Source organism: Pedobacter sp. D749 (assembly GCF_019317285.1).
GTDB lineage: Bacteria > Bacteroidota > Bacteroidia > Sphingobacteriales > Sphingobacteriaceae > Pedobacter.
In genome coordinates, this window is record NZ_CP079218.1 from 3,633,292 (window position 1) to 3,748,634 (window position 115,343).

General features: G+C 38.8%; 93 protein-coding genes (2 of these 93 only partly in view). 43 read left to right on the plus strand and 50 right to left on the minus strand.

Going from position 1 to position 115,343, the window contains the following annotated elements:
• On the plus strand, window positions 1-1,202 hold the 3' portion of the coding sequence (locus KYH19_RS14590) for an amidohydrolase family protein (protein WP_219075648.1). The gene continues 187 nt to the left of window position 1, outside the view; only the last 1,202 of its 1,389 coding nucleotides appear in the window; its start codon lies beyond the left edge, outside the window; it ends in the stop codon at window positions 1,200-1,202.
• Window positions 1,203-1,421: 219 nt separating this feature from the next.
• Here KYH19_RS14590 and KYH19_RS14595 read toward each other — a convergent pair whose 3' ends face one another.
• Both KYH19_RS14595 and KYH19_RS14600 read right to left on the minus strand, forming a co-directional pair.
• Window positions 1,422-2,150 carry a YebC/PmpR family DNA-binding transcriptional regulator gene (locus tag KYH19_RS14595; RefSeq protein WP_029274031.1) on the minus strand — a complete coding sequence of 243 codons (729 nt, stop codon included), beginning with the start codon at window positions 2,148-2,150 and terminating at the stop codon, window positions 1,422-1,424.
• 74 nt (window positions 2,151-2,224) lie between these two features.
• On the minus strand, window positions 2,225-3,169 hold the full coding sequence (locus KYH19_RS14600) for an NAD-dependent epimerase/dehydratase family protein (protein WP_219075649.1): 945 nt from the start codon (window positions 3,167-3,169) through the stop codon (window positions 2,225-2,227).
• 330 nt (window positions 3,170-3,499) lie between these two features.
• On the opposite strand from KYH19_RS14600, the gene KYH19_RS14605 reads away from it, so the two are divergent.
• From KYH19_RS14605 to KYH19_RS14700, 20 genes are all read left to right on the plus strand, one after another.
• Window positions 3,500-4,024 carry an RNA polymerase sigma-70 factor gene (locus tag KYH19_RS14605; RefSeq protein ID WP_255562428.1) on the plus strand — a complete coding sequence of 175 codons (525 nt, stop codon included), beginning with the start codon at window positions 3,500-3,502 and terminating at the stop codon, window positions 4,022-4,024.
• Window positions 4,025-4,129: 105 nt separating this feature from the next.
• The gene (locus KYH19_RS14610; RefSeq protein WP_219075651.1) at window positions 4,130-5,152 is read left to right on the plus strand and encodes a FecR family protein; all 1,023 of its coding nucleotides are present in this window, start codon (window positions 4,130-4,132) and stop codon (window positions 5,150-5,152) included.
• Between the two features lie 195 nt (window positions 5,153-5,347).
• Window positions 5,348-8,278, plus strand: a complete 2,931-nt coding sequence (locus KYH19_RS14615) for a TonB-dependent receptor domain-containing protein (protein ID WP_219075652.1) — start codon at window positions 5,348-5,350, stop codon at window positions 8,276-8,278.
• A 47-nt stretch (window positions 8,279-8,325) separates the two neighbouring features.
• Window positions 8,326-9,231 (plus strand): sugar phosphate isomerase/epimerase, encoded by a 906-nt coding sequence (locus KYH19_RS14620; RefSeq protein WP_219075653.1) that lies wholly within the window; start codon window positions 8,326-8,328, stop codon window positions 9,229-9,231.
• Window positions 9,232-9,509: 278 nt separating this feature from the next.
• Entirely contained in the window at window positions 9,510-10,094 is a 585-nt protein-coding gene (locus tag KYH19_RS14625) for a gluconate 2-dehydrogenase subunit 3 family protein (protein WP_121283593.1), read from the plus strand.
• Between the two features lie 25 nt (window positions 10,095-10,119).
• The gene (locus KYH19_RS14630; RefSeq protein ID WP_219075654.1) at window positions 10,120-11,820 is read left to right on the plus strand and encodes a GMC oxidoreductase; all 1,701 of its coding nucleotides are present in this window, start codon (window positions 10,120-10,122) and stop codon (window positions 11,818-11,820) included.
• Between the two features lie 250 nt (window positions 11,821-12,070).
• Complete coding sequence (locus KYH19_RS14635) at window positions 12,071-13,228, plus strand: Gfo/Idh/MocA family protein (RefSeq protein WP_121283595.1); 1,158 nt, start codon at window positions 12,071-12,073, stop codon at window positions 13,226-13,228.
• 6 nt (window positions 13,229-13,234) lie between these two features.
• Window positions 13,235-14,293, plus strand: coding sequence for a sugar phosphate isomerase/epimerase (locus KYH19_RS14640; RefSeq protein ID WP_193420624.1), 1,059 nt, complete (start codon window positions 13,235-13,237; stop codon window positions 14,291-14,293).
• 92 nt (window positions 14,294-14,385) lie between these two features.
• A complete protein-coding gene (locus KYH19_RS14645; protein WP_132400628.1) occupies window positions 14,386-14,772 on the plus strand; it encodes a c-type cytochrome in 387 nt (128 codons plus the stop codon).
• Between the two features lie 32 nt (window positions 14,773-14,804).
• Window positions 14,805-16,262: a Gfo/Idh/MocA family protein gene (locus KYH19_RS14650; protein WP_219075655.1), complete on the plus strand. Its 1,458-nt coding sequence runs from the start codon at window positions 14,805-14,807 to the stop codon at window positions 16,260-16,262.
• Window positions 16,263-16,312: 50 nt separating this feature from the next.
• Window positions 16,313-16,993, plus strand: coding sequence for a DUF1080 domain-containing protein (locus KYH19_RS14655; RefSeq protein WP_219075656.1), 681 nt, complete (start codon window positions 16,313-16,315; stop codon window positions 16,991-16,993).
• Window positions 16,994-17,248: 255 nt separating this feature from the next.
• On the plus strand, window positions 17,249-18,487 hold the full coding sequence (locus KYH19_RS14660; RefSeq protein ID WP_219075657.1) for a nucleoside permease: 1,239 nt from the start codon (window positions 17,249-17,251) through the stop codon (window positions 18,485-18,487).
• Between the two features lies 1 nt (window position 18,488).
• The gene (locus KYH19_RS14665; protein ID WP_219075658.1) at window positions 18,489-19,379 is read left to right on the plus strand and encodes a hydroxypyruvate isomerase family protein; all 891 of its coding nucleotides are present in this window, start codon (window positions 18,489-18,491) and stop codon (window positions 19,377-19,379) included.
• A 10-nt stretch (window positions 19,380-19,389) separates the two neighbouring features.
• On the plus strand, window positions 19,390-20,262 hold the full coding sequence (locus KYH19_RS14670; protein ID WP_219075659.1) for a sugar phosphate isomerase/epimerase: 873 nt from the start codon (window positions 19,390-19,392) through the stop codon (window positions 20,260-20,262).
• Window positions 20,263-20,273: 11 nt separating this feature from the next.
• Complete coding sequence (locus tag KYH19_RS14675) at window positions 20,274-21,143, plus strand: sugar phosphate isomerase/epimerase (RefSeq protein ID WP_219075660.1); 870 nt, start codon at window positions 20,274-20,276, stop codon at window positions 21,141-21,143.
• 756 nt (window positions 21,144-21,899) lie between these two features.
• A complete protein-coding gene (locus KYH19_RS14680; protein WP_219075661.1) occupies window positions 21,900-22,889 on the plus strand; it encodes an aspartate-semialdehyde dehydrogenase in 990 nt (329 codons plus the stop codon).
• A 59-nt stretch (window positions 22,890-22,948) separates the two neighbouring features.
• On the plus strand, window positions 22,949-23,551 hold the full coding sequence (locus KYH19_RS14685) for a CDP-alcohol phosphatidyltransferase family protein (RefSeq protein ID WP_219075662.1): 603 nt from the start codon (window positions 22,949-22,951) through the stop codon (window positions 23,549-23,551).
• Between the two features lie 140 nt (window positions 23,552-23,691).
• The gene (locus tag KYH19_RS14690) at window positions 23,692-24,816 is read left to right on the plus strand and encodes an ATP-binding protein (protein ID WP_219075663.1); all 1,125 of its coding nucleotides are present in this window, start codon (window positions 23,692-23,694) and stop codon (window positions 24,814-24,816) included.
• A gap of 17 nt (window positions 24,817-24,833) precedes the next feature.
• On the plus strand, window positions 24,834-26,240 hold the full coding sequence (gene dacB, locus KYH19_RS14695) for a D-alanyl-D-alanine carboxypeptidase/D-alanyl-D-alanine-endopeptidase (RefSeq protein ID WP_219075664.1): 1,407 nt from the start codon (window positions 24,834-24,836) through the stop codon (window positions 26,238-26,240).
• 16 nt (window positions 26,241-26,256) lie between these two features.
• Entirely contained in the window at window positions 26,257-26,616 is a 360-nt protein-coding gene (locus tag KYH19_RS14700) for a hypothetical protein (RefSeq protein WP_132400599.1), read from the plus strand.
• Window positions 26,617-26,774: 158 nt separating this feature from the next.
• On the opposite strand, the gene KYH19_RS14705 is transcribed toward KYH19_RS14700, so the two are convergent.
• Both KYH19_RS14705 and KYH19_RS14710 read right to left on the minus strand, forming a co-directional pair.
• A complete protein-coding gene (locus tag KYH19_RS14705; protein WP_219075665.1) occupies window positions 26,775-27,905 on the minus strand; it encodes a hypothetical protein in 1,131 nt (376 codons plus the stop codon).
• Window positions 27,905-28,537 carry an AAA family ATPase gene (locus KYH19_RS14710; RefSeq protein WP_219075666.1) on the minus strand — a complete coding sequence of 211 codons (633 nt, stop codon included), beginning with the start codon at window positions 28,535-28,537 and terminating at the stop codon, window positions 27,905-27,907. Before KYH19_RS14710 ends, KYH19_RS14705 begins: the two co-directional genes overlap by 1 nt.
• 75 nt (window positions 28,538-28,612) lie before the next feature.
• Between KYH19_RS14710 and KYH19_RS14715 the strand changes: the two genes are divergently transcribed.
• The 5 genes from KYH19_RS14715 to KYH19_RS14735 all read left to right on the plus strand — a co-directional run bounded on the left by KYH19_RS14715 (window position 28,613) and on the right by KYH19_RS14735 (window position 33,010).
• Complete coding sequence (locus KYH19_RS14715; RefSeq protein WP_219075667.1) at window positions 28,613-29,122, plus strand: GNAT family N-acetyltransferase; 510 nt, start codon at window positions 28,613-28,615, stop codon at window positions 29,120-29,122.
• Between the two features lie 36 nt (window positions 29,123-29,158).
• On the plus strand, window positions 29,159-30,043 hold the full coding sequence (locus KYH19_RS14720; protein WP_255562429.1) for a DUF2911 domain-containing protein: 885 nt from the start codon (window positions 29,159-29,161) through the stop codon (window positions 30,041-30,043).
• Window positions 30,044-30,495: 452 nt separating this feature from the next.
• Window positions 30,496-31,791, plus strand: a complete 1,296-nt coding sequence (gene eno / locus KYH19_RS14725; RefSeq protein ID WP_025145766.1) for a phosphopyruvate hydratase — start codon at window positions 30,496-30,498, stop codon at window positions 31,789-31,791.
• A 199-nt stretch (window positions 31,792-31,990) separates the two neighbouring features.
• Window positions 31,991-32,290, plus strand: a complete 300-nt coding sequence (locus tag KYH19_RS14730; RefSeq protein ID WP_029286805.1) for a septum formation initiator family protein — start codon at window positions 31,991-31,993, stop codon at window positions 32,288-32,290.
• 105 nt (window positions 32,291-32,395) lie between these two features.
• Entirely contained in the window at window positions 32,396-33,010 is a 615-nt protein-coding gene (locus KYH19_RS14735; protein ID WP_219075668.1) for a trimeric intracellular cation channel family protein, read from the plus strand.
• A gap of 82 nt (window positions 33,011-33,092) precedes the next feature.
• Here the strand turns inward: KYH19_RS14735 and KYH19_RS14740 are convergent, their stop codons facing one another.
• Complete coding sequence (locus KYH19_RS14740; RefSeq protein ID WP_219075669.1) at window positions 33,093-35,177, minus strand: hypothetical protein; 2,085 nt, start codon at window positions 35,175-35,177, stop codon at window positions 33,093-33,095.
• Window positions 35,178-35,433: 256 nt separating this feature from the next.
• Between KYH19_RS14740 and KYH19_RS14745 the strand changes: the two genes are divergently transcribed.
• Window positions 35,434-36,168: a murein L,D-transpeptidase family protein gene (locus tag KYH19_RS14745; RefSeq protein WP_219075670.1), complete on the plus strand. Its 735-nt coding sequence runs from the start codon at window positions 35,434-35,436 to the stop codon at window positions 36,166-36,168.
• Between the two features lie 60 nt (window positions 36,169-36,228).
• On the opposite strand, the gene KYH19_RS14750 is transcribed toward KYH19_RS14745, so the two are convergent.
• The 13 genes from KYH19_RS14750 to sucD all read right to left on the minus strand — a co-directional run bounded on the left by KYH19_RS14750 (window position 36,229) and on the right by sucD (window position 49,938).
• Complete coding sequence (locus KYH19_RS14750; RefSeq protein ID WP_219075671.1) at window positions 36,229-36,501, minus strand: hypothetical protein; 273 nt, start codon at window positions 36,499-36,501, stop codon at window positions 36,229-36,231.
• 86 nt (window positions 36,502-36,587) lie between these two features.
• A complete protein-coding gene (gene fabG / locus KYH19_RS14755) occupies window positions 36,588-37,331 on the minus strand; it encodes a 3-oxoacyl-[acyl-carrier-protein] reductase (protein WP_108198354.1) in 744 nt (247 codons plus the stop codon).
• A gap of 63 nt (window positions 37,332-37,394) precedes the next feature.
• A complete protein-coding gene (locus KYH19_RS14760; RefSeq protein ID WP_219075672.1) occupies window positions 37,395-37,763 on the minus strand; it encodes a VOC family protein in 369 nt (122 codons plus the stop codon).
• A gap of 9 nt (window positions 37,764-37,772) precedes the next feature.
• Complete coding sequence (locus tag KYH19_RS14765; RefSeq protein ID WP_219075673.1) at window positions 37,773-38,849, minus strand: agmatine/peptidylarginine deiminase; 1,077 nt, start codon at window positions 38,847-38,849, stop codon at window positions 37,773-37,775.
• A gap of 190 nt (window positions 38,850-39,039) precedes the next feature.
• Window positions 39,040-39,393 (minus strand): four helix bundle protein, encoded by a 354-nt coding sequence (locus KYH19_RS14770; RefSeq protein ID WP_219075674.1) that lies wholly within the window; start codon window positions 39,391-39,393, stop codon window positions 39,040-39,042.
• 215 nt (window positions 39,394-39,608) lie between these two features.
• On the minus strand, window positions 39,609-40,484 hold the full coding sequence (locus KYH19_RS14775) for a carbon-nitrogen hydrolase (RefSeq protein ID WP_132400566.1): 876 nt from the start codon (window positions 40,482-40,484) through the stop codon (window positions 39,609-39,611).
• 367 nt (window positions 40,485-40,851) lie between these two features.
• Window positions 40,852-42,819 (minus strand): SPFH domain-containing protein, encoded by a 1,968-nt coding sequence (locus KYH19_RS14780; protein ID WP_132400563.1) that lies wholly within the window; start codon window positions 42,817-42,819, stop codon window positions 40,852-40,854.
• A 548-nt stretch (window positions 42,820-43,367) separates the two neighbouring features.
• Complete coding sequence (locus tag KYH19_RS14785) at window positions 43,368-43,589, minus strand: cysteine-rich CWC family protein (RefSeq protein ID WP_083505315.1); 222 nt, start codon at window positions 43,587-43,589, stop codon at window positions 43,368-43,370.
• Window positions 43,590-43,735: 146 nt separating this feature from the next.
• Window positions 43,736-46,120, minus strand: a complete 2,385-nt coding sequence (locus KYH19_RS14790) for a ribonucleoside-diphosphate reductase subunit alpha (protein WP_132400560.1) — start codon at window positions 46,118-46,120, stop codon at window positions 43,736-43,738.
• A 144-nt stretch (window positions 46,121-46,264) separates the two neighbouring features.
• Window positions 46,265-47,236 carry a ribonucleoside-diphosphate reductase small subunit gene (locus KYH19_RS14795; protein WP_132400557.1) on the minus strand — a complete coding sequence of 324 codons (972 nt, stop codon included), beginning with the start codon at window positions 47,234-47,236 and terminating at the stop codon, window positions 46,265-46,267.
• A 452-nt stretch (window positions 47,237-47,688) separates the two neighbouring features.
• Window positions 47,689-48,069, minus strand: coding sequence for a septal ring lytic transglycosylase RlpA family protein (locus KYH19_RS14800; protein WP_219075675.1), 381 nt, complete (start codon window positions 48,067-48,069; stop codon window positions 47,689-47,691).
• Between the two features lie 144 nt (window positions 48,070-48,213).
• Window positions 48,214-48,717: a methionine-R-sulfoxide reductase gene (locus KYH19_RS14805; protein ID WP_219075676.1), complete on the minus strand. Its 504-nt coding sequence runs from the start codon at window positions 48,715-48,717 to the stop codon at window positions 48,214-48,216.
• 348 nt (window positions 48,718-49,065) lie between these two features.
• Window positions 49,066-49,938, minus strand: a complete 873-nt coding sequence (sucD, locus tag KYH19_RS14810; RefSeq protein WP_132400548.1) for a succinate--CoA ligase subunit alpha — start codon at window positions 49,936-49,938, stop codon at window positions 49,066-49,068.
• Window positions 49,939-50,478: 540 nt separating this feature from the next.
• Here sucD and KYH19_RS14815 point away from each other — a divergent pair.
• On the plus strand, window positions 50,479-50,904 hold the full coding sequence (locus KYH19_RS14815; protein ID WP_255562431.1) for a cupin domain-containing protein: 426 nt from the start codon (window positions 50,479-50,481) through the stop codon (window positions 50,902-50,904).
• A gap of 284 nt (window positions 50,905-51,188) precedes the next feature.
• Here KYH19_RS14815 and rlmF read toward each other — a convergent pair whose 3' ends face one another.
• The 5 genes from rlmF to truA form a co-directional block, all read right to left on the minus strand.
• On the minus strand, window positions 51,189-52,205 hold the full coding sequence (gene rlmF, locus KYH19_RS14820; protein ID WP_219075677.1) for a 23S rRNA (adenine(1618)-N(6))-methyltransferase RlmF: 1,017 nt from the start codon (window positions 52,203-52,205) through the stop codon (window positions 51,189-51,191).
• 294 nt (window positions 52,206-52,499) lie between these two features.
• On the minus strand, window positions 52,500-53,786 hold the full coding sequence (gene dctA / locus KYH19_RS14825; RefSeq protein ID WP_219075678.1) for a C4-dicarboxylate transporter DctA: 1,287 nt from the start codon (window positions 53,784-53,786) through the stop codon (window positions 52,500-52,502).
• Between the two features lie 63 nt (window positions 53,787-53,849).
• Window positions 53,850-54,875, minus strand: coding sequence for an isoaspartyl peptidase/L-asparaginase family protein (locus tag KYH19_RS14830; RefSeq protein ID WP_219075679.1), 1,026 nt, complete (start codon window positions 54,873-54,875; stop codon window positions 53,850-53,852).
• A gap of 58 nt (window positions 54,876-54,933) precedes the next feature.
• Window positions 54,934-56,703, minus strand: coding sequence for an ABC transporter ATP-binding protein (locus tag KYH19_RS14835; RefSeq protein ID WP_219075680.1), 1,770 nt, complete (start codon window positions 56,701-56,703; stop codon window positions 54,934-54,936).
• Window positions 56,704-56,786: 83 nt separating this feature from the next.
• Window positions 56,787-57,542: a tRNA pseudouridine(38-40) synthase TruA gene (truA, locus tag KYH19_RS14840; protein WP_219078943.1), complete on the minus strand. Its 756-nt coding sequence runs from the start codon at window positions 57,540-57,542 to the stop codon at window positions 56,787-56,789.
• Window positions 57,543-57,743: 201 nt separating this feature from the next.
• Between truA and KYH19_RS14845 the strand changes: the two genes are divergently transcribed.
• From KYH19_RS14845 to KYH19_RS14855, 3 genes are all read left to right on the plus strand, one after another.
• Window positions 57,744-58,211: a DUF4293 domain-containing protein gene (locus tag KYH19_RS14845; protein ID WP_219075681.1), complete on the plus strand. Its 468-nt coding sequence runs from the start codon at window positions 57,744-57,746 to the stop codon at window positions 58,209-58,211.
• Between the two features lie 35 nt (window positions 58,212-58,246).
• Window positions 58,247-59,101, plus strand: coding sequence for an alpha/beta hydrolase-fold protein (locus KYH19_RS14850; RefSeq protein WP_219075682.1), 855 nt, complete (start codon window positions 58,247-58,249; stop codon window positions 59,099-59,101).
• A gap of 325 nt (window positions 59,102-59,426) precedes the next feature.
• A complete protein-coding gene (locus KYH19_RS14855) occupies window positions 59,427-61,337 on the plus strand; it encodes a DEAD/DEAH box helicase (RefSeq protein WP_121283635.1) in 1,911 nt (636 codons plus the stop codon).
• A gap of 95 nt (window positions 61,338-61,432) precedes the next feature.
• Here the strand turns inward: KYH19_RS14855 and KYH19_RS14860 are convergent, their stop codons facing one another.
• Window positions 61,433-61,765: a hypothetical protein gene (locus KYH19_RS14860; protein ID WP_132400527.1), complete on the minus strand. Its 333-nt coding sequence runs from the start codon at window positions 61,763-61,765 to the stop codon at window positions 61,433-61,435.
• A gap of 349 nt (window positions 61,766-62,114) precedes the next feature.
• On the opposite strand from KYH19_RS14860, the gene bshC reads away from it, so the two are divergent.
• The gene (gene bshC / locus KYH19_RS14865) at window positions 62,115-63,701 is read left to right on the plus strand and encodes a bacillithiol biosynthesis cysteine-adding enzyme BshC (protein WP_219075683.1); all 1,587 of its coding nucleotides are present in this window, start codon (window positions 62,115-62,117) and stop codon (window positions 63,699-63,701) included.
• Between the two features lie 85 nt (window positions 63,702-63,786).
• A complete protein-coding gene (locus KYH19_RS14870; RefSeq protein ID WP_219075684.1) occupies window positions 63,787-64,872 on the plus strand; it encodes an Ldh family oxidoreductase in 1,086 nt (361 codons plus the stop codon).
• Window positions 64,873-65,400: 528 nt separating this feature from the next.
• On the opposite strand, the gene KYH19_RS14875 is transcribed toward KYH19_RS14870, so the two are convergent.
• The 10 genes from KYH19_RS14875 to KYH19_RS14920 form a co-directional block, all read right to left on the minus strand.
• Complete coding sequence (locus KYH19_RS14875) at window positions 65,401-68,073, minus strand: beta-glucosidase (RefSeq protein WP_219075685.1); 2,673 nt, start codon at window positions 68,071-68,073, stop codon at window positions 65,401-65,403.
• Between the two features lie 2 nt (window positions 68,074-68,075).
• Complete coding sequence (locus tag KYH19_RS14880) at window positions 68,076-69,497, minus strand: alpha-L-fucosidase (protein ID WP_219075686.1); 1,422 nt, start codon at window positions 69,495-69,497, stop codon at window positions 68,076-68,078.
• Between the two features lie 54 nt (window positions 69,498-69,551).
• Window positions 69,552-71,156 carry a SusD/RagB family nutrient-binding outer membrane lipoprotein gene (locus tag KYH19_RS14885; protein WP_219075687.1) on the minus strand — a complete coding sequence of 535 codons (1,605 nt, stop codon included), beginning with the start codon at window positions 71,154-71,156 and terminating at the stop codon, window positions 69,552-69,554.
• A gap of 20 nt (window positions 71,157-71,176) precedes the next feature.
• The gene (locus KYH19_RS14890) at window positions 71,177-74,443 is read right to left on the minus strand and encodes a SusC/RagA family TonB-linked outer membrane protein (RefSeq protein WP_219075688.1); all 3,267 of its coding nucleotides are present in this window, start codon (window positions 74,441-74,443) and stop codon (window positions 71,177-71,179) included.
• A gap of 102 nt (window positions 74,444-74,545) precedes the next feature.
• Window positions 74,546-75,736, minus strand: coding sequence for an ROK family protein (locus tag KYH19_RS14895; RefSeq protein WP_219075689.1), 1,191 nt, complete (start codon window positions 75,734-75,736; stop codon window positions 74,546-74,548).
• 149 nt (window positions 75,737-75,885) lie between these two features.
• Window positions 75,886-77,079 (minus strand): signal peptidase I, encoded by a 1,194-nt coding sequence (gene lepB / locus KYH19_RS14900; RefSeq protein ID WP_219075690.1) that lies wholly within the window; start codon window positions 77,077-77,079, stop codon window positions 75,886-75,888.
• Between the two features lie 132 nt (window positions 77,080-77,211).
• Window positions 77,212-77,946 (minus strand): 4-hydroxy-tetrahydrodipicolinate reductase, encoded by a 735-nt coding sequence (dapB, locus tag KYH19_RS14905; RefSeq protein ID WP_121283645.1) that lies wholly within the window; start codon window positions 77,944-77,946, stop codon window positions 77,212-77,214.
• Between the two features lie 113 nt (window positions 77,947-78,059).
• On the minus strand, window positions 78,060-78,785 hold the full coding sequence (locus KYH19_RS14910) for a DUF5683 domain-containing protein (RefSeq protein WP_219075691.1): 726 nt from the start codon (window positions 78,783-78,785) through the stop codon (window positions 78,060-78,062).
• A complete protein-coding gene (locus KYH19_RS14915) occupies window positions 78,785-79,693 on the minus strand; it encodes a ParB/RepB/Spo0J family partition protein (RefSeq protein ID WP_121283647.1) in 909 nt (302 codons plus the stop codon). The genes KYH19_RS14910 and KYH19_RS14915 overlap by 1 nt, the downstream gene beginning before the upstream one ends.
• A gap of 7 nt (window positions 79,694-79,700) precedes the next feature.
• Window positions 79,701-80,504 (minus strand): ParA family protein, encoded by an 804-nt coding sequence (locus tag KYH19_RS14920; RefSeq protein WP_055912555.1) that lies wholly within the window; start codon window positions 80,502-80,504, stop codon window positions 79,701-79,703.
• Between the two features lie 180 nt (window positions 80,505-80,684).
• Here KYH19_RS14920 and KYH19_RS14925 point away from each other — a divergent pair, with 180 nt between their 5' ends.
• Both KYH19_RS14925 and KYH19_RS14930 read left to right on the plus strand, forming a co-directional pair.
• Window positions 80,685-81,206, plus strand: a complete 522-nt coding sequence (locus KYH19_RS14925; RefSeq protein ID WP_219075692.1) for an NADPH-dependent FMN reductase — start codon at window positions 80,685-80,687, stop codon at window positions 81,204-81,206.
• 651 nt (window positions 81,207-81,857) lie between these two features.
• Entirely contained in the window at window positions 81,858-83,609 is a 1,752-nt protein-coding gene (locus KYH19_RS14930) for an ATP-binding protein (protein ID WP_193420581.1), read from the plus strand.
• Between the two features lie 109 nt (window positions 83,610-83,718).
• Here the strand turns inward: KYH19_RS14930 and KYH19_RS14935 are convergent, their stop codons facing one another.
• The 3 genes from KYH19_RS14935 to KYH19_RS14945 all read right to left on the minus strand — a co-directional run bounded on the left by KYH19_RS14935 (window position 83,719) and on the right by KYH19_RS14945 (window position 86,438).
• The gene (locus KYH19_RS14935; RefSeq protein ID WP_121283650.1) at window positions 83,719-84,195 is read right to left on the minus strand and encodes an acyl-CoA thioesterase; all 477 of its coding nucleotides are present in this window, start codon (window positions 84,193-84,195) and stop codon (window positions 83,719-83,721) included.
• A gap of 519 nt (window positions 84,196-84,714) precedes the next feature.
• A complete protein-coding gene (locus KYH19_RS14940; RefSeq protein WP_255562433.1) occupies window positions 84,715-85,968 on the minus strand; it encodes a DUF2130 domain-containing protein in 1,254 nt (417 codons plus the stop codon).
• 89 nt (window positions 85,969-86,057) lie between these two features.
• A complete protein-coding gene (locus KYH19_RS14945; protein ID WP_132400486.1) occupies window positions 86,058-86,438 on the minus strand; it encodes an OsmC family protein in 381 nt (126 codons plus the stop codon).
• Between the two features lie 239 nt (window positions 86,439-86,677).
• On the opposite strand from KYH19_RS14945, the gene KYH19_RS14950 reads away from it, so the two are divergent.
• Together KYH19_RS14950 and KYH19_RS14955 are read left to right on the plus strand one after the other, a co-directional pair.
• Entirely contained in the window at window positions 86,678-87,043 is a 366-nt protein-coding gene (locus KYH19_RS14950) for a YtxH domain-containing protein (protein WP_132400671.1), read from the plus strand.
• A 101-nt stretch (window positions 87,044-87,144) separates the two neighbouring features.
• The gene (locus KYH19_RS14955; RefSeq protein ID WP_219075693.1) at window positions 87,145-87,894 is read left to right on the plus strand and encodes a YdcF family protein; all 750 of its coding nucleotides are present in this window, start codon (window positions 87,145-87,147) and stop codon (window positions 87,892-87,894) included.
• Window positions 87,895-87,967: 73 nt separating this feature from the next.
• Here the strand turns inward: KYH19_RS14955 and obgE are convergent, their stop codons facing one another.
• From obgE to treZ, 5 genes are all read right to left on the minus strand, one after another.
• Complete coding sequence (gene obgE, locus KYH19_RS14960; protein ID WP_029277724.1) at window positions 87,968-88,963, minus strand: GTPase ObgE; 996 nt, start codon at window positions 88,961-88,963, stop codon at window positions 87,968-87,970.
• Between the two features lie 156 nt (window positions 88,964-89,119).
• On the minus strand, window positions 89,120-89,695 hold the full coding sequence (locus KYH19_RS14965; RefSeq protein WP_121283653.1) for an adenylate kinase: 576 nt from the start codon (window positions 89,693-89,695) through the stop codon (window positions 89,120-89,122).
• A gap of 883 nt (window positions 89,696-90,578) precedes the next feature.
• Window positions 90,579-91,736 (minus strand): zinc-dependent alcohol dehydrogenase, encoded by a 1,158-nt coding sequence (locus KYH19_RS14970; protein WP_219075694.1) that lies wholly within the window; start codon window positions 91,734-91,736, stop codon window positions 90,579-90,581.
• A 257-nt stretch (window positions 91,737-91,993) separates the two neighbouring features.
• The gene (gene treY, locus KYH19_RS14975) at window positions 91,994-96,046 is read right to left on the minus strand and encodes a malto-oligosyltrehalose synthase (protein WP_219075695.1); all 4,053 of its coding nucleotides are present in this window, start codon (window positions 96,044-96,046) and stop codon (window positions 91,994-91,996) included.
• Window positions 96,039-97,898 (minus strand): malto-oligosyltrehalose trehalohydrolase, encoded by a 1,860-nt coding sequence (gene treZ, locus KYH19_RS14980; protein WP_219075696.1) that lies wholly within the window; start codon window positions 97,896-97,898, stop codon window positions 96,039-96,041. The genes treY and treZ overlap by 8 nt, the downstream gene beginning before the upstream one ends.
• A 134-nt stretch (window positions 97,899-98,032) precedes the next feature.
• Between treZ and KYH19_RS14985 the strand changes: the two genes are divergently transcribed.
• Entirely contained in the window at window positions 98,033-99,040 is a 1,008-nt protein-coding gene (locus KYH19_RS14985; RefSeq protein WP_219075697.1) for an SDR family oxidoreductase, read from the plus strand.
• 214 nt (window positions 99,041-99,254) lie between these two features.
• Here the strand turns inward: KYH19_RS14985 and KYH19_RS14990 are convergent, their stop codons facing one another.
• The 4 genes from KYH19_RS14990 to KYH19_RS15005 all read right to left on the minus strand — a co-directional run bounded on the left by KYH19_RS14990 (window position 99,255) and on the right by KYH19_RS15005 (window position 103,305).
• Window positions 99,255-100,052 carry an SDR family oxidoreductase gene (locus tag KYH19_RS14990; RefSeq protein WP_219075698.1) on the minus strand — a complete coding sequence of 266 codons (798 nt, stop codon included), beginning with the start codon at window positions 100,050-100,052 and terminating at the stop codon, window positions 99,255-99,257.
• A gap of 37 nt (window positions 100,053-100,089) precedes the next feature.
• Window positions 100,090-100,293, minus strand: coding sequence for a hypothetical protein (locus KYH19_RS14995; RefSeq protein ID WP_219075699.1), 204 nt, complete (start codon window positions 100,291-100,293; stop codon window positions 100,090-100,092).
• Between the two features lie 250 nt (window positions 100,294-100,543).
• Window positions 100,544-102,736, minus strand: a complete 2,193-nt coding sequence (locus KYH19_RS15000) for a catalase (protein ID WP_219075700.1) — start codon at window positions 102,734-102,736, stop codon at window positions 100,544-100,546.
• A 14-nt stretch (window positions 102,737-102,750) separates the two neighbouring features.
• Window positions 102,751-103,305: a ferritin-like domain-containing protein gene (locus KYH19_RS15005; RefSeq protein WP_219075701.1), complete on the minus strand. Its 555-nt coding sequence runs from the start codon at window positions 103,303-103,305 to the stop codon at window positions 102,751-102,753.
• A gap of 353 nt (window positions 103,306-103,658) precedes the next feature.
• Here KYH19_RS15005 and KYH19_RS15010 point away from each other — a divergent pair, with 353 nt between their 5' ends.
• Window positions 103,659-104,216: a ferritin-like domain-containing protein gene (locus tag KYH19_RS15010; RefSeq protein ID WP_121283660.1), complete on the plus strand. Its 558-nt coding sequence runs from the start codon at window positions 103,659-103,661 to the stop codon at window positions 104,214-104,216.
• Window positions 104,217-104,670: 454 nt separating this feature from the next.
• Window positions 104,671-105,144 (plus strand): ankyrin repeat domain-containing protein, encoded by a 474-nt coding sequence (locus KYH19_RS15015; protein ID WP_121283661.1) that lies wholly within the window; start codon window positions 104,671-104,673, stop codon window positions 105,142-105,144.
• Here the strand turns inward: KYH19_RS15015 and KYH19_RS15020 are convergent.
• From KYH19_RS15020 to KYH19_RS15030, 3 genes are all read right to left on the minus strand, one after another.
• Window positions 105,141-105,809 (minus strand): hypothetical protein, encoded by a 669-nt coding sequence (locus KYH19_RS15020; protein WP_255562434.1) that lies wholly within the window; start codon window positions 105,807-105,809, stop codon window positions 105,141-105,143. The two genes, KYH19_RS15015 and KYH19_RS15020, sit on opposite strands and share 4 nt — an antisense overlap.
• Window positions 105,810-106,389: 580 nt before the next feature.
• Window positions 106,390-106,752, minus strand: a complete 363-nt coding sequence (locus tag KYH19_RS15025) for a response regulator (RefSeq protein ID WP_219075702.1) — start codon at window positions 106,750-106,752, stop codon at window positions 106,390-106,392.
• Window positions 106,745-108,298: a PAS domain-containing protein gene (locus tag KYH19_RS15030; protein WP_255562435.1), complete on the minus strand. Its 1,554-nt coding sequence runs from the start codon at window positions 108,296-108,298 to the stop codon at window positions 106,745-106,747. The genes KYH19_RS15025 and KYH19_RS15030 overlap by 8 nt, the downstream gene beginning before the upstream one ends.
• 588 nt (window positions 108,299-108,886) lie before the next feature.
• Here KYH19_RS15030 and KYH19_RS15035 point away from each other — a divergent pair.
• The 3 genes from KYH19_RS15035 to KYH19_RS15045 all read left to right on the plus strand — a co-directional run bounded on the left by KYH19_RS15035 (window position 108,887) and on the right by KYH19_RS15045 (window position 113,812).
• Entirely contained in the window at window positions 108,887-110,209 is a 1,323-nt protein-coding gene (locus tag KYH19_RS15035; protein ID WP_255562436.1) for a paraquat-inducible protein A, read from the plus strand.
• Window positions 110,210-110,221: 12 nt separating this feature from the next.
• A complete protein-coding gene (locus KYH19_RS15040) occupies window positions 110,222-111,571 on the plus strand; it encodes a paraquat-inducible protein A (protein WP_219075703.1) in 1,350 nt (449 codons plus the stop codon).
• 183 nt (window positions 111,572-111,754) lie between these two features.
• Entirely contained in the window at window positions 111,755-113,812 is a 2,058-nt protein-coding gene (locus tag KYH19_RS15045) for a PAS domain-containing sensor histidine kinase (RefSeq protein ID WP_219075704.1), read from the plus strand.
• A gap of 250 nt (window positions 113,813-114,062) precedes the next feature.
• Here KYH19_RS15045 and KYH19_RS15050 read toward each other — a convergent pair whose 3' ends face one another.
• Window positions 114,063-115,343: the 3' portion of a glycoside hydrolase family 9 protein gene (locus tag KYH19_RS15050; protein ID WP_219075705.1), read on the minus strand. It continues 480 nt past the right edge of the window; 1,281 of the gene's 1,761 nt are visible here — the last part of the coding sequence; its start codon lies off the right edge, out of view; it ends in the stop codon at window positions 114,063-114,065.

The window sequence follows — 115,343 nt, forward strand, 5'->3', positions numbered from 1 at the left end:
TCCAAGGCAAACAATACATAGATGCAAAAGGTCAATTAGTGAGCCCTAGCTTTATAGATACCCATATTCATCCTACAGATATTTTAGGTGATTATGAAAAAGCGCCGATTACTTTAAATAAAGATAGCTTAAATCATTATCGGCAAAAAATTTCAAACGAATATTTACCTTACGGAACAACTACCGTATTAACAATGGGGCAACCAGAAAAATGGCTTACCCCACTTTTAGAGTGGCAAAAAAGGACTAACCCAAACTATATTGATTTTTATATAAGTGGTGGCGCATTAATTTCTAAGGAAAATAGAGTGCCATATATTGCCCACACAGAAGTTGTAACAGCAAAAAAAACAAAGCAAAAAATCTTACAATATTACAATCTTGGAATTCGCCATTTAAAACTCTACTATCGCTTAAAAGAACCAGAATTTTCTGTTGCTGTCAAAACAGCAGATAGTTTGAAGATGAAAGTATACGGCCATATTGGTGATTTTAGTCCGGAATATTTAACGATCAAACAAACATTAAAAATTGGATTAACAAATTATGAACATCTTGCGACTATTCCCAATAGTGTTATTATAAGTGATGTAGATAAAGCAAAAGTTTACAAACAATTTAAAGATAACTTTGGAGAAATAAATAGCGAAAGCAAATTATTAGATTTTTTTTTAGAACAATACAGATTTATTGATGAAAATAAAAAACCAGAGATAGAAAATTTAATAAAAAACCTTTCAGATAAAAAAGTAACCATCTCAACAACTATTCATAGATTATACGAACAGATAGCAGCAACTTATTTTACCAACAAAAAAGATACAACTCTTACGCCAAAACAACTTAAGAGATTAACAGAAAATTTTGCAATTATGATGAAGTATGCTAAAATAATGCAAGAAAGTGGGATTAAAATAAGATTAGGATCTGACATGCCAAATGGCGGAAAGGTAAATATTTCTGAATTAATAATTTTAGCAAAATACGGATTCAACATTATTGATATTTTCAGAATATCAAGCTACAATGGTGCTGAGGCAATAGGAATTGAAAATCAAACAGGCTCAATAGAAAAGGGTAAAAAAGCAGATCTTATTTTATGGAGTAAAAATCCATTTGATAATTACGAAAATTTTAATTCAAAAATCATAATTATCAAAGACGGAAAGGTGTATAAAAAAATGAATGCTCAACCTGATTAATCGACCTCATCTGGCCTTGGCGTCTCGCTTAGACCGTAGTTTTTTGCCATAGAAACGAAATTAATTGAGAAGTTTTAGCAAGACGCTAAGACCAGACAATAGAAAGTAGGTTAAATTAAACCTCGCAGGTTTTAAAAACCTGCGAGGTCTAAACACCACAAAACCAAAAAAGGTCCCGATATAAAACCGGAACCTTTTCTGTACATATTCTAATTGATATTACTCCGCCATATTGTGATAAACCGCCTGCACATCATCATCTTCCTCCAACTTATCGATCAATTTCAAAACATCAGCTGCCTGCTCTTCTGTTACCTCATGGTGAGATAAAGCAATGCGCTCTAATTTTGAACTTTTTAACTCGATGCCTTTCTCTTCTAAAGCTTTTTGTAAAGAACCAAAGTTTTCGAATGCACCCTGCGCTACCGCAATATCGTTTCCTTCTTCATCGGCCTCAACATAAAGTTCTTCTAAACCAGCATCAATTAATTCGAACTCTAATTCTTCCAGATCTAAACCTTCAGCAGGTACAAAACGGAAAACAGATTTGCGGTTAAAAACAAAGTCTAATGATCCGGTTTTGCCCAAAGAGCCGTCAGTTTTGTTAAAATAACTACGAACGTTTGCTACAGTACGGTTGGTATTATCAGTAGCTGTTTCAATTAAAACGGCAACACCGTGTGGCGCATAACCTTCGTATACAATTTCCTCGTAATTGGCCATCGATTTATCAGAAGCACGCTTAATTGCTGCCTCTACCCTATCTTTTGGCATGTTTACCGCTTTTGCATTTTGCATAGCTGTACGTAAACGGGAATTTGTTTCCGGATGAGGCCCAGATTCCTTAACCGCCATTACAATATCTTTACCAATACGCGTAAACTGAACCGCCATTTTGGCCCAACGCTTAAATTTTCTCTCTTTTCTAAATTCGAATGCTCTTCCCATTATTTTAGTATTGAGATATGAGATGTGAGATGTGAGACCTTAAGCCTTCAACCTTCAAACCCTCTACCTTTATATTATTTTTTTAAATTATTTAACATGTCAGTTGTCAGTTTCGATAAATCGAACTCTGGTTTCCATCCCCAGTCTTTTGCTGCATAATTATCATCGATAGAACGTGGCCAGCTATTTGCAATTTGCTGACGGGGATCGTTGGCGCTGTAAGTTAGCGTAAAATCCGGAATATGTTTTCTGATTTCAGCGGCTAAAACTTCAGGTGTAAAACTTACCCCACCAAAATTATAGCTACTACGCACTGAAATCTGATCTGCAGGTGCATCCATCAGTTCAATTGTTCCGCGGATAGCATCATCCATATACATCATTGGTAATTCTGTTTCCGCATTTAAGAAACTCTGGTAACTACCTTTCTTCAACGCATCGTGGAAAATGTGGATCGCATAATCTGTTGTACCACCTCCAGGAGCAGCTTTCCAGCTAATTAATCCCGGATAACGGATACTACGTACATCCAAACCATATTTTTGATTGTAATATTCGCACCAGCGCTCACCTGCTAACTTGCTGATTCCATAAACGGTGTTTGGATCCATTACACAATATTGAGCGGTATTATCTTTTGGCGAATTTGGTCCAAATACGGCGATAGAACTCGGCCAATATACTTTTGCTGTTTTATATTCTAAAGCTAAATCTAAGACGTTCAGTAAACCGTTCATATTTAAATCCCAGGCCAGCTTTGGATTTTGCTCACCTGTAGCTGATAATAAAGCTGCTAAGAGGTAAACCTGTGTTGGTCTGTATTTATGAAAAATGCCATTGATCATTTCCTTATCAAGCACATTCACAAATTCAAACGGTGCAGAGTTTTTGATATCATAATCCGGCCTGCGTATATCGCATGCAACAACATGATCATCACCATATATTTTACGTAACATGGTTACCAACTCGGTACCAATTTGCCCGTTAGAGCCTAAAACAACAATTTTTTCGTGCATATTTTTTTTGAGATTGAGCAAAGGTAAAAAAATGAGATAAAAGGCAATAAAATATTTATAGATAAGAAAGGGTTAATCGGTTAATTGTTTGAACTGGTTAATTGCAGACCAGGTTTATTAACTGTTGGATTGCTAAATTGTTAACTGCAAATTGGCAACTAAAAAATATTGAGCATGGATTAATTGTTAAATTGTAAGCTGTAAACTGCCAACTGAAACATGTGAACTGTGAACTGAAACTTTCAACATTATTTTATACATTTACTACACGCTTATCGAATAACCAAATAATAAATGACTCACCGAGAGCCTGAAAAATCTAAAGATTTAATGAATCGTCTAAAGTTGGGCGATAAGCAGGCTTACGAAAAAATATATTTCGCCTACAGTAACGAGCTGTTATTAGCTGCCTACAAAAAAACAGGCGATAAGGTAATCGCTGAAGAACTGGTACAGAATATCTTCATCTCTCTTTGGGAAAAACGGCAGGAAGCACAGATCAGTAATCTCCAGGCCTATTTGTTCGGGGCTTTGAAGTTAAGTGTAATCAACCACATCAGGAGTCAGGTGATGCAGAATAAATACATGGAGTACCAAACCCTGACCTATTCAGAAAACCATCAGGATACCGCGAATCTGGTCGATCTTCATGATCTTTCTTCCATTATCGAAAAAGGCATTAATTCGCTACCCGAAAAAACACAGGAGATCTTCAGAATGAGCCGTTATCAACACCGATCTACCAAAGATATTTCTACTGGTTTAAACATCTCCGAAAAGACTGTAGAATACCATATCACCCAATCTATTAAGAGGATAAAAGAATACATTAAAAATTTTTACATCTTTTTATAGCTGATTACCAGCACATTAAAAATTATTTCTATTTTTATCACGCACAGCTTTAGGGTTTCGCTCCAGTTGTGTTACTTGTATAGTATAAGGCCAAATATTCTTTTTATGAACCAGAAATCATTTTACGATTTACTAAGCCGTTACGAAAACGGAAATTGTACTGAAGCTGAAAAGCTTTGGGTAGACAAATGGTATCATAACTTAAATAACCAGAATTTTAAAGATTTATCATCAACTGCGCTCGAAGAAATGCAGGTGAATACCTGGCTTAACATCAATAACGTTGAAAGCAAACCTACACCAGCGCTTAAGGTTAAAAGGCTTTGGCCAAAAATAGCTATTGCAGCATCTATAATCATTGCATTTTTTATTGCCGGTTTATATTTAAGTAGTTACAATCATGCTGAACAATCTTTCATTGATGAAAATGAAGGCTTAAATTTAATCAGCAAAACGAATGAGAGCGATAGCAGCCTGGTGATATCACTCAGTGATGAAAGTACAGTAACACTTAAACCACAGGCGAACATTATTTACCCAAAGGTTTTTGCAGCTAACAAAAGAACGGTTTATTTAAAAGGAAGTGCATTTTTCTCGGTAAGTAAAAATCCTAAGCGTCCTTTTTATGTGTACAATCAAAAATTGGTTATTCGTGTTTTGGGTACCAGCTTCTGGGTAAAATCATCAACAGATAAACTTCCGGCTCAGGTTGCGGTAAGAACAGGAAAAGTTCAGGTAGCTGAAAATCAGAAAAGCTCACTCTTCACTTTCGATAAAGAAAAACTGGCTAAACCAATTCTGCTGACACCAAACCAAAAGGGCATTTTTGCCGACCACAAATTAAATAAAACATTGGTAAGCAAGCCTATTCCATTGGCCGAAGCTTATAACATCCCCACAAAACTGAGCTATAATTTTAAAGAAGAAAGCATTAAAGAAATTTTCAAAACCTTATCTGAAGCTTACGGGATAAAGATAAAATCGGATAATGAGCAGATTTCGACCTATACCTTTACCGGTGATTTAAGCAAAAAAGGGCTCTACGAGCAGCTCGACCTGATCTGCGGAACCATCTCAAGCAAATATTACATCCAGGGAACCAGCATTGTGGTTTCCAATAAAAACTAACCAAATATATAAACATGATGAAGAAAAACCACAACACCAACAGCCCATAGCCGCGGCTTCATTTTCCATAATATTTTTCTAAAAAACAAAGCCGACAATGTGGGGCATTGCCGGCGAGTTAAATACATCAGAAATGTATTCATGGTATTTCTATGTCCAATAAATCCAATCATTTAATGAACAATAACCAAATTTATGAAAAAAAATCAACTTATTTCGCTGGCGATATATGCAATGAGAGTTTCGATTTACCAAATACTTGCAATAATAATTTTTACTTGTGGTGCTTTTGCCAAAAATGTCGACGCCCAGGATTTTCTGAATAAGTCAATTTCGATCAAAGCCGATCAAACAGATATTAAAACCATTATTGAAAAAACAGAACACTTAGCCAATGTTAAATTTGTTTACAGTCCGCAATTAATAAACTCCAATCGTAAAGTTTCTATTAATGTGGTCAATCAAAAGCTTAAATACTTTCTTGAGAATTCGCTAAAACGTTATGACGTGGGATATAGGATAGTTAAAGATCAGATTTTGCTCTATTCTATTCCCGCCAATAACAACCTCGAACTTTTAAAAGCTTTCGAAGGCATTGTAACCGGAAAAGTAACCGATAGCAAAGGTAATCCTATTCCAGGCGTTTCGGTTACCGTAAAAGGAAAATCAATCGGAACCACCACCGACGAAAATGGTGCTTTCGCTTTGAAAGGCTTAACGGTTGATAGCCGCGTGCTCGTCGTGAGATATGTAGGTTTCATATCTAAAGAAGTTAACCTGTCTCCCGGCAATGCCGATGAAAACCTGAGCATCAGCCTATCAGAAGATAACCTACAGTTAGAGAGTGTGATGGTAACCGGTGGTAATCCGAAGAAAAAATTAGAAAGCAGTGTGGCCTTAACCTCGGTGAGTAATAAAGATATCACCAACAGGGCACCATTAAACAGTACCGATTTATTAAAAGCTATACCAGGCTTAACCGTAGAAAGTACGGGTGGCGATGGCCCGGGCAATGTTTGGGTAAGGGGCTTTCCACAACAGGGCGGTTATATTTTCTTAGGTATACAAGAAGATGGTTTACCGCTTTTACCTACAGGTTTCAATACCAACCCATCTATAGATCAGTATTATAAAACAGATTTAACCATTCAGAATATCGAAGCAATTAGAGGGGGAAATGCCTCAATTATTCAGGCCAATACGCCAGGTGCCGTAGTAAACAACATCAGTTACGTGGGCGCCGATAAACAATATGGCCAGTTTAAATTTACCACAGGTTTTTCACAAGGCTTATACCGCTTTGATGGGAATACCGGAGGAAAAATAAACAACCAGATCAAATACAATATCGGTGGTTTTTACCGTACCGATAATGGTGTGGTAGATCAGGGCTTTAATCCGGCCAACCAAGGTGGACAGATTAAAGGCAACATGACGTTTAATTTCAAAAACAATAAAGGCTTTTTCAGGGTGTATGGTAAATACCTGAATGATAAAGTGCAGTTCTTATTAACTAGTTATTACCCTTACGATGGTACCGGGAAGCCAACTACTTACCGCGATTATAATCTGGCTTCACAATCAATTGTTCCCGTTCAAACAGATTGGAGCTACAATGATCCTACAACAGGCCTGCATAATTTTACTCTAACAGACGGTATCCATACCAAATTGGGTTCAGCTGGTTTCCAGTTCAACTACCTAACTGATAGCGGCTGGCAGATTGTGAACAATTTCCGTTATCAAAATACCCATACAAACTCAACATATACCGTTCCAGCAGGGATTACAGCGAGAACAGCGGCCACACCTTACTATTATCCGGGAGGCGCAGTTGCACCGTTTGTTACCGGAGATTATGCAATTACCTCAACAGCACAGGGGCAAATTAACAGCGATGTTCAAATTATTGATTACCTGGATCTGAAAAAGACCTTTAAAAATCATAGTTTAAATATCGGCGCAGGTATTCATCAATACAATCGAGACGATTTACGCTATGCATTTAGATCTTTCACAGAATTTAAGGAGCACCCGAGTATTATCTTGCAGTCGCCAACAGCAGCAGAAAGAACAATTCAAACCAAAAACACCTTTATTGGCGATACCAGAACATTATCAGCTTATGTTGGCGATGAGATTAAAATATCCGAAAAATGGCGTTTAGATATTGGAGCCAGAATTGATAACCAGAATGTTAAGGGAGATAGGCCTTATTATGCGCTTAATGCAAATGGCACGGTAAATATTACAGCGCCAGCAACTCCAACTATATTGGGTTATACCAGCTATGATGAAACACTAACCAACTGGGCAGCATCAATAGGCGCAAATTATAAAATAAGTACTACTGCAAGTATGTTTGCGAGGGCTACAAAAGCTTATAACGCACCAAATATAGGCGATTACAATGCTTCAGGATATAATGGCGCAAATATTAAAAAACGCCCGGTGTATTTAGGTGAAATAGGTTTTAAATATGCTAAAAACAACCTGGCAATTTTTGCATCAGGAAGTTATTCTGCAATTAAAAACACATCGTTAACCATTAATGTGCCTACTACAGCAGCTGGAACACAAGCATTGGTAGCCTTTGGCTCTACACGCACCTGGAGTGCCGAATATGAAGTTTCTTACAAAATATTCAAACCACTAAGCTTGCGCTTAACCGGAACACTGCAAGATTCTAAATACACAGATTACGAAGCAAATACAAGCGGAAATGCCGCAGTAGCAGCCGAATTCGGTGACCGTGTATATAGTTTTACTGGCAAAAGAACCGAAAGGGTACCTGTATTGAATACGGAGCTAGGAGCCAACTACGATTACAAAAACTTTAACCTGTATATAGCAGCCAATTATGTTGGCAGTCGCTTTACCTCACCTAGCGACAGTTATGAACTTCCATCCTATGTGGTAATGAAAGCCGGTGCAGGTTATAATTTTACAAAAAAGATTTCAATAAGATTCTGGGCAGACAACCTGTTAAATGCAAAAGTGCTCACAGAGGGCGATGTTCGTGGAGATCAGTTCAGAGATTTCTCAACCGTAACCCCTGGCACATTAATGATTGGCAGAACTTTACTTCAACGTACCTTCTGGGGATCATTAGCTTATTCATTTTAACAAATAAAACCGGAGTTCACGCTCCGGTTTTTTTATTCTAAAACATCATGACAACAAGAAGATCATTTTTACAAAAAATAAGCTTTGCCGGTGCAGCAGCTTTTTTAAGTCCATCCGTTATTACAACGGCTTTGGCACAATCAGCTAAGATTTCAAAAATCGGAATTGGTCTTTTCACCCTACGCGAACAATTAACGGCAAATGTAAAGGCCACTATTGAACAGGTAGCCAAGATCGGCTATAAGCAAGTTGAAACCTATTACGGCTATCCGGGTAAATATGAAGTAAAAGGATTCTGGGGACTGGAAGCCAAAGATTTTAATGCATTATTAAAAGCCAACGGTCTCTCCTCTCCCAGCGGTCATTACAACGTAACGGAGTTTTTATCCTCTGGCGACGATAAAGTATTAAAATCGCACATCGAAACCGCTGCGACTGTTAACCAGGAATATTTTGTTATCCCTGCTTTGCCGACCGATATCAGAACCAATGGAACATTGGATGATTATAAACGTATGGCTGCAAAATTTAACCAGGCAGCCGAACTTTGCCAAAAATCAGGCTTAAAATTGGCCTACCACAACCATAACTTCGAATTTAAAGATCAGGGGAATGGCGTAACAGGTTACGAAACCTTGCTTACAGAAACCGACACCAATATGGTCGGTTTTGAGCTCGATATCTTTTGGGCGGTAAATGCAGGTTTAAACCCGGTTGATATGTTCAAGAAAAATCCGGGCCGTTATAAAATGTTTCATGTTAAGGATATGGACAAAGCAGATAAAGCCGTTTTCGTAGAAGTGGGGTCTGGCAGGATCGATTTCAAAAGCATTTTTGCCGCATCAAAATTAGCTGGTGTAGATTATATTTTTACTGAGCAGGACATCATTAAAAAGGAACCCTACGAGAGTATTACTGAAAGTTATAATTACATTAGAAAAAATCTGCTTTAGTCCGGTTTTATCCTTAAAAATCTATGTTTTTGAATATATTAGTACATAATATGTAAGCCTATACTAAATGTATTTTTTACACCAAGTAAATTTGAGATTAAAACATAGTTTAAACGTCATATAGCCCACAAAATGATTGTTATTTGGAATAATTCTACACAGTAACAATCCTATTGCCAACTGATAATTAAACTTAAAAAATTTATTGTTTACGCGATATTTTTTCTAATATTACTAATTGAACACATAAATAACCAAAATATAAAATCATAAAGACGATGCACAGAAGAGAAGCACTCAAAAACGTTGCATTTTTGCTGGGAGGAGCAATCTCGGCAAGTACAATGGGCGTGTTATTTGAAAGTTTTACACTCCCCGAAAATGAAAAAAACTTCGTAAGCTATTCACTTGAAGACGAAAAGATCTTTGCAGAATTTGCTGATGTTATTGTTCCGACAACCAAATCATCTGCAGGTGCCAAAGCCGCAGGTTTAGGTAAGTTTATTCCAATGATGATGAAAGATTGTTATCCTGCCACCATGCAAACCTCCTTTGCACAAGGCTTTAAAGATCTTCAGGCAAAATCAATGAAAGATTTCGGAAAAAGCTATGTCACTTTAACACCAGCCGACCGCAAAAAGCTAATGATCGATTTGAGAGCAATCGCACTTGCACAAAAAGATGGCAAATCAGAAGAGAACAAAGATTTAGCTTACTTTTTTATCACTGCAAGAGATTTAACCTTACTCGGTTACTATTCTTCAGAAATTGGTTGTACCAAAGCGAGGGAATATGTCCTTATTCCGGGCCGATATGATGGCAATGCGCCTTTAAAACCTGGACAAAGATCCTGGGCAACCTAATTTCTAACAACAACTACAAAACATCATGAATTTAAATACCAATTTAAAAGCAGAAAATACTTACGATGCTATTGTGATAGGATCGGGGATTAGTGGCGGCTGGGCTGCAAAAGAACTTACTGAGAAGGGATTACGTGTATTGATGCTCGAAAGAGGAATGAACATCGAGCACATTACAGGTTACGAAACGGCAATGAAAAATCCATGGGATTTTAAACATGCCGGTAAACTTACCGAAGAGCAAAAACGTACCCACCCGGTACAAAAAAGAGATTACCCTTACCAGGAAGCAAACGAAAAATGGTGGGTAAACGACCTAGAATGCCCTTATACCGAAGATAAACGTTTCGATTGGTACCGCGGTTTCCACGTTGGTGGAAAATCGTTAATGTGGGGTCGCCAGAGTTACCGTTTTAGCGATCATAACTTTGAGGATAACAAAAAAGATGGTCACGGAAATGACTGGCCAATCCGGTACGCCGAACTTTCTCCCTGGTACGATTATGCAGAACGATTTGCTGGCATCAGTGGCTCTAAAGAAAACTGGCCTACCTGCCCAGATGGCGAGTTCCTACCTCCAATGGATTTAAACATTGTCGAAAAATCGGTAAAAGCCCGCGTTGAAGAACATTATAAAAAAGAACGTATCATCATGATTGGCCGGGTTGCCAATCTTACTGTTCCGCACAAAGGCCGTGGCAATTGCCAGTATAGAAATTTATGTAGCCGTGGTTGTCCCTTTGGCGCATATTTCAGTACACAGTCTTCTACCCTACCTGCGGCGATGGCAACAAAACGATTAACGGTTAGACCATACTCAATCGTAAATCATATCATTTACGATAAAGATACCAAAAAGGCAAAAGGTGTAATGGTAATCGATGCGGAGACCAACAAAACAATGGAATTTTATGCAAAAATCGTTTTTGTTAACGGTTCTACATTAGGTTCTACATTCGTGCTGTTAAACTCAACATCCGAAGCCCATCCAAATGGATTAGGTAATGGAAGTGGTCAGTTAGGTCATAACCTGATGGATCATCATTTCCGTTGTGGAGCTAATGGAGAAGCGGAAGGTTTTGATGATAAATACACTTATGGTCGCCGTGCAAACGGAATTTATGTACCAAGGTATCAAAACATTGGTAACGATAAACGCGATTATTTACGTGGTTTTGGTTACCAGGGCGGAGCAAGCAGAAGCAACTGGCAAAGCGATGTGGCCGAGTTATCATTTGGTGCAGATCTGAAACAAAAAATGACCACTCCGGGAAAATGGAACATGGGATTAGGCGGTTTCGGAGAGATGTTGCCTTATTATGAAAACAGGGTATATATTGATAAAACCAAAAAAGATAAATGGGGTCAGCCCGTATTGGCCATTGACTGCGAATACAAAGAAAACGAGAAAAAAATGCGTGTGGATATGATGAATGATGCCGCAGAAATGTTAGAAAAAGCCGGTTTAAAAAACATCAAAACATTTGATAATGGCTGTTATCCAGGCATGGCCATCCATGAGCAAGGAACAGCGAGAATGGGTAACGATCCAAAAACTTCGGTACTGAACAAATGGAACCAGATGCATGAAGTAAATAACGTTTTCGTAACTGACGGATCTTGTATGCCATCAATTGCGTGCCAAAACCCTTCATTAACATTTATGGCATTAACTGCGCGCGCTGCAGATTATGCAGTAAAAGAATTAAAGAAAAAGAATATCTAGAAAGGTTTAAGGCCGCGAAGTATGAGGTTTAAGGTAAAAGGCGTAAGGTAGAAGGTTTAATTGCCCAAAAACCCTACACCTTTTATCCTGAACCTTTTTAAGGTAGAATGCGGAAAGGTTTAATTACCTCAAACCCTACACCTTAAACCCCAACCAAAAACCTAATTAAAAAACAGAGCTAGAGGCGCAAGGTTTAAGGCATAGGAAAATCACCCTAAACCTTTCACCTTACACCTCACACCTTTATAAAATGAAAAGAAAATTAAGAATGGGCATGATAGGCGGTGGAAAAGACGCCTTTATCGGTGCCGTACACCGTTTGGCTGCCAACATGGATGGCCTGATCGAATTATCTGCCGGAGCTTTAAGTGTAAATCCTGAAATTGGATACGAATCCGGAAAAATACTTTTTCTTCCCGATAACAGGATTTACACCAATTACGAAGAAATGCTGACCAAAGAAAGTGAATTGCCAGCAGACGAAAGAATAGATTTTGTAACCATTGTTACTCCAAACTTTGCCCACTTTGCTCCTGCAATGATGGCCCTGGATAAAGGTTTTAACGTTGTAATTGAAAAGCCGATGACTTTGACTTTAGAAGAAGCTAAACAGCTGCAAGCTAAGGTAGAAGAAACCGGACTAACCCTATGTTTAACACACACTTACTCGGGCTACCCGATGGTTAAACAGGCCAAACAAATGGTAAACGAAGGTGAATTGGGTGCCATCCGTAAAATTATTGTAGAATACCCTCAGGGTTGGTTAAGTACCCTATCTGAGCGCGAAGGCAATGCCCAAGCGGCCTGGCGTACCGATCCTTCTAAAACCGGAAAAAGCGGTTGCATGGGCGATATTGGTACACACGCAGCACACCTTGCCGAATACATTTCGGGATTAAAAATCACTAAAATTTGTGCTGATTTAAATATTGTAGTTCCTGGAAGAGCCATTGATGATGACGGTAACGTATTGTTAAAGTTTGATAACGGTGCTAACGGCGTATTGGTGGCCTCACAAATTGCTGCCGGCGAAGAAAATGCACTAAAAATCAGGGTTTATGGTGAAAAAGGTGGTTTAGAATGGCACCAGATGGAACCAAATACACTAATTGTAAGGTGGTTAAATGCGCCTGCCCAGATTTACAGAACAGGTAACGGCTATATGGGGAGTTTTGCAAAACACAATACCCGTACACCAGGCGGTCACCCTGAAGGTTATTTAGAGGCATTTGCCAACATTTATAAAAACTTTGCACTTACTGTAAATGCAAAATTAAATAATGAACAACCTACAGCAGAAATGCTTGATTTCCCTGGCACCTCAGATGGAGTCAGAGGAATGGCATTTATCGAAAATGTGGTGGCTTCAGGCCAATCAGATCAAAAATGGTTCGACTATAAAATATAATCCGGCATGACAACGATAAAAGGACCAGCAGTATTTTTAGCACAATTTATAAGTGACGAAGCTCCGTTTAATTCACTTGATAGCATTTGCAAATGGGCTGCAGATTTAGGATTCAAAGGTATCCAGATGCCAACACTTGATGCCCGTTTTATTGATCTTAAACAGGCGGCAGAAAGCAAAACCTATGCTGATGAATTAAAAGGTAAAATTGCAACTTACGGTTTAGAAATTACTGAACTTTCTACACACTTACAAGGACAACTGGTGGCAGTTCACCCTGCTTACGATGACTTGTTTGATGCTTTTGCACCAAAAGAAGTACACAAAAATCCAAAAGCCAGGACAGAATGGGCAGTACAGCAGATGAAATATGCTGCCAAAGCATCACAAAACCTGGGCTTAAATGCACATGCTACTTTTAGCGGTTCATTATTGTGGCAATATTTCCACCCCTGGCCGCAACGTCCGGCTGGATTAGTTGAAGAAGGTTTCGCTGAATTGGCAAAGCGCTGGACACCAATCTTAAACGAATTTGACCAATGTGGGGTTGATGTTTGCTACGAAATACACCCTGGAGAAGATTTATTTGATGGCGAAACTTACGAAATGTTCCTCGCTGCGGTAAATAATCACCCTCGGGCATGCTTATTGTATGATCCATCTCACTTTGTGTTGCAACAATTGGATTACATTCAGTACATCGATTTTTACCATGAACGCATCAAAGCTTTCCATGTAAAGGATGCAGAATTTAATCCTACAGGCAAACAAGGCACTTTTGGTGGATACCAGAGTTGGGCAAACCGCGCTGGTCGTTACCGCTCACCTGGTGATGGACAAGTTGATTTTAAAACCATTTTTAGTAAATTAGCCCAATATGACTTTAAAGGTTGGGCCGTTATGGAATGGGAATGCTGTATCAAAAACCAGCAAGATGGTGCCCGTGAAGGTGCAGAATTTATCAAAAAGAATATCATTAACGTAACTGATAAAGCATTTGATGATTTTGCGGCATCAGGCAGTGACAGCGCTTTCAATAAAAGAATATTAGGATTACAAGAATAACAATACACAAAACATGAAAACCTGCATAAGCAACAACGAATAAAATATTAACGCTTATGCAAGTTTGAATGCTATTAAAAACAACACACAACATGAAAAAAACATTTTTAATTTTAGGCGCTGTAGTCATTTTTATGGCGTCGTTTTCAAAAGCCGATTTAGCGAAAGAGAAAACCGTGGTTGCAACGGCAACAACAACAAACCATGTTAGTTTTCAATCCAATCCAGGTGAAAAACTGATCAATAAATCAGATTGTTTAGGTTGCCACAACAAGACCAACAAAATTATTGGCCCTGCTTATGTAGAGATCGCAAAAAAATATCCGGCTACAGAAAAAAACATCAATATGTTAGCGGATAAGATTATTAAAGGAGGAACCGGGGTTTGGGGCAACATGCCAATGACCGCTCATGCTACTCTTAAAAAAGATGACGCAAAATTAATGGTAAAGTATATTTTATCTTTAAAGAAAAAATAGTCGAATTCCTTTAGCAAATCGATTTACTAAATATGAAAACAGAGCAAGAAAATAAAAACACGAGTAACCGTCGTGATTTTATTAAAACTTCAGCAATCGCTGCAGCAGCCTTTATGATTGTTCCGCGCCATGTTTTGGGCGGAACAGGTTATTTAGCACCGAGCGATCGCTTATTGGTTGTCGGCATTGGTGTTGGCGGAAAAGGTCAAAGTGATTTAGATATGTTTTACAAAAGCGGAAAAGCAGATATCGCTTTTCTTTGTGATGTAGACGATCGCCGTGCAGCCAATAGTGTAAAAGCTTTTCCTAAAGCAAAATACTATAAAGATTGGCGCGAAATGTTGGATAAAGAACATAAAAATTTCGACGCTGTCTCTGTTTCCACTCCAGACCATAACCATGCCATCCAGGCTTTAGCAGCCATGCAGTTGGGCAAACATGTTTACGTTCAAAAACCTTTAACACACGATATTTATGAAGCGCGGATTCTAACCGCAGCTGCAAAAAAATATAAAGTGGTTACCCAAATGGGTAATCAAGGTGCATCTAACGACGGTCCACGCCAAATGAAAGAGTGGTACGAAGCAGGTTTAATCGGCGACGTACATACGGTTTATGCCTGGACTAACCGCCCGGTTTGGCCACAAGGTATTCCCTGGCCAAGCAAAAAAGCAGAAATTCCTAAAGAATTAGACTGGAATTTATGGCTGGGAACGGCTCCTGAAAAGGATTATGTTGATAAATTGGTTCCATTTAACTGGCGTGGCTGGTGGGATTACGGAACCGGTGCTTTGGGCGATATGGGCTGCCACTTAATCGAAGCTCCTTTTAGTGTATTAAATTTAAAATATGCTAAAGAAGTAGAGGCAAGTGTAGGTTCTGTTTATGTTGATGAATTTAAGCGCGGTTATTTCCCTGAAAGCTGCCCTCCATCAAGCCATGTTACCTTAAAATTCCCTAAAACGAATAAAACCAAAGGTGATGTTACTTTACACTGGATGGATGGTGGTATCCAGCCAGAACGCCCGGAAGAATTAGAAGCAAACGAAACTTTTGGTGATGGCGGTAACGGTACCCTGTTTATTGGAACAAAAGGTAAAATGATGTCGGAAACGTATAGTGCGAATCCAAAATTATTGCCTTTAAGTAAAAACAAAGATATTAAAGTTGCACCAAAATATGCACGCGTACCAGATGGTGCAAACGGGCACTACAAACAGTGGGTTGAAGCAGCAATTGCCGGTTATGGCAAACAGGAAGTGAGTTCGCCTTTTGAAATTGCTGGCCCGTTAACCGAAGCTTTATTGATGGCCAACCTGGCAATCAGAAGTTTTGATATCCAAAAAACGGTAAACGATAAGATTACTTATCCAGGCAGGTACACCAAAATGTTATGGGATAATGATAACATGAAAGTGACCAATTTTGATGAAGCCAACCAGTTTGTAAAACGCGAATACCGTAAAGGCTGGAACAATTTAACTCTTTAATTATCACAAACCTCACAGTTTTTTAACCTGTGAAGTTTTATTCAAAAAAAATGAAAAAAATCTTTCTTTCTGCTTTTATCATATTAGCAGTTACGCAAATATCAAAAGCACAAAAAGGCTTTAAACCACTGTTCGATGGTAAAACTACAACAGGTTGGCATACCTACAACAAAACTACTGTTGGTAGTGGTTGGCAAGTTCAGGATGGTGCATTACACTTAGATTTAGCTAAAAAAGGTGCTGATGGCGGTGGCGATTTAGTTACAGACAAAGAATACGGCGACTTCCATTTAAAATATGAATGGAAAGTGGCTCCAAAAGCAAATAGCGGTGTGATTTTTTATGTTCACGAAGAACCTAAATACCATGCTACCTATTCTACAGGTTTAGAAATGCAGGTAATTGATAACGATGGCCACCCGGATGGAAAAATTACTAAACACCGTGCCGGCGATTTGTACGACCTGGTAAAAAGTTCATCGGAACCGGTTAAACCTGTTGGTCAATGGAATAAAGCAGAAATCATTAGTAAAAAAGGTAATTTAACTTTAATCTTAAACGGAGTTGAAGTAGTAAAGACCACCCTTTGGGATGATAACTGGAAAAAAATTGTTGCAGGCAGTAAATTTGCAACATGGGAAAACTGGGGAACCTTTAAAACCGGTAAAATTGCCCTGCAAGATCACGGAGATGAAGTTTGGTACAAAAACATCTCTATAAAAGAACTATAAAATGGAAAATGTAAGAGGGAAAATGTATAATGTGAATGACAAAATCCCTCTTACAAATTCAAATGAAGTTTGGTACAAAACATCTCTATAAAAAGAACTATAAAAACGGAAAATGTAAGAGGGAAAATGTATAATGTGAATTGCACCCCCCCTCTTACCAAATCCAGTTAAAATATTATAAATTGTAAGATGAGTTACGGGGATACGTTTCCATCATCCCTCTTACCTTAACCATTTTACATAATTACTAGCCAAATGAATAGCACTACTCGCTTTAAACTTTCTGCCATGATGTTCCTTGAATTTTTTATCTGGGGCGCGTGGTTCGTAACATTAGGAGCTTTCTTAAACAATAACCTAAAGGCAACCAATTCCGAAATTGGTTCCGTATTTTCAACACAATCCTGGGGCGCTATTATTGCTCCATTTATAATTGGCCTTATCGCCGACAGATATTTTAACGCTGAAAGAATCTTAGGTGTTCTGCATATCATTGGTGCTATTTTAATGTATCAGATGTATAGTGCACCAGATGTAAGTGTTTTTTACCCTTACGTTTTAGCTTACATGATTTTGTTCATGCCAACCCTTGCATTGGTAAATTCGGTTTCTTTTAACCAAATGAAAGATGCCGAAAAAGAATTCGCAAACATCAGGGTATTCGGTACAATCGGTTGGATCATTGCTGGTTTATTGATCAGTTTTGCCTTCCATTGGGATTCTCCGGAAGGAATTCAGGCTGGATTACTGAAAAGCACTTTTTTAATGGCTGGTATCGCCTCTTTAGTATTGGGATTATTTAGTTTTACTTTGCCTGCAACACCTCCAAAGGTTGCGAAAGACGAAAAAATAAAATTACGCGACATTTTAGGATTGGATGCATTGAAATTATTAAAAGATAAAAACTTTGCTGTTTTCTTTATTTCTTCGATCCTGATCTGTATCCCATTAGCCTTTTATTATCAAAATGCAGGCCTTTTCTTAGCAGATATTAAAGTTTCCAATCCAACAGGTAAAATGGCCATTGGTCAGGTTTCTGAAGCATTATTTTTATTGGCTATTCCTGTTTTCTTTTCAAAATACGGCTTTAAGAAAACCATTATAGTTGGTATGCTGGCATGGGCGGTACGTTATGTACTATTTGCTTATGGTAATGCCGGCAACTTAAGCTTTATGCTGATTATAGGAATTGCGCTACATGGCGTTTGCTACGATTTCTTTTTTGTTTCTGGTCAGATTTATACCAACTCAAAAGCTGGGGAAAAATTTAAAAGTGCTGCACAAGGTATTATTACCCTTGCAACTTATGGCGTGGGTATGTTGATCGGCTTTAAGGTTGCTGGATTAATTACTGATATGTATAAAACCGGAGAGGTAACCGATTGGAAGATGGTTTGGATTATACCAGCAGGAATTGCAGCTGCAGTTTTCTTATTATTCGCCCTGCTGTTCAATGATAAAACTAAATCTGAAATAGAAGCTAAAGCAGTTTAACATGGCATCAAACGTAAATAGAAGAAATGCTTTAAAGAACATCATCGCAGGAACTGCTGCAATTGGTGTTTCTTCAGGATTTTCAGCATTAGCAATGGATAGACCAGAATCAGATCAGCCGCTAAGGCTAAAAGGAAATATCAACCATGCCGTATGTCGCTGGTGTTTTAGTAGTTTTGATGTAGAAACACTTTGCATTGAAGCAAAAAAAATAGGTATTAAAGGCGTTGATCTGGTGGGTCCGCAAGATTGGCCTACCTTAAAAAAACATGGTTTAGAATCGACCATGTGCAATGGTGCTGAAATTAATCTGGTAGATGGTTTTAACGACGAAAAATTCCACGAAAAGTTAATTCAGAATTATACCGCAATGATTCCGCTTGTTGCCGAAGCAGGATATAAATACCTCATCTGTTTTAGCGGAAACCGCCGTGGAAAAGATGATGAAACAGGTTGGAACAATTGCGTTAAAGGATTAAAACAGTTAATCCCATTGGCCGAAAAGCACAATGTGGTATTGGTAATGGAGTTGCTAAACAGCAAAATTAACCATAAAGATTACCAATGCGATAGAACATCATGGGGAGCTGAGCTTTGCAAACGCTTAGGATCTGAAAACTTCAAGTTGTTATATGATATTTACCATATGCAGATTGATGAGGGTGATGTAATCAGGAACATCACAGATTACCATCAATATATTGCCCATTACCACACCGCTGGTGTTCCGGGCAGAAACGAAATTGATGATACACAGGAACTGTATTACCCTGCCATTATGAAAGCCATTGCCGAAACCGGCTTTAAAGGTTTCGTTGCACAAGAATTTATACCCAAAAATGCTGATAAAATAGCCTCCTTAAAAAAGGCAATCTCAATTTGCGACATTTAAAAATATACCTATGATATCAAGAAGAAGTTTTATACTCAATAGTAGTATGGCTGCAACGGCAGCACTTTTGGCTCCATCGTTCGCTTTTGCTGCTGATAAAAAAGCAGTAGGCTTACAATTATATTCTTTAAGGGACGAATTGCCTAAAGATGTAAAGGGAACCATTGCCAAGGTGGCAAAAGCTGGCTTCAAAGAAGTTGAAACCTATGGTTTTTCTATAAAAGATCAATTTTGGGGATTAACGCCTAAAGAATTTAAAGCATTATTGGATGCAAATGGCTTAAAAGCACCAAGTGGCCATTACGGTTTGGGCACGTATCTGTCTGATGGAAATACCACAGAACTTAAAGCGGCAATTGCAGCAGCAAAAGTACTTAAGAGCGAATATGTAACCATTCCATGGTTAGACGAAAGCATCAGAAAAAATGCTGATGACTATAAGAAAATTGCAGCCAGAATAAACGAAGCAGGGAAAATGTGTAAAGCAGCTGGTATCCGTTTGGCCTATCACAATCATAATTTCGAATTCGAAAAACAAGGTAATACTACCGGTTACGAAATCCTGTTGAAGGGAACAGATAAAAAATTGGTTGATTTCGAACTTGATTTATATTGGGTAGTACGCTCAGGTAACGATCCGATTAAATTATTCAAAGAAAATCCAGGACGCTTTACCATGTGGCATGTTAAAGATATGGATAAAGCCAATCCTGCCTTAAATGCTGAAGTAGGAACGGGTTCTATTAACTTCAAACCTATTTTTGCCCAGGCAAAACTTTCAGGCATGAAACATTTCTTTGTAGAGCACGAAACCAATTATAAGCCAAACCCAATGGCATCTGTTGCAGCAAGTTGTGCATTCATTAAAAAAGAAATTATTTAATCTATTAGGCAATGAATTCAAGAAGGACATTCTTAAAACAAGCAGGATTAGCTGCCGGAGCAGCATTATTAATTCCATCATTTGCTTTTGATAAAGCAAGTAAAAATGTTGGCCTGCAATTGTACACCTTACGCGATGAGTTGCCAAAAGATGTAAAAGGCATTATCGAAAAAGTAGCAAAGGCAGGATACAAAGAAGTTGAAACCTATGGTTTTGCCAATGGAAAATTTTGGGACTTAACGCCTAAAGAATTTAAAGCCTTACTTGATAATAACGGTTTAAAAGCTCCAAGTGGTCATTACCACATGGATGATTTTGTAAAAACAGGAAATACCGATAGATTAAAAGCAGATATCGAATCATCAGCTGCAATTGGTGGTAAATATTTCACCATTGCCGGCGCACATGTTGATATGAGCAAAGGTGCCGATGGTTTCAAAAAAACCGCCAGCGATTTCAACAAAGTGGCTGAAATTGCTAAAGCTTCGGGATTAAAATTTGCTTACCACAATCATGATTTTGAGTTTAAAAATTTGGGAGATACCACGGGCTATGATATTTACCTGAGCGAGACAGACAAAAATTTAGTCAACTTTGAAATGGATTTATACTGGGTAGTGCGTTCGGGCAATGATCCGTTAGCATTATTTAAAAAATACCCTGGCCGTTTCCCGATGTGGCACGTGAAAGATATGGACAAGGCCAAACCTGAATTAAACACGGAGGTAGGTAAAGGATCAATTGATTTTAAAACCATTTTTGCCCAGGCAAACCTTTCAGGTATGCAACATTTCTTTGTAGAGCACGAAACCAATTATCAACCAGATCCAATTGGCTCGATCAAAACAAGCTGCGATTATATCAAAGCCAATTTAATTTAAACTTATCCAAACCCCGCAGTTTTTTGAAACCTGCGGGGTTTATAAAAAACGATTCTAACTGTAAACTGCAAACTTATTTGGGCGTTACCCAAGCTACGCAAGGGGCGGGCTTTTCAGGGCTCCGCTTTGCTCCGGTACCAATAAAAATTGGTACTGAACCCTTACAATCCCTAACGCGGAACTACCGCACCAATGATTTCATATTATAACAGCTGACCTAGGTTAATTAAACCTGATAGAACGGCAATACTTTTTAATTGCTATGCCTATAAATCTTGTTGTCTGCAACCGATAAAACAGATGCTTCGTGCCTCAGCATGACAGTTGTTGTTTAAAAAGATTATAGTGATAGCAGGACTGTCGTAACCGATATGCACTAAAACCTGCTTTCCAAAATAAAAAACATCTATTGGCTTCCGAAGTTGCCCCCTACCCCAATGTCATTAAGTTAAGGTTTTTAACCACAGATGTGCACAGATAAACACGGATTTTATATCTGTTCGCATCCTTTTTATCTGTGGTTAAATTATGCGTATCTAAGCCGAGGGCTTAACTTAATGACATTACTCCCTTGCCCAACTCCGGCGAAACTTCGAAAGTCTCTGCCCATACCTTATTCTCTAACCATATTTTCTATCGAAAACCAAAAATTTCAAACATTAAAAGCAAATTTAATTGGCAACAATAGGGATATCAGCTTAATTTTTAGCATATTTGAATTCATATCAAATAATTAATAATATAAAAAAAATTAAAATGAAAGTAGCAGTAGTAGGTGCAACCGGATTGGTTGGCACTGTCATGTTAAAAGTATTGGAGGAAAGAAATTTCCCTTTAACAGAGTTGATTCCCGTAGCATCAGAAAAGAGTGTTGGTAAGGAAATTACTTTTAAGGGTAAGAAGTTCCCAATTGTTAGCATGGATACTGCAATCAGCATGAAACCAGATATCGCGCTGTTCTCTGCCGGTGGAAATACTTCATTAGAGCATGCACCTCGTTTTAAAGAGGCCGGAACAACCGTTATCGACAACTCTTCTGCCTGGAGAATGGATCCTGCAATTAAATTAATTGTACCGGAAGTTAATGCACACGAACTTTCTATCGATAACAAAATTATTGCCAACCCAAACTGTTCTACCATCCAGATGGTGGTGGTTTTAAAACCTTTGCACGATAAATACAAAATTAAACGTGTGGTGGTTTCTACTTATCAATCGGTTACGGGTACAGGTGTTAAAGCGGTTGAACAATTAATGAATGAGCGTAAAGGCATTGATGGCCCTAAAGCTTACCCATACGAAATTGATTTGAACGTTCTTCCCCATATTGATGTTTTCCTGGAAAACGGATATACCAAAGAAGAAATGAAAATGGTTAAGGAAACGAATAAAATCATGAGCGATGATAACATTAAAGTTACCGCTACAACTGTTCGTATCCCGGTAATGGGCGGTCACTCGGAATCCGTAAACATCGAGTTCGAAAATGATTTCGATTTAGCCGAAGTCCGCAGTATTTTAGAAAAAGCACCAGGTATAATCGTTGTTGATGATGTAGCCAACTTAAAATACCCAATGCCGAAAGATGCACATGAAAAAGATGAGGTTTTTGTAGGCCGTATCCGTAGAGATGAATCAGCCCCTAAAGCCTTAAACCTTTGGATTGTTGCCGATAACTTACGCAAAGGTGCGGCAACCAATGCCGTTCAGATTGCAGAATACCTGATTCGGAAAGAATTGGTTTAATCAATAAATAACTTAAGACAAGCCTCGATTTATTCGGGGCTTTTTTATGCGCTCCAACAATGAAACATATTCCGATTGCTTTAATATACTCCAGACTGTTTATCGGTTTTGGAATTATTCTTTTAAGCGTTTTCCATGTTAGCCATTATTCCTTTTTAGCCATCACCTTATTATCCGTTGGTTTGCTAACCGATGTTTTTGATGGAATTATTGCCCGTAAGCTCAATATCTCTTCCGAAAAGTTAAGGCGGCTGGACTCTGGCATTGATCAGGTATTTTTTATTTCGGTAGCAGTTGCCACTTATATCCAATGTCCTGATTTCTTTAAAAACAACCTGGTCAAATTAATTATCCTTGGTGCTTTTGAAGCTTCAACTTATGCTTTAAGCTATATCAAATTCAAAAAAGAAATTGCCACCCATTCTATCGGCGCTAAAATCTGGACGCTAACCATATTCGCTACCTTGGTCGAAATTATGGTGCATTGCGAATCGGTCGTGCTCTTTGAAATTTGTTTTTGGCTCGGCCTGGCCACACGGCTAGAAATCCTTGCCATTGTTTTTACCCTCAAAAAATGGACGAACGATGTACCCACCATTTATCATGCGGTGAGATTGAGACAGGGAAAGGAAATTAAGCGCAACAAATTATTCAACGGGTAATTGAGAAATTTGAAACATATAATTTAGCGATCGTAATCACTAAATTATATATAAAAAAGAGATCGTAATCACTAAATTACATATAATTTAGTGATTAGACTTATGATTTTGCTATATTTGAGATAATCAAAATTTGTAAGATGATTATCAGAAATCTGCAAAACCATATTGAATCGAAATTTTTTAAACAAAAAGCCATTATTGTTACTGGTGCAAGGCAAGTGGGTAAAACGACTATGTTAAAGCAACTCGTAAAAAAAACAGAATTGCCCTTTGTTTTCCTAAACTGTGATGAAGCTAATGTACGCACTACATTGACCAACATCAGTATCGAACGGTTAAAATCAATTATCGGTGCTAACAAAATCATTTTTATCGACGAGGCACAACGTGTTACTAATATTGGCTTAACCTTAAAACTGATCGTTGATAATTTTTCAGATGTTCAGTTATTGGTTACCGGTTCTTCATCATTAGATCTGGCTGTTGGCATCAAAGAATCGTTAACCGGAAGAAAATTCGAATATCACCTCTTCCCTTTTTCAGTTGCAGAACTTGTTGAAGACACTAATGTGCTTATCGAAGAACAGGCTTTAGAAAAAAGATTAATTTACGGTACTTACCCCGATGCGATCAATTATCCGGGGGAAGAAAAAGAGTTGTTATTAAATTTGGCAAACAGTTATCTTTTTAAGGATATATTATCTCTTACGGGTATCAGAAAACCTTTACAGCTCGAAAAACTTGTACAAGCATTGGCCCTACAGATTGGTAACGAAGTTTCTTATACTGAACTAGGCCAAATGATTGAGGCCGATAAACTTACTGTTGAGCGCTATATCGATTTATTAGAACAATGTTTCGTTGTATTTAGGCTAGGTGCTTACAGCAGTAACCTGCGGAACGAAATTAAAAAGAGCAAAAAGATATACTTCTATGATACAGGAATTCGCAACGCGGTAATCGAAAATTTTAGTATGCCCGGCTTACGACAAGATGCGGGTCAGTTGTTCGAAAATTACATTGTATCTGAATACATAAAGGCCAGTAATAATAAAAGAAAGCATGCAAAATATTATTTTTGGCGCAGTTTTCAGCAACAGGAAATTGATTTAATAGAAGAGGTTGATGGAAAAATAAATGCCATAGAGATTAAATGGAATGCGAATAAAAAAGTAAAGTTTCCTTCAACTTTTTTAGATGCATACCCCACCAACGAAACATACGTTATAAATAGAGCCAACTATACCAGTTTCCTGGTATAAAATAACCGCCTGCAAAAATGAAATTTCTCAAAATATTGTCCCTATCGCTGTGCTTAACAATCTCAGCAAACGCTCAAAACAGGATCCAAAACATCGAAAAAGCTTTTAATAATTTATTAAACGATGAGCAGGCAAAACATGCTCTTGTCTCTCTTTGTGTTTTGGATGCCAATACCGGTAAAACGCTTTATGCCAAAAATGAGCAGATTGGTTTAGCTACCGCTTCAACACTAAAAACCATTACCGCCGCTACTGCTTTCAGCATTTTAGGAAAAGATTTTCAGTTTCAGACTACCTTGGCCTATACCGGAACCATTACTAAAGACGGAATTTTAAAAGGAAACCTCATCATTATCGGTAGTGGCGACCCTACTTTGGGTTCGTGGCGTTATCAAAATAAAGAAAATGCTGTGCTAACGCAATGGGTTGCGGCCATAAAAGCCGCAGGCATAAAAAAAATTGAAGGTTCGGTAATTGGTGATGACCGTATTTTTGGCACACAAACCACACCTGAAGGTTGGGTTTGGCAGGACATCGGCAATTATTATGGTGCCGGAACTTCGGGTTTAACCTGGCGGGAAAATCAGTTCGATATCCATTTAAAACCAGGGAGCAGCACAGCAGATGAAGTGAAAATTGTAAAAACAGTTCCGGCTACGCCCTATGTACAGTTGGTAAATGAACTCAAAACCGGTGCATCTGGTACGGGCGATAGGAGTTATGCTTTTCTTCCACCTTACAGTAACGTTGCCTACCTCCGTGGAAGCTGGGGAATGGGCATTGCCAAAACAGGCATTTCTGTAGCCCTCCCCGACCCTGCTTTTGATTGCGCCTACCGTTTACAGGATACTTTGAAGAGATTGGGAATTTCGACTGCTCAACAGGCCACAACAGCAAGGTTAATGACCTTGAACAATCAGGTCATTCCTTCGGTTACACAGAAAATAAGCACCATCAGTTCGCCTAACTTAAGTGAGATCACCTATTGGTTTTTAAAGAAAAGCATTAACCTATATGGCGAGTCACTTTTAAAAACCATTGCAATAAAATCAAGCAAAGCAGGTACAACAAGTAAAGGCGTTGAAACTGAAGTCAACTTTTGGGCTGATAAAGGTATTGATAGAACAGCATTGAATATTATTGACGGCAGCGGACTCTCACCAGGCGACCGAATTACAACTTCGGCAATGGCGAGTGTGCTTTTTCAGATCCAGAAAGAAAACTGGTTCCCTGATTATTATAAAGCACTACCAGAATACAATGGCATGAAAATTAAAAGCGGAACCATAAACGATGTTTCGGCCTTTGCAGGTTACCATACTGATGCGGCCGGTAACAAATATGTGGTGGTGATCAATATTAATAATTATAGCGGAAACAGTATCAACAAAAAGTTGTTTAAGGTATTAGATGAATTAAAATAAACCTTATTTAAATACTATGACGCTTTTTGTAAAAAACCTTCAGACTGTTGATGGACTGATATCTAACCTGTATAAGGATGTTTCTGTAGAAGAAATGACTAAAAAAGTTACCGAACTGATGGAACAACAGGGATATCAGGTAACTAATGATCAATTTGGCAATTTAATTTTAGAGAAAGGAAGCCGAATCAAAAGGCTTTTACTAGGTGCATTTGCTACCTATTTTAAATTTAGTGTAACCATGTCACAAAGTACTGAAAATGAACTTACGGTAAATATTTTTCAGCAGTCGAGTGGCATGTCGGGTGGCTTAATCGGCATGAACCAAATCAAAACAGAGCTTGCCAGGTTAAACTTTTTGTTTTCGAATATTTAGTTAAAAGATTTTGACTAGGATTACTATTGGATTTTCATAGAAAAGTCGTCATTTCGAGCGGAGTGCAACGCAGTCGAGAACCCGAAGGCTCTGCGAAGCAAAATCTGTCTCAATAGATCTCTCCATTTCGCTGCGCTTCAGTCGAGATGACGACCATTTCAGACACCAATGTAATTATCATTCAAATAGTTCCTTCTAAACACCACCCAAGCCAAAACTATATTTATCGGAATGAGTATCAAGCCTAAGCCAAACATAATACACACATAAAAAAGGAAAAACAAGCAAAAAACGCCTATCAAAAATCCTTTAACCTGAATCCCATTCAGCAGAAGCAAACTTCTAAATAAAAGGATTGCGGAAAAAGCAAATGCAGCTAATTCGAATGAAGTTATTAAGCCAAAACGGGTAGTCATCCAACATATTTCAGGCAGTAATAAAATAAGATAATTTAGGCAGAAGCTGAAAAATACCTTGACCTTACTTAAAGGAAAATTGGGCAAAAAAGATAAATACCGATCATTAAAAATCCTTTCCTGATAGATAAGTACAACATGGGCCACCACAATACAAGAGGTAATGAGCATTAATAACCTCGAATTATCTTTAATATCGGAGAAAAGCATAAAAACGCTTGAAATTAACACCCACGAAAGCAATTTGGTTAATACATAAGCCAGTTTCGACCGGTTAAAAACCTGAAAGCTATACAATAAAAAAACAGGTTTATTCCATTTCCTACTTATCCGGATCAGCCAGTTGGATTTACTGGCTTCAATTAATTGGTTATTTTCTTTAAGACATATATAAGCACCGCTAAGAACGAGCAACAGCTGAAAGAACAGGATTCCAATAGAAATTAAGTAATAACCAAATACGATCCCAATCATAATGGCATATAAAGTATAACACCATACCGGGATAAATATATAAGCCAACACCACACACCAGTAGACAAACTGTTGTTTTTTTGAAGATGAAGTAAAACTGTAATACAAAAATTCCTGTTGAGGCAAAACAAGTTGGTTTAATACATATTTTAAGCTTTTATAAGCATATAATGCACTTGCAACAAGATAAAAAGCCATAATCAACGGATTGCTCACCAAACTAATGGTAAAGAAAAACTGCCAGAAATCAATCTGATCAGGCATTACCGTACCCAAAGTATTGATGAACAAACAATAACTGACCAACATGACGAAAACGAATACCAGCATACCTGCATGAGTCCGGTAAAATCCATCAACAAATATTTTTCTTAAAGCAATGTTAGAAAGCGGAAGCATTAAAAGTTCAGGGTTAATTTTTTATCCACGATATTAATCTGTTTAAGTCCGGGTAATTTTACCTCATCTAAAGGTTGATGAGACGACAAAAGAAAACTAATCCCATCTTCCCTATGTTTTTCGTTGATCCAACGGTATAATATTTCAAGAGATTCAGCATCGATTGTATTTAAAGGCTCATCCAGCAAAATCAATTCTGGTTTCCCCAGGAAAGCCAATACCAGCGAAAGTTTTTTGAGCATACCACTGGAATAGGAACCTAAAGGGTTGTTGATATAGCCCTGCATTCCCATTTCGGCAACCAGGATTTCCGCCTGACCAGCTCCAGCACCCTTCGCTTTTGCAAAAAGATTAATCATCTCCGCTCCGCTTAAAAATTCGGGAAATAATGGCTCGGCAGCAGCAAAATTCACCAGTTTTCTGTAGGAAACAAAATGGTTTTTTAAATAAACAGTGCCTATTGCAATATCTCCTTTAAAAGATAATATCCCTGCAATTGCTTTCAAAAAAGTACTTTTTCCAGTACCATTGCTTCCTTTTATCCAGAAAATGCCCTCAGGAAGCTTAATATTATCTATCTTTAAAACAAGATGATCGAAATAGGATTTTTCAAATTGACTGAAGTGTAGCATAAAAACATTTCATTTCTGACTTCATGTTTATCAAAAAGTTACAGGCCGCCCTCATCTTAATAAAATTCTATATCAATGCAATTAACTTTACGTCCTTATCAACCTGATGATGTTGAAAATTTGGTTAAACATGCCAATAATTTCAACATTTCTAAATACCTAACCAATAAATTCCCTTTCCCTTATGAAAAGAAGGATGGAGAAGCTTTTATTCAACTGGCTTTAAGCCACTCCCCGCTACAGATCAAAGCCATTGTGTTGAAAGGCGAAGTAATTGGATCTATCGGTGTGCATCAACTGGCCGATATTTACAGCAAAAGTGCAGAAATGGGTTATTGGATTGGTGAGGAACATTGGGGCAAAGGCATTGTTGCGCTTGCCGTGCAAGAAATGTTGAAATACGGTTTTGACACCTTCGATATTGAAAGAATTTTCGCAAGGACAACACATACTAACCTCGCTTCACAGCAGGTTTTAAAAAAATCGGGCTTTATTTTCGAGGCAGAATTAAAAGGTACCATTTTTAAAAACGGTGAATATTTTGATGAGCTGATTTTTGGATTTAGAAAAAACCAACTCAGCTAACTGCAGCATTAAAACTTTTGTTAAACCCGGAGCTTAATGCGTAAATTCGCACAAACCAAAAACAACAAAGCAATGAAATTATCGATCAAATCAATAGTGCTGTTTGTAGCACTTTTGGGTGCAGCAGATTTTGCAAATGCCCAGGAAGCCAAATTTCCACAAGCAAGTAGTGGCCAAACCATCATCCAGGATTTTGGATTAGGCAAAATAACTTTAAGCTACTCTCGCCCCAATGTAAAGGATCGCAAAATTTTTGGCGGTATGGAGCCTATGGGCGCAGTTTGGCGCAACGGTGCAAATGCAGCAACACGCATTAAATTTACTGATGCCGTTAAAATTGAAGGTAAAGATTTACCGGCTGGCGAATATGGCCTGTTCAGTATTCCGGGTAAAAACGAATGGACCATTATTTTCAACAAAATTGCCGATCAATGGGGTGCGTATGAATATAAGGAAAGTGATGATGTGCTTCGTGTAAAAGTAAAAACTATAGCTTTAAAGGATAAAGTAGAAACTTTAACCATGCAATTTTCGGCTGTTAGCGAAATATCTACAACGCTAAACATGATGTGGGAGAATAGTGCCTATAGCGTTAATATTACAACTTCTATTGATGAAAAAGTAATGGCTAATATTGCTGAAGCAATGAAAGGTGAAAAGAAACCATATTTTGCGGCTGCACAGTATTATTTTCAACATGGAAAAGATTTAAAACAAGCTTTAGCATGGATGACGGAAGCAGAAAAATCAGATCCAAAAGCGCCTTGGTTTAAGCTATGGAAAGGCCGTATCCAATTAAAAATGGGTGACAAAACCGGCGCAGCAACTACTGCACAACAAGGCATCGACGTTGCAACAGCTCAAAAGGTTGATGAATATGTACGCCTCAATTCTGAACTTTTGGCTGAAGCTAAAAAATAAATAGATTCTATTTCGGTCGGTGAGACACCGACCGATAGATACGAAAAGCCGTTAAAGTTTATTTAACGGCTTTTTTTTTGGACAGCACCTTTAGACATAGTTTTCCTATAAATTACCGAATCTAAGTAATTTAAACCTGATCCGATAGCTATCGGATGAAATGGAAAGCCCACAGCGAAGCGAGGACTTGTAATGGAAAGCAGGACCAACCCCAACAGAAGTACTCCTGCAATTGCTTTTCAAAAAAGCATGAATGTCCATGCTATAAGGATCATGAGTTTGACGACCAATATTAACTTAAAATTAACCATCCATTAACTCAAACAACTATCATAACATTAAGCCTCAAAACGCTTTATTTATTTAAAAATTATACTAACTTTGATGTTGCGCTTAGTAATTGTACTTTATACACTAAGCAGGTTAAAAAATCAATAAAAAATCAAATAAAAATGAGCATAATCGTTAATGTCCATGCCAGACAGATTCTCGATTCGAGAGGCAATCCAACAGTAGAAGTAGAAGTAGTAACAGAGGCAGGCGCTTTTGGCCGTGCAGCTGTACCAAGCGGTGCATCTACTGGACAATATGAGGCTGTTGAATTACGTGATGGTGATAAATCTACATATTTAGGTAAAGGAGTTTTAAAAGCTGTAGAAAATGTAAATACTAAAATTGCTGATGCATTAAGAGGTATTGATGTTTTTGAGCAAAATACAATTGACAAAATTATGTTAGACCTGGATGGTACCGAAAACAAAGGTAACTTAGGTGCTAATGCTATTTTAGGTGTTTCTTTGGCTGCTGCTAAAGCTGCTGCTGATGAAATCGGTCAACCATTATACCGTTACATTGGTGGTGTTAATGCAAACACTTTACCAATTCCGATGATGAACATCATTAACGGAGGTTCTCACTCTGATGCACCTATCGCTTTCCAGGAATTTATGATTATGCCGGTTGGCGCTCCATCTTTCTCTGAGGCTTTACGCTGGGGAACTGAAGTTTTCCATAGCTTGAAAAAAATTCTTCATGATAGAGGTTTATCTACTGCAGTAGGTGATGAAGGTGGTTTTGCACCAACTTTCGACGGTACTGAAGATGCAATTGAAACGGTATTAAAAGCAATTGAAACTGCTGGTTACAAACCAGGTTCTCAAATCTGTTTAGCTTTAGATTGTGCATCATCTGAATTCTACAAAGATGGTAAATACGACTATACTAAATTTGAAGGTGCTACTGGTGTAATTCGTTCAAGCGAAGAGCAGGCACAATATTTAGCTGACCTTTCTGCAAAATATCCGATTATCTCTATTGAAGATGGTATGGACGAAAATGACTGGACTGGCTGGAAAAGCTTAACCGATAAAATCGGCGACCATGTTCAATTGGTAGGTGATGATTTATTTGTAACCAACGTTACGCGTTTACAACGTGGTATTGATGAGGCTACTGCTAACTCAATCCTGGTAAAAGTAAACCAGATCGGTTCTTTAACTGAAACGATCAATGCAGTAACTTTAGCGCAAAACAGTGGTTATACTTCGGTAATGAGTCACCGTTCTGGCGAAACTGAAGATGTTACCATCGCTGATTTAGCTGTAGCATTAAATTGCGGACAGATTAAAACAGGTTCTGCATCACGTTCAGACAGGATTGCAAAATACAATCAATTATTACGTATTGAAGAAGAATTGGGTGAAAACGCACGTTTTATCGGTTCAAAATTCAAATACGCTAAAAAATAGCCCCCAAATCCCCTAAAGAGGATTTCTTTTCCTTTCCTTTAGGAGAGATGCTCTAAGGCAGAGAGGTGTTAACAAGTTGAAAAACTTATTTGCGAAACATCCGGAGATTTTAAATCTTCGGATGTTTTTATTTTAATACTATATTTGTTTGCTGGGATTTGATCTTCTCAAATCTCACATCAAAAATCTCATATCATATATGAAACGTTTAATAGATCTTTTCCGCAATAAATATTTCCTTGCTACTGTCGCTTTTGCGATGTGGATGCTATTTTTCGATAAAAACGATATGATGTCGCAGTACGAATACCGCAGTCAGGCCAATAAACTGCAGGAAGAAAAAGAATATTTTGAGAAAGAAACCGCCCAGGTTAAAAAAGATCTGAACGAACTGAATACCAACCTGAATACAGCTGAAAAATTTGCCCGCGAAAAATACTTCATGAAAAAAGATAATGAAGATGTTTTCGTAATTATCCGGGAAGAGAAGAAGGACTAGTTTTCAGTTGGCAATTTTCAGTTAAAAGTTGACAGTTTGGAGTTAACAATTAAACAATTCCCCTTCCTGTTAAACGATTAGCCATTCAAACAATTAACCAATCGAATGCTCCATATCCTTTACATTATTGCCATAACAGCCGAAGCCATGACTGCTGCACTTTCTGCCGGCAGACGTGATATGGATTGGGTTGGTGTTTGTATTATTGCCTGGGTTACGGCATTAGGCGGTGGAACGGTTAGAAATGTATTATTCGGCCATTACCCGATGAGCTGGGTAGAACATCCGGAATATTTGGTAATTACCGCAGCAGCGGCTTTATTGGCAGCATTTATCGCCTCTATTATGACTAAACTCAAAAAGCTTTTTCTTTACCTTGATGCTTTGGGTTTAGTGGTGTTTACTATCATTGGTTGTCAGGTAGCGCAGCAAATCCATTTGCCTTATTTAATTGTATTGTTTAGCGGAATGATTACCGGTTGTGCAGGCGGCGTACTACGTGACGTGCTCTGCAATGAAGTACCATTTCTTTTTAGAAAAGAAATTTATGCGAGTGCAGCGATAGTTACCGGCGCCATTTATATCGGTATAGAACATTTTCATGGAAGTGAGATGTTGGCGACCATTTCGGCTGCTATTGTTGGATTAACGTTAAGATTACTTTCTATCCGCTTCGAATGGCACATGCCAAAGTTCGTTTACAGGGATGAATGGCACTAGGAAGGTAAAATGGGAGATGGATGATGGAAGAGGGGGTAAATTGGCTACATCATCCATCTTACATTACTACATTTTACATCAACTAAAGTTCTCCATTTCTTTTCCTTAAAAACCACTCTGTACCCAATAAGATCAGCACTAAGCCAAATAGCCATTTCATACTAATGAGTTCATCATACTTGCGGTCTTCGTAGCTAATGGTTTTAATGTTCTCGTTTTTAGCAATCTCGTCAGCTATTTTAAGCAGGTTTTCGGGCATAAACAACTTGCCATTGCTTTGTTTAGATATTGTATTTAAAAGCTGGTGATTGGCTGTTGTCTGCTGAAATTCTGCAATCAGTGCATTTACATAGAAACTACCAGAGGCTGTGAATTTCTTTCCTCCCAATTCCACATTAGCCAGATAAGAATAATTACCAGCTGACATACTCCCGGCATCTAACTGATAGCCATTTTCTGTTTTAGAAAAAATATAATTAAACAGTTTGCCTGCCTCATTCTTAACCTGAAGTTTAACTTCCGGCTCATTTACAGGCTGGTAGCTATCGTTATAAAGCGTGCCGTTAAATTGGATGGCTTCATTTTCATCGTAGGCAGACTTTGAAGTAAATAACTTAAACCTTCGCTTATCATCCTTAACCGATAGGTATTGAACCGTTTTTGAAATCAGATCATTTAAAACCGATTGATTACTTTCATTTTCAGCCTCCGAAAGTTTCCATCGCCATAGCCCCTCTCCCATCAGATAACCAGCCTTTAAGCCCTTTTCATTTGCAAAGAACAATAATGGTTGCTGGGTACTCACTTTACCAATACGTTGATTAAAAACGGGTGTTGCGCCTGCGTTAACGGTCAGCCTTCCAAATGGACCAAGCAAAGGATCGAAAGCCGAAAACTGTTTTTTATCTTCTTCCGTGAGATTAAAACTGGTAAAACCATTGGCAAAATCAGCATATACCTCCTGAACAGAACCGTTGGCTGAACTCAGATTCACCTGATTCTGGATCTGGTTGAAGGTATTAATATTGCTCTGAGCGCCCAAAATGTACCAGACAGGCTTCTTCAAACCGGCCAATTTCTTTAAAAAAACGGATGAGATATTTTGAATATCGGGTAGCTGATACAAAACAATTAAATCGAATTTGGATGGATCTGTTGCGTTTAAATCATCTGCCAAGGCAAGTTTAGCTTCGTAATGTTTATTGAGTGAAATAGCTTCTTTTAACACACCCAAATCGGGATGTGGTGCAACCGCTGCAAGCAATACTTTCTGCCTGCCATCAATCACCTCCACATAAAAAGTCTGAACGTTATTTCGTGTAGTGATTTCATTTTTTAACGCACCCAATTGAACAGTATATTTCTGAACGCCAATTTTACCTGCATGGATCTTAACAGGAACCGTTTTAACAAAAGAATTACCACTGATAGGTATGTTTTGCTCTTCAATCTTTGCTCCATTCTGACTAACAGTTAAAGTCGAATTTTCGCCATTGCTTTGAAAGGCCTGAACTTGAACTTCGATCGTGAAATCATCATCCAGGTACACTATGTTATTGTAATTCACATTCGAAATCAGTACATCCCGCTTCGGGATACTATCTCCCAGGGCAATGGTATAAACCGGCGCATTGATCTGATTGATGCTGTATAGCGGATTTCCACCATGATTGAAAATACCATCAGTAGCTAAAATTATAGCACCAACATTCCTATTGGTATATTCATCCCTAACTTTTTGAAAAAAAGCAGAGGCATCGGTCAATTTACCCTGATTTTTAAAATCGAAACCATCGGCTACCTGATCGCCAAAGTGAAGCGTTTTCACCTCGTATTTGTCTGATAGTTTATCTTGTAAAGCTTTAAGATGCTGTTCGTATAATTTTTGGTCGAAACCTGCTGCCTTGACCTGACCAATAGAAAGAGAATTATCTTGCCCGATAATGACTACCGGTTTATCTAAGGTATAATTTAATGTTTTGATGAGGGGAGCAAATATTAACCATGTAATGGTGGTTACTGCGATAATCCGCAATGCTGTTAAACCATACTGAAGTTTTTTATCTAAATTTTTGTTGCCGCGATACAACAACCAGGCATACAATACGCCCAGTGCCAGGCAACCGAGAAAAAACAAAATAGATGTACCAGAAAAAAAACTGTTCATAATTCATAAAGATGGTAATTTTGAGGAAATTTTCAAGGTTATTAATTATAAAGAATTTATGCCAAGACTAAAAAACATCCATTTGTTTAACCACTAAGTGCACTGAGTTTTACACTGAGGATCACAAAGTACCTAAACCTTTTTAGGCACCTAACTCTGTGTACTTCGTGCCTTTTCTCTATGACCTTTGTGGTAAAAAAAGAGAACGCTTTACGCTCTGTGGTTAATTACCTATTTTTAAACCAAATCAATCCTTATGAAAATAATCTGTCTAACATTTCTGCTATCTCTAAGCCTTATGGTGAATGCCCAAAATAATTTTAAAGCCACTCAAATTAAATTTGAAAGAGTAGAAAAAGCATACAGCGAAAAATGGGAAACATTGAAAAAATTTGTCCAGGCTGGTGGTTATGGAGATAAATTCACGATGGTGATCAATGCCTATAAAACGGAAGGCAAACTTGAAGTATGGTTAAAGAATAATTCGGCTAAAACCTATTCTTTATTCAGAACTTACGATTTTTGTGCGCATTCTGGCACCATTGGCCCAAAAGTGATTGAAGGAGATGGACAAACACCAGAAGGTTTTTATTACATTAATGTTTTTAACCCGATGAGTAATTTCCACCTATCACTGGGTGTAAACTATCCAAATACAGTTGATTATGCAAGAACCGGAAAGGATAGAAAACCTGGAAGTGATATTTACATCCATGGCAATTGTGTAACCGTAGGCTGTATTCCTTTAACCGACGAAAAAATTAAAGAAGTGTATGTATTGGGTGTTGAAGCCAGAAATGCGGGTCAGGAAAGGATTCCTGTTAACCTCTATCCTTTCAAAATGACGGACGGAAATATGAAGAAATATAGTACTCAATTCCCAACGCAGGCAAACTTTTGGAAATCGTTACAAGCCGCGTATTTAGCTTTCGAAAAGAATAAAACGCAACCGAAAGTTAGTGAGGTAAAAGGGAAATATGTTGTAAAATAGTTAAAAGGTTGAAAAGGTGCAATGTTCTGCTCGCAAAACCTTGCAACCTTCCAATAATCGCTATTTCTTTTTAGTCTTCTGTTTTCTTTGATAAAAAAGCAAACCGGTAAAAGGAACCCCAAAAAGAAGTATGACATCAATAGCACAAGCAAAGAAATTGAACCAATGGCGTGTAGTAGGTTCAGGAAACCGCTTTCCGCCTAAATATTCATAAAAAACAAAAGGGAAACCAATCACATTATTACCATCGGCTGCACTATTGAATGCGGCGGTAATACCGAGTATTACAATCAAAGTACAGGCACTAATCAGAATTATTTTACTTAGGGTCATGGTTATCTTAAATAAAAAAATCTGCCAGAAAACTCAGTTACTGGCAGATTTTCGCTTTTATCTTTGGTCTTTAAGCTTTTTGCTAATTACAGCATCCCACCGCAAACAGACAAGGTTTGTCCGGTCACGTAAGCGCTCATATCTGAAGCTAGGAACACACAAACATTGGCAATATCTTCAGTCTCACCGGCACGTTTTAACGGAATATCTTTTTCCCATCCTTCAACTACTTTCGGATCGAGAATATCTGTCATTTCGGTACGGATAAATCCTGGTGCAACCACGTTGGCACGGATATTTCTCGAACCTAATTCTTTTGCGATTGATTTGGTAAAACCGATGATTCCGGCTTTAGAAGCAGCATAATTGGCCTGACCAGCATTACCCGTAGTGCCCACAATGGAACCCATATTGATAAAAACGCCTTTACGGGCTTTCATCATTATTTTAGAAGCTGCCTTGGTTACGTTGAAGATTGATTTTAAGTTGATATTAATCACATCATCCCAGTTTTCTTCGCTCATGCGCATCAATAAACCATCTTTAGTAATGCCCGCATTATTCACTACGATATCAATAGTACCAAATTCGGCTACGATATCATTGATCAATTGTTCAGCTTCAGCAAATTTAGAAGCATCAGAACGGTAACCTTTAACTTTTGTTCCGAAGCTTTGTAATTCCTGCTCTAAAGCCTCACCTTTTTCTACTGATGATAAATATGTAAAAGCTACATTAGCGCCCTGTTCGGCAAATTTCTCCGCTATTTTCCGGCCGATTCCTTTAGATGCGCCTGTAATTAATGCTGTTTTTCCTTCTAATAATTTCATTATGAAATGTTGTAAAGTTGAAATATTTTAATGTTGTAAAGTTATAATTTAAAGCATAAAAGATTATGCTTTTTTCTGGCTAAGCTGAAAAATGTTCCCCTCTATGTCCTCTCCATCGCAAAAAAGAAAATCAATGCCTTCAAAAGATTTGATATCTTTCATTTTTGCACCACTTTCTATAAGTCGTTTTTGAAGCTCTTCAATATCTTCTTCAATACTAAAAACTAGTTTCACATTACTTTCTGCACGAAAAGAATCCTCATTTCTGAATGATTCCCCAATCCGATGAAAAGCAATTTCGATGACGCCCGCGTTGAAAACCAGCCACTCGTTTTCAATTTCTTCTATTAACGAAAAATTAAAAACGGACTGATAAAAAACTTTCAGGGCACCAATATCATTACCAAATAAAATTATTCTGCTCAGTTTCATATCAATAAATTATAACGCCGGTTCCTGCTGACTTAAACAATGAAAACTTCCCAATCCCCAAATAATATCGACTGAGTTGATTCCAATCACTTTGCGATCAGGGAAACAGCCCTGGATAATATCTAAAGCTTTTTGGTCGTTTACATCATCAAAAATTGGTACAATTACAGCTGCATTAGCAATGTAAAAGTTCGCATAAGATGCAGGCAAACGGGTATCTTCATGAATTACTGGTGATGGCATCGGCAGTTCTACAATATTTAACGAGCGACCATCTTTCAGCTTCATGGCTTTTAAGGCCTCCAGATTCTCTTGTAACAAGATATAATTTTCATCAAGCGGATTGCTTTCTACAACCGTTAAAACCGTATCCTCGTTCACAAATCGCGTAATATCATCAATATGGCCATCGGTATCATCACCTACAATTCCATCGCCCAACCATAAAACCTGCTCCTGTCCGTAATATTCGAGCAAATACTTTTCGATCTGCTCTTTGGTTAAATGCGGATTACGGTTTTCATTCAACAAACAAGCTGTGGTGGTTAAAACCGTACCTGCGCCGTTAAACTCTACCGAACCACCTTCCATTACAATATCTGGCGTAAATAAAGGGAGATTGAAATGTCTGGCAATCTTTGTCGGAATTACATCATCCAGGTCAAATGGAGGATATTTTCCACCCCAGGCATTGTAACCCCAATCTACAACAGCCTTTTCATTTCCTTTTAGCAAAAATGCTGGACCGTGATCGCGGCACCAGGCATCATTGGTTTCATTGAAATAAAATTCAACCTGACTTAAATCTGCATCTACTTTCGTTAATTCAGAAATAGCAAAAGCCTTCATTTCTTCATCCTTAACATTAATACGGACCTTTTCGCCTTCGGCAAAAGCTTTGATAAATTGGCAATATGGTTCGTAAATAGTCTCGATTTTATCTGGCCAAGAGGCTTCTTTATGCGGCCAGCTTAACCAGGTTGCCTCATGTTTAGCCCACTCGGCGGGAAAAGCAAAACCTTGCTGCTTTGGCGAATAATCGAATTGATTGATATTTAAATCTTTTTTAGGAGGAAAGTTTGACATAGTTTTTAAAGTCCGAAAGTCGGGTGTCCGAAGTCCGATGATTTAGTGTGTTAATAAAGTCCGAAGTCGGATATCCGAGGTCGGATTATTTTGTCTTTTAGTTTTTTAAAGTTTCGAAATGTGGCCGCCGAAGCCAGATGATTTAGTGTATTCATAAATCGCCAGTATCGTCGGTCTTCTTACACCCGACTCAATTCAGCGATTTGATTAAAGCAGAAATCATGATCAAAATTTCTTCGCAGGATTGATAATGTTTCTGAAATATTTCCTCTGTAATGTAGCCTCTTCTTATTGCCAAGTGTAAACAGTTCACAACTTCTATATCAGAACGCAAAGAATATCTTAAAAATCTACAAAATTCAGGGTTACTTTGACCTGTACTTCCTTCGGCAATATTCATTGAAATCGAATCGGCAGCACGCTTAACCTGTGATGTTAAAATATAAATCTCTTCCTTTGGAAAAGTTTTTGTCATTTTATCAATCTCATCAGCTAAGTCTAAAGCCTTTTGCCAAACCTTGAGTTTTTCAAATTTGAATGCCATTTTAGTCTGAGATTAGAGGTCCGATGTCATAGTCTATATTATACCACAACAAATTACAACTTCTTACAGTCCAATCCAAACCTTTAAGATTTTCTTACTGAATACAAATCTCTTTTACCCTATATCCAGCCCTTCAAATTATAGCATTGGAAATTTTAGCACTTTGCTTGTATGCTCTTTGGCCTCCATCTTCGGTCTCCCGACCTCCGACTTTTTTAATCCCCATCAATATATCTTTTTGTAATCGGTTGGTAAGAATCAATTCTTCTATCCCTTAAAAAAGGCCAGTGTTTACGGAAGAAATCAGATTCTGATAAATCTAATTCTACCACTTCGGTTTCTTCCTGATCGTGCGAGCCTAAGTAAAGTAATTTGCCCTGTGCGTTCGTAGCGAAACTTCCTCCCCAGAATTTCATGGCGCCATCTTGCTCAAAACCAACGCGGTTTACACTTACCACCGGTACACCGTTCGCCACTGCATGTGAGCGTTGAATGGTTTGCCAGGCGTTGTATTGATCTTGATTGGTTTCTTCATCCTGATCAGTCGCCCAACCAATTGCAGTTGGATAGAACATAATATCGGCACCCATTAAGGCTGTAATACGCGAAGCTTCAGGATACCACTGATCCCAACAGATCAGAATACCGATTTTAGCAAATTTGGTTTCGAAAACCTTATAGCCTAAATCGCCTGGGGTAAAGTAAAATTTTTCGTAGAAAGCAGGATCATCAGGAATATGCATTTTGCGGTATTTCCCTAAATATGAACCATCAGCATCTAAAACAGCGGTGGTATTGTGATACAAACCTTCAGCACGTTTCTCAAACAATGAAGCGATAATTACCACACCCAATTCTTTAGCTACCACCTGCAATGCATCCGTAGAAGGACCAGGAATAGCTTCTGCCAGGTCAAAATTGTCGTAATCTTCAACATCGCAGAAATATAAAGAAGTAAAAAGCTCCTGCAGACACACAATCTGCGCACCTTTTGCAGCCGCTTCCCTTACTTTCGCAATCGCTTTATCTAAATTTTCTTGCTTATCTTTAGTACAACTCATTTGCACTAAGCCAACTTTTACTTTCTTCATTTCTTAAAATTATTGGATGAGAGAATGGTAGAATGAATGAATTTCACACCATTCAACCATTAAAAATTCAGTCATTCTAAATTAGGTTGCAAAGTTACTAAAAAGGTTTAAGGTATAAAGGTTGAGGGTGTAAGGTTTGTATAAAAAATGACTATAATTGAAAGTATTATTAATAAATCCAAAAGAAAAATCGTCATCTCGACTGAAGCAACGCGGAGTGGAGAGATCTATCTGGACAGATTTAGCTTCGCTGAGCACTCCGTGGTTCTCGACTGCGTTGCACTCCGCACGAAATGACGGTAACTTGAGAGGAGTAACAACAAAAAGCCCCGATTTCCATCGAGGCTTTCCAATCTGATTAACCAAATTAAGGGTTGATATTATCCTTTTTAGGTTTAGCTTTAGTTTCTACAATTTCTGCAACCGCTACCACTTCTTTACGTGCCTGAGGATCCATTAATTCCATCAATTTCAAGCCTAATAAGCCATCCATAGCTGATCCTCCATGATTACCGCCGTTGCCACCAATTAATACATCAGGAATCAGTTTTACATTACCTTTCGATAACTCTTCAGTAATTTTGTAACGGGTAAAGTTTTCGCCACCCAAAGCTTTAACAGCAAGTTCGTAAGCTTCGGCGGTTGATTTACCTACGGCCAGAATTTTACCTGCTTCGGCACTACCGGTTAACGAAATCTGTTCAGCCTCTGCTGATGCACGCAACTTAATCGCTTCCGAATCAGCCTGCGCTCTTGCCTTGGTGGCTTCGGCCTCGGCATGTGCCCGCATTTTGGTAGCCTCAGCCTCTGCACCCACAGCTAATTTTACACCAGCGGCATCACCTTCCGATTTTTTCACGGTTGCACTTGCGGTACGTTCGGCAATCTCTACACTTTGTTGTGCTTTCACAATATCTTTCTGCATATCTGCGATGGCGGTTTCTTTCTCCATTCCCTGACGGGTTTCCTGTGCCTGTTTTTGGGTTTCGTAAGTCACCTTTTGCTCTTCTGCAATTTTACGGTCTGTTAGGGTTTTCATTAATGATTCTGGCGGAACAATATCACCGATCAGCGTATCAACCGCATTTACATTATATTCATCAAGTACTTTGCGGATATGTTCTTTAGCCGATTCCTGACGCTCTTTACGGGTGCTAAGGAAAGCAATTACATCGCTTCCCTGGGCCGAGTTACGAAAATAGTTACCAATAGTAGGCTCCAAAACCTGCGAAACCAGGTTCACCATATTACCGAAACGGGCAATTACTTTTGGTGCTTCTGTAGTAGGTACGTGGATAATCTGCGCTACATCCAAATTGAAAGGGAAACCATCTTTAGAACGTACGGTAATGGTTGAGAGGTTTTTGTCCAGATTATGCGCCTCACTCCGTGCAGATGCCCAGTTTAACACCAAATTGGTTGTGGGCACCAACTCTACCTTCATGATGTATTTGTTAATTGGATATTTACCCGGACCAAGTGGTTCCAGCCAAACGCCTTTTGAGCCTTTACCAACAATGTTGCCATGTTTAAAGTCTGCACCGGTTAAGTCGTTTCCATCTGTACCTATAAAGGAAATCACTACACCTACATAACCAATCGCAATTTCGGTCATTGGGATTTCCTCTAACTGAATTGCCCACGGATTAAGGTTGTATGAACCCGCTAAAATTACCTGAGGCTGCAAACCACGGTTACCACCTTGTTTGATAAATGCATCGAAATCCTGAAAATTGTTGTGGCCATCTACCAATTTACCCGCGATCTGATTGGCCTCAATCGGTAAACCATCAAGAGTGGTCACAATGCCTACCATGCTTTCCTGAATCCGGATCATTTCGGTAACCGAAACCTGGAACAACATCGTATTGATACGGTAGGAACCTGATGTAATATAAGAGGTTTGCCGGCCTCGCTGACCACCATTATCAAGAAATTTCACGGCATCCTGAAAATTATCAGATTCTACCCGCTGCCCGAGGATATTTCCGGTTGGGATTTCCGAACCATCTTTGGCCATAATCAGTCCGATTTTTCCTTCAGGAATGATGGTAAACTGTTCCATCGTTACGCTGTACTGCCAGAACCACATTCCGAAATACAATCCCGGCGCAAGTGTTTTTCCCTGGAAACCGGCTTCTCCCTTAACTGCGATGATGCGGCCATCGGGCAGCTCCCGATCGGAGCCAAAGAGTACGAATTTTTTGGTAATCAAGCCGATTCTGTCTTCAGGTACGATAACCATCCCGAATAAGAAACGTAAAATATATTTGTATAAAACGATGCACAACAGTGCCACTAAAACCCACCAGTAATTAGAAATGAGCGCTTCCATAATGTTATATTTTTTTTCTTTTTTTAACCTGATAAACCATTTATCAAGCACGATATAGATATCAAACGGCGTGCTTTGTTACCATTTTTAACACTTATTTTCAAACTATTTTTTATTGAATTTAAGGCCTCAAAAATGACTTAGGATCTAGTGAAAGCGAAATTCCACCTGCAGATGACATTTTAAAGAATACCCTGGCTGAACGCTTATAAAGGCCAAAAACTAACCTTTTAGGTTTTGATTAATACCTGTAGAAATTTTAATTGTATAAATTACAATTAATAAGAAAAATATGTCCTTTTTTACACCTATAGAACTGTCCGAATTGGGATACATCAATGAATCAATTTTAGTGATTTATTTAATATAAGCGACCTGAGATAAATGTGTTTCCAAAAAAGAGCAGAACCCAGGTTAACTAAACCCGATTGCCCGAATGCCGATTTCTTCTAATCGGCAGAAGGAAAAGCGGGACCGGAACTAACCTAAAAATACAGGAATCTGCTTTTCAAATGATTTTAAATAAAAAGGCACGAAAATCACAATTGTTACACGCCAATCTCTTCCCTATACTCTTGTTGTAATTCGAATAAGCATTTGGCACACAGACAGCCATCATACAGTTCGGAGATATATTGTACTTCGTTAATGCTGAGCTGCACCACACTGCATTGGCACTTGGTATATGAATTTGCCTTGCACTCAATAGCACTGTTACATCGCTCGCAGGGAATGATTTCGTGTTTGCTATGTTTCAAGGTTGAAGGCATAAGGGGTAAGGTTTAAGGTGAAACCTATTATGATTACAAAAGTAAGGACAAAAAATAAGGTTTTGAGCGTTTGCCCAAAACCTTACTTAATTTTGAATATTTAATCGGCAGCGGGCCTTAAACCTTCCGCCTTCCTACCCTCTACCTTATCCAGAGCAGCTGATACAGCCTTCTTCCATTGAACAAACTGGTCCGTCAACGATTTCTTCTGCCACCTGATCTTGTGTCATTTCAGCAGGGATAACTGCTTCAATTGCTTTACCGCCCTGGTTTTCTACTGTAAATTTAACGGCTTGTGAAGCTGCTTGTGTACGCAGGTAATACATACCGGTTTTTAAACCTTTCTCCCATGCATAAAAGTGCATTGAAGTTAACTTTGATGTATTTGGTGCATTTACGAACAAGTTTAACGATTGCGACTGGCAGATGTAGGCACCACGATCGGCAGCCATATCGATGATGTTACGCATCTTGATTTCCCAAACGGTTTTGTACAATTCTTTAATGTAATCAGGAATCGTATCAATAGCCTGGATTGAACCGTTAGCCAATATGATCTGGTTTTTCATATCGTTATTCCACAAACCTAACGCAACCAAATCTTTCAATAAGTGTTTGTTTACCACTACAAACTCTCCACTTAATACACGACGGGTGTAAATGTTTGAAGTATATGGCTCGAAACATTCGTTGTTACCCAAAATCTGCGAAGTAGAGGCAGTTGGCATTGGTGCAACCAATAATGAGTTGTACACACCATCTTTAACTACTTTTTTGCGTAATGCATCCCAATCCCAACGGCCACTATCTGGTGTTACATTCCATAAATCGAACTGGAATTTACCTTTTGATAATGGAGAACCTTTAAAAGTTTGGTAAGGACCATTTTTCACAGCTAAATCGTGTGAAGCCGTCATTGAAGCGAAATAAATCGTTTCGAAAATGTCTTTGTTTAACCGTTTAGCCTCATCACTTTCGAAAGGTAAACGCATTAAGATAAAGGCATCAGCCAAACCTTGTACACCTAAACCAACCGGACGGTGACGCATGTTTGAATTTTCTGCTTCCTGTACAGGATAATAGTTATGATCGATGATTTTGTTCAGGTTTAAAGTAGCCTGATAAGTTACATCGTATAATTTTTGGTGATCGAAAGCACCGTTAATTACGAAACGAGGCAATGCCAAAGAAGCTAAGTTACAAACGGCAACTTCATCTTTAGAAGTGTACTCGATAATTTCGGTACATAGGTTAGAACTTTTAATGGTTCCTAAATTCTGCTGATTAGATTTACTGTTAGCAGCATCTTTAAACAACATGTAAGGGGTACCGGTTTCAATCTGCGAATCTAAGATGGCAAACCAAAGTTCCTGAGCTTTAACCGTTCTACGCCCACGCTTTTCAGCTTCATATTTAGTATACAAGGCTTCAAATTCAGCGCCAAAACAATCAGCTAAACCTGGTGCTTCGTGCGGGCAGAATAACGTCCAATCGCCATTATCTTTAACGCGTTGCATAAACAAATCGTTAATCCAAAGAGCATAGAACAAATCGCGCGCGCGCATTTCTTCTTTACCGTGGTTTTTACGTAAGTCTAAGAATTCGAAAACATCTGCATGCCAAGGCTCTAGATAGATTGCGAAAGCACCTTTACGTTTACCTCCACCCTGATCTACATAACGGGCAGTATCGTTAAATACACGTAACATTGGGATGATACCGTTACTTGTACCGTTTGTACCACCAATGTACGAACCTGTTGCGCGGATGTTATGGATGCTTAAACCGATACCACCAGCACTTTGCGAAATTTTAGCGGTTTGCTTTAAAGTATCGTAGATACCTTCGATGCTGTCATCCTGCATGGTTAACAAGAAACAAGAAGACATTTGAGGTTTTGGTGTAGCAGCATTGAATAACGTTGGCGTAGCATGTGTAAACCAACGCTCGCTCATTAAGTTATAGGTTTTGATTGCGCTTTCGATATCTTCTTTGTGGATACCAACAGAAACACGCATAAACAGATGTTGCGGGCGCTCCACAATCTGACCATTAACTTTTAAAAGGTAAGATTTTTCCAACGTTTTAAAACCGAAATAATCGAAACCGAAATCGCGGTCGTAAATGATAGAACTATCTAAAATATCTTTGTTTTTTTCAATAATCTCATAAACATCATCAGCGATCAGAGGTGCAGCTTTCTGCGCTTTCGGGTCGAAATATTCGTACAACATTTTCATCGTACCCGAGAATGATTTAGTGGTATTTTTATGCAAGTTGGAAACCGCTATACGAGATGCCAGCAGTGCATAATCAGGGTGCTTTGTAGTTAACGAGGCAGCAGTTTCTGCAGCAAGGTTATCCAGCTCAGAAGTAGTTACTCCATCATATAAACCTTCGATTACCTTTTTGGCTACATCAATCGGGTCTACAAGGTCTGAATTTAAACTATAGCACAACTTTTGAATGCGGGCTGTAATTTTGTCAAATTGCACCGCTTCTTTGCGGCCATCTCTTTTTAGTACGAACATATTTTATGAGATTTAAGTTTATGTTAAGTCGTGAGTATCAAGTATCAAGACTTAATCATCACTTTTGTATTTTTGTTATTTATTAGTATTAAGTAATGAGTATCAGGTATCAAGATTAAAACCTTCTACCTTTTAACCTCTACCTTAAAAGTCTTCGTCTAATGAAAACGCTTGTTTGTTATTATCAGCAGAGGTTAATACACCACTTTTCTGATAGTCGCCTACACGTTTCTCGAAGAAATTGGTTTTACCCTGTAATGAAATCATTTCCATAAAATCGAATGGATTGGTTGCATGGTAGATTTTTTTGTAACCCAGCTCCTGTAACCATCTGTCGGCCACAAATTCGATATATTGACTCATTAATTTTGCATTCATCCCAATCAAAGCAACTGGCAATGCATCAGTAATAAACTCTTTTTCAATTTCTACTGCATCGCTAATGATACCATGAACTGCTTCTTCGCTCAATTTATTGCTCAACATGCTGTACAATAGACAAGCAAATTCGCAGTGTGAGCCTTCGTCTCTCGAGATCAACTCATTACTGAAAGTTAATCCCGGCATTAAGCCACGTTTCTTTAACCAGAAAATAGAGCAAAAACTTCCGCTGAAGAAAATACCTTCAACTGCAGCAAATGCCACTAAACGTTCGGCAAAAGTTCCGTTTTCAATCCAGCGTAAAGCCCATTCTGCTTTTCTTTTTACTGCAGGAACAGTATCAATAGCATGGAACAAACGGTCTTTTTCTTCGGGATCTTTAATATAAGTATCGATTAACAGGGCGTAGGTTTCAGCATGGATGTTTTCCATCATAATCTGGAAACCATAAAAACAACGTGCTTCCGGCAATTGAACCTCACTCATGAAGTTTACAGCAAGATTTTCGTTCACGATACCATCACTAGCAGAAAAGAAAGCAAGGATGTGCGAAATAAAATGTCTTTCGCCATCATTTAAATTGTCCCAGTGTTTCTGGTCGTCAGAAAGATCAATCTCTTCTGCCGTCCAAAAACTAGCTTCGGTCTTTTTATACATTTCCCATATTGCCGGATACTTAATCGGCAAAAGCACAAATCTGTCTTTGTTTTCTTGTAGTAATAATTCCTGTTCCATACGCTGATATTTTTAATTCTATTTTAACAGAGCCGACGAAGACACGCATCCATCAATTTTATATGATGATTGTAATGTCTTTTATCAAAACGCTGTTGTGAAAGTGCTAACCCTATTGCCTGACAAACAACTGAGATTTTAGTTAGGAAAATTTAAAATTTCAACCAGAGTGATGTACGTCTAAATTACTAAAAACTAAGCTTTTATATTTGTTTTCAAGCGCAAGAAGTTAAAGAACTTTGTTGTAACAAATATATATACGGCGGCCCTTGTTTGTGAACCAAAGTTGTTAACACCTCACCCAATTGATGGGGAAAAACGATCAGCCAAATATCATTTTCAAGCGAAAAAAAAGCTAATCGTTTCTTTTCAAGGGTTTAGCAAACCAAAATGAGTGTTAATAACTTAAATTTGAGGGGTATTTTAAGCCCTAAAAAGAGCTAAAAGGAGTATTACTCAGTGGTATAACTGAGGCTTACTTTAGCGATGCCTTTGCTATAAATACCAATCTGTTTGGCAGCACGTTCAGACAAATCTATAGCCAATCTTTTAGAGAAAGGACCACGGTCATTTACCTTTACTACTACCGATTTTCCGTTATCTGGATTGGTTACTGTAATCATGGTACCGAATGGAAGCGTGCGGTGGGCAGCTGTTAGCTTTTTTGCCCGGTATTTGGCGCCGCTGGTGGTGCGGCGGCCTTCGAATTTTCTGTGATAATAAGTGGCGAGAACTGTTTTTTTGATACTATCAGGTTCGTTTGATGAACCAGAATCTTCTGCTTTACCTTGTAAAAACAGGAAACAAAAACTTAATAACAGCAGATACTTCATAGGCTAAATTTTCTTTATCGAGCCTGCAAATATAAGCATTTAGTTTATAATCAATAATTTGTGGAAAAACAGCCTGGTTTTGTGCATCAAAAAAGGCGTACAGCTTGTCGCCATACGCCTCTACCTAACCCTTCTACATCTACCTTATTTTTTATCCGGCACAAAATTCATCGAGATAGAATTTACACAATGACGGGCGTCTTTGTTGGTAAATCCTTCGCCTAAAAATACATGACCGAGATGCGCACCACAATTGGCACAAACAATTTCTGTACGGGAACCATCAGCATCAGGAATACGCTTTACAGCACCTTTAATTTCGTCATCGAAAGCAGGCCAGCCGCAATGTGCATCAAACTTACTTTCTGAACGATATAGGGCCGCATTACAACGTTTACAGGTATAAGTTCCTTTATCTGTTGTATGCTCGTATTTACCTGTACCAGGGTATTCTGTACCTTTATTTACAATTACTCTTTCTTCTTCGGGTGTTAATGGATTCCAGTTCATTTTCTTCTTTGGTATGATTTGTTCTGTTTCCTTCGATTGTTTTACGGCTTTCTTATCTTGCTTTTGAGCACAAGCAGAAAGACCTGTTATTAAAACAACAGCAGAAACCAAAAATAGTTTATTTAACATCGTTTTCATACCTCAATATACGTTATGGATTTTGTTTTGGTTTGCTGGTTTGAGAAAATGGAGTAGTGTTTACCTCACCCTGACAAAGTTTGATGAGTATTGTCTTTTGTGTTGTCCCTCTCCTGGAGGAGAAGGATACAAAGTGAAGTGGTTTTAACCCAAAGTTAAGCTTAACCAAAGCCATTAAGATTCCCGCCTGCGCGGGAATGACGGCAGAAGTGGGAAATGGTAACACCCTAACTTTGTGTGCTTTGCGCCTTAGTGGTCAAACATATTCTTCGAGAACTTTGTGATAAAAAAACAAAAAAGCGTCCCGAACTTAATCGAAACGCTTTTCTATAACGAGATTTTTAAATCTTATTTTGCTAATTCTTCTGCCATTGCAGCACCGATTTCAGCAGGACTTTCTACTACACGGATACCACACTCACGCATGATTTTCATTTTAGCCGCTGCAGTATCATCGGCACCGCCAACAATAGCACCAGCATGACCCATTCTACGTCCCGGAGGCGCAGTTTGACCAGCGATAAAACCAACAACTGGTTTGGTACCATGTTCTTTGATCCAACGGGCAGCTTCTGCTTCCATTCCACCACCAATTTCACCAATCATGATGATACCGTGAGTTTCAGGATCGTTCATTAATAATTTAACTGCTTCTACAGTTGGTGTTCCAATAATTGGGTCACCACCGATACCAATAGCTGTTGTAATACCTAAACCAGCTTTAACAACCTGATCTACCGCCTCATAAGTTAAAGTTCCTGATTTAGAAACCACGCCAACATGACCTTTTTTGAAGATAAAACCTGGCATGATACCAATTTTAGCTTCATCAGCAGTAATTACCCCCGGGCAGTTAGGGCCGATAAGCGTAACATCGCGATCAGCAATATATTCTTTAACCTGAATCATATCCTTAGTTGGGATACCTTCAGTAATACAAACAATAACTTTAATACCACCTTCGGCAGCTTCCATAATTGCATCAGCAGCAAAAGCTGGTGGTACGAAAATGATAGATACATTTGCACCCGTTTGATCAACGGCATCTTTAACAGTATTAAAAACAGGCTTATCTAAATGCAATTGCCCACCTTTGCCAGGCGTTACACCACCAACTACGTTTGTACCATAGGCCAGCATCTGCTCAGCGTGGTAAGTTCCTTCGTTTCCGGTAAAACCCTGAACGATAACCTTAGAATCTTTATTTACTAAAACGCTCATGTATCAATATTTTTTTTGTGCAAAGCTAATATTATTGAACTGGAATTCAAATCTAAAACCATATTATTTAGTCCGTTTTTTCAGGAAAATGTAAGGAAATGCTTTATGGCAGCTTTAGTCTGATATACGAAAGACCAAAGCGGAAAGACTAAAGCTAAAAGCGATAATTGACTATTGTAATGTATAGTGCTCCACATAATTTTAGGCCCCACACCTGGAGCAGGCCCTTCGGCTATAAACCTGACAGCAGCGAACACGAAGTGTAACGGAGTAAAGCGAATGGCAGGGCTGCAAAGGCCAAGTACTACAGACCGCTCATTTTCAAAAAATGTTATCGCTTAGGATTAGAAAATGAGCAGTTCTGCGCTTTTGGAGGGCTGCACTCCCGCTCTCCGTTCTTTCCGATGAAGAATCGGAACCACTTCGATCAGGTTTAGGAACAAAGTGCTGGTTCCTGTGGCAACATCCATGCAAAACGCCTAAATTTACTTTTGAAGCGGAAAGACTAAAGACCGAAGCAAAAAGCTAAATAATATAAAGATGAGAAAATCCATATTAATTTTAATCGTTATTACTGCAACCTTCATTTCAATTAAGGCCAGCGCTCAAAGCACCGATACCAGTAAATACATCCTTCAAAACGATATTGAAGTAGCCAAAGAAGAACCAGGAACACATAATGGTGGAGGTAAAACCATCGGCTTTAACTTTTTCGGGGAGGCGAAAAGCCTCAAAACAGCATTCCGCAAAAGGATTCTGAAGCCAAGCTCTTCCATTGGTTACCATTTGCAGAAGGAAGATGAGATTTATTATGTGATCAGTGGAAACGGAACCATGCAGATGAACGGAAAAACCTTTGCGGTTAAACCTGGTGATGCCATTTTAACCCGTCCGGGCAGTTCGCATGGTATTGCCCCAAATGCAGGTAATGATTTGACTATTCTGATTGTTTATGAAAAGAAATGATGATATTCGGTAAAAGCAGGATTAAGAGAAGATTGGTTCACAATTCTCAGTTGGCAGAGTTCTATACCAGGTCGTTTTATAGTTCCAGTAGGTAGTTGCTTATTGTGTGTAGTTTACTAAATCTGTCCTCAAAACATAGCAATTGCTGGCTCATCTAAAGGATTGCAAATCCTTAGCTCTTGAATCGGGATTACAAATCCCGACTAACGAAGTACAAAAAAAGATAAAAACGAAAAGCCGGACCAACTTTATCATTAATCCGGCTTGCTTTACTATTTATCAAACTAAAGACTTTTGCCTTCAGCTTTGGGCTTATCTGTTTTTGGTTTAGTTTCAGTTTTCCATCCTTTTACCCATTCCGCCTGTGCAGCTTCATCATGGAAAGTCCAGGCTACAAAGCGGCTTATTTTTTGTCCCTGGCTCATTTGAACAGTGGTTACTTCAAAAGCATTTGCTTTAACCAATGTGCTATAGATACTTTTCAAATTGGCACTTTTTGACACCAATGATGTAAACCATAATACCTGATTTTTGATCTGCTCGCTCTGAATAATCATCTGCTCTACAAAAGCGCGTTCGCCACCAGGGCACCAAAGTTCGGCCTTATTCCCGCCAAAGTTTAATACATGTTTTACTTCTTTTTCGTTACCACCCAGGTTACGCCATTTCTGACGGGTGCCTTGCTCAGCTTCTTTTAGTGAAGAATGAAACGGCGGATTACAAACCACAGCATCGAAACGCTCTGTTCTACCCACAATCCCTCTGAAAATACCCAGTTTTGATGATTGCTGACGAATTTCTACAGCTCCCTGCAGGGGTTTGTTGGCTTCGATAATGCGTCTTGCCGAATCAACTGAAAGTGGATCTATTTCTGAACCTACAAAGCTCCAGCCATATTCCTGGTGACCGATAATCGGGTAAATACAGTTAGCACCGACGCCGATATCGAGTACATTAATTTTAGCGCCTTTTGGATTTTTTCCTTTATTACTCGACCCCAAAAGATCGGCTACATAATGGATATAATCTGCCCTGCCCGGAATAGGCGGACAAAGGAAATCCTGAGGAATATCCCATTGCTGGATATCATAAAAATATTTCAACAAAGCCCTATTTAGTGCTTTAACGGCATTTTGATCTGCAAAATCGATAGAATCGTCGTTATGTTCGTTTTTAAAAACGAAACGTCTTAATTCTTTTGAAGTTGCAATAAGTTGTTTGAAATTGTAACGCGAACGGTGTTTGTTGCGTGGGTGTAACTCGCTTTTTTCTTTGCGGTTATTTTGTTCTTCTTGAGCCAATGTGATATGGATTAATTAAACAAGCTGTGTGCATGTTTCTACTGCAAAGATACATAAAAAAGGTTGAAGGCGTGAAGGTTGAGGATAGAAGGGTTTCTAATACACCTAAAAACATGGCTTTAATTACAACAGATCAACAGAATCGTCATGCTGAATTTAGTTCAGCATCTTTCCTGCTATTAAGATCATGAAATGAATCTGATAGCTATCGGATCAGGACTTCGAGAGGATAGCTCCAAACTACCATTTGCTTTCGACTCCCTGAACGCCTTACGCCAAACGCCCGACCCCAGACTAAACTTCCTCTGCTTTTTCTATCGTTGCAGGTCGAATAGCCTTTAAATACTTCTGCTCATCAAACTGCTTTTCACTTTTAGCAATTACAATAGTAGCTACTCCGTTTCCGATTACGTTGGTAATGGCCCTGGCCTCGCTCATAAAACGATCTACACCGATTAATATGGAAATATGTTCTATCGGCATAATTTTTAAAGCAGTTAAAGTTGATACCAAAACGATAAAACCACTTCCGGTTACGCCTGCGGCACCTTTAGAAGTAACCATGAGCACGCCTAAAACCGTAATCTGTTGCCCAAGGGATAAATCAACATGAAAAACCTGGCAAAGAAATATAACGGCCATGGCGAGGTAAATTGCCGTTCCATCAAGATTAAAAGAATAGCCGGTAGGAATAACCAAACCAACAACCGATTTATCGCAACCGATGGCTTCCATTTTCTGCATCATGCTCGGCAGGGCCGATTCGGAAGAAGAAGTACCCAGCACGATTAAAATTTCCTGTCGGATATATTTCAGGTATTGCCAAAGACTAAATTTATAGTACCTGCAGATTCCGTTTAAAACGATAAAAATAAAAAGGATACAGGTCAAATAAACTGAGCCCATGAGCTTAGCCATGCCCACTATACTTTCCAAACCATGCGTACCAATACTGAAAGCCATCCCGCCGAAAGCCCCAATTGGCGCTAAACGCATAATTACCTTCATGATTTTGAAGAGTACTTTCGATATTTTATCGAAGGCGTTTAAAACGCTTGTTCCCTCTCCGCCCAATTTATTCAGACCATAACCAAAAAGAATGGCAAATAGCAAAATCTGTAAAATGTTTCCCTCAGCAAAAGCAGCAATCACATTATGTGGAATAATATGGAGGAAGAATTCGGCCCAGTTCATATCCTTCGCCTGTTCTGCATAACCGGTAATTTTTGTGGCATCACCAGCTTTGGCTACCATTCCGGCACCGGGCTTTAAAACATTGGCGACCAATAAACCAATTGCAATCGCTACTGTGCTTACAACTTCGAAATATAACAGTGCTTTGCCACCTACCCGGCCTACCTTTTTCATATCGCCCATGTGTGCGATTCCTAAAACGATGGTAAAGAATATAATCGGGGCAATTAACATGCTAATCAGGTTAATAAACCCCTCACTGATTAATTTTGCAGTTGGCGCAAAACCAGGAAAATAAGTACCAACACTTATCCCAATGATGATGGCAATTAAAACCTGAAAGGTTAAATTGGAGAATATTTTCTTTACAAATTCTATAAATGTCATCTTTATTTTTTTAGGTGTTTTGGCTTGCTATTGAATATTGAACAGCGTAATTTTAAAATAATTTTATTTATAAATACTGACTTCAATTTTCCCGTCGGCAGTAATTGCGCCTCTGTACATTCCCTCGGTATTAAAGGGCATAGTCATATTCCCTTTCTTATCTAATGCAATTAAACCACCATCGCCACCCATTTTACCTACTTTATCTAAGGCAATTTTCGATGCCTCTGCAACAGATAATCCCTTATATTCCATTAAATCGGAAATCGTCTTGGCCACCACATTGCGGATATAAAACTCGCCCCAACCGGTACAGGAAATACCTGCTGTTTCATTATTGCAGTAAGTACCTGCCCCAATAATCGGTGCATCGCCCACCCGTCCGTATTTTTTGTTTGTCATACCTCCGGTTGAAGTTCCGGCAGCTAAGTTGCCTGCTTTATCTAACGCTACACAACCAACTGTACCGAATTTGTAATCGTGGTTTTTAATTCCAAATAACTCTGATTTCTTACTTCCATGATCTAACACCGCTTTGGTAGAATCTTCTTTAATGGCCTGTTGTAAGCCATCCCAACGTTCTTTAGTCCAGAAATATTTAGGATCAACAATTTCCAATCCGGCTTCTTTTGCAAATTGATCGGCACCTGCGCCCACCATCATTACATGCTCCGATTTTTCCATCACGGCTCTGGCAGCAGAAATTGGATTTTTTATGGTAGTTACTCCAGCAACCGAGCCTGCCATTAAAGTTTTTCCGTCCATTATGGCAGCATCAAGCTCATTTTTGCCATCATGCGTAAAAACAGCACCTTTACCGGCATTAAAATGAGGATCGTTTTCTAAAACATGAATGGTTGCTTCAACAGCATTAAGGCTTGATTTGCCTGCTTTAATTTCTGCATAACCCGCTTGTAAAGCCTGGGTTAAAACGGCTATGTAGGCTGCTTCTTTTTCGGGAGTCGTATTTTTTTTGAGGATAGTGCCGGCACCACCATGAATCACCATTACGTATTTTTTCTGTTGTGCAGAAACCTGCAAGGCTAAAGCCGAAAACAAGAATAAGGCAAGTAATTTTAACCGTTTCATCTTCCTATTGGGTTTAAGAAGTTGTTAAATTAAGAAAATCCTTGAAAATAAATGAGTTTTAAACTTTAGCTATCCCTTTGGATGAGAACTGCAGATCGTAAAGCTTTTTATAGTAACCATTTAATTTTAACAGCTGCTGATGCGTGCCTTTTTCTTTAATCTCACCTTTATCTAGCACAATAATCTGATTGGCTTTTTGAATGGTGGATAAACGGTGGGCGATTACGATAGAAGTTCTGCCTTCCATTAAATTATCAATGGCTTTCTGGATCAATAATTCGGTTTCGGTATCAACTGAAGAGGTAGCCTCATCTAAAACCAAAATAGCAGGACTGTGCACCAGTGCACGGATAAACGAAATTAACTGTGCCTGACCAGCCGAGAGCGTGGCACCTCTTTCCATCACATTATACTGATAGCCACCCGGTAAACGTTCGATAAAATCATGCGCACCAACTTTTTTGGCAGCATTTACCACTTCTTCGATGGTAATTTCGGGGTTATTTAGTGTAATGTTGTTTAAAATGGTATCCGAAAACAAAAAAACATCCTGAAGTACAGTGGCAATATTGCTTCTTAAGTAATCCAACTCAAAATCTTCAATATGAATGCCATCAACAGTAATATCTCCCTTTTTCACTTCGTAAAAACGGTTGAGGATATTAATGGTAGAAGATTTACCTGCTCCGGTTGCACCAACTAAAGCAACGGTTTCGCCAGCCTTCACTTCGAATGTAAGGTCTTTCAATACGTAGTTCTCATCGTTATAGGCAAACCAAACTTTTTCAAACTTGATATTTCCATCTAATTTGGCTGGCTTTTGCGTCCCGGTATTTGGCGTGGTTTCATCAGTGTCTAAAACTTTAAAAACACGTTCGGCGCCCACCATTCCCATCTGCAGCGTATTAAACTTATCTGCCAGTTGGCGGATTGGTGTAAATACCATACCCAGGTAAATAATAAACTGTGTAATGGTTCCAGGCGTTACATCCAGTGGTTTGGAAAGAATGCTTTTAGCGCCATACCATACCAACAAACCTAAAGACATAGCCGAAATTAACTCCACCACGGGAAAAAAGATAGAATAATACCAGTTAGAACGGATATTGGCATCGCGGTAGCGCTTATTAATAGCGTAAAATTTTCTGTATTCCTGTTTCTCTCTCGCAAAGTATTGCACAATAGAAACGCCTGTAATGTGTTCCTGCAAAAAGGTATTCAGGTTCGATACCTCATTTCTGATTTCCTGAAAGGCTACTTTAATCGCTTTCTGAAATTTGCGGGTAGCTATAATCAACAATGGGATGGGCAATAGCACCACTAAACTCAACTCCCAGTCTGTGTATAACATTACGCATACAATTACCACCACCTGCAAACTGTCGCCGATCATGGAAATTAAACCTTCAGAAAAGATATCTGCAATGGTTTCCAGGTCTGAAACTGTTCTGGTAATTAATTGTCCGATAGGTGTTTTATCGAAGAATTTTAGGCGGAGTTTGGTAATGTGATTAAAAACATTGATCCTAAGATCGCGGATAACCGACTGACCAAGTGTATTGGTTAAAAGCGTATGGTTATACTGGATCAAAGTCTGTAAAAGCAACATAAAGATCATCAGCATGGTCATATTCACCAAACCAGAATAATTGCCTGCTAAAATATAATGATCGAGGGTATACTTAATTAAAAACGGACGTACCGGAGAAATGGCCGCAAGCAGAATGGTTAAAATAACCGACCATACAAAAACGGCACGATAAGGCTTTACGTATTGAAAAATACGTTTCAGTAATCCGGTGTTATATACGTCGCCTGTAACTGCCATTTTGTTTAATTTTGAATGAGAGAATTTCGAATGATTGATTGCTAGAGATACTTTTTCATTCTCACATTCAATCCTTCTCTCATTCAATCATTTATATAATCGTATTCTATCTTCACTAAGTACAAGCCACAAGCAGGTACTGATTGACCAGCATTGCTGCGGTTTTTACTTTCTATAATTGCTTTAAACTCCGTTAAATTTATTTCTTTTTTACCGATCTGAACTAAAGTACCCATAATTGCCCTTACCATATTGCGTAAGAAACGATCGGCTTGAATGGTAAAAACCAGTCCATCTTCCTGTTGCTCGAAAACAGCTTTGGTTATTTTACAGTTGTTTGTAAAAGTTTGGGTATTCGACTTACTAAAACACGAAAAATCAGTATAATTTAATAAAAGTACCGCCGCCTCATTCATTGCATCAACATCCAGTTTATCTTTAACCAACCATGACCGGTTAAGTTTGAAAGGATTTTTTTCGAAGTGAATGTAATATTTGTAAGCACGGGCAGTTGCATCAAAGCGTGCATGGGCATCATCATGTACAGGTATAATCTGTTTTGCTGCAATTTGATAAGGCAGCATGGCATTAATACCGGTTACTGCGTTTAAAACCTTAGTCTCTTCTACACCTTCAACATCAAAATGGGCATAAAAATCAGTCGCATGTACCCCAGCATCGGTTCTACCGCAACCCAAAGTTTCGATAGGCTGCCTAAAAAAAACAGACATCGCCTTATCTAACAATTCCTGAACGGTGATTGCATTAGGTTGTGTTTGCCAGCCATGGTACAAGCTGCCATCGTAAGCGATTTGGATGAAATACCTTTTTTTACTCAAAGCGATGCAAAAGTACAGTTTAACAGGCAAAAGGCAAAGTGTTGAGTAGGGCGTTTGGCGTTGAGTAGTTAGTTTCCAGCGCAAATTTTATTTTCATACCGGAATTAATGCGGCTTATCAGGCTATACTCCTATTTGGGAACTTTAATCTTTCTTTCTTTTCTCAAAAAAGGCTAGATTTGTTGCTATATATTTTACATTCATGATACAAAGAATACAATCAATCTGGTTTTTTTTAGCGGCTTTAACCTTGATTTTAATGTTGTTTTTACCCATTGCAAGCAAAGAAATAGCGGGAACAGAATCAGCAGTATATTCGAGCGGTTTATTTCAAATTATTGCAGGAAAAGCAGGTTCGCCTTTTAAAACACTCTCCTTTTTACCCCTGTTAATTACCAATATTGCCATTGCCATTATCTGTTTTGTAAATATTTTCAACTTCAGAAAACGTAGCTTTCAGAAACGTTTTGCCATTGTTTCGATCATATTAATTATCGGTTTTGCTTTTTGGTGCAGTGTTTATGCCCAAAAATTACCTGGGGGTATTGAAGGTGCAAGTTTTGGTGTTGGCGCCTATTTGCCTGCTCTAGCTATCCTATTTGTAGTATTGGGCATTTTCGGCATCAATAAAGATGAAAGATTAATCCGCTCGGCAGAAAGATTGCGATAATTCTTTAATTTCAGCAGAAAAATCAGCTACCGAACATGCAAATTAAGTTAAATCATGCAGTTTATGCTTTTTCGTTGGTTTTGATTTGCGGAATCTTATCTTGCAGCAAGCGTATTAACACTTTCGGAAAAACCAAAATCAATAAAAGTAGCGATTCACTCTACCTTAAGCAGAGAATAGCAGAGATCAAAGGTTTAAATACCAATGTTTTTACGAAAGCATCATTCAAAGGCACTGCCGATACAGCAATTGTATACCGGTTATTAAAACCCAATCACACTAAGAGCAAACTTCCATTGGTGATTGTATTTCATGGATCAAACGCAGTTGGAAATGATAATACCAGTCAGTTGGGTATTTTGGCAAAACTATTTGCAAGCGACGAAATACAGGCGAAATATCCTGCTTTTATTTTAGCACCACAGTTCCCTTCACGTTCGTCGAATTATGTTTTAGATCGAAGCAGAAATGTATTGACTTCGGTACCACAACCCTGTTTAACAACTGCCTTACAGCTGATCGACAGCTTAAAAAACACTTTAAATATTGACGAAAAAAGAATTTACCTGATCGGTTTTTCGATGGGTGCATCTTCGGTGATTAATGCTTTAGCATTAAAACCAGATGTATTTGCCGCAGGGATCAGTATTTCTGGCATACCTCAATTTAACCAGGTAAATGTACTTGCAAACATTCCAATCTGGCTGATCCATGGCAATATAGACACCGAAAACCCTTTCAATAGCGACAAGCAATTCTTTAAAGAGGTAAGCTATAAAAACAAAACCAGGTTTTGGGAATTCGACAGTCTGGCCCATAACGATATTTTTGCTCCAGCAATTTTAACGGACGAGCTACCCAATTGGCTATTTAAAAATAAACGTAAATAGCTACTATTGCCCCGCCACCTAAACCCGGTTGGAGTGAAAATACTTTTGATAAACCTGAAAGGTTTGAAAAAGATTGAAACAGAAAACGGGACTGCCGTAACCGAAAGCCTGTTACTGCTGCTTTCCAAACAAAAAACAAATTTCCCTATTGCAATCAAGACCCCCATTTAAACCTGCTCCATCCCTCATTTTCCATCATCCATTTTACATTCCCCCTTACTTCCTTATTTTCAAATATTTAGCTTAAAAAACTATTTACCTGATTATCTGTAAAATACAAAATATTAACCGTACCTTTGCGGCTCAATTAAAAATAAAAAGACGAATGACAAACCCATTTCAATTATTGGGGATAAGTGATGACGTCGTTAATGCCGTAAAGGATCTTGGATTTGAAACTCCAACACCTATTCAGGAGCAAAGTATTCCTGTACTGTTAGAAGGCACTAATGATTTTGTTGGTTTGGCCCAAACAGGAACAGGAAAAACAGCCGCATTTGGTTTGCCGCTGTTAGAACTAATCGATTTTAAAGTTAACAAACCACAGGCATTGATTTTATGCCCTACCCGTGAGTTATGCTTGCAAATCGCTAACGACCTTAAAAACTTTTCTAAAAACATTGCTAATGCCCACGTTGTTGCCGTTTACGGTGGCGCGAACATTATGCAACAACTACGCGAAATCCGTCAGGGAATTCAGATCGTAGTGGCCACGCCCGGCCGTATGTTGGATATCATTGGCCGTAAGGCGATTGATTTTTCAAACGTTAAATATGTTGTGCTTGATGAAGCTGACGAGATGTTGAACATGGGTTTCCAGGACGACATTAACGACATCTTATCAACTACTCCTGATGACAAAAAAACCTGGTTATTCTCGGCTACCATGCCTGCAGAAGTTCGCCGTATAGCTAAAAACTATATGGATAATCCTGTTGAATTAACCATGGGCACAAAAAATACAGGTAACGTAAACATCGAACACGAATATTACATTGTTCGTGCACGCGATAAATATGCTGCCTTAAAACGTATTGTAGATTTCAACCCTGAAATTTTTGCCGTAGTATTTTGTAAAACCAAATTGGATACGCAAGATGTTGCAGAGCACTTAATCAAAGATGGCTACAATGCTGATGCTTTACACGGCGATTTATCGCAACAACAACGTGATAAGGTAATGCAACGTTTCCGCGAACGTAACATGCAGTTGTTAATTGCTACTGATGTTGCAGCACGTGGTATCGACGTTAACAACGTAACACACGTAATTAACTATTCTTTACCTGATGAAATTGAAAGTTATACCCACCGTTCTGGCCGTACTGGCCGTGCTGGTAAAACAGGTATTTCAATCTGTATCATCAACTCTAAAGAAGTTGGAAAAATCCGTCAGCTGGAACGCATCATTGGTAAACAATTTACCAAAGCTGAGTTACCTACAGGATTTGACGTTTGTGAAAAACAATTATTCTCTTTGGTACATAAAGTACACAATGTAGAGGTTAATGTAGAGCAAATTGATCAATACATTCCTCGCATAATGGATGAATTTAAAGATTTATCTAAAGAGGATGTAATCAAACGTTTTGCTTCATTAGAATTTAACCGTTTCTTAGATTACTATTCTAAAGCACCTGATTTAAATGCTGCGGTTGGTGACGATCGTGGCGAAAGAGGTGAACGTGGCGAAAGACGCGGACGTGGTAGCGAAGGTTACACCCGTTTGTTCATCAACTTAGGTTCAGTAGATGAATTTACCCGCGGCGATATGTTATCATTTATCTGTAATAATGGTAAAATTGGTGGCAAAAGCGTTGGTAAAATTGATTTAAAAGGTGTTTTCTCTTTCTTTGAAGTGGAAGATGCTGTTGCTGATACCGTATTTGAAGGTTTTAAATCTGTTGAGTTTAACGGTCGTCAGGTACGTATCGAAAAAAGCGGAGATGGTGGTCGCGGTGAAGGCGCAGGTGAAAGACGCGGTGGCGGTGAAAGACGTAGCGGCGGCGGTGGTTTCGGAGGAGAACGCAGAAGCGGCGGTGGCGGTGGTTACCGTGGCGGAGGCGATAGAAAATCTGGCGGTAGCGGAAGACGTGAAGGCGGAAACAGCGGTGGCGGTTTCAGAGATTTCTCTGGTCGTAGTCGTGACGAAAAAGGTGGTAACACTGGTGGTAGCGGACGTAGAGAAGGTGGAAGTCGTGAAGGCGGAAGCGGCGAACGCAGAAAAAAATGGTAAATCACTAAACCAAATATTTTACAAACCGGTCTTGTTTATTCGAGGCCGGTTTTTTTATGCTGTTTGAAATTCAGTTTAGTAAATTCCAACTACTGTCAGGCCCAGGAAAAACGATCATACTTAATATTCTCAGCATCCATGAATTCACCAAATAATGAATAAGCCTTATTTCCACTAAACTGAAGTTTCAAAGCTTGCAGCAAACCAGATCTGTCACCCTGCTCTAAATTGAATATTTCATAAAATTTAGCGACTTCTTCCAATTCAATGGAATAGCAATACTCATAATCAGAATCTCCCCATATTTCTTTTACCGATTTACCAATATCATATCCGTCAAAGTATAATTGATCATTCTCATTAAAATATAACTCCATAGATATTTTAATATCAGGATTTTCCAGGTAAAATAAAGTTACTTTTTCCAAGGTGTTTAGATTATTTCACGACCGATGCACATCATAAATTTATAAAAAATAACGTTTCTCTCTACTATGAGAACACTTTTTTTGAATAAATACCATGGATGATGCATTCAGCTTTATAAAAGCTGAATATCTGAGAAAAAAAATAATAGATAATTTAAAAACGGCTGGATTTTACAATTACATAATTACAGGCGGTATCTCTTGATAATAGATCTTTTTAAGCAGATATTGACCCAAAAGTGTATTTTGTAAATTTAGCATTAAGGAAAGCAATCTTTAATTATTTAACAATTGTAAAATAGTTATGTAGCTTTATATTTATCCTTAAATTGCACTACTTTCGCTCATTATGCAGGCAAAATACATTTCCTATCAGGAAACCGGTTCATTTTCAAAACTGGTTCTAGATTATATTAACGACGAAGAGCAACTTAAAGCTTTTTACAGTTACCGCCCTGATATGGCCGGTTTAGCCAGCGCAATTGAGCATAGAAATTTCCCTGGAGACCGGACTATCTTAGTGCAGGTTTTGCAAAACCAATACCGGCATTTACAGCCCAATAAATCGGTTACGAAAAATATCGAACTTTTGGGTCTAGATAATACTTTTACTGTAACTACTGGTCACCAGTTAAACTTATTTACTGGTCCGCTTTATTTTATTTATAAAATTGTAACGACCATAAATTTAGCTATTGAGTTAAAAATGGCCCATCCGGATAAAAACTTTGTTCCGGTTTATTGGATGGCTACAGAAGATCACGACTTTGATGAAATTAACCATGTAAGTGTTGATGAAAAGAACATCAGTTGGATACAACAGACCAACGGTGCCACCGGAAGATTAAGCACCAAAACCGTTGCCGCAGCAGTAACGGCATACAAAGGTTACCTAGGCATTTCTAAAAATGGAAAACGGATTGCCAAATTGGTAGAACAGGCTTATTTGCAACACGACAATTTAGCCGATGCCACCAGATTTTTGGTCAACAATTTATTCGAAAAATATGGCCTGGTGATCGTGAATGCAGATGATGCGCGATTAAAAAAACAATTTGCCAATATCATAACCGAAGATATTATTCAACACAATAGCGCTAAAAACATTGACGAAAGTTCGAAAAGCCTGGAAGAATTTGGCTATAAAACCCAGGTTAACGGTCGCGACATTAATTTCTTTTACCTTGTAGATAATTTACGCGAGCGTTTAATCTTTGAAAAAGGAAAATATATCGTAAACCATACCGATATCAGTTTTACAGAAGAAACACTAAAAGCTGAAATCGAATCGCATCCTGAACGTTTTAGTCCGAATGTAGTGATGCGGCCAATGTACCAGGAGGTTATTTTACCTAATATCGCTTATATAGGTGGTGGTGCAGAGGTAGCTTACTGGATGCAATTAAAAGCAAATTTCGATTTCTACAAGGTCGATTTCCCGGTTTTACTATTGCGTAATTCGGCTTTACTGATAGATAAACGCAGTGCCCAGAATTTATACCATCTAGGTTTTTCTTTGGAAGACATTTTCCTGCCGGCTGAAGAACTAAAAAACATTTGGGTAAAACGGAATACGACCGCTCAATTGAGTTTAGCTGACGAAACAAGAGCCATTAACAGCATTTTCGATCAGATTAAGCTCAATGCCTATAAAATAGACAAAACGCTTTCTGTATCAACTGATACGGCAAAACAGCGGGCCAATCACTTATTGGCCAACCTTGAAAAAAAACTTTTCAGGGCAGAAAAACGTAAACATGAGATGGCGTTATTACAAATTGATAATGTCAAAAAAAGGCTTTTCCCTAATGGAAGTTTACAGGAGCGTACTTTGAATATAGCGCCCATGTATGTTAATTACGGAGAAGATTTTCTTTCATCCTGCATAGAAAACTTTGAACCATTGGGTGGCGATTTCACTGTTTTATTACCGTAATACTAGTCCGAAGTCGGGAGTCCGGAGTCGGAAGCCGATACCCCAAAGCGCCCAATCTCGATACTTACTACTTGATACTAACAAAATGAACTTCATTACTTTTACCGAAACCAACCTTAGGGCTTTTACTTATACTGTTTTTAAAAAAATGGGCTGTTCTGATGAGCATGCCGATTTAGCAACCGACGTGTTAATCCGATCAGATTTGCGGGGAATCGATTCTCACGGCGTTGCACGATTAAGTGGCTACGTTCGTCTTTGGGAAAAGAAAAGGATCAACGCCACGCCTGATATCAAAATCGTACATGAAACACCAACCACTGCCACCATTGATGGTGATGCAGGTTTAGGTTTGGTGGTTGCACCATTCGCTATGAAAGTTGCTATCGAAAAAGCTGAAAAATATGGTAGCGGATGGGTTTCAGTTAAAAACTCCAATCATTTTGGAATTGCCGGTTACCATGCTTTAATGGCAGTTGAAAAGGATATGATCGGCATCAGTATGACCAATGCAAGCCCCTTGGTTGCACCTACTTATGCCAATGAACGTTTATTGGGTACCAATCCTATGTGTTATGCTTTCCCGGCAGGAAAATATCCACCGGTAATTGTAGATATGGCTACGGCAGCTGCAGCAAATGGCAAATTGGAGATTGCTCAACGTGCCAATAAAAGCATTCCTGATGGCTGGGTTCAGGATAAAAATGGCGAAAACTCTACAGACCCTAACGAATTAAAAAACGGCGGTTCGCTTTTGCCTTTGGGCAGCGATAAAGATCATGGCAGCCATAAAGGTTATGGGTTAAGTGCTACTGTCGACATTTTATCGGCAGTATTATCCGGCGCAAATTACGGCCCTTGGGTGCCGCCTTTTGTGGCTTTTTTAGAGCCATCGGCAAATCCGGTTGGCGAAGGACTTGGCCACTTTTTAGGAGCTATGCGCGTAGATGGTTTCAGACCAGCCGCAGACTTTAAAGACCATTTAGATAACTGGGTAGATCGCTTTAAAAGTGCAAAAACAATAGATCCTGATAAAAAGGTAATCATCCCGGGCGAACCGGAGCATGAATTTGAGCAGGAAAGAAAAATTAGTGGTATTCCGATCATTGATGTAGTGGTAAAGGATTTGAATGAACTTGCTTTGAAATTGGGGATAGAAGAGTTAGGCTAAAGTTCCTTCGACTACGCTCAGGATGACAAACACCAATAGACTGATCGTCATTGCGAGGCACGAAGATAACCGAACAAAGCGAGCTCATAAATGCCTTTAAAAACAACTGCACAGATGAATAATCTTAATGCGCTCGCTAGTAGCGAAAGTTGTAGGATTACTTCGTCGTTCCTCCTTATAATGACGTTTATGTAAACAACTGATATTTAGTGTTATTTTTTTGACCATATAAGACATTTAAGAACCATATAAGCTTACATGTCGTTATATGGTGTGAAAGCCTAAAGGATTATTTAATGAATTAGATGTTCTTAGGTGTCTAAGGTGGTTAATTAACCTGCATAGTCTTTAATTTTTACGACTACCTTAGACATCTTAGCTCAATGAGTTTTGCAGGATGCAAAATCTTAAACATAATACGTTAGAAAGCGCATATAGGAATGACGAAAAACAAAAAAGCCGCAGATTTAACCAGAATCTGCGGCAAAATTAATGATATCGTTTATACCAAACTGTCGAAGGTATTTTTTAAGGCTTAACGGTTAAGTTATCTTTTAAATAAAGTGCCTTACTTGATGATCCAATCATAATTCTATATTCCCCTGGAGCTACTTCCCATACGTTATTGATATTCAGTGTTTGCAAAACCTCCTTATCTAGCTTAAATGAAACTATCTTTGTTTCACCAACCTTTAAATGTATTCTCTGGAAAGCCCTGAGAGCAAGAACTGGCTGGGCTAATTTGCTTAACAAAGGTCTCATGTACAGCTGTACCACTTCTTCACCTTCGTAATTGCCTGTATTTTTAAGTTCGAAGCTTACCACAGCGGTTTCATTTTTAGCGATGCTTTTGCGGTTAAACTTTAAATTGTTGTAGGAAAAGTTGGTATAACTTAATCCATATCCGAATGGAAAAAGTGGTTCGCCGCTTAAGTTGTTATAATCATCGCCTCTTCCGGTAGGTTTGTGGTTGTAAACCAAAGGCAACTGCGATTCGTCAATCGGGTAAGTAATTGGAAGTTTACCTGATGGATTTACTTTTCCGAGCAAGATATCGGCAACAGCAGCGCCTCCTGCTTCGCCAGGGTACCACACGTTTAAAACCGCGCTTACTTTATTTAACCAGGGCTGCATATTAATGGCGCTTCCACCAGTTAATACCACGATAATCGGTTTTCCTGTTTTTTCGAGTTCTTCCAACAACAATTCCTGGTTACCGGGCAGATTTAACATTGCCCGATCCAAAAATTCTCCTTCTTTTATACCTGCAACGAATACAATGGCATCATTATTCTTTGCCGCAGCCACTGCATCAGCTATTTCGTTTGATTTCCTGATATTATAATCCCAAATCAGTTTGATTTTACCATTGCCTTTAGATTCAAAAAATTCAATTTTAATGGCATACTCCTTATTTTTCTCGAAATGAAACGGAACTGTCCTGGTACTGAAAGACTTTTTATCCCAGTTATCGATCATCAATTGATCATCCAAATATAATCGGTAACCATCATTTCCCTCTAATCCGATATTAACATCGGCATTCTGCTGCACCTTAATTTTACCAGTCCACCTCACAGCATAATCATCCACTTGGAGCTGTTCATCTGGGGGGTATAATGTCCAACTGAAATTAACTGTCTTATCATTTACTTCTTTAACGGGTTTCCCTGAAAAGTGAAGCCCTTTATAATAGCTTCCCATTAATCCTGCTTTCTGATTGACAGAAAGAAACTGGCTGTCTATAGGAATATAAGACTGCAGCTCCCGGCTACTACCTTTTACATAATTAACCTTAACGTTATTGGGTACTGCGTTTTTTAAGCCATCCAATATATTTATCTTATTGTTTCCAGTACCGCTATAGCCACCTAATCTGGCTTCAATGGCGTCTTCCCCTACCAGTAGGATCTGTTTTACATTTTTTAACGGAAGTGTATTGTTATCATTTTTTAGCAATACAAAAGATTTTAAAGCGGCCTCTTTGGCCAGATTGCGATTACTTTGATCGCTTAACATCTTTTCAGCAATACTTTCATCCACATAAGGATGCTCAAACAGACCCAGCTCAAATTTAGCTTTCAGAACCCTTGACAATGCATCATCTATTCTCGATTTTGGAATGCTCCCGTCTAAAAATGCAGGTAGAAAAAGTTTGTAATGATTATAATCTACCTGGAAGATTACATCAAGGCCTGCATTAATTGATTGTGCTGTGGCATCTTTATAATCTTTGGCCGTAAAATGTAAAACATTGGCACCTCCAACTGCACCTGCATCAGAAATCACGAAGCCTTTAAAGCCCCATTCCGTTTTCAGTTTAGTGGTAAGCAACCATTTATTAGAGGTTGCAGGCGTACCAAAAACACTATTATAGGAAGTCATTATTGAACGGATGCCCACATTTTTAACTCCATCTTTGAATGCTGGAAAGTGGATTTCTTCTAAAAAATGTTTATCCATTTCAATAGGATAACTATCGCGCCCACCATCGCCAACATTGGCAATAAGATGCTTTGGTGTAACAATGATATTCTGCCTTTCTATGGCATTCATAAAAGCATGTCCCAGCACAGTTGTTAAATATGGATCTTCTCCATAAGTTTCTTCTACCCTGCCCCATCTCACATCTGTTGCCATATTGATTACAGGTGCCAAAAGATCTCTCAAGCCACGTGCTTTTGCCTCATTTGCAATAGCGGTACCGATTTTGGCCACTAAGGCAGTATCGAAACTTGCAGCCAAACCAATTGATTGCGGGAAGGCCGTAGCTCCTTGCCTAACCAAACCGTGTAAAGCCTCATCAAATGGAATGATTGGAATGCCCAGACGGGTTTCTTCAATGAAGTATTTTTGAATCTTATTTACCTTTTTAGCCAGAGAAAGTCCGTCTTCAGAGGTATTGTAAGTTAACATTTGTTGTGCATTACCACTTCCTTGTGCAGCTGCACTTACCTGCAAACCAAAAATACCTTTCTTAAACTGATCTTTATTTTTTTCGGTTACATCTCCGGGAATCATGAACAACTGCCAGAATTTCTCTTCAGGTGTCATTCTCGAAATCAGGTCTCTTACCCTTAAATCGATACCTAATTTTGGATTTTTATAAGGTAAAACCTGCCCTTTTTTAACCTGAGCAAAAAGGCCGCAAGAGAAAAAAAGTGTGGGCAATAAGTATAAGTATTTTATTGATTTCGGCATTGCTAATTAGTTTCGGGTGTAAAAGAAAAAGTCAAAGCTATTTTCTCCGCTGTTTTAGGAAAATTGAAGTGTACTTTACCGTCTTTCAATGTCCATTTTACCTTTTGATTGGTACCTAAAATGGTAATGAGACTTCCTGTTTTAGGTATACTTCCTTGCCATGAAATTTCTTTGTTTGTCGTATTGTTAATTAAACTGATGCCGTAAATAGTTTTACCATCTTTACTTTGCGTAAACCAGTTCTGTCCATCATGGTAGTTTTTGGTAATCCTTGTTCCGTATATGGCTATGCCGTTTTTGCTGGTCCACTTCCCAATTTCCTCTAATCTGGCAATCACATTATCAGGTAGCGTTCCATCAGCTTTTGGCCCAATACCTAAAAGTAAACTTCCGCCTTTGGCTACAATTTCTACCAATTTATGAACCACTTCTCCTGCTGATTTATACTGATCGTTGGGTACAAAACCCCAGGCGCCCCCCAAGGTCATGCAACTTTCCCATGGGTAATCCAATTGCTTTTCAGGGATTTTCTGTTCAGGGGTTTGGTAGTTTTCAAACTGGCCATGTACAGTTCTATCCACCACAATTAAACCAGGCTGTACTTTTCTGGCATCAGCGGCAATCTTAGGCATATCAATATCCTGACTCCATTCCGGAATTGGCGCCCCCCAGGAAAGCACTTCTTTGTTTACACTAGCCCTTGGACGAACCCAGCCACCATCTAACCATAAAATATCAATGCTTCCGTAATTGTTCATCAACTCGCCGATCTGGTTTTGGGTATAGCTTTTAAACATATTCCAACGCCACGGATTTTTTCTGATATCATAATTGTTATTTCTATCTGCAGTGGCGTATTTGTCCCACCAATAGTATTGAGAATGCCAGTCGGGTTTAGAAAAATAAGCACCGATCATAAAATTTTCCTTACGGAAAGCATCGAACACATATTTAGCAACATCTTTTTTAGGGTTGTTGGCAAATGGACCTTTTGCAATGCTGAAATCGCTTTCTTTGGTATCGAACATGGCAAAGCCATCGTGGTGTTTGGTGGTAAAAACCAGGTATTTCATTCCAGCATCCTTACCTGCCTTTGCCCATTGCTCAGGATTGAATTTTGTTGGGTTAAATTTTTCGCTCTGGCCCCAATACCATTTTTTATAATCTTCGTATTTGATAGTACTATCCCTTTCAATCCAATCTTCAGAGCAGATAGACCATGATTCGATAATCCCTGGAACAGTGTAAAGTCCCCAGTGGATAATCATTCCAAACTTTTGGTCTTGCCAGGTATCGAGCTTCTTTTTTACTGCCTCATCTTGTGGCCATTCATATTTTGTTGATTCATTGAGGATATCGTTACGTTGCGCAAAAGCGATATTGACGCAAAAGATAAAGGCAATTAAAAGGCTACTTAATTTCATATTTTAATATAATTAAAAATCCCGGCAGAAACTGCCGGGATTAGTTTAACAGGATTAAGGCATCCAGAATATTTTAGTTTTGCGGGTATCTTTAGCTACTACAGCCTGATAGTTTGCACTATTTAAAGTTTTCTCTTTTGCCGGATAAATTAATCTCGTTGGAGGCGTCTCATAGCCTGCTTGCTTTCCGTTTGTCGGGAATGTTAACAAAGGAATACCGGTTCTTCTGTATTCGGACCATGCCTCTGTTGCTTGAAGAACACCAAAGTGTACCCATTTTTGAGTGTAAATCTTGGTTAGTTTATCTGTTGAAGCATCAGTATAAGCTGCATTAGAAGTATTTACCCAAGTATCAATTGTTGTTGCTGACGGAAAAGTTTCCTTAACATACGCCCCTTGATTTATACTATTCAGGTAGTAATAAAATGCCACAGATTGCCTTAAAGCCATATCATAAGCGGTTTTAGCATCTGCTGTACTGCCCCATCTTTCAAAAGCTTCTGCTTTTAACAAGTTAACTTCTGATGCTGTAATTAAAATTCCCGGAAGTTTTTGGTTGAAAACAAAAGTTCCGGAATCTAACACCGCATAATCAGCAAAGCTTGATTCTTGTTGGGCTGTGGTGAAAGTAACAGGCATTGCTTTATAAGTTGGATTCTGAACAAATTGATCTTTTCCTGCCACTTTCTTTACCCGACCAAATTTGTCATATAATACAGGGATCCTTGGATCATTTGCTGGTAGCAAAACTGTATTCAACATATAATCAGTAGCATACCAACTACCTTCAAAAAATGCATCGTGCAAATCGCTTGAACTGTTTGTAAGAGGCTGTAATAAAATATCAGAAACACCTGGATTGTAAGTGCCAACATTACCACCATCAACTAATGGAAAATTAGTCTGATCGCCTAACATTTGAAGTACAGCAGTTTTTGCGGTTGCTTCATCAGTTTTTGAGATACGCATTAACAGCCTTAACCGTAATGAATTAGCATATCTGGTCCATTTATTTAAATCACCCTTTAAGAGAATGTCTGCTTTAGCGAAAGCAGCTGTAGAAGTTGCTGTTTTGAAATAAGTGCCTGCACTTGCTAAATCAGCAATAAAGCTAGTATATAGTGCCTTTTGTTCATCGTATTTAGGATTTTTAATCAAATCATTTGTTGTTAAGCCTCCCGCTTCTGAATAAGGAATATCACCCCATAAATCTACCATCTTAGCAGCTTGCTCAATAAGCACTACTTTTGCTGCTTGTAAAATAACTCTTTGAGCAGCTTGATCTGTAGATGAAAGTGAATTAAATTTCCTTTCCATTGCCCTGTATAAAGCAACAGGTCCACTTCCATTTCCTCCCGGGCTATAGAAATCATCCCAGTATTGTTGTGAGTAACTATCGCTTTGCTGATAAACGGTATTGCCGTTAGCAATGTAAGTAGTTTGAGCATACACTCCTGGCATTTGACTTAAGAATGTACGCATGTTCCAATACTTAGCAGCTACACGGTCATTATTGAGCATTCCGGTAAATAATCCTGGTAAGTTGGGGTCTAAAACGTTTTCAGGGTTATTAAATTTATCATCAATATCCTTTTTGCAACCAACCGCAACAGTTAGTGACAATACAAGAAAACTTGCTTTTATGATTAATTTTTTCATAATATCTTATTTGTAATTGGCTAAAAATTTGCATTTAATGAGAATCCAAAGTTTCTAGATGCAGCTGTTGAGCCGACATCCACACCTTGCGACCACCATTTGTTTCCTAGCGGTGCCTCTGGGTCCAGATCTTTCAAAGTTCTGTGGATGTAAAATAGATTACGTCCGATCAATGAAAATCTTAAATTAGAAATTTTTAGTTTTTTAGTGAAAGAAGCCGGGATTTTATAGCTCAACACAATCTCTCTCATTTTGATATAATCGTTATCAAAAATCTCTGCTTCGGTTAATGAACCTTCACCCCAATTATAGGTCGTTATATAATAGTCAGCAGCAGAAAGCACCTTCGTATTTGGCAATCCGGTGGTTTGATTTACACCCTGCAAAACTACACCATCATTGTAGGTTTTACCATTGCTGGTATAACTTAAACCGCCACTAGCTGCATCTCTGAATTCCATCGAATTTTCTAACATACCTGCACCACGCATATATTTCAAGTTAGGCGCAATCATTTTGCCACCGAAACGGTAATCGATAGTTACGTCTAATGCAAAGTTTCCGTAGCTAAAAGTGTTAGAGAAACCACCAACTGCTTTCGGCATAATGTTTCCTGCCTTAACATAAACAGAATTATCCATTACATAGTAACCATCATCATTAATTAAGTAATTTCCATTCGCATCAGTTTTTCTTGGGCGGATATAGATGTTACCCAAATCCTCGCCAGCTCTGGCCACAATTTTAGCCGTAGCCTGATCTGAAGAATAAAAATTGATCTCAGAATTGACATCATACAATGAATTAACTTTCGATTTATTGGTTGAGAAGTTTAAACGGGTATCCCATCTAAATTTTCCAGAAACCGGTGTTGCGTTTAAAGCAATCTCCCATCCTTTATTACCTACTTCACCAACGTTTACAATCTGCTTTTGTGCGCCATTTGTTGCCGTAACATCTAAAGGTAAGATTTGATTTTTGATCTTATTATTATAATAACTCACATCTAAACCTAATCGGCCGTTTAAAAATCTGGTTTCTAAACCAAATTCAGCTTCATGCTTCTTTTCAGGCATTAAGCCTAAGTTTCCATACGAGTTCAAAGATACTATTGATGGCACAGGGCCATTGATACTTTGTAAAGAAGTTTGTTTATATGAAATGTTTGCTTCATAAATTGGAGGAGCATTACCTACCACGCCGTAAGAGGCTCTTAATTTTCCATAACTCCAGAATTTTGGTAATTTCCAAAGATCACTAAACACAAAACCACTGTTTACTGAATAATAAGAGTATTGATTGTTTCCTGGAGGAAGGGTAGAAACATATTCTTGTCTGGCCGTACCTTCAGCAAATAAGAAATCCTTATAACTTAAATTCACTAAACCTAAGTAAGCATACTTAAGTTGCTCTTTACGTGCTTCAGTAGTCTCTGCCACATTAAAAGAGTTAGATAATGCAAAGAAGTTCTCTGTTACTAGTCCATCTCTAGTGTTTGATTTTAAGTCTTTATAAGTTTCTTTTCTACCTTGGTAACCACCACTAATTGATAGACCAAAATCTTCACCAATTTTGTTTGAGTAAGTTAACAATGCGTCTCCGTAAAGTACAGAATACTGTCCTTGAGTTGTTGTATAAGCTCCAGTACTTGTATTCGTGTTCAGCGCGCTTGGAATTTCAGTAAACTGATGATTTTCGGTTTTAACACTGGTATAGTCATTACCAATACGTCCTCTCAACTTTAGGTTTTTGGCTACGTCATAGTTTAAAGTGAAACTAGATAACAACCTGTTTTCATTTTCGTCATATTGGTTTTTCAATTGTTGCCAATAAAAATCCAATAAATTGGTTGCTCTGATATTGAAAAGGAATGGTTCAGGACGAGCAGTTTGATCAAAAGTAGCATACTTGTAACCATTACTCGTTTGGAATCTTTCTTTCATGAGGCCCATATCTTCCGCACGGCTGAAAAAACCAGCAAATGAGCCTAAAACCTGACCTAATTGGTAAGGTCTGTTTTTAGTAATGGTATTTACATAACTCACAATCACATCTGCAGATAATTTTGGTGCAAGTTTGACTGTAGAGTTTAAGTTAAAAGTATTTTTAGCACCGGTATTTCCTGGTTGAGTACCTTTATAATCTAAACGAGAAGCAGAGAAACGATAGTTAACGCCCTCTGTCTGATTAGAAATTGCAACGTTTGCGTTAGAAGTATATCCATTTTGGTATACATCTCTATAGTTATTTGGTTGAGGAGAGTATGAACGAATTGAACCATCCCACCACCTTACTTGTTGGCCTTCCATTTTAGGCCCAAAATTCGCATAGGCTCTGAAATACGGTCTGAAACCACTTGGAGAAACTGCATCAGCAATCCAGCCTTCTTCAGTTGCGCCGTTTGCTACGTTAGTTTCCCTATCATAACCAGGACCATAAGTGTTTTGGAAGTTAGGTAAGAAAGCAACCTGATCAATTGAACCCTGGTAGTTAAAATCAACTCCTAAACCTCTGTTCTTTGAACCTTTTTTGGTCGTAATTACTACAACTCCACTCGCTGCATCAGAACCATAAAGCGCAGATGCACTTGCTCCTTTTAATACGGTTAAACTTTCGATATCTGCAGGGTTGATATCTAAAATGCCATTACCACGTACACGTTGATCATCCCAATAGTTATTATTGTTTGCTCCTGCTGCACCATTTTGTCCATCATTTCTGATCATTACCCCATCCACAACATATAAAGGTTGTTGATTGTAGTTAATAGAGTTAATACCCCTGATTTGAACATTTACCGCACTACTGGCACCACCTGGAGCTGTTGTAATTTTAACACCTGCAGCTTTACCATATAATGCAGATGCAAAATTGGTATTTCCTGCTTCTGTTAATTGTTTAGCCGTTACTGTACTTACTGCGTAACCAAGAGATTTTTCCTGGCGCTTAATCCCCAGTGCAGTTGTTACTACGTTAACTTCATCAAGCTGATTAGAGCTTTCTTTTAGGGTTACATTTATTGATGTTTGATCGTTTATGCTAATTTCTTGCTTGGCATAACCTATTGCAGTAAATACCAAAATTTCGTTAGGGCTTACTGATAGAGAGAATTTTCCACTGCCATCTGTTTGAGTTACTTTTGCAGTTCCTCTAACAGAAACGCTTACACCCGGAAGAGGCCCCGACGCATCTTTTACTGTGCCGGTAATATTCTTTTGTGCAAATGCTGTTATTGTTAAAAAACATAACAACAACACACTTAGACACTTTAAGTACATTTTTTTCATAATTTTTAGTTTAGTAGTTTAAAATAAGTTTAAGGTAGTGCGAGACTTGATAAGTTGATTTTTATTTTTGCATATGCCTTGGTTTTATGTTTAAGAATGTCTTTAGTCAAATTGATTATACTCTACTGTCAAACTTCCGGCAGCCAATAATTCAGCTTCATCAGTCAGGGTAGACAGTTTTATTTTAGTTTGCTCGGCTATTCGCGGAATACAGAACTCATGGATAGCTTGCTGGATTGGTGGCAAAAGCATTTTACCTGCCTTAGCCCCTCTTCCACTCAAAACAATACATTCAGGGTTTAAAAGATGGATTAATGTAGCTACTCCTTTGCCTAATTGAAAAATAGCTTTGGCCAATACTGATACGGCTACGGGGTCTTGTTGACCAACAGCGTATAAGAAATGATCTGCAGGGTGTTTACTTTTATCTTTAAAAAGTTCTTTCATGCTCGATTCAGCGCCTCCGGCTATTGCTTCTTCTGCTCGCTTAGCCATTACCAATAAGGAAGTATCAACCTCTAAACAACCTCTTCTACCGCAAGAACACAAATTGTCGCTGTTTGATAGTGGAATATGACTAAACTCACCGGCACTGCCGCTACTGCCCCGGTATAATTTACCATTTACTATAATTCCCAAACCTGTTCCCCAGCCGATATTAACCACCATTACGTCTTTTAAATTAACTGCCTCTCCGAAATTTAATTCGGCCATCGCAATTAAACTAGAATCGTTATCTATATATACCGGTAAATTGATTTTAGACGAAAGATACTTTTGTAAGGTTGTTCCTTCTTCCACTTTAAGAAAAGAGTGATTTATGCCCTCATCAGCATTAACAAAGCCCGGCATGCCAATACCAACCCCTAAAATAGCTGTTCTGTTGATTTCAGATTGATCGATACTGTTGTTTATGAAATTTACAAGGTCGCCAATATTGCTTTCTTTTGAGGAAAGTTCGAACTCTAAAGTCCGAATTGGCGTAACCATTGTTCTCGAAAGGTCGTAAATGGTTAACCTGGATGTGAGCTGATCCATTGCAAGGGCTACAATGTATTTTTTTAGATTTGGATTGATCAAGAACATTGCAGCTCTTCTGCCACCTGTTGATGGTGCAAAACCCTCTTCTATAATATATCCTTCAGCGATTAAACCATTAACTACGGCGGTAACCAAAGGCAAACTCTTTTGCGTCAGCTTACTCAAGTCTGTAAGTGATAGCGATTTTTTATAATATAAATGCTTTATAACACCAGCCCTAAGGCGCTGGTTTTTCTCAACAATTACAGACATGATATTTGATTACAGTTCAAACTTAAAAAATATTTTCAAAACATTACAATACTTTTTAATTTTTTTTAAAAGTTAATTATAAACTTGCCATAAACAAAATGGGCGAATAATCTTTCGATTATCCGCCCATTCTAAAGAATTATATTTTATTAATGAATTCCCATAAACAATCTGCTCCACCTTATTTTATGTAAGAAAGATGCGGTACTATCCCAGCTCATCCAAACAAATAAAGCTTTTCCTACAATATGATCTTCGGGTACAAAACCCCAATAACGCGAATCGGCCGAATTATGGCGGTTATCGCCCATCATCCAATAGTAATCCATTTTAAAAGTATAGGTAGTGGCCACCTTATCATTAATATACCAAACACCTGCTTTTTGCTCTACTTTGTTTCCTTCGTAAGTTCTGATTGCCCTGTAATACAACGGCATAGTATTGCTGTCGATTTTTACGGTCCATCCTTTTGAAGGGATTTTAACAGGACCAAAGTTATCCCTGTTCCACACCCTGTTTGGATCGTTTGGAAAAACACCACCCGGAACGTCTCCGGCAGGATCAGGACTTAAGGTAACTGATTTCACAAAATCAAAAGTTTTCAGTTTTTCCACAATTTCCGGAGATGCATCCACAACGTATGTCTTATCTGCAATAGCAGGTGTTCCTCCTAAATTCAGCTTAAATTCATCAAGTACAGCATAATTAAAATCCATGGTTTTAAACTCGATGCGATATGGCATCATACCTGTGTTTTTTAAAGGCTCATTTTTGCCATTTACATTGGCAACCCCATTGCTCATCGAAATGACGTCGCCCGGAATACCAATACACCTCTTAATAAAATTCTCACGTTTATCTACCGGGCGATCTACTATTGTGAAGGTACTCCTCACCTGTTGGCGGCCCATACTACGCACCAAAGTATAATAACTTTCTGCCTGGTTTTCTACAGCAACCGTGTCTCCCTCAGGAAAGTTAAATACCACTACGTCGTTTCTTTTAATTTTAGATAAACCCGGCAAACGGTGATATTTCCACTGTACACCATCCCAATAAGCTTTTGTAGAAGTGGTTAAAGGCATCGTATGATGCGCAAAAGGAAAAGCAACAGGGGTCATCGGAATACGTGCACCGTAATTAACTTTACTCACAAAAAGGAAATCGCCGATAAGCAAAGATCTCTCCATCGAACCGGACGGAATGGTGTAAGCCTCTATAAAAAATACGCGGATAATGGTTGCAGCCACCACTGCAAAAACAATTGCATCAACCCACTCGCGGGTTTTAGTTTTTTTCTTCTTTGGGGCATCTTTTTTTCGTTGCCAGAACTTATAATTCATATTTCTTATTTTTGGTTTCGCGATTTATTTAACCGGCTACCTGTTATCTGTAATCCTTGGTTGTGATTTCACAGATTGAGTGATTTCACAGACTATATTATGCTTTGGTCTTTCAGCTTTACGCTTTCGACTTTATTCAAAAATATCAGTAATATTAAAAAATCCTTTTTTATCTTTTAGCCACTCTGCTGCTACTACGGCACCTAAAGCAAAACCTGCTCTATTATGGGCGGTATGTTTAATTTCTATTTCATCTACCTCACTACTGTAAATTACAGTGTGTGTACCTGGAATATTTTCTATCCTGTGCGATTCTATCAACAATTGTTCTGCTTTGGGAAACAATTCTACATCAGTTCCTACCACTTCGTTTAACCACTCTTGTTTTCTTTCCAGGTTATCTACAATCCCTTCTGCAAGCGTAATGGCTGTACCACTTGGCGCATCCAGTTTTTGGGTATGGTGTATTTCTTCAACCTGAACTTCGTAGGCAGGATAGTTATTCATCAGCTTTGCCAAAGTTTGATTAAGCTTAAAGAATAAGTTTACGCCAATACTGAAGTTAGACCCATAAAGCAATGTATTGTTACTATTGCTGCAATCGTTTTTTACTTCCTGGAGTTTGCCATACCAACCGGTTGTACCCACAACTATTGGCACATTGGCATCAAAACAGGCATCAATATTTTTTAAAACCGAATCAGGCGTACTAAAATCGATAGCCACATCAGCTGACTTTAAATTTTGTCTGGTTAAATCTTCCTGGTTATCGATCGTTATTTTCAAAACAATTTCGTGGCCACGTTCCACCGCAAATTTTTCGATAATCTGCCCCATTTTACCATATCCTAAAAGCGCAATTTTCATCGTTATGTTATTTTCAGTTTCTGTTCTTATTTTTTATTCCTAACCGCTAATTGCCACATCATCACAATTTCAAATGTAATATCCTTTTATTGATTTTCACGACGGTTTCGGCATTAAAATGTTAATGATAATTTTAGTGCAGGCGTTGCATTAAAACCGTATACCGAATTGGTATTAATGATAGATGGCATTACCTTAAAAGAAAGGTTATCATCAATATTGAAGAAATGCAAACGGGCTGCAACGTAGGCATCTACTATATTGGCAAAATAAACCAAACCGTAAGAGAATAACACAATTTGTTTATTCCTTCTATACGTATCTTTACGCTGGGTGATGCCTGTTGTTGAATAACGGCTACCAAAAGGACCGTTAGGATCAGGCTGACCGTTATTCGCGTCGCGATATTGTAATTCTGTTAGCGATAAATCATATTGTTTACTACTTTCAATGTACGACATAGTAAGCACGGTTATACCGCCATAAATAGCCGCAATCTTACCACCGGTATACAGCTTTTGAAAAAACTGGCTTTTTCCCGCTCTTGTACCATAACCATCATTTAGCAGTTGCATATTATACAATTGGCCCCAACCCGGTATAATCATCGATCTGAAAACAGCTTTTCTACCGGCAACTTTACCCGGATTAACATACTTGGCTTTCATCGAATCCTTTCTCGTCATCGGTTTTTTAGCCGCAGTATCTAAAGATTTAGATAATTTAATTTTCGAGGTATCTGCAGGTTTTAACAACGTATCCTTAACCTGCGCCGAGGCTAAGTTTACAAGGAAAAGTGTAAATGCAGCAACCAGTAAGAAAAGCTTAGTTTTTTGCATTACCAGTCTAATAACTCTAGAATTCGGTTTAAGTCATCATCGCTCATAAAAGGAATTTCTATCGCCCCTTTACCGTTCTGGGTTACTTTTAACTTTACACGGGTAGCAAATTTAGAAGCCAGATCATCCTGCAATTTTTGATACTGAAAAGAAACAGCTTTTTCTTTTGATTTTTCGCCGGCTTTTAAAGGTATGTGCTGCAGATTACGCACAAGCTCTTCTACTTTACGTACAGATAAGCCTTTTTCTAAAATTTCCTGGTGAATAAACAACTGTTTGTCCACACCATCAACATTAATTAAGGCCCTTGCATGCCCCATGCTAATTTTCTGATCACGGATGGAAGCCTGAATAGCAGGAGGAAGTTTTAACAAACGCAGGTAATTGGTCACCGTTGTACGGTTTTTACCTACACGTTCGCCTAATTGTTCTTGTTTTAACCCAACCTCATCTATCATCCGTTGAAAACTTAATGCTACTTCGATGGCATTTAAATTTTCGCGCTGAATATTTTCGATCAGGGCCATTTCCAACATCTGTTGGTCGTTGGCACTGCGGATGTAAGCAGGAATCTGTGTTAAACCAGCTAGTTTTGACGCCCTGAACCTACGCTCACCTGAAATGAGCTGATATTTGTTTGCGCCTAATTTTCTAACCGTAATGGGTTGTATTAAACCCTGTATCTTGATCGAATCGGCAAGCTCGTTTAATGCTACCTGGTCAAATTCGGTACGGGGCTGGTATGGATTGGTTTCAACTTCAGTTAAACTTACATGACTGATATTGCCAATCTGCTCGGTTTCGCTCACAGCATTTACCTGCTGTTTCGGCGGATGAGCAGATTCGCTATCATCTAAAAGCGCACTTAACCCTCTTCCTAAACCTGTTTTTCGCTGAAAAGATGTCATCTATAATTTATAAAGTTGCTGTTCCTATGTTTTCTTCTTCCTTTAAAAGACCGTTTTTCTTCACAATTTCGCGGGCAAGGTTAAGGTAGTTAATGGCACCTTTGCAATTTGCATCGTGCATAATGACCGAAACGCCATAACTAGGTGCTTCGCTTAAACGTGTATTGCGCTGAATAATGGTATCGAAAACTAGTTCATGAAAATGCGTTCTCACCTCTTCTACCACCTGGTTCGATAAACGTAAACGTACATCGTACATGGTTAATAAAATACCTTCAATCTCCAGATCAGGATTTAAACGGTTCTGAACAATTTTGATGGTATTTAATAACTTGCCTAAACCTTCAAGCGCGAAATATTCGCACTGAACAGGAATAATAACTGAATCGGCTGCTGTTAAAGCATTGATGGTAATTAAACCTAAGGATGGAGAACAATCGATGATAATGAAATCATACTGATCTTTGATTTTCTCCAAAACCGCTTTCATTTTATACTCGCGGTTGTTGAGGTTAATCATCTCGATTTCCGCACCAACCAGATCGATATGGGCAGGCAGTAAATCCAAATTTGGTGTATCTGTTTTTTGAATGGCCTGTAAAGGGTCAATATCATTAATGATACACTCATAAATACTGTCTTTAATATTCCGGGGATCGAAACCGATACCTGAAGTTGAATTTGCCTGAGGATCAGCATCTACCAGTAAAGTTTTATATTCTAGTACGGCTAAACTCGCAGCCAGGTTTATAGATGAAGTTGTTTTACCAACGCCACCTTTTTGATTTGCTAATGCAATAATTTTGCTCATCTATGTATCCGAAATTTACTTAACGTTTATTTGGGCTGTGTTATTTATGCGTTTTAATTGGCAAAAAGTTCTATTTTTGCGTTGTTTACGGCCTTTTTCACAATCAGCTAAGATACAAACTATATGGCAATTTTAGCAAGAAGCGTGTTTGGGTTTTACACATCTTATTAACAATTATCCATGATCACAATTATAGCCGCTACCAACAGGCCCAATAGCAATACGCTAAAAGTTGCCAAATATTACCAGAAGCAACTAAAAGAAAAAGGTGCCGATGCCAATCTGTTCAGCCTGGAGCACCTGCCTATAGATGTTTTGAACACGGATATGTACGGTAAAAGATCAGCAGCTTTTCAGGAAATCCAAGACATGATCTATAATACCGAAAAGTTTTTATTTATTATGCCAGAATACAATGGAAGTTACCCGGGCGTATTAAAAGTGTTAATAGACGCCTCTAATTTCCCAGATAGTTTTTACGATAAAAAAGCAGCCCTGGTTGGAATTTCTTCTGGCAAATATGGCAATATCCGTGGAGTAGATCATTTTACAGGCGTTTGCCACTATATTAACCTGCATGTTTTACCCTTACGTTTACACATTCCGAATATAAAAACCGAATTAGATACAGAAGGCAACTTAAGCCAAACAGATACAATTAAGTTTACCAACGAGCAGATAGAGAAGTTTATTAAATTCTAATCATTTTTCAGCACGCTGCAACCCCAAATATTATTACTCGCCGTGCCACTTAAACCCGATGGAAGCGGCACACAGTAAAGCGGACAGCGGGAACTACACCAACCTAAATGCTTCAACATCTGCTTTCCTAAAATAATAGTCTAATCTTTTTTTGGAAAGCCCAGCCAGCATTTCATAGGAGCGTCAGTCCTGCTCCGTTTGTAGTGCCGGCGTGAAACCGGCAGCTACCATTCAAAAAGGTTTATGAACAAAAAACAGTACTTTGAACTTTCAAAAGTAAAATTTCATTTTGATAAAAACCCTTCCAAAATGAAAAGGTTTTTTTACTTAAAATAATAACAAAACACCTTATCACACTAAAAAACAACAACTTAAGCAAAACCCATATCTACTGGCATAGCTATTGACCACAGGCTAAACAGATGCTATTTATTTAACCTTTGTTATCTAATTTAGTTAATCAGGAAACAGATTTAATTATAACCTATTTTTACACAAAAAAGAGAGAAATTGCCTTGCGTTAATAGCGAAAACTTCTCAGCCCTTTGCAGTTAAACAAAAAAATCATGAAACCATCAATGATTTACAAAACTTCACAATAAATAAGTAAATCATGATAGCTTCATCACCATTAAAAACAAATAAGAACAGATGAAAATAAAAACCAAGCTTCGCCTCGGATTCGGGTTTCTCTTTATAATCGTTTTATCATTCGGATTGATTGCGCTCTTTTTCTTAAACGAGCTTTCCAATAAATCAAAAGTAATTCTTAAAGACAACTATAAATCATTGAAATATGTTGCTGCTATGCGGAATGTAATCGATCAGAACCGACTTCCATTAAGCAGCACTCAATTGACTGTATTTAAAGAAAACTTGCAAAACGAAGGATTAAACATTACGGAATCCGGCGAAAAAATAGCTTTCCAGAAATTAGAAGCGGCTTTTAACATATTAAACAGCCAGCAATCGTTAACCATCAAAGAAAATAGCATTAAAAATTTACGTGTTGCGTTACAAAATATTGAACAGGTAAATATGAAGGCCATTTACGATAAAAATGAGTTGGCTAATGAAACCTCATCAAGGGCAAACCTCTATATTATGATTGCCGCGACATTGAGTTTTATCATCCTTTTTACATTTATTGTCAATTTCCCGGGTTTTGTAGCCAATCCACTTGCCGAGTTTAGTGCAGCAATTAAGCAAATCAGTCGTAAAAATTATAAACAGCGTTTGCACTTCGAAAACGAAGATGAATTTACAGAACTGGCCAACTCCTTTAACGGAATGGTGGTTAAATTAAATGAATGGGAAAACAGTAACTTATCTAAAATCAAATCCGAAAAGTCGCGCATTGAAGCCATTATTGCACAAATGCAGGATGCCATTATCGGCTTAAATGAGAAAGGTGAAGTGCTTTTTTTAAACCATCTGGCTGCAAAACTGATGAGTTTGGATGAAGACAAGGTTATTGGTCAAAATGTAGCCGAACTGATACAAAAAAATGAGTTGCTCAAAAGGATTATTAAACCTGACACCAATGACAATACCTTAAAAATTTATACTGACGATAAAGAATCTTATTTCCTGCTGGAAAATCGCGAAATCATCATCCCAAATTATGAAGAGCAGGATGATAGCACATTAATTGCCTCATCTAAATCTGCGGGAAGCGTTTACACCTTAAAAAATATTACGCAGTTTAAAGAGCTTGATGAAGCCAAAACAAATTTTATTGCAACCGTTTCCCATGAGCTGAAAACACCGCTTTCATCGATTAAAATGAGTTTGAAATTGCTCAACGATGAGCGTGTGGGCATGATGAACGAAGAGCAGCACGAGTTACTTAACCACATTAAAGAGGATAGCGACAGATTATTAAAAATTACCAGCGAACTGCTTGATCTTTCGCAGGTAGAAACCGGCAATTTAAAACTCACATTTGCTGTAACCAAACCTGAAGAAATTGTGAGTTATGCGATTGATGCTGTTAAATTCCAGGCTGAACAGAAATTGATTCAACTGGTGCTTAACTGCGACCAAAACTTACCAAATGTAAATGCCGATATTCAGAAAACTGCCTGGGTAATGGTTAACTTTTTATCTAATGCCTTGCGTTACAGTTCAGAAAAATCGAAGGTAATTATTGATGTGTTGCAAAAAGACAATTTTATTGAATTCTCTGTCCGTGATTTTGGAAAAGGCATTGACGAAAAATACCAAAAAAGACTATTCGACAGGTATTTTCAGGTACCAACTGATGGTCAGAATAAATCAGGTTCCGGATTGGGGCTTGCCATTTCTAAAGATTTTATCGAAGCAGAAAACGGAAAAATATGGGTAATAAGCGCCATTGGTGAGGGCAGCAAGTTTTGTTTTAGTTTACCAGTTGCAGAGTAGATTCTATTTCTTTTAACCGCAAAGGGCGCAAAGTTTACGCAGAGGACACAGAGAAAATTTGTGAGATAGAAAATGGTCAATAGGCGATTGCAACGCCACCCGCCCAACGCTAAACGATGTATGGTTCCATTTCCTTATCAATGCTTTTACGCAATTCCATTAATTTAATGGCATAACCATGCATGGCAATTTCTTTTTCGGTTTTGGGTTTAAAAGCCGGAATTGCCTTTGGCTGCCCATTGTCATCTACTGCGACAAACACAATAATACAGTGTGTGTTCTTCACAAAATCGGTTTGACCTACTGGTTTAGAAAAAGCATCAACGGCAATATGCATACTGGTTTTACCCGTATAAATAATGCGTGCTTCCATTTTAACCAGATGCCCGATATGAACCGGATGAAAAAACCTGATGCCACCCACATAAACCGTTACACAATAGGTTTGGCTCCACTGCAAGGCACAGGCAAAAGCAGCCTGATCAATCCACTTCATCATCATCCCACCATGCACCTTACCTCCATAGTTAACATCAGAGGGTTCGCTTAAAAATTGAAGTTCGATGTGGTTTTTGGTTCTGGCCATGGTAATAATGCTTGGTTTAACGGTTTCGCTAAGATATTATAAAATAAGATATTTTTCTGCGGTCAGCTGTTATGATCTGTTAAGGTGACCCGGCACAATAAACTATAAAACACAAAAAACAGTCACGCAGAGTTAAGATGATTACCGCAAATTGATTGTTTTTTCTGCGGTAATCTGTGAAATTCTCGGGAAGTAAACTTACCTGAAGTCGTCATCATGAGTTCATCTCAGGATCTAACTGGCATAATGGATACTAAAACAAGCTACCATTGACAGGATACCAATAGAAAGGTCGTCATCTCGACTGTAGCGCAGCGAAATGGAGAGATCTATTTAGTTAGATTTTGCTTCGCAGAGCCTTCGGGTTCTCGACTGCGTTGCACTCCGCTCGAAATGACGGTAACTCAAGGGATTTTTACGCGTAGATTAATACTGTCATTTATATTGATTTTTATGAAATAAATTAACCCTCAGGATGATGAACGATATAAAAATCGGGACGGGATGAAGTGCTGTGAGTTACTCTAAAAGCAAAGTATCATCGTCATCGTCGGTTAAACTCAATTGCACACTATCGCTACCTGCGATTCCTTCTATAGAACCACGGATATGTGTGGCGTTTAACAATACTTTCTCCAATTGTTTTTCGCGTGCTTTCCATAAACGTTCCATCGCATCGCGTTCGCGCTGTATGGATAGTTTCATGCTCATAAAACCCTCCCTGATTGCCTTCCATTGTTCAGAAAACTCTGCGCCCATTAAGTAATCGTACAACATATGCATTTTCTCGCCACGGTTTTCCTGCGATTTTACCGCACCTGCCAAGCGTAAAATACCTTCACGCAAAACATAGGCTACGGCATTTACTTCTTCAAAAGAACAGATCCAAACCCCATCACGTTGTCCGAAACAATCCATGCCCTTCGGATAACATTGACTCACAATTACCGCAACATCAATGCCCATGCTGCGCATATCTTTCTTCAGTTTTTCGATCCAGTCGCCACCAAAATCTTTGGTACGTTTGCTTTCGTAAATAATTTTACCACATTCCTGTCCAAATTGATTACGCACCACCTGTACACAATCTGCCCCACGCACACCTTTACCAACTTCTTCAATTAAATCAAAAGGGTAATTAACACGAAGCAGCTCTTCCAAAATCAATTCCTGCACTTCGCCCTGCAATTGCATACTACCCTGCTCGGCTTTGCGTTTCATCTCTTCGGCCAGTTTTTTCTGATCGTCGAGCTGTTTTTCCAATTCCTTTAAACGCAATTGATGTTCAGTATCTTTAATGCTATTCTTTTCTGCCTCTTGTTTACGAATCTGTTCTACCAACTCATTACGCTGTTCTTGCATTTTACGTTGAAAAGCAAGTTCCATTTCTTCTTCCTTTACTTTAAGACTTTCCTCGCGACGTAAAAACTCCAGTTCTTTTTCACGGGCCAGCTTTAATTTTTCGGCATTATCTTTCGCATTACCTTCCAGCATTTGCAGTTTGGTTTCGAAATCGGCCGAAATACTTTTCCGCAGGTTCTCCTCTAGGCTATCCTTAAGTTTGGTCTTCTCTTCGTTAAGTTTAGCCTCAAAAGCTTTCAGCTGTTGCTGTTTTTCTGACTCGAAAACCTGCAGCTTACGCTGATATTCTTCATCTTTCTGCCTTGCATAAGCAGCCGCTTTCTCACGTAACTCTTTCTTATAATCTTCGGCCATGGCTTCTTCCATCGGAAAAACATGGGCACAATTGGGACATTTTATTTCGGTAGGCATACATTATTTTTTACTGCAGTAAATACTGTGGATTACAAAGATATTAAAGCTTTTTATGAATCTGTAAAGGAGTTTTGCACCATCATACCTTAAAGCACTTTCGATCTGATTTCATGACCAGCGGCAAGGATTTTACTAACAGGGCATTTTGCTGCAATTTCTTCCAGTCTGATTTTCTGTTCTTCGGTAAGCACACCGGTACAGGTAATTTCTTCCAAAAATATTGTTTCACCGTTTTCGGTATCAATGTTTACTTCCACCTCGATTTTATCAATAGGCCATTCTTTTCTATCGGCATACATCCTTAAGGTGATCGCTACACACGAGGCTAAGGAGGCCATTAATAATCCTTTAGGGGCAAAACCTTTATGTGTTCCTCCTAACTCCAAAGGTTCGTCTACTATAATATCATGAGAACCATTGGTTACCGAACAGGCATAATGTTCTTTATTTATTGTTGCTTTTACCATGTAAATTGTTTTTAGTATTTCAAATATTGTGCTTTAACTTTAAACTTAGGTAAAAGTCTGGTCTTTTTTTAAACAGATGTTGGAATTTACAGCAGGGGCAATTCCGTCATTTGCAATAATTCTTAATTTCATTCAGGAGTTACTCCTTGTTGTTAGGCATTAAGAACGATGCTAATTCCAATTCAAAAAACATGAAACATTATAACGTGCTAATTGTTGCTTTTAAAAAACACTACTATATGAAATACAGAAAGTTAATCGGAAAATATTTAAAGCACGAATCGGATAACAGTGCAAAAATAGCTCTTGCCTTAGTGGCTGGTTTAGCAGCTGGCGCAGTAATTAGTATTTTATTTGCTCCGGATAGCGGTGCAGGCACGCGTGGAAAAATTGCTGGCGGGGCCAAAAACCTGCGTTATGGCTTCCAAGATAAATATAACCTGTTAAAAGAGAAAGTTTTTGGCGTAGAAGCCATTGAAGAAGACATTGTTGAACATGAAGTGCCTCATTTTAAACACACGGTTGCTAAAAAACGTAAATCAGATGTGAAAGAGATTCTGGAAAATGCCCATGAAAATGGTCAGGTACAGGAAGGACAAGGATAACGTTATAAAGAGATCAATGTGTCATTTGCATGGATTAATTAATCCATGCAATCCTTTTTACCTATAAACAATTTCTTAGTTTTACGGGATAATATCTCCATATGATTTTTATCCTCTCGAAGATTCTGCTTTTCCTCATTAAACCGATAGTTTGGATTTGCGTGCTTTTGATTTTTGCAGTTGCATCTAAGCAACCTAAACAAAGGAAAAGGTATTTATTATATACCTTGATTATCTTTTTCTTTTTCTCCAATGGTTTTATTGCTGGCAAAATAGTAAACACTTACGTATCAGGCGACTATCCAAAATCCCAAAAATACGATGTTGGCATCGTACTGGGAGGTTTCTCGGGTTTAAATAAGCGAAATAATGAAATTGCTTTTAATGGGGCAGGAGATAGATTGTTCCAGGCAATTGCACTTTATAAAAAAGGATATATTAAGCAGATATTAATTAGTGGCGGAAACGCCAATATAATAGACTCACAAGTAAAAGAAGCTGATTTAGCCTTTAAATACTTAAAACTGATCGGCATTCCCGATACTGCAATCCTGATTGAAAAGCGAAGCAGAAATACCGTCGAAAATGCCAGGTACAGCATGGCACTCATTACTAAAAACAACCCAAATGCTAAAATTCTGGTCATTACCAGTGCATGGCACATCCCAAGGGCAAAACTAATTTTTGATAAACAAGCCAAGCGTAATATTGAATATTATCCGACCAATTTTATGGGAAATACCGAATTTGAATTGGACAATTTAATTATTCCAAACGCTACTGCTTTAACAATATGGGAGTTGTTATTTAAAGAATGGATTGGATTAGCGGTAGACAGTTTTAGAGCCTAGTTTTGTTAATAGTAAAGTCATTAGTCAGCAGTAGAAATTAATGAACAACTGACCATTGAACTAATGAACTGCCTTATCCTTCAATCGCTTTCCAAAGCATATCTTTCAGCTCTAAAATATTCTTTTCAGCTACTGATGAGATAAATATCGATGGGATATTTGGCAAATCCTGTTTCATTTCTTCCATCAGTTCTTCATCTAACATATCCGATTTGGTAATGGCTAAAACGTGTGGCTTTTGCATTAATTCAGGATTGTAAGACTCCAACTCACTTTTAAGGATTTCATATTCTTCTTTGATAGAACGGCTTGTATCAGCCGGAACCATGAACAACAGCACCGAATTTCGTTCTATATGACGCAGGAAACGGTATCCTAAACCTTTACCCTTTGATGCACCTTCAATAATTCCAGGGATATCGGCCATTACAAAAGATTTTCCACCTCTGTAACTTACAATACCCAGATTAGGAACGATGGTAGTAAAAGGATAATCGGCTATTTCTGGCTTAGCTGCCGAAACCACAGAAAGTAATGTTGATTTTCCTGCATTTGGGAAACCAACGAGGCCAACATCAGCTAAAACTTTTAATTCTAAAATATTCCAAACCTCCTGTCCCTGCTCACCTGGTTGTGCAAAGCGTGGTGTTTGCTGAACAGAATTTTTAAAATGCGCATTACCCAAACCGCCACGGCCACCAGCTGTTAAAATCTTAGTTTCGCCATCTTTGGTAATTTCAAAAAGGATTTCACCGGTTTCAGCATCTTTGGCAATGGTACCAAGCGGAACCTCTAAAATTTCATCCTTGCCTTGTTTACCGAATTTATGGGAACTACCACCAGCACCACCATCTTCTGCGATGATATGCTTACGGTATTTAAGGTGTAACAATGTCCAGATATGAATACTTCCTTTAACGATAATGTGGCCGCCACGACCGCCATCACCACCATCAGGACCACCCATTGACGTTAAAATATCACGATGTAAATGTGCCGAACCTGCTCCACCTTTACCAGAACGGCAACAAATTTTTACATAATCTACGAAATTCGAACCCTGTGACATATTTTAATATTGAAATGTTTTACTATTGGAACGTTGAAATGACAACGCCTTTAAAATTAAAGAGTTATAACGTTTTAACATTATAACTCCTTTTATGTTTTTGAATAACGGATCGGGAATTAATTAACGCCTTTCCTTTATACTGCTACCTGAACTTTATACTTTATACTGATCAATTACAGCGCAAAGATCATTATAAACTGTTTCTATTTCACCAATTCCATTTACTTTATTCAACTTTCCTTGCTCTTCGTAATAAGGCAATACATGGATCGTTTTGTCAAAGTATTCTGAAATTCGCTTTTTCAGTTTTTCAGCATCATCATCTGGACGACCACTGGTTTTATGACGCTCAGCAATACGTTTTGTTAACTCATCCTGATCAACATCTAAAGCAATAACACCAGCAATTTTACTGCCTTTACGCTCTAAAAATAAATCAAGCTCAATTGCTTGCGGAACAGTACGCGGAAATCCATCAAACACAAATCCCTTAGCATCAGGATTTTTATCTACCTCTTCTTCAAGCATGGCAATTGTAATGGCATCAGGAACCAATTCCCCGTCAGCTAACAATTGACTCACTTTTTTTCCTAATTCGGTTTCTCCTTTAACGTGTGCTCTAAAAAGATCGCCTGTTGAAACGTGTACCAACTGATATTTTGCAATCAGTTTTTCAGATTGGGTGCCTTTACCCGCCCCTGGAGGGCCAAAGAGAACTAAATTAAGCATTCAAGTTGTTTAGGTTATCTTCAAAAATTAAAAAAGCCTTATTCCTATGGCTCAGTTATAAGTAATATTCAAATCACTGATTAATAGGATTAGACATTGCTTACTTTCAAGGCTGCAAATATATAATTATTAATTTAGATGCCATTTAAAATTGATAATTTATTTAGAAAAGCACTATTTTAATGACATTTACCTTATTCTAAGAAGAATCTTGTGCCATTTTTATATTTGGCCGAATCTTCCTCAAATACTAAGTCAAATAAGCAAAAGATTCTTTTTAAATTTTCATAAGAATTTAAATGTTTGAAACAATTTTGTAATTATATGGACCTATCAATATAAAAAGGATAATCCCAATCAATGAATCCTAAATTTAAGTAAACTTATATGACGTATAAATACAGTAGAATCCAAACCAAATAGCCAATAACATCATTAAAATATTTTTTTAAGGCAAAATATAGATACCGTTCTATGATAATTGTGCTCAGGCACAGCCATTTCATAGGATGTAAACAGCAACCAGCAAAAAACAAATCCATACCCTACCGGCTTGAGGTGTCTCGAAAAAAAAGATGAGTACAAAAAGCAAGTCGAATCTTCATGGTTCTCTGTTTATTCGAAAAGCCTTTTTATTAGCTGATTTGCAGTATACTGAGAAGAGCAGTTAATAACAGCAGCAGAATAAAAAAGGAATGGTTTAAAAAAGGATAAAAAATGAGGCTGTATCATAAAATGTATTCAATCGAATTGTCATATTGGGCCTGTCAGAACGCCTCGTAAGGCACCTAAAACAGGCCCTTCACTTCGATTACGCTCAGTACAAGCTCACTCATGATGATAATTTTATTTTATGATACAGCCTTTCAGGTTTCATTATACATTAAGGCTTTAAAACGACCTTAACGCAGTCTTCTTCCTTCTCATCAAAAATTTTATAGCCACGTGCTGCATCTTCAAGGGGAAGTGTATGGGTTATAATATCATCCAGCACTACTTTACCCTCATCTACAAGCCCTATCAGCTTATCAATATAGTTGAGTACCGGTGCCTGCCCCTGCTTAATGGTAATACCTTTATCGAATATCCTAAAAAGCGGAAAATTATCATAAGGAGATCCATAAACGCCCATAATAGATACGGTTCCCATCCTCCGGACAGCCTCAAAACACATTTCAAGGACTTTGATTGATCCTTTTTCAAAATTTATCGTTGCCTTAACCTTATCTATAAAGCTGCGTTCAGGTTCAAAGCCAACTGCATCAACACATACATCAGCTCCCCGTCCATCAGTCATTTCCCTAATGGCTGCTACAACATCAATTTTATGTGGATTGAGGATGTCGACATTGTTTACAGCTTTTGCCTTTTCCAATCTGTAGTCAAGCGGATCGATCGCAATTACCCGGCTCGCTCCATTAATCCACGCTGCTTTCTGGGCCATTAAACCCACAGGCCCTGATCCAAAAATGGCCACCACCTCTCCTCCTTTGAGCTGTGCCCAGTCAATAGCCGACCAGCCTGTAGGAAAAATATCGGTCAGAAAAAGTGCCTGCTCATCACTTAAATGGGCCGGAACGATCCGCGGACTGATATCTGCATAAGGTACCCTTACGTATTGTGCCTGCCCGCCCGAATATCCACCGTACAGATCGGTATAACCAAATAATGCACCACCTTTTTGACTCATCAGATCTCCATTAGGGCCATAGTTTTTAAAATTAGAATTTTCGCATGCCGGAGACGCCTCATGTGTACAAAAAAAACATTTACCGCAAGAAATGGGAAAAGGAACCACTACACGGTCGCCACGCTTAAGATTGGTAATGGAAGCACCAACTTCTTCTACAATCCCCATAAATTCATGCCCCATAACCAATGGTTCTTTTTGTGGAACTGCACCGCTTAAGATGTGGAGATCGGAACCGCAGATGGCAGTTGAGGTGACTTTCAGAATTACATCCCTTGGATCCAGAATTTCCGGATCGGGAACATTGTCTACCCGGATATCGCCAGGTTTGTGAAATACTGCTGCTTTCATAGTATTGATTTTAAGATATTGATGTTTAAACCTTGGTAAATCACCGGTGGTCTTAAATAATCAACAATGAAAAATCAGCTATGGTTTAGGTAATTTTCATTTTTAAAAAACATTTAATCCTGGTTTAATAATCACCCTCACCATGCTTATTCTGGTTTAATTGGCAATAAACAACAAATTAAATAGTAGTTACTAAGAATGCTTTTACGCAATAAATTGATCACACGAACTGAATGGATCAACTTTTTCTGAAGCTTTTAGCGCCCATAAAGTTCGGTTTCTGCTTTAAGCCACTTTATCGTTTTCTCCTCTATAAATTGTTCATTTGCCCTCCATGACCAATTGCCTGTTGCCTTACCGGGTATATTCATCCTCGCAGTTTCGTCTAACTGCAGAATATCCTGCATGGGGATTATGGCAATTTTGGCAATTGAAGCATAACAGAGCCTGATCAGGATGGGATTTATATTTTTTTCATTAACCGCTGTACCTACATACTTCGAAAGTCGTTTTCTAAGGTTTGCATCTGTTTCATTTTTAAACCAGCCCAGGGTGGTATTGTTATCATGTGTTCCGGTATAAACAATAAAATTTGCGGAATCGTATAGATGTGGGATATGCACCGATCCGGCTAAATCGTCGCCAAAAGCAAATTGCAGTACTTTCATCCCCGGCAATCTAAATTGTTTTCTCAACTGCTCTACATCCGCTGAAATTTCACCCAGATCTTCGGCAATAAATGGTAGTTTGCCCAATTTCCTTTCCATTGTTTTAAAAAATATGGCACCAGCTCCAGGTTTCCAAGTACCATCTACTGCATCCTCATTACTGGCATCCACCTGCCAATAAGTAGAAAAAGCCCTAAAATGATCTAAACGGAGAAGGTTATACAGCTGTTGGTTTTTCTTTAACCGGTTTTCCCACCATTTAAAATCATTATCTTTCATCTTTTCCCAGTTGTATATCGGCATGCCCCAGAGTTGCCCCTTTTCGTTAAAATAATCAGGAGGAACGGCAGCAACCTCCGTTCTGTTTCCATTTTTGTCCAGCAGAAAATTTTCACGTTGCCCCCATACTTCCACAGAATCATAATCGAGGTAAAATGGGAGATCGCCGATCAGGCCTATGCCTTTCGCATTTGCATATTCTTTTAACCTATACCATTGGTGATAAAAAACAAACTGGTTCCATTTTATTTCTTCAATTTCGGACTGATTGCTTTTTTCGAAATCAATGATGGTTTCGGCATCCTTTAATTTAAATTTTTCTGGCCAGTTAAACCATTCTTTACCCTTAAAATATTGCTTTATGCAGGTATAAAGTGAAAAATCGGCCAACCAACTTTGTTCATTTTTGCAAAACAGATTAAATTTATTTACCAGGTTTTCGTCACTCTTAATTTTAAACGATTGATAGGCCTTATTTAAAGTTCGCTGTTTCATTTCTTCTACTTTTTTGAAATCTACAGGCCCTGCTTCTGGTAACATACAGGCGTTTAAATCACTTTCATTTAAAAGGTCTTGTTCAAATAAGCGCTCAGGACTGATCAGCATCATATTTCCGGCCATGGAAGAGTTGCTGGAATAGGGCGAATATCCGGTTTCTTTCTTAGTTGGATTAATCGGTAAAACCTGCCAGTAGCGTTGCCTTGATTCGGCAAGAAAATCTACAAATTTATTGGCGCCAGGGCCTAAATCGCCAATGCCAAAACGGGATGGCAAAGCACTAATATGCATAAGCACACCAGCAGAACGCGGATTATTATCTGAAATTAACTTAATTACCGCCAACTGCATGTGGTTAAACAATTGGCTGATCAGAATCCCTTCGAATAAGGGATCTTTATATTCTTTTTTTTCGGTTAGCAGATTTTGCCAGCCAAGAGGTGCCTCATTTGGCAACAATACCTGGGTATCTTCCCAATTAAAATTATCAGCTGCTACATTTTGATTTTTACAGCATTTAGCAAACCCCAAAGGAACCACCGTGATTAACCATTGCTGTTTATATTGCCTTGCAAAAGCACAAATATGCTGGCTATATTTACCCTTAACCTGCAAAGGAAGGTACGCTCCACGTTCAAAAACTTCGGACTCGGATTTTCTGATCTTCAGCAAAGTTTTAGTTAACCACATTTTGATCTTTCCCGAAAACCTGTCTTCCCAAAGCTTTTTAAAATTAGCAGGCACATCAAATGCTGCCATCAGATCCGTCCTATCTTCATAATTAACAGGTCTTCTGTTATCTGGATCAACAAGACTTAAATCCCACAATTCCGTTCCCTGATAGATATCCGGAATACCAGGACAAGTGAATTTCAGGGTAAGCTGAACTAAACTATTGATGACTGCAAAATCGGAGATGCGTTTTAAAAAATTTCTGATTAAACTATTGCTCTCCTGCTTTTCAGTTAAAATAGCCTGCGAAAATTCGGTGAGTTTTTCCTCGTAATTTTCATCTGGATTTGCCCAGTCTGATCGCTTTTTCGATTCCCGTAACGCTTTTACAATAAACTGTGCCAAACGGTTTTCGATTTCATGATCATCATCCTCACGAAAGGGCAAAGCGCCAATAATGGTCTGCAGGACTAAATAAACATCATTATCATGTAATAGATTAAAAGACGTATGCTGGTTTTTTAAGGATTCGAAAGTTTTTTTTAGTTGCTGCACCAATTGAGACCACTCATCCGGAAGATCGCTAAGTACATTTAATCTTGCCCTAACATCTTCGCCTTTTTTGGTATCGTGGGTGGAACTTCCATTGATGCTAAATGGCCAGTCCTGCTGGCGTTTATGCATTTCATTATGAAATTCAGGCACTGCCATTCCAAAAGCATCAGGCGCATCGCCCACCTCCGCATGGCCTATAAAACGGTTATAGGTGAACATAGCGGTATCTTCTACTCCTTTGGCCATTAGTGGTCCTGTAAACTGCATACAACGCTGAAAGAAATGGCTCAACTTTTTGTTGTGGGCGGCGTTTGCCTTTTTTGGGTTTTCCAAAAAGATTTTCTTCAACAATTCTCCTGCTTTAACCAGCTTTTTATGCTGGAGAATTGGTGTAAGTAGATTTTGAACATGAAGTGATTCGGCCTCTGCCAATGGAAATTGATAGTTATAATACCGGTATACTGGCATGGCGATAAGCATTTCGGCAAGCGCCGTTTTAAGATCATCTTGCTTAACGGTCGAAAAATCTGCCAGTTTAAGTGCCAAAAAGAGTTCGAACAAATTATCCAGTTCGCCTTGCATGTGCTTAAACAAAATGTTGCTTTTCTTTTCGTAAATCAACCTGGATGGATCAAGTTTTTTACCTGTTACTTCCTGATAAAGTTTATTAAAGGGTTTTTCTGCTTCTTTATTGGTAAAAAGGTTGTTTACCATTGCCAAAAAATCGTAGCCGGTACTTCCCTGCACTTTCCAGTTTTTAGGTAACTCTTCTCCACTTTCGAGAATTTTTTCTACCACGATATAAATATCTTTACCAACAGCTTTGCGAAGCCTTTGTAAATATTCTTTAGGATCATAGAGACCATCAACATGATCAATCCGCAAACCCTGGAAAATGCCTTTATCAATCAATTCAAAAATGTAACGGTGATAAAGATCGAATGTTTCCTGATGTTGCATATTGAGGCAGATCAACGCATTAACAGTAAAAAACCTGCGATAGTTAATGTTATAATCGGTTTCCTGCCAGTTGCACAAGCGATAATGCTGGTTTTGAGCAATCCTGGTTAAAGCATTAGGATCCGTATTTATATCATTAAGGTCCTGTGTTGAAAGGGTCCTGGCTGTTTCCGCATTTATCGGCCAATTAGAATCGCCATAACTTAAGTAGTATTTGCCTTTTATCGCGAGTACCTTTAATTTCTGCTCTGCAATTGCTATTTCAAGATCCTCACCTAAAAAAGGGACCATCAGACGTCCGTCGCCTTTTTGCAGATCAATATCAAAAAAATGTACTAAATCAGATTTATTTCCTTTTTCCAGTATATCCATTAACCACATATTATCCGGATGAAAAGCCATATGGTTGGGAACAATATCCTGGAGCCAGCTGATGCCGGCAGCTTTTAACTTTTTAGAAATTTTTATCAATTCGGCCTCGGTACCGATCTCTGGATTTATCTTGAGGGGATTTACCACGTCATAACCGTGTGTACTTCCGGGCATAGCCTCAAAAATTGGTGAAGCGTATATTGTGCCGATCCCCAGCTCAATGAGATAAGGAATGATTTCATTCAGAGATTTGAGGTTAAAATTTTTATGAAACTGGATCCGATAGGTAGAAGTTGGTTTATACATCTGTTTTGTAAAGAATAAGAATTGATTCGGGAAATAAAGTAATCTGGCCTTCAGCAGATACCTGGTTAGATTTTGGATTTGGGCCATTCCATTTTATCAAAGTAGAATCTAACAGCACCGGGGCATGTTGAAATGCCTGATCAATGGATAGGGTTTGTATTTGTTTAGAAAAATTGAACAAGGCCATGATTTCTTCGCTATCCTTCCAGCGCTTTAATACCAGGCAATTTTTTTCAGAAAAAGCTTCCGCATGCACAGTATTCCGATCCAGGTTAGCAAGCACGGGATGTTCTTTCCGCAATGCAATTAAAGTTTTATAATAGCTGAGCATGGTTTTGTGCTTCGATTCACCTATTTTTTCCCAGTCGGGTTTAGAACGTTCGAAAGTAGAGACTGCCTGGGGTTCGGGTGTATCTCCATTATTGTGGAAAGCCGCAAATTCTGCCTTTCTTCCTTTCCTTACAGCTTCTATCAGTTCCTCATCGCTATGGCTCACAAAAAACTGGAAAGGATTGGTTTCTGCCCATTCTTCACCCATAAATATTAAGGGTAAAAACGGACTGCAAAAAACTGCTGCAGCCATCACCTTTAACATTTCAAAGCTAACCAGCTTACTGCTTCTTTCGCCCAGCATACGGTTACCCACCTGATCGTGATTTTGTGAAAAAACAACAAATTTAGCACCTGAAACTTGTTGTAAGGGCATTCCAAATTTCCTCTGCTGGTGCGCAGAGTATTGTCCGGTGTACACATAAGCATCCCGATAGGATTTAGCCAGATCTGTTACGCCATTAAAATCTGAATAATATCCCTCTTTTGTCTGTCCGGTACAAACCCGGAGTGCATGATGAAACTCATCGACCCACTGGGCATCCATTCCATAACCGTATTCGCTTTGAGGCCGGATATAACGCTCGTCATTTAAATCAAGTTCAACAATCAATTGGTACGCCCTGCCCGTAAATTGGGAAAGTTTTTCGATATACGTTTTAATCTCCTCAAGAATATGTACAGGACTTAAATCTTTAATTGCATGTACCGCATCCAACCTAAGGGCGTCGATATGAAAGTCCCTGAACCACATTAAGGCATTTTCGATAAAGAAATTACGCACGGCATCGCAGCCTGCATCATCAAAATTAATGGCCTTCCCCCATGGGGTATGGTATTTATCTGTAAAATAGGGACCAAAATCGGAGAAATAGTTTCCTTCTGGCCCAACATGGTTATAAACAACATCTAAAATTACCGCCAAACCTTTAGCATGACAGGCATTAACTAAATGCTGTAAAGCCAGTGGTCCGCCGTAACTATTTTGCACCGCAAATGGAAATACGCCGTCGTAACCCCAGTTTCTATTGCCCGAAAATTGTGCAACCGGCATAATCTCTATGGCTGTAATGCCAAGCTCAACAAGATAATCGAGTTTACTTTCAATTGAGGCAAAATCTCCATCTGATGTAAAGGTTCCGGTGTGGAGCTCGTAGATGATGAGATCATTCAGGTTAACTCCTTTCCAATCCACATCCGTCCATTGAAAAGCATTTACATCAAATGCCGTAGAGCGTCCTTGAGGTCCTTCTTCCTGAAATAAAGAAGCTGGATCTGCCCGATTTAGCGTTTCTCCACCGGTTAGAGGATTAATTTTAAAGGCAAATTGATCATGTGCTCTGAGCTGGTCTGTTTGCAAATGCCAGTAACCATAACCCTCATCAACCAGCGCTAAAGTAAGTTCGCCATCTCCTTTTAACACAGAAACCTGTGCGGCCAGCGGCGCCCAAAGCCTGATTTCAGCTTCCCCGTTTTCATTAAAATTTAGTCCAATATTTCTCTTTCGTATATCTATTTCCATTGAAGCTCTTTTAAAAAAAACAAAAAAAATGGGCCAAAGTTTTGAAAGCTGCAAGCTCATTTGTTAAAATTCAAAAAAACCAAACCATCTAAAACTTCATCTGGTTGTATCAAATACCTATTAAATACATCATTATGGACAAGAAAAACAATATTACACGACGCGAGGCAATTGGGGGCCTCGGAATTGGACTAGCAAGCATGGCCATTTCACCTAATTTAACTGCAGCAACATTAAGTGAAAGCAATTATTCGCCCCTTGCAGCGCTTGAAGATCCTACAACCAAGTATCCCCGACCGCCTTTTAACCATCAAAATCAGCCATGGCCGGCATTGGCCAGCAAAATGGTGCCAAGACCCGATCACGGCGAAACCAGTTATAAAGGTTCGGGAAGATTGATGGGCAGAAAGGCACTTATTACTGGTGGCGACTCTGGAATGGGTAGAGCCGCAGCCATTGCCTACGCCAGAGAAGGTGCAGATGTTGCTATCGGTTATCTTCCACAGGAAGAGCCGGATGCTAAAGAAGTAATTGAGCTGATAAAAAAGGCTGGTCGTAAAGCGGTTGCAATCCCCGGCGATATCAGAGATGAAGCCTTTTGCAAAAAACTGGTAGATACCGCTGTAAGCCAGTTGGGTGGCCTCGATATCCTGGTGAGTAATGCTGCAAGACAACAGAGTACGCCCTCACTTGCTGATTTAACCAGCGATCAGTTTGACTGGACGATAAAAACAAACATATATGCCCCGTTCTGGATTATTAAAGCGGCCTTACCATATCTAAAACCCGGATCGTCTATAATCGGAACCACTTCGGTACAAGCAACCGATCCTTCGCCTGATCTTTATGATTATGCACAAACAAAAGCCGCTACAACAAATTTTGTAAAATCACTGGCTAAACAACTTGGCCCCAAAGGCATTCGGGTAAATGGTGTTGCTCCTGGCCCGATATGGACTCCATTACAAATGGGAGGTGGTTCAACCCCTGAGAAACTTAAAGAATTTGGTAAAGACACTGCATTGGGCAGACCAGGCCAACCTGCAGAACTGGCATCGATTTATGTTCAGCTTGCTGCAAATGATGCGAGTTTTTCGACTGGGCAGATATACGGTGCTGCTGGTGGAAACGGGCAACCATAAAACTATTTAAAGGCCTTCAACTATACAATTACAATCATTGACAGACTCTAATAGAAAAATCGTCATCTCGACCGGAGCAACGCGGAGTGGAGAGATCTTTAAACTATATTTTCAAAGGCTAAAGATTTCTCCATTACGCTATCAAAGAAGAGTCGTCAATTCGATCCAATAACTATCTGATCGAATTGACGATATTGTTTTATCAGGCCAAAAGCTATGATTGATCATCAACCGGTTCCTGTTGCTTACCGGTCTGTTCTGCCAGCAGGCTATCAGGCGTTACATTTCCCATTGCCACCTGCAATTTGTTTTTAAATCCGGAGATCACCATATCTTTTCCAGCAATCATAGCCTCATAACCATCTTTAGCTACATCTGCAGGGTCTGCAAGCTCGCCCTCTTGTACTATTTTAGAATCCAGCATATCAGCTTTTCTAAAAAAATCAGTATCAGTTGGCCCTGGCAATAATGAGGTTATGGTAACAGGCGTATCTTTAATTTCGGCACGAACAGCTTCGGTGAAAGAATGTACAAATGCTTTTGTTCCATGGTAAACTGCCTGATATGGTCCAGGAATTTTTCCTGCAACCGAAGCGACATTTAATATCTTACCGCTTCCCCGGGCTACCATTTCGCATACATACAACTTGGTTAAGGTTACTAAAGAAGAAATATTAAGCTTGATGATATCAAGTTCCTTATTAAGGTCAGTATCTACAAACTTGCCGTAAACACCTTGTCCCGCATCATTAACCAGCACATCTATCTGTATATTTTTCGCTTTTATTTGTTCATACAACTCAAAAGCAGCATTTGGCTCAAAAAGATCGGCAGTAATTGTTATTACTTCAACACCGCATTCTTCGAGCACAACTGCAGCCCGTTTCAACTTTGCCTCGTCCCTGCCAACAATAACCAGGTTAAAGCGATCGTTTGCAAAAAGGTTTGCAAGTTCATAGCCAATGCCACTGCTTGCCCCGGTAATAAGGGCAAAATGTTTTTTGTCATCCATAAAATGTATTTTTAAGATTAATCAAAACCATTTAAAATTAATTATCTGCTTCGTCAGTGTTGCTTTTATCAGTCTGCTCGTCAGTATCCGAATCAGAATTCGCTGTCTGCTCAGCCAGTTTTTCTGTAGCATCATCATCCTGTTGAACAGTGTCGGCATCGCTCCCCTCTATCTGTGAAACCGGGATAACACCTACTTTATCCTCGTTCTGTGTCTCGACCTCTTTTTTTTGATTTTCCATAGTTTTAAAGTTGTTAAATGATATTTAACAGGCAGATAAATCGCCCTTATAATGTGTAAATGCCCCCCTCTGTAAGGATATAACCCCTTACAAACGCGCTTCATCATCATGGGGCTATGAATAAATGCCTCGCTATTATAAAACCAGCTGAAACCTTTTGCAGTTTTCTTTTATTTAAAAAAAACAACCAGGCTGAAATTGCCTGGTTGAGATGAGATTTAAATTATTGTTTTAAAAATTAAACGGCTTGTTATGCCGGAATTTTTCTCGGCACTTCCCGGTCCCAAAATCTGTGCTGGGCAATCATCCTGATAAACAAGTCTACTAATGAAGAAAGATCATCTGAAACCATTATTCCTTCACGCAGAACAGTTTCCTGAGAATATTCATCCGGAAGTTTTTTATAGAAATACGTAGCCTCCAAAACTTGTATTGCTGTTGAATCAGCAGCTATTGCCTTACAGTGCTTGAAGGCCTCGTTCAGAAAATGTACCGCATTAGCTTCTGCTTCTAATGTAGCAGAACTATTTGTTCCTCCCGGAAGATAAACGGCATCGTAAAGTACCGAGGCAGCCGTAAGGAAACTCTCATCTACATTGATCTGCTGATCTTCCTGTGAAAGAATAGTACCCAGTTTTGGCGCTATAATGTGTACAACTGCGCCTTGGGCAATAAGCGCATCCTTTACTTGACTGAGCGATTTACCATCTACGCCATCTGCTGCAAGAATTGCGATTTTTCTGGTAGCAATCGTATCCTTAAGCGTTCCAGACATACTTAATGCCTCCGATTTTGTAAGTTCGCCTTCTTTCTGCTCCGGGCTATAATCAGCAGGATCAGCATCTGCCGGTATACTACCATTAAGTTCTTGTAAAGGAATAAGTGGAACGTGAAGCCCAAGTGCATAAGCTACCGCTGCTGCAAGCCCTTTGTCGACATGGTTAAGTAAGCCGAGCATACGTTCTCTCACCGCAACCATTTTTACCTTGCCCAGCTCAAAGCTGAAGGCATCGATAAGGTGGTTTTTTTCGGCCTCAGACTGACTGTTAAAAAATAACCTCGCCTGCGAAAAGTGGTCGAAAAAACTCCTGCTTCTCGCACGGATTTTCTTCGCATCAATGCGTTCGTTATAACTTACAAAGCCCCCATCTGCTGCTGTAGCCTGTTGTGGATCGTTTGCAGCTATTCCATTAGGGCCATAACTGGTCTTTCCGCGGTTTATGGTTTGGCGCATATAGCCATCGCGCTGGTTATTGTTTACCGGTACAACAGGTCTGTTAATCGGAATCTCATGAAAATTTGGTCCACCCAGCCTGATTAGTTGCGTATCAGTATAAGAAAATAACCTTCCCTGTAAAAGTGGATCGTTGGTAAAATCTATTCCGGGAACAACATGCCCGACATGAAAAGCAACCTGTTCGGTTTCTGCGAAAAAATTATCGGGATTGCGGTTTAAAGTCATTTTCCCAATGCGTTGCACCGGGACCAGCTCTTCAGGGATTAATTTTGTCGGATCTAATAAGTCGAAGCCAAACTTAAATTCGTCTTCTTCAGCAACAATCTGAACGCCAAGTTCCCACTCAGGAAAGGCACACGCTTCTATTGCATCCCAAAGATCCCTTCTATGAAAGTCGGGGTCTTTTCCAGAAATATTCTGTGCTTCATCCCATGCAACCGAGTGTACGCCCAGCAATGGCTTCCAGTGAAATTTCACAAAACTTGCCACTCCAGATGCATTAACAAAGCGAAAAGTATGTACCCCAAAACCTTCCATCATCCGGTAGCTTCTTGGAATAGCCCTGTCGCTCATTAACCACATAATCATGTGGGAAGATTCGGGCATAAAGGAAATGAAATCCCAAAAAGTATCATGTGCTGATGCAGCCTGGGGCATTTCATTGTCTGGCTCTGGCTTTACAGCGTGCACCAAATCAGGGAATTTAACCGCATCCTGAATAAAAAACACAGGCATATTGTTGCCTACCAGATCAAAGTTTCCTTCCTGAGTGTAAAATTTTACTGCAAAACCACGAACGTCACGGGCAAGATCGGTAGAACCTCTTGATCCTGCTACAGTCGAAAACCGAACAAAAACAGGTGTTTCCTGGCCCGGATCGCAAAGGAAAGCCGCTCTGGTAATGGAAGACATATCTTCATATACCTTGAACACACCATGTGCTCCAGATCCCCTGGCATGTACAACACGCTCTGGTATCCGCTCATGGTCGAAATGGGTAATCTTTTCCCGTAATATAAAATCTTCTAACAATGTTGCGCCACGATCGCCAGCCTTAAGCGAATTCTGGTCGTCGTTTATTTTGACTCCATGATTGGTGGTGAGTTTTTCACCGGTAGCATCTGCAACAAAGGCCTCAAGTTTTGCTGTTTTATCGTTGTCCTGTTTTATCGGACTGGTATCTTTTACTATTGTTTTTTTTGCCATTTTTTTCTCCTTTCTTAAGCCTCCTCAGCTGCTTTATAATTAATTTCATTCTCAGCAATATCGGTAAGCTTTATATCGGCAAGTTTTTCTTCAGCAAGCGTTTGTTCAAGTATGTCTGCAATTTCTGTTAAACCCAATGTTGTTGCCAATTGAAAAAGTCCACCATAAGAAGCAATTTCGTAGTGTTCTACCTTTTGGCTGGCTAATATAATGCCCACATCACGGGTCGCCGTTCCAGCCTCTGTTTCTTCAATGATACTTTCACCCTCTTTACTCAATCCTTCCATCGCATCACATTTTTTTGCTATGGGTTTTTCGCCAAGGAGTTCAAACACTTTTTCAAGCCTGGCTACATGTCCTTTGGTTTCAGTAAGATGTGATTCAATTGCGCCCTTAAGTACTGGTGATGTTGCGCTGGAAATCATTTTAGGCAAATTTTTAACCAAATGATTCTCGGCCCAGTAAAGATCACAGATTCCATCTTTAAAGAGTTCTTTCAAGGCTGGAGAAGTCGCTACCGTATCTTTAGCGCTAAGTTTTGGTTTACTGCCGCTGTCTTGTTTTTTCATAGTATGTTATATGTTTAAGATGTTTCGTCGTTGACCATCATCTATTATAACCCTATATTTTGCTATTTAGTTTCCGAAATTTATCCGCGTTTTAATACGTACTTTAATAAAAGATAGCTACCCGGCGTAACCTTCACTTCAAAACCGGGAAATAACCTGACCAGCTGATACCATGAGCTTTATCAAAATTTAGTGATGAGTCCAATTTCTAATGAAAAATTTTAGAGGAACTCCGTTGGTCAGAAAGAAATAATAAAAGGTTTTATTATCGAAAAATACAAACAAGTAAAAAACTCAAAACCTTCCACAATTTTATCCTGTTCTATAATAAAGAACCTATTAAAAATATAATTATGGCAACTACAAAAACACCGGCAAAGAAAACCGCAAAACCTACAGGTAAAACAGGAAAAATTGAGAATTCAGAATTCCATGATTTTTTTGTAGATGAGTTAAAAGATATTTATTGGGCAGAAAAGCATCTTGCTAAAGCACTACCAAAAATGAAGAAGGCCGCTACGAGCCCGGAGCTGGCAGCCGCTTTTGAAAAGCATACCCAGGAAACAGAACAACATATCAGCACTCTTGAAGAAGTATTTAGCCTTTTAGGAGAAAAAGCTACTGCAAAAAAATGTGACGCCATGGCTGGTTTACTGGAAGAAGCTGACGGAATTATCGCTGATACTGATAAAGGTACCATGATTCGCGATGCCGGACTTATCCTGGCTGCTCAAAAAGTTGAGCATTATGAAATTGCAACCTATGGAACCTTAAGGGTATTTGCAGAGAATATTGGCCACAACGATGTAGCTGAACTCCTAACGCAAACGCTCGAAAATGAAAAGGCAACAGATGTAGCCCTGACCGAAATAGCGGTTAACGCAGTTAATGCGGAAGCGGTAACAGAATAAACGATAAAAAGGCTCTTCGGAGCCTTTTATTGTTTATTCTGTTTTATTTTCCTGGTCGTCACCCTGAATTTATTTCAGGGTCTTTTTTTTGCAAAAAGATACTTCAGCAGAATTAACTACTTGTGCAACTAAAACACTAATTGAAATAATTGTTGTAATTACGACCAAAAAGAGAAAGATTCTTCATTGCACTCAGAATGACAGCGTATTTCTACACCGTGTTATCCTGAAAGCTTGCCCAGACTTTAGGGGAGGTGATCTTTAATCGATGGCCCCTAGCATGAAAGATTGCTTCGTCGTTCCTCCTCGCAATGACGACATTTCTGAGGTATCTATCATTGAAATAATTGATTTGCGAATAGCAGCAACAGTTGTTTATCTCAAAATATTCATCATTACTTAATTTAAACCTTAAGTATAAAAACCTTTTTTCTACAACTACAGTTATGTTAACATGGAAAATTTAGACCTATTGATTATACCCGCAGCAAGACAGGGAGAAACAGAAGTATTAAAAGAGCTTATCAAAAGGGGAGCCAACGTTAATGCCAGAGACGAGAAAGGTTATACCCCGTTAATCATCGCCTGTTATAATAATCGTTTATCAAGTGCAGAGATCCTCTTAGATGCAGGAGCAGATATAGATGCTGCAGACTATGGCGGCAATACCGCGCTGATGGGGGTTTGCTTTAAGGGCTATCTGCCCATTGCAGAACTGCTGATTACCAGGGGTGCAAAATTAGATCTCCAACATGGAAATGGCGGAACCGCGCTTATGTTTGCAGCCATGTTCGGGAGGAACGACCTGTTGAAACTCTTACTTGAAAATGGTGCAGATCCTTCGCTTACCGATATCCGTGGACAGCGTGCCGCAGAGCTTGCAGCCATGCAGGGCAATGAAGAAGGACTCGCAATTTTACAACATTAAGGTCTGCCATCAAGCAGTCCTTTTACCAGCAGTTTCCATTGAGGATAGGACAAACCCAATTTGGCACTAAAACCAACAATGAGGTTTCGTGCCCTATCGATCAAATTTCCCTCATCGGTATTCGCCTGCTCGTTCCTGCCATGTTCTTCTGCCCATACCGTAATTCTATCTCTGCGGATAGTAAAGGTAGAAGTGGCATGGTCTTTTAAAAAATGAGCAATCTGTTCATCTTGATTAAATGGTGAAGGACATGGCCGGACACGCATACTGATCATTTCCTGATCACCGTCATGCCGGCTTCCGATCTCTTCAATCTTCACCCAATCAAACCCACCTCCTGATGATGGCCCTGGTCCAGGGATATCTATTTTAATAAAATCCCCCTCCTGAGCTGATCGAATAGCTTCTGTTCCATCAGGTGCAAAAATTTTAAAGTCTGAAAGTCCGGAGATTTTCCCCCATTCATTCACCATGAGTAATCGTTTTGCAGCCGCCGAGAAAAATTCCTGAGCCTGAATAAGGCTGCTCAATTTACGTTCTTCAACCACATCCATCTGGCTTCCGATAACCTGTTCGGGTACCAGATTGTTCTTTAGCTTTTTCATTGTCTTTTCTCTATAGAACCATGCGTTTTTGCGCATGGTTTGATTATTTATTAAAAACATGATTAAACCAGATGTGTAATAGCCAAAAAATTTACAAGAAACATGGTCCAAACCAATCCGCTACTTAATCCTTTCGCCTGGGGTAAGCTGATGCAAAAGATCTTTCATGGAGATAAGAGCCGGAATAATTAGTCCGGAGTCCTTAACGTAGAGTTCTTAAAGTTTATAGGAAAAGCTATTGGTTCGTGCCTCCACAAACCAGGGGGCATATAATTCCGCTTTCACTGGCTGATTTTAATAGAAAAGTCGTAAATCTCGACCGGAGCAATCTTACCACGATCGCTAACAGCGTACGCATTAAGATTGCTTCGTCGGCTGAAAAAGCCTTCCCGCATACGGTAGCTATCGGATGACGAACCTCACAGCTGAAATAAATTGAATATGATGATGGAGAGAGAATCATTCCAATAAAAAAAGGAAAAACGTACTCCGGATTATCTTAAACAATAGTTGAGGATTTCAAGCTCCTCACTTTATATATAATTGTTAAACTATTAATTCTATTATCATCCTATAAATACCATAGAATTGACTTTGCAGACCAGAAGAATATAAAACTAAAACAACGTGTTAATCTCTTTTAATTTAGCAGGGCATTAACCGAATCTAAAATATTGTTTAAATCGAAAGGTTTGGCAATAAATTGATTTGCACCTGCATCATTTGCAATCTGTTCTCCATCCCTGCTGGCTGAAATTACAATAACCTGCAGGTTCTCATGGCCTGAATGGTTTCTTAATTGATTCAGTACCTCCTGCCCTGAAAGTCTGGGCATCCACAAGTCAAGGATCAATAAATCTGGTTGTTCCTTATCTATAACCGACTGCACTTTTAAACTATCGTTAACCGAAATAACCGTATGCCCTACTTCCTCCAGAATCATTTCCAACACATCAATAATCCCTTCATCATCATCGCAGATGATGATTTTCTTTTTATCCATTCGGTTCCTTTCCTGCCTTAGGTAAGGTAAAACTAAATATAGAGCCTTTGCCTATTTCGCTCTCTACCCAGAGGGTGCCGTTATGGTTTTTGATGATCTGGTCGCAGATATAGAGACCTATTCCCATCCCTGGAAATTTCTTCTGGATTTCTACTCCCCGGTAAAACCGATCAAAAACCTTTTTCCTGTCTTCAGGGCTCATTCCCAGGCCAAAATCCCTTACAGATACCTTTACATAATCACTTACATTGGCGATATTCACTTCAATTTTATCAGAATCAGGCGCATATTTAATAGCATTTGATAAAAGGTTGCTTACTACCTGGGCGATGTGCGACTCATCAGCCATTACCTCCGCACCAGTCTGGCCATTCAGTACAATTTGATGCCCGGGAACAGTAGCACGCATACCGTCAACAGCTTCTGCAATCATGTTGTCAAAATCGAATTTTGCCATGTGCAGTTCCATATTACCACTTTGGATACGCGAAACGTCAAGCAACTCACTAATTAACGAGTTTAACCGTTCTACATACACAGATACTTTCCGAAAAGTTGACAGAAATTTTTCACCGGCATTTTCTGGCATCGCGCGTTCCAACAGCTGCACATAACCTTTTATCGTTGTTAGCGGCGTGCGGAGTTCGTGACTGGCGATAGATAAAAAATCATCCTTTCTGGTTTCCACCTCACGCTTTTCAGTAATATCTTCAATAGCCAGTAAGATCTGATCTTTAAATTGTCCTTCAAATTCTACCCGGTATGCATTCAGGAGCATTAATTTCCTTCCAATATGTGGAAAATCATGCTCAACCTCAAAATCTACAACAGGATTATTGGTTGGCAGGATTTTAACGAGCAAATCGCGGAGCTTTGGGATATCCCACTGATGGTTCCCTAAATCATATAACTGACGACCTACTGTTTCTTCCTTACTTACCTTAAAGGTTCTCAGAAAATGATAGTTTGCACTCAATACATTAAAATCAGGATCGAGCACTAAAAGCCCCTCGCGTACAGTTTCAATAATACTCGAAAGGAATGCTTCGCTTTCGCGAAGTTCCTTTGTGCGTTCCTTGATCCTCTTTTCCATTACCAATTTCTGCTGTCGCAGATCTTCTTCCGAATTCTTTCTCGAAGTTATATCATTCTGAACACCTATAAAATGGGTGACCTCGCCTTCCTGATTTTTAACCGGCGACATATAGAGTTCGTTCCAGAACAGGTCGCCATTCTTTTTATAGTTCCTGATTTCTACCCGGCATTCCTCACCCTCAATAATACTCTTGGCTAAAATCGCCCTTTCTTTTTGGTTTCGGTCTTGTGCCTGCAGAAACCTGCAGTTATGACCTATAATCTCTTTCCTGGAATATCCTGTAATATTTTCAAAGGCTTTATTGCAATAGATAATTGGGTTGTCTGGCTGGGTATGATCGGTGATAATAATGCCAGAAATAGAGGCATCTAATGCCATGGTCATCAGCTGGAAATTAGATGCGCCTGCATTTCCTGAAAGTTCGAATTTTCGATTGTTAGATGTTTCCAATTGATCAGTATAAAAATGTGAGTATCTGACTTATATTTTAAATAGTGATTTAATCACGCTTAATGAATTAAATTCATCTTATAACCCATTAAGCGATATTTTGTTTTTTTCTTCACAACTATAATGCGGTGATATGGGTAAAATATAGACGACTGTTTGAGATCATATCTGTGGGATAAAAATAGATAAACCAAGAATATTTTCTTCTACACCTGCTTTGTTTTGCGGCAATCTGAAATACAATTAATTTAAATATCCTGCTAAAATAACTTTTTCAAAACAATTCGGAAACTACATCTGTTAAAAACCCACATCTACCTAAAAACTAAAATCGGTTAGTTGAAAATCGATCCGGCTGCCGGTAAGCCCGGCAGCCTAAGTTAAACACCGCGGACATCTTTTTATGATTTATCCCTTACTCAATGACATTGACCTGGTAGCCCGCCCTGCGAAACTGAAACCCTATAGTTAGCCATAAATAATATTTTTATGCTGGCTAAAAAAGGGATAAAACATTTTTCCAAAAATTAATGTTTATCTGCCAATAGCTCCTTTCAGGGAGATGTAACCACTATTATAACGCACAGATTGGAAAAACTCATCAACAAACCTGCAAAAGGAAAGCTTATTTACCGCATTTTGCTGATCCTTGCATTAGGCGTACTGCTTGTGGCCGAAGGCTTTTTCGGTTTCAGGCTGCATGGATTATCTGAAAAACAGGAACAGATTAAACACGATTATTCCAGGGTAAATAACATTACCTATGGGCTGTTCTCTGTACAACAGTGGAAAGATAAGGTAGCCGACATTGTCCACCACCAGGTTTCCAGTCTTAAAATAACCAGCAAACAAAAAAAGATACTACAGGGTGAAGTTGAGCAGGTATTACTGGCACTTATTGATAAGGCAGAAGCCCTGGTAAACAAACCAAAGAAAACCATCAGTGGCAAGATCCAAAAGTTTGCCATCAAAAATTTTGTCAATTCAGATAGCATTCGTGCGCAGGTACCTGCATTTGCCAGAAAAATTATTGCGGAAATAGATAATCCAAAAAATAAAAAGCAACTAGGCCGAATGGCTTTGGGCGAGTTTAATGAAATAGCTAAAGAGGAAAGCCAGGATACAGCATTTGTTGCAAACAATGCTATACTGAAAAAAATTTACCACCAGTATAATGTGTCTTCTAATCAACAGCTAAACCAAAAGCTCAGCAGTACATTAAGCAGCATTCGGCAACAAACCTACTACTACTGTTTTGGCATGTTGAGCTGTGTAATTGTAGTACTTGCATTCTGGTGGTTCTTACGCAAACGCAGAGATTTACATACCACGCTTTTCATTATGTCGTTACTTTTCGCTTTCATCCTTTTAGCTGTGGGCCTAACTGCATCTATGATTGAAGTTGACGCCAGGATCCGCTCTTTAGATTTTGTTTTACTTGGAGAACACGTTGTTTTTAGCGACCAGGTACTCTTTTTCCAGAGCAAGAGTATTTTAGATGTCGTCCGTGTACTGATTAGTCAATCGGCTATAGATTCTGTTCTGGTTGGTGTATTGATCCTGGCTTTCAGTATCCTGTTCCCGGTAGTTAAGCTAACTTCAACAGGTGTGCATTTACTTGGCGGCAAGCGGTGGGCAGAAAATGGGATCATCAGATATTTTGCCTTTCAATCAGGAAAATGGAGCATGGCAGATGTGATCGTAATTGCTATTTTAATGGCATACATTGGCCTTAACGGACTTCTTGAAAACCAGTTGCGTGCATTAAATATCAATAATGATTCGCTTACTATCCTTACGACCAATAACACTGCCCTGCAACCGGGCTACATTATTTTTATCTGTTTTGTACTTTACGGATTGATTCTTTCAACAATCCTTAAATCTATTACTCCGCACGACGTGCATTAAATCCGAAAATGAATGAGCGAATTGCAAAAAGATAACATCGGTACTCATAACCAGATTAAGCCAGGTCGATCCGGATCAGCGTCTTTTATCCTGATTGCGGCGCTTTCGCTGTTGTTAGTGGCTGCAGCATACTGTGGATACCGCTTCCGTGCACTTGCCTACGAGCAGAAACACATTAAGGAAGATTATAGTCTTTCCAACAACATCACTTTTGGTATATTTTCGGTTGACCGTTGGGGAGATAAAATATCAGCAGTGGTTGATCGTCGGGTAAAGGGCTTTAACCTCAATAAAAGCCAGAAAGCTGATATGCAGCAAGAAGTTGAAAAACAGTTGCACGGTATGGTAAATAAAGCTGTGGCAGAATTTACCAGGCCTCAGAAAGGGCTTGGAGCGAAACTCAAAAAACTTGCTTTCAATACTTTTGTGGATGTAAAAGAGATCCATGCGATGGTTCCATCTTTCTCCCGTACCATCGTTACTAAAGTAACCAGCCCTAAAAGCTTGAAAAAGTTAAAATCTGTAGCAGTGGGTAAACTTAATGAACTGGAAGCACAAACTTACGACCTGAGCGATCAAACCATCTCATCGGTAGAACATAACATTTATCAAAAATATAAGGTAAACAATGCAACTGCTTTTGACAAAACTGTAAATGCAAAACTTAAGCAGATTAAGGGGTTAAGCTATCAATATGCAATAGGTATGACCGCTTGCATATTGATTGCCCTGCTGCTCTGGCTAATCTTGCGCAGGCGGGTAGACAGTGAGGTTAGCCTTTTTGTGATCTCATTGCTTTTTGCTTTTATTTTACTTGCGGTAGGCGTATCTTCTCCCATTATTGAAGTAGATGCGAGAATTAAGACCCTTGAATTTGCATTGCTTGGCGAAAAACTTGTTTTCAACAATCAGGTGCTCTTTTTTCAAAGTCAGAGTATATTGGGTATTATTGGTACATTGTTAGAACAGCCTAAACCAGATGCAGTATTGGTTGGCATACTGCTCATGCTCTTTGTGGTGATATTGCCGCTGTTACGTCTTATTGCCCGTGGGCTACAGGTATCTTGCACTGAATTACTGGGCGATTCAAAATTTATCCGTTTTCTGGCATTTGACCTCGGCAAATGGGATATGGCTGACGTTATGGTAGTTGGGATAGCCATGACCTATATTGGTCTTAACGGGATATTAAAAAGCCAGCTATCAGGACTTAATATTGATACTGAGGCCTTGAAAGTGGTTACCGTAAACAACTCTGCGCTACAGCTTGGCTTCTTTATATTTGTTGCTTATGTAGCCTATAATATCATCTTATCTTCCATTCTCAAACGCATAGATGAACAAAATGGACCGTGCAATTAGCAGAAATTTAAGGTAAAAGAACAGGCATAATTATTGGCCGAGACCGAGCAATTGAAGAATACCCTTTCGGTGGTGGCTATATTATTCACTTAAAACTAAAACAATCAACTCACTGCTTTTAAAAATCTTATAATTCTGTAAATTATCAAAATTATTACTTTTGTATTTAAAGGGATATAACCAATGCTAACGAAGACTAACACTTTCAATTTTATATCACTTGCGCCGATACCGATCTTCATCATTGATCCGGATTCATTGAAATTGGAATACGCAAATGCCCGATTTTTAGATTTAGCGAATGGAAGTCTTAAAAAAATTGAGGAACTGAATCTTAATGACATCCTTGGCCAGAACCTATCATCGGCGATCTCTGCCTTCTTTTCGCAGTTGAAAAATCCTTCCGATAATACTTCGGTTCCCGTACAGATTCCTGATCCGGAGAGCAATATAGCCCCATTTTCAAGCTACAATTATTTTGCCAGCAGATTAGAAGAAACACCCGGCACCAGGCTGAAAATTGCTGTTTGGTTAATTGCTAAAACCACGCTTGCAACGGACCCCGATACATCCATCGCTGGTCATCAAACCCTGACAAACCAGCGATCCGGGAACGAAATTCTGTCAGGAATGAAACCGACAGAAAAGCGTCCAAAAATTGAATATGTGGAAGTGGCTGGTGAAAGCCAGCAAACAGGGGCTGACAATTTACTGGTTGCTAAAGAAGATATTCAAAAAAGTGAATCGGAGGAAACGGAGCAAGCTTTATCAGAAACCTGGATAGAACTGGAAACCAGCCGGGAATGGTTTAAAAATATGGTTCACTCCTCTCCTGTTGCGATGTTGATTACCAAGGGTGAAGACATGGTTTTTGATGTGATTAATCATGCCATGCTCAATTTGATTGGCAGAGACACCTCGGTTTTGGGAAAACCCTGGTTTGAGGCTATCCCCGAATTGGTTGGTCAACCGGTTGTAGATGAACTGTTTTACGCCTACCGCACGGGGATCATCCATCATATACCAGGCGTTGGCATATCACTGATAAAAAATGGCGAACCTACATTAGGCTATTATGACCTGACTTATACGCCTTTAAAAGAAAATGGAAAGGTAATCGGACTAATGCAGACTGCCACCGACATCACGGAATATGTCACTTCAAAAGATAAACTTCAAAAGGCATATGAACAAATCAGGTTATCTAAAGAGGCTGCACAATTAGGCACTTTCGATATGGACATGGCTACCGGCCGGTTACAATGGGACGATCGGTGCAGGCTTTTATTTGGTATAAGCCATTCAAATGAAGTTGATTTTGAGCGGGATTTTTTACATAACCTCCATCCGGAAGATTTAGAAAGGATAAATGCAGTTTTAGCTTACGTTTTTGACAAACAGGCCAGTAATGGCATTTACGATGTAGAATACCGGACCATTGGATCTGAAGATAAACGCCTCAGGTGGATAAAAGCAAAAGGACAGGTTTATTTTGATGCGAACGATAAACCATTGAGGTTTATAGGTTCGGTGCTGGATATTACAGAGCAAAAAGAAGATGAGCAGCGTAAGAATGATTTTATCGGCATGGCGAGCCATGAGCTCAAAACACCGCTTACTTCGATAAATGGTTACCTTCAGCTATTGCAATATCATGCCCGCCTGCAAAGCGAAGACAGGATGCTTACTACGATTGATAAATCACTAAACCAGGTTAAGCGGATGACCCGTATGATTGATGGCTTTTTAAATGTTTCGCGACTGGAATCAGGAAAGATAGCGATTGATAAACAACAATTTGAAATTACAGACTTATTGAAAGAAGTTTACGAAGAAACCATGACTTTAACAAAAGGTTATCATGTAAACCTGCACCTTGCCGATGAGATTATGGTTAATGCAGACCGGAACAAATTAAACCAGGTGCTTCAAAACCTGATTGGTAACGCCATTAAGTATTCTGATCCGGGAAGCACGGTTAACATACAATACACCGTTGACAATGGCCATATTATCATTAGTATTATTGATCAAGGAATAGGGATTAAGCCAGAGCATCAACAAAAACTTTTTGACCGGTATTACAGGGTTGAAAATGACAGCACCATAGCAGGGTTCGGGATAGGGTTATATCTCTGCGCAGAAATTGTAACCCGTCATCAAGGAAAAATATGGGTGGAGAGTGAATTTGGGAAAGGCAGTACGTTTTCATTCAGTATTCCACTGAGCACTGCCAGCTAAATACCTTCAAACTCATCTGGTTAAAAAACGACCAAATCGCAATGGCCAAAGTTTATGCTTGTCCGGGTAATAGTATTTGATAAAATAGTTATCAAACATATAACTGAAAGCAGATTGATACAAAGAGCAGCATTTATTAAAGATTTTGGAAATGAGCAGTTCAACTCCTGTGGCAGATTATAGTCCCGCTATCTCTTCAAGTCCTCACTCATGCCTCGTTCCATGAAATGGACAAGTTTTGCAACTACGGTTATTTTATTCCTTCTTTCATCCCCTTTTCAAGATACTCCATTGCATTTGCTACATATACCAATGGGGCATTCCAATTGATGGCAATTTCATTACTTGCATAAGAGTTGGCATCATCCAGATATGACGTTTCCGGTTCGGAATCATATTTTAGTCCATCTTGTTTTTCCCGGTTAGGTCCTCCAACCAGCATGCCCGGAATAGGTTCAGCAATACCATCTGCAAATGAAAGGCGATGATGCGGATGCAGCGGTGATTTGTAACCTATACCCGTTATAAAAGAATAACCAGTTGCGTTTTTACCCAGGATATAATCCAAATTACTAACTGCAGCATCGAGATAAGCGTCCTTTTTGGAAAATAAATAACTATTAATCAGCAATATGCTTTGATTCATAGCTGAAGAATTACTTCCCCATGCAAAGTCGTAAAGCGAGGCGCCGATTACGGTATGATATGGGCCTGTGTTAAAAGCAGCCAGGTAGCGATCAGCAAGTGTAAGTATTTTCTTCTTTAAGATACTGGTTACACTTTTGTAACGCTCAGGAAGCTGCCCCTCGCATCTAATCAGTGTATAATATCCCAGTATGCCTACATTACTCCAGCTAGGTAGGCTTACCGGAGCATTTAAACGGGCAAAAAAAGCATCAAAATACGCTTGTTCTCCGGTTGAGGCTAATAGTTCTGCCGAGGCCCAGATCCATTCATCTTCTAAGTCCTTATCGCCATAGGTGCCCGTGCTTACTTTTAGATTTGACATTTTATTGAGCAGATCCTGATCGTAAACCACGTTCGGATTATTTAACGACCAGCTCCAGGCTTTCTTAGCGGCTAACAGGCAACTATCTGCCAGCCCGGGATATTGTTCAGGAAAGTGTTTAAAAATGCGATAAGCTTGTGCGGTAACAGCGGCTAAATTTAACGTGGCTGCAGTACCTTTCGCCACTACATAGCGTTTTGATATGGCCTTATCTGGCATCACCATGGCATCGAAATCCAGGTTGGTACATTTATGATAAACTCCACCATCAGCAGGGTCCTGCATTTTGAGCATCCATCTCAAATTGTAAACGGCCTCTGTTAATATATCCGGAACTTTGTTTTTCGCATGGGGAATATGTGCCTCCTGGGCTAAAAAATATGCAGAAAAATCTTCATAAGCAGAAAGTAAGGTTGAGGTGGAGATCCCACTATTAACAACATATTTATTGTAATCTCCGGCATCATACCATCCGCCAGCAACGTTAATTTTACTATCGGCCTTCCGGTTTTTAGAAGCGGC

What these genes read in the sequence shown, in the direction of transcription:
- KYH19_RS14595 (WP_029274031.1), bottom strand. Translation starts at nt 2,150, where the DNA reads ATGGGAAGAGCATTCGAATTTAGAAAAGAGAGAAAATTTAAGCGTTGG.
- KYH19_RS14600 (WP_219075649.1), bottom strand. Translation starts at nt 3,169, where the DNA reads ATGCACGAAAAAATTGTTGTTTTAGGCTCTAACGGGCAAATTGGTACC.
- KYH19_RS14605 (WP_255562428.1), top strand. Translation starts at nt 3,500, where the DNA reads ATGAATCGTCTAAAGTTGGGCGATAAGCAGGCTTACGAAAAAATATAT.
- KYH19_RS14610 (WP_219075651.1), top strand. Translation starts at nt 4,130, where the DNA reads ATGAACCAGAAATCATTTTACGATTTACTAAGCCGTTACGAAAACGGA.
- KYH19_RS14615 (WP_219075652.1), top strand. Translation starts at nt 5,348, where the DNA reads ATGAAAAAAAATCAACTTATTTCGCTGGCGATATATGCAATGAGAGTT.
- KYH19_RS14620 (WP_219075653.1), top strand. Translation starts at nt 8,326, where the DNA reads ATGACAACAAGAAGATCATTTTTACAAAAAATAAGCTTTGCCGGTGCA.
- KYH19_RS14625 (WP_121283593.1), top strand. Translation starts at nt 9,510, where the DNA reads ATGCACAGAAGAGAAGCACTCAAAAACGTTGCATTTTTGCTGGGAGGA.
- KYH19_RS14630 (WP_219075654.1), top strand. Translation starts at nt 10,120, where the DNA reads ATGAATTTAAATACCAATTTAAAAGCAGAAAATACTTACGATGCTATT.
- KYH19_RS14635 (WP_121283595.1), top strand. Translation starts at nt 12,071, where the DNA reads ATGAAAAGAAAATTAAGAATGGGCATGATAGGCGGTGGAAAAGACGCC.
- KYH19_RS14640 (WP_193420624.1), top strand. Translation starts at nt 13,235, where the DNA reads ATGACAACGATAAAAGGACCAGCAGTATTTTTAGCACAATTTATAAGT.
- KYH19_RS14645 (WP_132400628.1), top strand. Translation starts at nt 14,386, where the DNA reads ATGAAAAAAACATTTTTAATTTTAGGCGCTGTAGTCATTTTTATGGCG.
- KYH19_RS14650 (WP_219075655.1), top strand. Translation starts at nt 14,805, where the DNA reads ATGAAAACAGAGCAAGAAAATAAAAACACGAGTAACCGTCGTGATTTT.
- KYH19_RS14655 (WP_219075656.1), top strand. Translation starts at nt 16,313, where the DNA reads ATGAAAAAAATCTTTCTTTCTGCTTTTATCATATTAGCAGTTACGCAA.
- KYH19_RS14660 (WP_219075657.1), top strand. Translation starts at nt 17,249, where the DNA reads ATGAATAGCACTACTCGCTTTAAACTTTCTGCCATGATGTTCCTTGAA.
- KYH19_RS14665 (WP_219075658.1), top strand. Translation starts at nt 18,489, where the DNA reads ATGGCATCAAACGTAAATAGAAGAAATGCTTTAAAGAACATCATCGCA.
- KYH19_RS14670 (WP_219075659.1), top strand. Translation starts at nt 19,390, where the DNA reads ATGATATCAAGAAGAAGTTTTATACTCAATAGTAGTATGGCTGCAACG.
- KYH19_RS14675 (WP_219075660.1), top strand. Translation starts at nt 20,274, where the DNA reads ATGAATTCAAGAAGGACATTCTTAAAACAAGCAGGATTAGCTGCCGGA.
- KYH19_RS14680 (WP_219075661.1), top strand. Translation starts at nt 21,900, where the DNA reads ATGAAAGTAGCAGTAGTAGGTGCAACCGGATTGGTTGGCACTGTCATG.
- KYH19_RS14685 (WP_219075662.1), top strand. Translation starts at nt 22,949, where the DNA reads ATGAAACATATTCCGATTGCTTTAATATACTCCAGACTGTTTATCGGT.
- KYH19_RS14690 (WP_219075663.1), top strand. Translation starts at nt 23,692, where the DNA reads ATGATTATCAGAAATCTGCAAAACCATATTGAATCGAAATTTTTTAAA.
- dacB (WP_219075664.1), top strand. Translation starts at nt 24,834, where the DNA reads ATGAAATTTCTCAAAATATTGTCCCTATCGCTGTGCTTAACAATCTCA.
- KYH19_RS14700 (WP_132400599.1), top strand. Translation starts at nt 26,257, where the DNA reads ATGACGCTTTTTGTAAAAAACCTTCAGACTGTTGATGGACTGATATCT.
- KYH19_RS14705 (WP_219075665.1), bottom strand. Translation starts at nt 27,905, where the DNA reads ATGCTTCCGCTTTCTAACATTGCTTTAAGAAAAATATTTGTTGATGGA.
- KYH19_RS14710 (WP_219075666.1), bottom strand. Translation starts at nt 28,537, where the DNA reads ATGCTACACTTCAGTCAATTTGAAAAATCCTATTTCGATCATCTTGTT.
- KYH19_RS14715 (WP_219075667.1), top strand. Translation starts at nt 28,613, where the DNA reads ATGCAATTAACTTTACGTCCTTATCAACCTGATGATGTTGAAAATTTG.
- KYH19_RS14720 (WP_255562429.1), top strand. Translation starts at nt 29,159, where the DNA reads ATGCGTAAATTCGCACAAACCAAAAACAACAAAGCAATGAAATTATCG.
- eno (WP_025145766.1), top strand. Translation starts at nt 30,496, where the DNA reads ATGAGCATAATCGTTAATGTCCATGCCAGACAGATTCTCGATTCGAGA.
- KYH19_RS14730 (WP_029286805.1), top strand. Translation starts at nt 31,991, where the DNA reads ATGAAACGTTTAATAGATCTTTTCCGCAATAAATATTTCCTTGCTACT.
- KYH19_RS14735 (WP_219075668.1), top strand. Translation starts at nt 32,396, where the DNA reads ATGCTCCATATCCTTTACATTATTGCCATAACAGCCGAAGCCATGACT.
- KYH19_RS14740 (WP_219075669.1), bottom strand. Translation starts at nt 35,177, where the DNA reads ATGAACAGTTTTTTTTCTGGTACATCTATTTTGTTTTTTCTCGGTTGC.
- KYH19_RS14745 (WP_219075670.1), top strand. Translation starts at nt 35,434, where the DNA reads ATGAAAATAATCTGTCTAACATTTCTGCTATCTCTAAGCCTTATGGTG.
- KYH19_RS14750 (WP_219075671.1), bottom strand. Translation starts at nt 36,501, where the DNA reads ATGACCCTAAGTAAAATAATTCTGATTAGTGCCTGTACTTTGATTGTA.
- fabG (WP_108198354.1), bottom strand. Translation starts at nt 37,331, where the DNA reads ATGAAATTATTAGAAGGAAAAACAGCATTAATTACAGGCGCATCTAAA.
- KYH19_RS14760 (WP_219075672.1), bottom strand. Translation starts at nt 37,763, where the DNA reads ATGAAACTGAGCAGAATAATTTTATTTGGTAATGATATTGGTGCCCTG.
- KYH19_RS14765 (WP_219075673.1), bottom strand. Translation starts at nt 38,849, where the DNA reads ATGTCAAACTTTCCTCCTAAAAAAGATTTAAATATCAATCAATTCGAT.
- KYH19_RS14770 (WP_219075674.1), bottom strand. Translation starts at nt 39,393, where the DNA reads ATGGCATTCAAATTTGAAAAACTCAAGGTTTGGCAAAAGGCTTTAGAC.
- KYH19_RS14775 (WP_132400566.1), bottom strand. Translation starts at nt 40,484, where the DNA reads ATGAAGAAAGTAAAAGTTGGCTTAGTGCAAATGAGTTGTACTAAAGAT.
- KYH19_RS14780 (WP_132400563.1), bottom strand. Translation starts at nt 42,819, where the DNA reads ATGGAAGCGCTCATTTCTAATTACTGGTGGGTTTTAGTGGCACTGTTG.
- KYH19_RS14785 (WP_083505315.1), bottom strand. Translation starts at nt 43,589, where the DNA reads ATGCCTTCAACCTTGAAACATAGCAAACACGAAATCATTCCCTGCGAG.
- KYH19_RS14790 (WP_132400560.1), bottom strand. Translation starts at nt 46,120, where the DNA reads ATGTTCGTACTAAAAAGAGATGGCCGCAAAGAAGCGGTGCAATTTGAC.
- KYH19_RS14795 (WP_132400557.1), bottom strand. Translation starts at nt 47,236, where the DNA reads ATGGAACAGGAATTATTACTACAAGAAAACAAAGACAGATTTGTGCTT.
- KYH19_RS14800 (WP_219075675.1), bottom strand. Translation starts at nt 48,069, where the DNA reads ATGAAGTATCTGCTGTTATTAAGTTTTTGTTTCCTGTTTTTACAAGGT.
- KYH19_RS14805 (WP_219075676.1), bottom strand. Translation starts at nt 48,717, where the DNA reads ATGAAAACGATGTTAAATAAACTATTTTTGGTTTCTGCTGTTGTTTTA.
- sucD (WP_132400548.1), bottom strand. Translation starts at nt 49,938, where the DNA reads ATGAGCGTTTTAGTAAATAAAGATTCTAAGGTTATCGTTCAGGGTTTT.
- KYH19_RS14815 (WP_255562431.1), top strand. Translation starts at nt 50,479, where the DNA reads ATGAGAAAATCCATATTAATTTTAATCGTTATTACTGCAACCTTCATT.
- dctA (WP_219075678.1), bottom strand. Translation starts at nt 53,786, where the DNA reads ATGACATTTATAGAATTTGTAAAGAAAATATTCTCCAATTTAACCTTT.
- KYH19_RS14830 (WP_219075679.1), bottom strand. Translation starts at nt 54,875, where the DNA reads ATGAAACGGTTAAAATTACTTGCCTTATTCTTGTTTTCGGCTTTAGCC.
- KYH19_RS14835 (WP_219075680.1), bottom strand. Translation starts at nt 56,703, where the DNA reads ATGGCAGTTACAGGCGACGTATATAACACCGGATTACTGAAACGTATT.
- KYH19_RS14845 (WP_219075681.1), top strand. Translation starts at nt 57,744, where the DNA reads ATGATACAAAGAATACAATCAATCTGGTTTTTTTTAGCGGCTTTAACC.
- KYH19_RS14850 (WP_219075682.1), top strand. Translation starts at nt 58,247, where the DNA reads ATGCAAATTAAGTTAAATCATGCAGTTTATGCTTTTTCGTTGGTTTTG.
- KYH19_RS14855 (WP_121283635.1), top strand. Translation starts at nt 59,427, where the DNA reads ATGACAAACCCATTTCAATTATTGGGGATAAGTGATGACGTCGTTAAT.
- bshC (WP_219075683.1), top strand. Translation starts at nt 62,115, where the DNA reads ATGCAGGCAAAATACATTTCCTATCAGGAAACCGGTTCATTTTCAAAA.
- KYH19_RS14870 (WP_219075684.1), top strand. Translation starts at nt 63,787, where the DNA reads ATGAACTTCATTACTTTTACCGAAACCAACCTTAGGGCTTTTACTTAT.
- KYH19_RS14875 (WP_219075685.1), bottom strand. Translation starts at nt 68,073, where the DNA reads ATGCCGAAATCAATAAAATACTTATACTTATTGCCCACACTTTTTTTC.
- KYH19_RS14880 (WP_219075686.1), bottom strand. Translation starts at nt 69,497, where the DNA reads ATGAAATTAAGTAGCCTTTTAATTGCCTTTATCTTTTGCGTCAATATC.
- KYH19_RS14885 (WP_219075687.1), bottom strand. Translation starts at nt 71,156, where the DNA reads ATGAAAAAATTAATCATAAAAGCAAGTTTTCTTGTATTGTCACTAACT.
- KYH19_RS14890 (WP_219075688.1), bottom strand. Translation starts at nt 74,443, where the DNA reads ATGAAAAAAATGTACTTAAAGTGTCTAAGTGTGTTGTTGTTATGTTTT.
- KYH19_RS14895 (WP_219075689.1), bottom strand. Translation starts at nt 75,736, where the DNA reads ATGTCTGTAATTGTTGAGAAAAACCAGCGCCTTAGGGCTGGTGTTATA.
- lepB (WP_219075690.1), bottom strand. Translation starts at nt 77,079, where the DNA reads ATGAATTATAAGTTCTGGCAACGAAAAAAAGATGCCCCAAAGAAGAAA.
- dapB (WP_121283645.1), bottom strand. Translation starts at nt 77,946, where the DNA reads ATGAAAATTGCGCTTTTAGGATATGGTAAAATGGGGCAGATTATCGAA.
- KYH19_RS14910 (WP_219075691.1), bottom strand. Translation starts at nt 78,785, where the DNA reads ATGCAAAAAACTAAGCTTTTCTTACTGGTTGCTGCATTTACACTTTTC.
- KYH19_RS14915 (WP_121283647.1), bottom strand. Translation starts at nt 79,693, where the DNA reads ATGACATCTTTTCAGCGAAAAACAGGTTTAGGAAGAGGGTTAAGTGCG.
- KYH19_RS14920 (WP_055912555.1), bottom strand. Translation starts at nt 80,504, where the DNA reads ATGAGCAAAATTATTGCATTAGCAAATCAAAAAGGTGGCGTTGGTAAA.
- KYH19_RS14925 (WP_219075692.1), top strand. Translation starts at nt 80,685, where the DNA reads ATGATCACAATTATAGCCGCTACCAACAGGCCCAATAGCAATACGCTA.
- KYH19_RS14930 (WP_193420581.1), top strand. Translation starts at nt 81,858, where the DNA reads ATGAAAATAAAAACCAAGCTTCGCCTCGGATTCGGGTTTCTCTTTATA.
- KYH19_RS14935 (WP_121283650.1), bottom strand. Translation starts at nt 84,195, where the DNA reads ATGGCCAGAACCAAAAACCACATCGAACTTCAATTTTTAAGCGAACCC.
- KYH19_RS14940 (WP_255562433.1), bottom strand. Translation starts at nt 85,968, where the DNA reads ATGCCTACCGAAATAAAATGTCCCAATTGTGCCCATGTTTTTCCGATG.
- KYH19_RS14945 (WP_132400486.1), bottom strand. Translation starts at nt 86,438, where the DNA reads ATGGTAAAAGCAACAATAAATAAAGAACATTATGCCTGTTCGGTAACC.
- KYH19_RS14950 (WP_132400671.1), top strand. Translation starts at nt 86,678, where the DNA reads ATGAAATACAGAAAGTTAATCGGAAAATATTTAAAGCACGAATCGGAT.
- KYH19_RS14955 (WP_219075693.1), top strand. Translation starts at nt 87,145, where the DNA reads ATGATTTTTATCCTCTCGAAGATTCTGCTTTTCCTCATTAAACCGATA.
- obgE (WP_029277724.1), bottom strand. Translation starts at nt 88,963, where the DNA reads ATGTCACAGGGTTCGAATTTCGTAGATTATGTAAAAATTTGTTGCCGT.
- KYH19_RS14965 (WP_121283653.1), bottom strand. Translation starts at nt 89,695, where the DNA reads ATGCTTAATTTAGTTCTCTTTGGCCCTCCAGGGGCGGGTAAAGGCACC.
- KYH19_RS14970 (WP_219075694.1), bottom strand. Translation starts at nt 91,736, where the DNA reads ATGAAAGCAGCAGTATTTCACAAACCTGGCGATATCCGGGTAGACAAT.
- treY (WP_219075695.1), bottom strand. Translation starts at nt 96,046, where the DNA reads ATGTATAAACCAACTTCTACCTATCGGATCCAGTTTCATAAAAATTTT.
- treZ (WP_219075696.1), bottom strand. Translation starts at nt 97,898, where the DNA reads ATGGAAATAGATATACGAAAGAGAAATATTGGACTAAATTTTAATGAA.
- KYH19_RS14985 (WP_219075697.1), top strand. Translation starts at nt 98,033, where the DNA reads ATGGACAAGAAAAACAATATTACACGACGCGAGGCAATTGGGGGCCTC.
- KYH19_RS14990 (WP_219075698.1), bottom strand. Translation starts at nt 100,052, where the DNA reads ATGGATGACAAAAAACATTTTGCCCTTATTACCGGGGCAAGCAGTGGC.
- KYH19_RS14995 (WP_219075699.1), bottom strand. Translation starts at nt 100,293, where the DNA reads ATGGAAAATCAAAAAAAAGAGGTCGAGACACAGAACGAGGATAAAGTA.
- KYH19_RS15000 (WP_219075700.1), bottom strand. Translation starts at nt 102,736, where the DNA reads ATGGCAAAAAAAACAATAGTAAAAGATACCAGTCCGATAAAACAGGAC.
- KYH19_RS15005 (WP_219075701.1), bottom strand. Translation starts at nt 103,305, where the DNA reads ATGAAAAAACAAGACAGCGGCAGTAAACCAAAACTTAGCGCTAAAGAT.
- KYH19_RS15010 (WP_121283660.1), top strand. Translation starts at nt 103,659, where the DNA reads ATGGCAACTACAAAAACACCGGCAAAGAAAACCGCAAAACCTACAGGT.
- KYH19_RS15015 (WP_121283661.1), top strand. Translation starts at nt 104,671, where the DNA reads ATGGAAAATTTAGACCTATTGATTATACCCGCAGCAAGACAGGGAGAA.
- KYH19_RS15020 (WP_255562434.1), bottom strand. Translation starts at nt 105,809, where the DNA reads ATGTTTTTAATAAATAATCAAACCATGCGCAAAAACGCATGGTTCTAT.
- KYH19_RS15025 (WP_219075702.1), bottom strand. Translation starts at nt 106,752, where the DNA reads ATGGATAAAAAGAAAATCATCATCTGCGATGATGATGAAGGGATTATT.
- KYH19_RS15040 (WP_219075703.1), top strand. Translation starts at nt 110,222, where the DNA reads ATGAGCGAATTGCAAAAAGATAACATCGGTACTCATAACCAGATTAAG.
- KYH19_RS15045 (WP_219075704.1), top strand. Translation starts at nt 111,755, where the DNA reads ATGCTAACGAAGACTAACACTTTCAATTTTATATCACTTGCGCCGATA.